The 112,075-nt window shown below is 65.6% G+C and carries 107 protein-coding genes, 11 tRNA genes and 1 other RNA gene (2 of these 119 only partly in view); 80 read left to right on the top strand and 39 right to left on the bottom strand.

The genetic code is table 11. The features are described 5' to 3' along the window. Both AC5P74_RS15625 and AC5P74_RS15630 read left to right on the top strand, forming a co-directional pair. Positions 1-1,027: the 3' portion of a transglutaminase TgpA family protein gene (locus AC5P74_RS15625; RefSeq protein ID WP_171957838.1), read on the top strand. The gene continues 923 nt to the left of window position 1, outside the view; 1,027 of the gene's 1,950 nt are visible here — the last part of the coding sequence; the start codon falls outside the window, past its left edge; it ends in the stop codon at positions 1,025-1,027. Next, positions 1,024-1,551, top strand: coding sequence for a Slp family lipoprotein (locus AC5P74_RS15630; RefSeq protein ID WP_005415498.1), 528 nt, complete (start codon positions 1,024-1,026; stop codon positions 1,549-1,551). Before AC5P74_RS15625 ends, AC5P74_RS15630 begins: the two co-directional genes overlap by 4 nt. 76 nt (positions 1,552-1,627) lie before the next feature. Here AC5P74_RS15630 and AC5P74_RS15635 read toward each other — a convergent pair whose 3' ends face one another. From AC5P74_RS15635 to dnaX, 4 genes are all read right to left on the bottom strand, one after another. After that, positions 1,628-1,987, bottom strand: coding sequence for a histidine triad nucleotide-binding protein (locus AC5P74_RS15635; RefSeq protein ID WP_005415497.1), 360 nt, complete (start codon positions 1,985-1,987; stop codon positions 1,628-1,630). Between the two features lie 67 nt (positions 1,988-2,054). Further along, positions 2,055-2,654, bottom strand: coding sequence for a recombination mediator RecR (recR, locus tag AC5P74_RS15640; RefSeq protein WP_005415496.1), 600 nt, complete (start codon positions 2,652-2,654; stop codon positions 2,055-2,057). 82 nt (positions 2,655-2,736) lie between these two features. Continuing rightward, positions 2,737-3,057: a YbaB/EbfC family nucleoid-associated protein gene (locus tag AC5P74_RS15645; RefSeq protein WP_010483846.1), complete on the bottom strand. Its 321-nt coding sequence runs from the start codon at positions 3,055-3,057 to the stop codon at positions 2,737-2,739. A 6-nt stretch (positions 3,058-3,063) separates the two neighbouring features. After that, positions 3,064-5,112: a DNA polymerase III subunit gamma/tau gene (gene dnaX, locus AC5P74_RS15650; protein WP_495204984.1), complete on the bottom strand. Its 2,049-nt coding sequence runs from the start codon at positions 5,110-5,112 to the stop codon at positions 3,064-3,066. A 144-nt stretch (positions 5,113-5,256) separates the two neighbouring features. Here dnaX and AC5P74_RS15655 point away from each other — a divergent pair. From AC5P74_RS15655 to AC5P74_RS15665, 3 genes are all read left to right on the top strand, one after another. Then, positions 5,257-5,349, top strand: a tRNA-Ser gene (locus tag AC5P74_RS15655). A 1,461-nt stretch (positions 5,350-6,810) separates the two neighbouring features. Beyond that, positions 6,811-7,119, top strand: a complete 309-nt coding sequence (locus AC5P74_RS15660) for a hypothetical protein (RefSeq protein WP_005415493.1) — start codon at positions 6,811-6,813, stop codon at positions 7,117-7,119. After that, complete coding sequence (locus AC5P74_RS15665; RefSeq protein ID WP_206620520.1) at positions 7,120-9,885, top strand: zeta toxin family protein; 2,766 nt, start codon at positions 7,120-7,122, stop codon at positions 9,883-9,885. A gap of 315 nt (positions 9,886-10,200) precedes the next feature. On the opposite strand, the gene AC5P74_RS15670 is transcribed toward AC5P74_RS15665, so the two are convergent. Continuing rightward, the gene (locus tag AC5P74_RS15670; protein ID WP_495204985.1) at positions 10,201-10,887 is read right to left on the bottom strand and encodes a hypothetical protein; all 687 of its coding nucleotides are present in this window, start codon (positions 10,885-10,887) and stop codon (positions 10,201-10,203) included. Continuing rightward, positions 10,884-11,294 (bottom strand): DUF3592 domain-containing protein, encoded by a 411-nt coding sequence (locus AC5P74_RS15675; RefSeq protein ID WP_305366805.1) that lies wholly within the window; start codon positions 11,292-11,294, stop codon positions 10,884-10,886. The genes AC5P74_RS15670 and AC5P74_RS15675 overlap by 4 nt, the downstream gene beginning before the upstream one ends. A gap of 312 nt (positions 11,295-11,606) precedes the next feature. Here AC5P74_RS15675 and AC5P74_RS15680 point away from each other — a divergent pair, with 312 nt between their 5' ends. After that, positions 11,607-12,050 carry a GNAT family N-acetyltransferase gene (locus AC5P74_RS15680; protein WP_495204986.1) on the top strand — a complete coding sequence of 148 codons (444 nt, stop codon included), beginning with the start codon at positions 11,607-11,609 and terminating at the stop codon, positions 12,048-12,050. A gap of 57 nt (positions 12,051-12,107) precedes the next feature. Here AC5P74_RS15680 and AC5P74_RS15685 read toward each other — a convergent pair whose 3' ends face one another. Further along, entirely contained in the window at positions 12,108-22,997 is a 10,890-nt protein-coding gene (locus tag AC5P74_RS15685) for an autotransporter-associated beta strand repeat-containing protein (protein ID WP_346607296.1), read from the bottom strand. A 358-nt stretch (positions 22,998-23,355) separates the two neighbouring features. Further along, on the bottom strand, positions 23,356-23,673 hold the full coding sequence (locus tag AC5P74_RS15690) for a DMT family transporter (RefSeq protein ID WP_005415486.1): 318 nt from the start codon (positions 23,671-23,673) through the stop codon (positions 23,356-23,358). Between the two features lie 300 nt (positions 23,674-23,973). Between AC5P74_RS15690 and ffs the strand changes: the two genes are divergently transcribed. Continuing rightward, positions 23,974-24,070: signal recognition particle sRNA small type (ffs, locus tag AC5P74_RS15695), an RNA gene on the top strand. Positions 24,071-24,218: 148 nt separating this feature from the next. On the opposite strand, the gene AC5P74_RS15700 is transcribed toward ffs, so the two are convergent. Beyond that, complete coding sequence (locus AC5P74_RS15700; protein ID WP_005415485.1) at positions 24,219-24,986, bottom strand: MBL fold metallo-hydrolase; 768 nt, start codon at positions 24,984-24,986, stop codon at positions 24,219-24,221. Continuing rightward, a complete protein-coding gene (locus AC5P74_RS15705; protein WP_053500321.1) occupies positions 24,986-25,735 on the bottom strand; it encodes a 3-deoxy-D-manno-octulosonic acid kinase in 750 nt (249 codons plus the stop codon). Before AC5P74_RS15705 ends, AC5P74_RS15700 begins: the two co-directional genes overlap by 1 nt. Before the next feature lie 20 nt (positions 25,736-25,755). Between AC5P74_RS15705 and AC5P74_RS15710 the strand changes: the two genes are divergently transcribed. After that, complete coding sequence (locus AC5P74_RS15710; protein WP_005415483.1) at positions 25,756-26,802, top strand: glycosyltransferase family 9 protein; 1,047 nt, start codon at positions 25,756-25,758, stop codon at positions 26,800-26,802. Positions 26,803-26,820: 18 nt separating this feature from the next. On the opposite strand, the gene AC5P74_RS15715 is transcribed toward AC5P74_RS15710, so the two are convergent. Together AC5P74_RS15715 and AC5P74_RS15720 are read right to left on the bottom strand one after the other, a co-directional pair. Then, on the bottom strand, positions 26,821-27,225 hold the full coding sequence (locus tag AC5P74_RS15715) for a DUF6165 family protein (protein WP_253136014.1): 405 nt from the start codon (positions 27,223-27,225) through the stop codon (positions 26,821-26,823). 517 nt (positions 27,226-27,742) lie between these two features. After that, positions 27,743-27,833, bottom strand: a tRNA-Ser gene (locus AC5P74_RS15720). A 165-nt stretch (positions 27,834-27,998) separates the two neighbouring features. Between AC5P74_RS15720 and AC5P74_RS15725 the strand changes: the two genes are divergently transcribed. Continuing rightward, positions 27,999-28,703 carry a PP2C family protein-serine/threonine phosphatase gene (locus tag AC5P74_RS15725; protein ID WP_005415481.1) on the top strand — a complete coding sequence of 235 codons (705 nt, stop codon included), beginning with the start codon at positions 27,999-28,001 and terminating at the stop codon, positions 28,701-28,703. 69 nt (positions 28,704-28,772) lie between these two features. Here the strand turns inward: AC5P74_RS15725 and dnaQ are convergent, their stop codons facing one another. From dnaQ to AC5P74_RS15740, 3 genes are read right to left on the bottom strand one after another with little or no spacing between them, the layout of a single operon-like run. Beyond that, the gene (gene dnaQ, locus AC5P74_RS15730) at positions 28,773-29,504 is read right to left on the bottom strand and encodes a DNA polymerase III subunit epsilon (protein ID WP_005415480.1); all 732 of its coding nucleotides are present in this window, start codon (positions 29,502-29,504) and stop codon (positions 28,773-28,775) included. 4 nt (positions 29,505-29,508) lie between these two features. After that, positions 29,509-29,961: a ribonuclease HI gene (rnhA, locus tag AC5P74_RS15735; protein ID WP_005408275.1), complete on the bottom strand. Its 453-nt coding sequence runs from the start codon at positions 29,959-29,961 to the stop codon at positions 29,509-29,511. A 12-nt stretch (positions 29,962-29,973) separates the two neighbouring features. Then, entirely contained in the window at positions 29,974-30,618 is a 645-nt protein-coding gene (locus tag AC5P74_RS15740; RefSeq protein WP_065185797.1) for a methyltransferase domain-containing protein, read from the bottom strand. 11 nt (positions 30,619-30,629) lie between these two features. Between AC5P74_RS15740 and gloB the strand changes: the two genes are divergently transcribed. Next, entirely contained in the window at positions 30,630-31,394 is a 765-nt protein-coding gene (gene gloB / locus AC5P74_RS15745) for a hydroxyacylglutathione hydrolase (RefSeq protein ID WP_346607565.1), read from the top strand. Then, positions 31,391-32,593, top strand: coding sequence for a lytic transglycosylase domain-containing protein (locus tag AC5P74_RS15750; protein ID WP_032953978.1), 1,203 nt, complete (start codon positions 31,391-31,393; stop codon positions 32,591-32,593). Before gloB ends, AC5P74_RS15750 begins: the two co-directional genes overlap by 4 nt. A gap of 181 nt (positions 32,594-32,774) precedes the next feature. On the opposite strand, the gene AC5P74_RS15755 is transcribed toward AC5P74_RS15750, so the two are convergent. Next, entirely contained in the window at positions 32,775-34,730 is a 1,956-nt protein-coding gene (locus AC5P74_RS15755; RefSeq protein WP_171957845.1) for a peptidyl-prolyl cis-trans isomerase, read from the bottom strand. 226 nt (positions 34,731-34,956) lie between these two features. Between AC5P74_RS15755 and AC5P74_RS15760 the strand changes: the two genes are divergently transcribed. The 4 genes from AC5P74_RS15760 to AC5P74_RS15775 are packed head-to-tail and all read left to right on the top strand — an operon-like array spanning position 34,957 to position 38,900. After that, positions 34,957-35,913 (top strand): NAD-dependent epimerase/dehydratase family protein, encoded by a 957-nt coding sequence (locus AC5P74_RS15760; protein ID WP_346607564.1) that lies wholly within the window; start codon positions 34,957-34,959, stop codon positions 35,911-35,913. Positions 35,914-35,924: 11 nt separating this feature from the next. Next, positions 35,925-37,085, top strand: coding sequence for a glycosyltransferase (locus tag AC5P74_RS15765; protein ID WP_428986916.1), 1,161 nt, complete (start codon positions 35,925-35,927; stop codon positions 37,083-37,085). Beyond that, positions 37,063-37,668, top strand: a complete 606-nt coding sequence (locus tag AC5P74_RS15770; protein ID WP_141750772.1) for a hypothetical protein — start codon at positions 37,063-37,065, stop codon at positions 37,666-37,668. Before AC5P74_RS15765 ends, AC5P74_RS15770 begins: the two co-directional genes overlap by 23 nt. Continuing rightward, positions 37,665-38,900, top strand: a complete 1,236-nt coding sequence (locus AC5P74_RS15775; protein WP_005415471.1) for a glycosyltransferase — start codon at positions 37,665-37,667, stop codon at positions 38,898-38,900. The genes AC5P74_RS15770 and AC5P74_RS15775 overlap by 4 nt, the downstream gene beginning before the upstream one ends. A 133-nt stretch (positions 38,901-39,033) precedes the next feature. Here the strand turns inward: AC5P74_RS15775 and AC5P74_RS15780 are convergent. From AC5P74_RS15780 to AC5P74_RS15835, 12 genes are all read right to left on the bottom strand, one after another. Beyond that, positions 39,034-39,110 (bottom strand) — tRNA-Asp (locus AC5P74_RS15780). Positions 39,111-39,139: 29 nt separating this feature from the next. Beyond that, positions 39,140-39,216, bottom strand: a tRNA-Asp gene (locus AC5P74_RS15785). A 26-nt stretch (positions 39,217-39,242) separates the two neighbouring features. Continuing rightward, positions 39,243-39,317, bottom strand: a tRNA-Val gene (locus AC5P74_RS15790). Positions 39,318-39,328: 11 nt separating this feature from the next. Further along, positions 39,329-39,601, bottom strand: a complete 273-nt coding sequence (locus tag AC5P74_RS15795; RefSeq protein ID WP_005408270.1) for an HU family DNA-binding protein — start codon at positions 39,599-39,601, stop codon at positions 39,329-39,331. A gap of 220 nt (positions 39,602-39,821) precedes the next feature. Then, positions 39,822-42,272 (bottom strand): endopeptidase La, encoded by a 2,451-nt coding sequence (gene lon / locus AC5P74_RS15800; RefSeq protein ID WP_005415470.1) that lies wholly within the window; start codon positions 42,270-42,272, stop codon positions 39,822-39,824. A gap of 143 nt (positions 42,273-42,415) precedes the next feature. Then, the gene (gene clpX / locus AC5P74_RS15805; RefSeq protein WP_053500971.1) at positions 42,416-43,705 is read right to left on the bottom strand and encodes an ATP-dependent Clp protease ATP-binding subunit ClpX; all 1,290 of its coding nucleotides are present in this window, start codon (positions 43,703-43,705) and stop codon (positions 42,416-42,418) included. A gap of 126 nt (positions 43,706-43,831) precedes the next feature. Continuing rightward, the gene (gene clpP, locus AC5P74_RS15810; protein ID WP_004146318.1) at positions 43,832-44,458 is read right to left on the bottom strand and encodes an ATP-dependent Clp endopeptidase proteolytic subunit ClpP; all 627 of its coding nucleotides are present in this window, start codon (positions 44,456-44,458) and stop codon (positions 43,832-43,834) included. A 76-nt stretch (positions 44,459-44,534) separates the two neighbouring features. Next, entirely contained in the window at positions 44,535-45,830 is a 1,296-nt protein-coding gene (gene tig, locus AC5P74_RS15815) for a trigger factor (protein ID WP_206620841.1), read from the bottom strand. Positions 45,831-46,019: 189 nt separating this feature from the next. Beyond that, a tRNA-Leu gene (locus AC5P74_RS15820) sits at positions 46,020-46,104 on the bottom strand. A gap of 136 nt (positions 46,105-46,240) precedes the next feature. Further along, complete coding sequence (locus AC5P74_RS15825; protein ID WP_346607562.1) at positions 46,241-46,609, bottom strand: hypothetical protein; 369 nt, start codon at positions 46,607-46,609, stop codon at positions 46,241-46,243. A 415-nt stretch (positions 46,610-47,024) separates the two neighbouring features. Beyond that, a tRNA-Lys gene (locus AC5P74_RS15830) sits at positions 47,025-47,100 on the bottom strand. Between the two features lie 198 nt (positions 47,101-47,298). Continuing rightward, positions 47,299-47,374 (bottom strand) — tRNA-Lys (locus AC5P74_RS15835). A 444-nt stretch (positions 47,375-47,818) separates the two neighbouring features. On the opposite strand from AC5P74_RS15835, the gene AC5P74_RS15840 reads away from it, so the two are divergent. The 21 genes from AC5P74_RS15840 to AC5P74_RS15940 all read left to right on the top strand — a co-directional run bounded on the left by AC5P74_RS15840 (position 47,819) and on the right by AC5P74_RS15940 (position 60,018). Continuing rightward, entirely contained in the window at positions 47,819-50,254 is a 2,436-nt protein-coding gene (locus AC5P74_RS15840; protein WP_005412423.1) for a DNA-directed RNA polymerase, read from the top strand. A gap of 44 nt (positions 50,255-50,298) precedes the next feature. Then, entirely contained in the window at positions 50,299-50,442 is a 144-nt protein-coding gene (locus AC5P74_RS15845) for a hypothetical protein (protein ID WP_005412422.1), read from the top strand. Continuing rightward, on the top strand, positions 50,435-50,719 hold the full coding sequence (locus tag AC5P74_RS15850) for a hypothetical protein (protein ID WP_049397849.1): 285 nt from the start codon (positions 50,435-50,437) through the stop codon (positions 50,717-50,719). Before AC5P74_RS15845 ends, AC5P74_RS15850 begins: the two co-directional genes overlap by 8 nt. Then, a complete protein-coding gene (locus AC5P74_RS15855) occupies positions 50,719-50,877 on the top strand; it encodes a hypothetical protein (RefSeq protein ID WP_154267700.1) in 159 nt (52 codons plus the stop codon). Before AC5P74_RS15850 ends, AC5P74_RS15855 begins: the two co-directional genes overlap by 1 nt. Next, on the top strand, positions 50,877-51,542 hold the full coding sequence (locus AC5P74_RS15860; RefSeq protein WP_004154595.1) for a hypothetical protein: 666 nt from the start codon (positions 50,877-50,879) through the stop codon (positions 51,540-51,542). Before AC5P74_RS15855 ends, AC5P74_RS15860 begins: the two co-directional genes overlap by 1 nt. Next, positions 51,526-51,963: a RusA family crossover junction endodeoxyribonuclease gene (locus tag AC5P74_RS15865; RefSeq protein ID WP_160314062.1), complete on the top strand. Its 438-nt coding sequence runs from the start codon at positions 51,526-51,528 to the stop codon at positions 51,961-51,963. Before AC5P74_RS15860 ends, AC5P74_RS15865 begins: the two co-directional genes overlap by 17 nt. After that, positions 51,964-52,326 (top strand): N-acetylmuramoyl-L-alanine amidase, encoded by a 363-nt coding sequence (locus AC5P74_RS15870; protein ID WP_004154593.1) that lies wholly within the window; start codon positions 51,964-51,966, stop codon positions 52,324-52,326. A gap of 11 nt (positions 52,327-52,337) precedes the next feature. Further along, on the top strand, positions 52,338-52,724 hold the full coding sequence (locus AC5P74_RS15875) for a helix-turn-helix domain-containing protein (RefSeq protein WP_004154592.1): 387 nt from the start codon (positions 52,338-52,340) through the stop codon (positions 52,722-52,724). Then, positions 52,721-52,900: a hypothetical protein gene (locus AC5P74_RS15880; protein WP_049434079.1), complete on the top strand. Its 180-nt coding sequence runs from the start codon at positions 52,721-52,723 to the stop codon at positions 52,898-52,900. Before AC5P74_RS15875 ends, AC5P74_RS15880 begins: the two co-directional genes overlap by 4 nt. Before the next feature lie 151 nt (positions 52,901-53,051). Then, positions 53,052-54,518, top strand: a complete 1,467-nt coding sequence (locus AC5P74_RS15885) for a toprim domain-containing protein (RefSeq protein ID WP_005412418.1) — start codon at positions 53,052-53,054, stop codon at positions 54,516-54,518. 165 nt (positions 54,519-54,683) lie between these two features. Then, a complete protein-coding gene (locus AC5P74_RS15890; RefSeq protein WP_005412417.1) occupies positions 54,684-54,932 on the top strand; it encodes a hypothetical protein in 249 nt (82 codons plus the stop codon). Positions 54,933-54,942: 10 nt separating this feature from the next. Continuing rightward, on the top strand, positions 54,943-55,593 hold the full coding sequence (locus AC5P74_RS15895; RefSeq protein WP_049434078.1) for a Gabija anti-defense Gad2 family protein: 651 nt from the start codon (positions 54,943-54,945) through the stop codon (positions 55,591-55,593). Positions 55,594-55,605: 12 nt separating this feature from the next. Further along, positions 55,606-57,480, top strand: a complete 1,875-nt coding sequence (locus tag AC5P74_RS15900; RefSeq protein ID WP_065428010.1) for a DNA polymerase — start codon at positions 55,606-55,608, stop codon at positions 57,478-57,480. After that, positions 57,462-57,800, top strand: coding sequence for a hypothetical protein (locus AC5P74_RS15905; RefSeq protein WP_050483582.1), 339 nt, complete (start codon positions 57,462-57,464; stop codon positions 57,798-57,800). Before AC5P74_RS15900 ends, AC5P74_RS15905 begins: the two co-directional genes overlap by 19 nt. Next, complete coding sequence (locus AC5P74_RS15910) at positions 57,797-58,162, top strand: hypothetical protein (RefSeq protein ID WP_005412414.1); 366 nt, start codon at positions 57,797-57,799, stop codon at positions 58,160-58,162. The genes AC5P74_RS15905 and AC5P74_RS15910 overlap by 4 nt, the downstream gene beginning before the upstream one ends. A gap of 28 nt (positions 58,163-58,190) precedes the next feature. Beyond that, positions 58,191-58,316, top strand: coding sequence for a hypothetical protein (locus AC5P74_RS15915; protein ID WP_258013034.1), 126 nt, complete (start codon positions 58,191-58,193; stop codon positions 58,314-58,316). Continuing rightward, positions 58,313-58,561, top strand: a complete 249-nt coding sequence (locus tag AC5P74_RS15920; RefSeq protein WP_004154585.1) for a hypothetical protein — start codon at positions 58,313-58,315, stop codon at positions 58,559-58,561. The genes AC5P74_RS15915 and AC5P74_RS15920 overlap by 4 nt, the downstream gene beginning before the upstream one ends. Then, positions 58,558-58,848 (top strand): hypothetical protein, encoded by a 291-nt coding sequence (locus AC5P74_RS15925; protein WP_049434075.1) that lies wholly within the window; start codon positions 58,558-58,560, stop codon positions 58,846-58,848. The genes AC5P74_RS15920 and AC5P74_RS15925 overlap by 4 nt, the downstream gene beginning before the upstream one ends. Then, the gene (locus AC5P74_RS15930; protein ID WP_160314061.1) at positions 58,845-58,994 is read left to right on the top strand and encodes a hypothetical protein; all 150 of its coding nucleotides are present in this window, start codon (positions 58,845-58,847) and stop codon (positions 58,992-58,994) included. Before AC5P74_RS15925 ends, AC5P74_RS15930 begins: the two co-directional genes overlap by 4 nt. Then, positions 58,991-59,824, top strand: coding sequence for a hypothetical protein (locus AC5P74_RS15935; RefSeq protein WP_004154583.1), 834 nt, complete (start codon positions 58,991-58,993; stop codon positions 59,822-59,824). Before AC5P74_RS15930 ends, AC5P74_RS15935 begins: the two co-directional genes overlap by 4 nt. Next, positions 59,812-60,018: a hypothetical protein gene (locus AC5P74_RS15940; protein WP_049397854.1), complete on the top strand. Its 207-nt coding sequence runs from the start codon at positions 59,812-59,814 to the stop codon at positions 60,016-60,018. The genes AC5P74_RS15935 and AC5P74_RS15940 overlap by 13 nt, the downstream gene beginning before the upstream one ends. A 3-nt stretch (positions 60,019-60,021) precedes the next feature. Here AC5P74_RS15940 and AC5P74_RS15945 read toward each other — a convergent pair whose 3' ends face one another. Continuing rightward, positions 60,022-60,339 (bottom strand): hypothetical protein, encoded by a 318-nt coding sequence (locus AC5P74_RS15945; RefSeq protein ID WP_150359514.1) that lies wholly within the window; start codon positions 60,337-60,339, stop codon positions 60,022-60,024. A gap of 95 nt (positions 60,340-60,434) precedes the next feature. On the opposite strand from AC5P74_RS15945, the gene AC5P74_RS15950 reads away from it, so the two are divergent. The 23 genes from AC5P74_RS15950 (at position 60,435) to AC5P74_RS16060 (ending at position 83,444) form a co-directional block, all read left to right on the top strand. Then, a complete protein-coding gene (locus AC5P74_RS15950) occupies positions 60,435-60,971 on the top strand; it encodes a deoxynucleotide monophosphate kinase family protein (RefSeq protein ID WP_049434072.1) in 537 nt (178 codons plus the stop codon). A 64-nt stretch (positions 60,972-61,035) separates the two neighbouring features. After that, positions 61,036-61,215: a hypothetical protein gene (locus tag AC5P74_RS15955; RefSeq protein ID WP_049434071.1), complete on the top strand. Its 180-nt coding sequence runs from the start codon at positions 61,036-61,038 to the stop codon at positions 61,213-61,215. 20 nt (positions 61,216-61,235) lie between these two features. Further along, complete coding sequence (locus AC5P74_RS15960) at positions 61,236-61,388, top strand: hypothetical protein (RefSeq protein WP_005412406.1); 153 nt, start codon at positions 61,236-61,238, stop codon at positions 61,386-61,388. After that, positions 61,381-62,937: a portal protein gene (locus AC5P74_RS15965; protein ID WP_005412405.1), complete on the top strand. Its 1,557-nt coding sequence runs from the start codon at positions 61,381-61,383 to the stop codon at positions 62,935-62,937. Before AC5P74_RS15960 ends, AC5P74_RS15965 begins: the two co-directional genes overlap by 8 nt. A 17-nt stretch (positions 62,938-62,954) precedes the next feature. Beyond that, on the top strand, positions 62,955-63,098 hold the full coding sequence (locus AC5P74_RS15970; protein WP_004154577.1) for a hypothetical protein: 144 nt from the start codon (positions 62,955-62,957) through the stop codon (positions 63,096-63,098). After that, positions 63,098-63,883 (top strand): capsid assembly protein, encoded by a 786-nt coding sequence (locus AC5P74_RS15975; RefSeq protein WP_049434070.1) that lies wholly within the window; start codon positions 63,098-63,100, stop codon positions 63,881-63,883. The genes AC5P74_RS15970 and AC5P74_RS15975 overlap by 1 nt, the downstream gene beginning before the upstream one ends. A gap of 26 nt (positions 63,884-63,909) precedes the next feature. Beyond that, complete coding sequence (locus AC5P74_RS15980; protein WP_049434069.1) at positions 63,910-64,863, top strand: major capsid protein; 954 nt, start codon at positions 63,910-63,912, stop codon at positions 64,861-64,863. 99 nt (positions 64,864-64,962) lie between these two features. After that, on the top strand, positions 64,963-65,553 hold the full coding sequence (locus AC5P74_RS15985) for a phage tail tubular protein A (protein ID WP_005412402.1): 591 nt from the start codon (positions 64,963-64,965) through the stop codon (positions 65,551-65,553). After that, positions 65,553-67,685 (top strand): phage nozzle protein, encoded by a 2,133-nt coding sequence (locus AC5P74_RS15990; RefSeq protein WP_171968787.1) that lies wholly within the window; start codon positions 65,553-65,555, stop codon positions 67,683-67,685. Before AC5P74_RS15985 ends, AC5P74_RS15990 begins: the two co-directional genes overlap by 1 nt. Further along, on the top strand, positions 67,682-68,155 hold the full coding sequence (locus tag AC5P74_RS15995; RefSeq protein WP_049434065.1) for a hypothetical protein: 474 nt from the start codon (positions 67,682-67,684) through the stop codon (positions 68,153-68,155). The genes AC5P74_RS15990 and AC5P74_RS15995 overlap by 4 nt, the downstream gene beginning before the upstream one ends. A gap of 32 nt (positions 68,156-68,187) precedes the next feature. Continuing rightward, entirely contained in the window at positions 68,188-68,586 is a 399-nt protein-coding gene (locus AC5P74_RS16000; RefSeq protein ID WP_049434063.1) for a virion core protein, T7 gp14 family, read from the top strand. Between the two features lie 3 nt (positions 68,587-68,589). Continuing rightward, complete coding sequence (locus AC5P74_RS16005; protein ID WP_171968788.1) at positions 68,590-70,764, top strand: hypothetical protein; 2,175 nt, start codon at positions 68,590-68,592, stop codon at positions 70,762-70,764. 78 nt (positions 70,765-70,842) lie between these two features. After that, positions 70,843-73,935, top strand: coding sequence for a hypothetical protein (locus AC5P74_RS16010; protein WP_340688878.1), 3,093 nt, complete (start codon positions 70,843-70,845; stop codon positions 73,933-73,935). Between the two features lie 39 nt (positions 73,936-73,974). Beyond that, a complete protein-coding gene (locus AC5P74_RS16015; RefSeq protein WP_053091846.1) occupies positions 73,975-76,512 on the top strand; it encodes a phage tail fiber domain-containing protein in 2,538 nt (845 codons plus the stop codon). Between the two features lie 25 nt (positions 76,513-76,537). After that, a complete protein-coding gene (locus tag AC5P74_RS16020) occupies positions 76,538-79,351 on the top strand; it encodes a tail fiber domain-containing protein (RefSeq protein WP_049434056.1) in 2,814 nt (937 codons plus the stop codon). Continuing rightward, complete coding sequence (locus AC5P74_RS16025; RefSeq protein ID WP_126411773.1) at positions 79,351-79,836, top strand: hypothetical protein; 486 nt, start codon at positions 79,351-79,353, stop codon at positions 79,834-79,836. The genes AC5P74_RS16020 and AC5P74_RS16025 overlap by 1 nt, the downstream gene beginning before the upstream one ends. 26 nt (positions 79,837-79,862) lie before the next feature. Continuing rightward, positions 79,863-80,132 (top strand): phage holin family protein, encoded by a 270-nt coding sequence (locus tag AC5P74_RS16030; protein ID WP_005412393.1) that lies wholly within the window; start codon positions 79,863-79,865, stop codon positions 80,130-80,132. Further along, the gene (locus tag AC5P74_RS16035; RefSeq protein WP_032961803.1) at positions 80,129-80,374 is read left to right on the top strand and encodes a DNA packaging protein; all 246 of its coding nucleotides are present in this window, start codon (positions 80,129-80,131) and stop codon (positions 80,372-80,374) included. Before AC5P74_RS16030 ends, AC5P74_RS16035 begins: the two co-directional genes overlap by 4 nt. A gap of 8 nt (positions 80,375-80,382) precedes the next feature. Further along, entirely contained in the window at positions 80,383-82,047 is a 1,665-nt protein-coding gene (terL, locus tag AC5P74_RS16040) for a phage terminase large subunit (protein ID WP_223846474.1), read from the top strand. Between the two features lie 8 nt (positions 82,048-82,055). Next, a complete protein-coding gene (locus AC5P74_RS16045; RefSeq protein ID WP_049434054.1) occupies positions 82,056-82,247 on the top strand; it encodes an LPXTG cell wall anchor domain-containing protein in 192 nt (63 codons plus the stop codon). Further along, positions 82,244-82,690 carry a lysozyme gene (locus tag AC5P74_RS16050; protein ID WP_049397868.1) on the top strand — a complete coding sequence of 149 codons (447 nt, stop codon included), beginning with the start codon at positions 82,244-82,246 and terminating at the stop codon, positions 82,688-82,690. Before AC5P74_RS16045 ends, AC5P74_RS16050 begins: the two co-directional genes overlap by 4 nt. Further along, complete coding sequence (locus AC5P74_RS16055; protein ID WP_049397869.1) at positions 82,687-82,995, top strand: hypothetical protein; 309 nt, start codon at positions 82,687-82,689, stop codon at positions 82,993-82,995. Before AC5P74_RS16050 ends, AC5P74_RS16055 begins: the two co-directional genes overlap by 4 nt. Next, positions 82,992-83,444 carry a hypothetical protein gene (locus AC5P74_RS16060; protein WP_004154560.1) on the top strand — a complete coding sequence of 151 codons (453 nt, stop codon included), beginning with the start codon at positions 82,992-82,994 and terminating at the stop codon, positions 83,442-83,444. The genes AC5P74_RS16055 and AC5P74_RS16060 overlap by 4 nt, the downstream gene beginning before the upstream one ends. Positions 83,445-83,465: 21 nt before the next feature. Here AC5P74_RS16060 and AC5P74_RS16065 read toward each other — a convergent pair whose 3' ends face one another. Then, on the bottom strand, positions 83,466-83,852 hold the full coding sequence (locus tag AC5P74_RS16065; protein WP_049397870.1) for a response regulator: 387 nt from the start codon (positions 83,850-83,852) through the stop codon (positions 83,466-83,468). 1,914 nt (positions 83,853-85,766) lie between these two features. On the opposite strand from AC5P74_RS16065, the gene AC5P74_RS16070 reads away from it, so the two are divergent. From AC5P74_RS16070 to AC5P74_RS16120, 11 genes are all read left to right on the top strand, one after another. Further along, positions 85,767-85,928, top strand: coding sequence for a hypothetical protein (locus AC5P74_RS16070; RefSeq protein ID WP_153643622.1), 162 nt, complete (start codon positions 85,767-85,769; stop codon positions 85,926-85,928). 68 nt (positions 85,929-85,996) lie between these two features. Further along, complete coding sequence (locus AC5P74_RS16075) at positions 85,997-86,167, top strand: hypothetical protein (RefSeq protein ID WP_004154558.1); 171 nt, start codon at positions 85,997-85,999, stop codon at positions 86,165-86,167. 64 nt (positions 86,168-86,231) lie between these two features. After that, positions 86,232-86,831 (top strand): DNA polymerase III subunit beta family protein, encoded by a 600-nt coding sequence (locus AC5P74_RS16080; RefSeq protein ID WP_049397873.1) that lies wholly within the window; start codon positions 86,232-86,234, stop codon positions 86,829-86,831. Positions 86,832-86,883: 52 nt separating this feature from the next. After that, a complete protein-coding gene (locus AC5P74_RS16085; RefSeq protein ID WP_049397874.1) occupies positions 86,884-87,207 on the top strand; it encodes a hypothetical protein in 324 nt (107 codons plus the stop codon). After that, complete coding sequence (locus AC5P74_RS16090) at positions 87,207-87,632, top strand: hypothetical protein (RefSeq protein ID WP_049397875.1); 426 nt, start codon at positions 87,207-87,209, stop codon at positions 87,630-87,632. Before AC5P74_RS16085 ends, AC5P74_RS16090 begins: the two co-directional genes overlap by 1 nt. A 20-nt stretch (positions 87,633-87,652) precedes the next feature. After that, entirely contained in the window at positions 87,653-87,811 is a 159-nt protein-coding gene (locus tag AC5P74_RS16095; RefSeq protein WP_153643621.1) for a hypothetical protein, read from the top strand. Next, the gene (locus AC5P74_RS16100) at positions 87,808-88,068 is read left to right on the top strand and encodes a hypothetical protein (RefSeq protein ID WP_032961791.1); all 261 of its coding nucleotides are present in this window, start codon (positions 87,808-87,810) and stop codon (positions 88,066-88,068) included. Before AC5P74_RS16095 ends, AC5P74_RS16100 begins: the two co-directional genes overlap by 4 nt. A 63-nt stretch (positions 88,069-88,131) precedes the next feature. After that, positions 88,132-88,752, top strand: coding sequence for an antirestriction protein ArdA (locus tag AC5P74_RS16105; protein ID WP_049397877.1), 621 nt, complete (start codon positions 88,132-88,134; stop codon positions 88,750-88,752). A gap of 241 nt (positions 88,753-88,993) precedes the next feature. Further along, positions 88,994-89,134 (top strand): hypothetical protein, encoded by a 141-nt coding sequence (locus tag AC5P74_RS16110; protein WP_005412379.1) that lies wholly within the window; start codon positions 88,994-88,996, stop codon positions 89,132-89,134. A 739-nt stretch (positions 89,135-89,873) separates the two neighbouring features. Then, the gene (locus AC5P74_RS16115) at positions 89,874-90,248 is read left to right on the top strand and encodes a winged helix DNA-binding protein (protein WP_005412378.1); all 375 of its coding nucleotides are present in this window, start codon (positions 89,874-89,876) and stop codon (positions 90,246-90,248) included. Between the two features lie 65 nt (positions 90,249-90,313). Beyond that, complete coding sequence (locus AC5P74_RS16120) at positions 90,314-91,552, top strand: tyrosine-type recombinase/integrase (RefSeq protein ID WP_049397878.1); 1,239 nt, start codon at positions 90,314-90,316, stop codon at positions 91,550-91,552. 62 nt (positions 91,553-91,614) lie between these two features. Here the strand turns inward: AC5P74_RS16120 and AC5P74_RS16125 are convergent. From AC5P74_RS16125 to AC5P74_RS16135, 3 genes are all read right to left on the bottom strand, one after another. After that, positions 91,615-91,691, bottom strand: a tRNA-His gene (locus tag AC5P74_RS16125). Between the two features lie 172 nt (positions 91,692-91,863). Beyond that, positions 91,864-91,940: transfer RNA gene (locus AC5P74_RS16130), tRNA-Arg, on the bottom strand. 39 nt (positions 91,941-91,979) lie between these two features. Further along, positions 91,980-92,056, bottom strand: a tRNA-Pro gene (locus AC5P74_RS16135). 180 nt (positions 92,057-92,236) lie between these two features. Between AC5P74_RS16135 and AC5P74_RS16140 the strand changes: the two genes are divergently transcribed. Then, positions 92,237-92,995: a Bax inhibitor-1/YccA family protein gene (locus tag AC5P74_RS16140; protein ID WP_206620839.1), complete on the top strand. Its 759-nt coding sequence runs from the start codon at positions 92,237-92,239 to the stop codon at positions 92,993-92,995. A gap of 78 nt (positions 92,996-93,073) precedes the next feature. Here AC5P74_RS16140 and AC5P74_RS16145 read toward each other — a convergent pair whose 3' ends face one another. From AC5P74_RS16145 to grxC, 5 genes are all read right to left on the bottom strand, one after another. Continuing rightward, positions 93,074-93,982: a LysR family transcriptional regulator gene (locus tag AC5P74_RS16145; RefSeq protein WP_005415465.1), complete on the bottom strand. Its 909-nt coding sequence runs from the start codon at positions 93,980-93,982 to the stop codon at positions 93,074-93,076. A gap of 53 nt (positions 93,983-94,035) precedes the next feature. Continuing rightward, entirely contained in the window at positions 94,036-94,779 is a 744-nt protein-coding gene (locus AC5P74_RS16150; protein WP_053500778.1) for a cysteine hydrolase family protein, read from the bottom strand. Positions 94,780-95,028: 249 nt separating this feature from the next. Further along, positions 95,029-96,033: an isocitrate dehydrogenase gene (locus AC5P74_RS16155; protein WP_033835461.1), complete on the bottom strand. Its 1,005-nt coding sequence runs from the start codon at positions 96,031-96,033 to the stop codon at positions 95,029-95,031. A 321-nt stretch (positions 96,034-96,354) separates the two neighbouring features. Then, positions 96,355-96,747 carry a carboxymuconolactone decarboxylase family protein gene (locus AC5P74_RS16160; RefSeq protein ID WP_004154542.1) on the bottom strand — a complete coding sequence of 131 codons (393 nt, stop codon included), beginning with the start codon at positions 96,745-96,747 and terminating at the stop codon, positions 96,355-96,357. Continuing rightward, complete coding sequence (gene grxC, locus AC5P74_RS16165) at positions 96,744-97,034, bottom strand: glutaredoxin 3 (RefSeq protein WP_004154541.1); 291 nt, start codon at positions 97,032-97,034, stop codon at positions 96,744-96,746. The genes AC5P74_RS16160 and grxC overlap by 4 nt, the downstream gene beginning before the upstream one ends. Positions 97,035-97,176: 142 nt before the next feature. On the opposite strand from grxC, the gene AC5P74_RS16170 reads away from it, so the two are divergent. The 9 genes from AC5P74_RS16170 (at position 97,177) to lpxH (ending at position 110,959) form a co-directional block, all read left to right on the top strand. Then, entirely contained in the window at positions 97,177-98,823 is a 1,647-nt protein-coding gene (locus tag AC5P74_RS16170) for a M48 family metalloprotease (RefSeq protein WP_447901568.1), read from the top strand. 116 nt (positions 98,824-98,939) lie between these two features. Next, the gene (gene phoB, locus AC5P74_RS16175; RefSeq protein ID WP_005408258.1) at positions 98,940-99,629 is read left to right on the top strand and encodes a phosphate regulon transcriptional regulator PhoB; all 690 of its coding nucleotides are present in this window, start codon (positions 98,940-98,942) and stop codon (positions 99,627-99,629) included. 106 nt (positions 99,630-99,735) lie between these two features. Continuing rightward, complete coding sequence (gene phoR, locus AC5P74_RS16180; protein ID WP_005415460.1) at positions 99,736-101,067, top strand: phosphate regulon sensor histidine kinase PhoR; 1,332 nt, start codon at positions 99,736-99,738, stop codon at positions 101,065-101,067. A gap of 4 nt (positions 101,068-101,071) precedes the next feature. Next, positions 101,072-103,159, top strand: coding sequence for a polyphosphate kinase 1 (gene ppk1 / locus AC5P74_RS16185; protein ID WP_329841360.1), 2,088 nt, complete (start codon positions 101,072-101,074; stop codon positions 103,157-103,159). A gap of 354 nt (positions 103,160-103,513) precedes the next feature. Beyond that, entirely contained in the window at positions 103,514-105,040 is a 1,527-nt protein-coding gene (gene ppx, locus AC5P74_RS16190) for an exopolyphosphatase (protein ID WP_005415458.1), read from the top strand. 318 nt (positions 105,041-105,358) lie between these two features. Further along, positions 105,359-108,283 (top strand): TonB-dependent receptor domain-containing protein, encoded by a 2,925-nt coding sequence (locus AC5P74_RS16195; RefSeq protein WP_329841358.1) that lies wholly within the window; start codon positions 105,359-105,361, stop codon positions 108,281-108,283. A gap of 170 nt (positions 108,284-108,453) precedes the next feature. Continuing rightward, positions 108,454-109,599 (top strand): glycosyltransferase family 4 protein, encoded by a 1,146-nt coding sequence (locus AC5P74_RS16200; protein ID WP_070489309.1) that lies wholly within the window; start codon positions 108,454-108,456, stop codon positions 109,597-109,599. Next, a complete protein-coding gene (locus tag AC5P74_RS16205; protein WP_065185789.1) occupies positions 109,580-110,119 on the top strand; it encodes a phosphatase PAP2 family protein in 540 nt (179 codons plus the stop codon). Before AC5P74_RS16200 ends, AC5P74_RS16205 begins: the two co-directional genes overlap by 20 nt. Positions 110,120-110,212: 93 nt before the next feature. Beyond that, the gene (gene lpxH / locus AC5P74_RS16210; protein WP_005415454.1) at positions 110,213-110,959 is read left to right on the top strand and encodes a UDP-2,3-diacylglucosamine diphosphatase; all 747 of its coding nucleotides are present in this window, start codon (positions 110,213-110,215) and stop codon (positions 110,957-110,959) included. An 87-nt stretch (positions 110,960-111,046) separates the two neighbouring features. Here the strand turns inward: lpxH and AC5P74_RS16215 are convergent, their stop codons facing one another. After that, positions 111,047-112,075, bottom strand: partial view of a M12 family metallo-peptidase gene (locus AC5P74_RS16215; RefSeq protein WP_053500129.1) — the 3' portion only. It continues 225 nt past the right edge of the window; 1,029 of the gene's 1,254 nt are visible here — the last part of the coding sequence; the start codon falls outside the window, past its right edge; the stop codon is at positions 111,047-111,049.

The raw sequence follows: 112,075 nt of genomic DNA on the forward strand, positions 1-112,075 counted from the left end.
CCTACGCAGCGACCGCACGCTGTCCGCGCTCAGCCGCTGGCGGTTGCATTCGGCGCCGCCGCAACGGTTCGACACCGATCTGTCGCCCTACCTGCGCCGCGCGGCGCTGCAGCTTCCGCCCGGCTTCAATCCGCGCACCGCCCAGCTCGCGCGGCAATGGCGGCAGGAGGCAGGCAGCGATGACGAGGCCATCGTCCGCCGTGCGCTGCAATGGATCACCCGCGACTTCTCCTACACGCTGGATACACCGGTGGCGGGGCGCGATCCGGTCGACGATTTCCTGTTCAACTACAAGGCCGGCTTCTGCCAGCACTTCAGCTCGGCCTTCGTAGTGCTGATGCGCAACGCCGGCATTCCGGCCCGGGTGGTGACCGGCTTCGCAGGCGGTACCCGCAACCGCATCGGGGACTACTGGGTGGTGCGTCGCATGGATGCCCACGCCTGGGCCGAAGTCTGGCTGCCGCAACGCGGCTGGGTGCGGGTCGACCCGACCGCGGCCGTGGCACCGGAACGCATCCTGGACACCCTGGACGACCGCCTGCAGGCCGGCACCGATACCCCGCTGCAACAGCGCTGGCTGCAGCTGGGGCAGATGGGTGACTGGCTGCGGCGCGGCTGGAACGACCTGGTGCTGTCCTTCGATGCACGCCGCCAGCAGCAACTGCTCAAGCCGTTCGGGCTGGATGACCTCGGGCCGGCGCAGCTGGTGACCGGCTTCGTGGTCGCCGCCCTGCTGGCACTGGCGTGGATGGCCTGGTTGCTGGCCCGCGGCGAGCGCGAGCGCGACCCGCTGCTGCGTGCCTGGCACCGGCTCGGGCGGCGTTATGCGCGCCTTGGCCTGGCCCGCGCCCCCCACGAAACCGCACGCGACTGGTCACGGCGGGTACATGCCCAGCGCCCCGATCCGGCCCTGCTCGCACTCAGCCAGCGTTTCGCCGACGCACGCTACGCTGGAACTTGCACCGACCTCGCTTCATTATTGCGGGACCTGCGCAGGCATCGCCCGACTTCCGGAGCCTCCCCATGAACACCAAGTTCCTCCTCACCGCTGTGGCCACGCTGGCCCTGTCGGCCTGCGCCACGGCCCCCAAGCCGCTGCAGGGACAGTTCAGCCTGGTTTCCCCGCGCGACTCGGTCGCCACCCAGCAGGTCGGCACGCCGGTCCGATGGGGCGGCCGCATCATCGAGACCAAGCCCGGCCAGGGCGAGACCTGCTTCCAGATGATCTCGCGCCCGCTCAACGCCAGTGGCCGCCCGAACACCACCTCGTCCGACGCCAGCGACGGCCGCTTCATTGCCTGCCGCGCCGGTTTCTACGACCCGGCCGTGTTTGAAGCCGGGCGTGACGTGACCTTCATCGGCAAGATCGACGGCTACCAGAACACCCGCATCGGGGACTACGACTACCGCCTGCCGAAGCTGTCGGCCGATGTGATCTACCTGTGGCCGGAACAGCGCCAGGTCGATGTGGTGCCCTACCCCTATGGCCCGTGGGGCCCGGGTCCGTGGGGCCCGTACTGGGGTGGCTACGGCCGTTGGGGCTGGTGGTGATCGCCACCCAGCCCGCATGATCGGAAAAGGCCGCCTTCGGGCGGCCTTTTTCATCCACGCATGCGTGGACAGGGCTTCAACGCCCCGGCGTACCGAAATGCCCCAGCGGCGCGCCGGCCAGCAGGTGCATGTGGATGTGGAACACGGTCTGCCCGGCGTGCTCGCGGCAGTTCATCACGATGCGGTAGCCGTCCTGCGCGAAACCCTCGCGGCGCGCGTATTCGGCAGCGGCCAGGGCCAGCTTGCCGACCAGGTGCGCCTGCGACGGCTGCAGGTCGTCCAGGGTCGGGATGATCTCGTTCTTCGGAATGAACAGTACGTGCACCGGCGCCTGCGGTGCGATGTCCTTGAAGCCCAGCACCTCGTCGTCCTCATAGACGATGGTGGCCGGGATCTCGCGACGGATGATCTTGCTGAAGAGGGTTTCGTTGCTCATGGTCGGCCTCGGCAGGAGTGTCTTCCGCATTGTAGGCCGGCCGCGCCGGGCGATGCCCGGGTGGTGCTCAATCACGGAATTCGCTGCGCGTCCCGAACGCGTGCGACAGCGTGCCGCGGTCAACGTATTCAAGCTCGCCGCCAAGCGGCAGGCCCTGTGCCAGCCGGCTGGGCTGCACCTTGCGCGCGCGCGCCAGCTGCGCAAGGTAATGCGCGGTGGCTTCGCCTTCGACGGTGGCACTGGTGGCGATGATCAGCTCCTGTACCTCACCTTCGGCCAGCCGCTGCTCCAGCTGCTCCAGGCCCAGCTCGCGCGGGCCGACGCCATCGAGCGGCGACAGCCGGCCCTGCAGCACGAAGTAGACACCGCGAAAACCCGTCGCGTTCTCGATCGCGAGACGATCGGCCGGCGATTCGACCACGCACAGCTGGCTGCGCTCGCGGCTGCTGTTGGCACAGGTCGGGCACAGCTCGGTTTCGCTGAAGTCGCGGCACTGCGCGCAGTGGCCGATACGCTCCACCGCCAAGGCCAGCGTTTCGGCCAGGCGCTGGCCGCCTTCGCGCTCGCGCTCGAGCAGGTGGTAGGCCATGCGCTGCGCCGTCTTCTGGCCTACGCCAGGCAGCACCCGCAGTGCGTCGATCAATTGTTCAAGCAGGGGTGCGGACACGGCGGCATGCTTTGATGGCGCCGAGCGAGCTCGACGGCTACAGATTCTGTGGCACCCGCTTGCACGGATGCCACGCTGGCAATCAGAACGGCAGCTTCATGCCCGGCGGCAGCTGCATGCCGGCGGTGGCCGAACCCATCTTCGACTTCGACTCGGCATCGATCTTGTTCGAGGCATCGTTGAAGGCGGCGGCGATCAGGTCTTCCAGCATCTCCGGGTCGCTGGCCAGCGACGGGTCGATGCGCACCTTGCGGCATTCCTTGGCGCCGGTCAGGGTCACGCTGACCATGCCGCCGCCGGCACTGCCGGTCACTTCGATCCTGGCGATTTCTTCCTGGGCCTTCTGCAGGTTTTCCTGCATCTTCTGGGCCTGCTGCATCAGTTGGGCGATATTGCCGCGCATAGTGTCTTACTCGTCAAAAGAACGGATGGAATCGGAAACAACCCGGGCACCGTGCTGTTGGATCAGCACCTGCACTTCCGGGTCGTCCATGAAAACGGCCTCTGCCACCTGCTGCCGCTCGCCACGCTGGCGGTCGGCACGCTGATGCAGGGTCTCGGCCGGAACGTGTTCGGTTTCCACGGTCTCGACCACGATCTTCGGCGCCTGGCCCAGGGCCTTTTCCAGCATCTCGCCCAGGGCGGCCAGCGCGCGCTCCGAGCGCAGGTATTCAAATCCGGGCGAAAGGCCCAGTTTCAAGGTCCCGTGCTGGCAGCTGATGAAGGCGGCATTGGCGGCCAGCTGGCGCGACGGGCCGCTGAGGCCGCTGTTGGCGACCAGATCCAGCCAGTCGTCGGCAGTGGCCAGCTCGCTGACACCTTCCTGCGGCGTGGCGGCATGCGCCGGGGCCGGTTCGGCCGGCGCAATGGCAATACCTTCGGCGCGGAACGAACGCTCCGGCGGCGCAGGCTCGACTGGATCCGCGGCGGGAGCCGGCGGTTCATGCCAGGGCGCGACCATGGCGGCATCCGGGCCGGCCATCTCGGCCGCCAGGGCCCCATCCCGCGCCTCGGCTTCGTCGGTGGCCCACGGCGGCAGCTCATCGCTTGCCTCTGCTGCGATGGCAAACGCCGGTGCCTCGGCCTTCACCGGCGGCGGTGACACGGGCTCTTCCACCGGAACCGGCTCGGGTTCAGGCGTCGGATCCGGCTCCGGTTGCGGTGCCGGCTCAGGTTCGGGTTCAGGTTCGCGCGGTGCAGCCGCCGGAGCGGCCACCTGCGCCGCCACGGCCGGGCTGGCCGAAGCGACGGCAGCAGCCGGCGTCGCTTCATGGTTTCCGGCATGGGCGCCACCACCGGCAGCGTTGCCACCCGGCGTGCCACCCACCGCACCGTCGACGGCCTTCGGCACCGGCGGTACCGCTGCGGCCGGGCGGAACGCCAGCATGCGCAGCACGGCCATTTCAAAGCCGGCGCGCGGGCTCGGCGCCAACGGCAGGTCGCGTCGGCCATTCAGGGCCATCTGGTACCAGAGCTGCACCACTTCCGGGCGCAGGCGCTCGGCGAATGATGCGACATCCAGGCCTTCCGCCACGGCGGCACCCGGCACCAGCTGCTGCACCTGGATGCGGTGCAGGCCTTCGGCGAGCGCTTCCAGCACGCCACTCCAGTCCGGCGAGAATTCGGCCAGCGCGGCCACCACCTGCAGCAGGCGCGGGCCATCACCCTCGGCCAGCGCATCCAGCATCGCTGCCACCTGGGTGCGGTCCACGGTACCCAGCATGGTGCGCACCACGTCTTCGCGCAGCGCGCCGCCGGCATAGGCGATCGCCTGGTCCAGCAGTGACAGGCCGTCACGCAGGCTGCCATCGGCGGCCTTGGCCAGCTGCACGATGGCGCTGCCGTCGGCCTCGATCTCTTCCGCCGCCAGGATGCGGGTCATCTGGCCCTGGATCTGGTCTTCGTCCAGGCGCTTGAGATTGAACTGCAGGCAGCGGCTGAGCACGGTGACCGGCAGCTTCTGCGGGTCGGTGGTGGCCAGCAGGAACTTCACGTGCTCCGGCGGCTCTTCCAGCGTCTTCAGCAGTGCGTTGAACGCCGCCTTGGACAGCATGTGCACTTCGTCGATCAGGTAGACCTTGTACTTGCCGCGCGAGGGCATGTACTGCGCGTTCTCGATCACCTCGCGCACGTCGTCCACGCCGGTGTTGGACGCGGCGTCGATTTCCAGCAGGTCGATGTAGCGACCGGCGTCGATGTCCAGGCAGGCGGCACACTGGCCGCACGGGTCGGCGCTGGTGCCCTGCTCGCAGTTCAGCGACTTGGCGAAGATGCGCGCGATGGTGGTCTTGCCCACGCCACGGGTACCGGTGAACAGGAACGCGTGGTGGACCCGGCCGCTGTCCAGCGCATTGCTGAGCGCACGGACCACATGCTCCTGGCCCACCAGCTCGGCAAAACGCTTCGGACGCCACTTGCGGGCAAGGACGAGATAGGACATCAGGCCACCGTTTTCCATCGGATGTTCCATTGTGCCATGCCTGTCCAGCCCCCTCGCCAACAATGCCCCTGGATGCGCCTCTGATCAGAGGTGCTTGTGTCCGGCCGCGCCGCCCGCTAGAATCTGCGCCCCTGCTGAGGCGTTTGCCGATGGCAGGGATCCGGAGAGGTGTCCGAGTGGTTGAAGGAGCACGCCTGGAAAGTGTGTAAGCGTCTAAACCGCGCTTCGGGGGTTCGAATCCCCCTCTCTCCGCCAAGTTGCGAACTAAGCCCCTGATTTCAGGGGCTTTTTTCTTGGGTTCGTATGTGACCCCATACCCCGACCCATACTTCGTCAATCCGTTGATTCCTGGCCTATCAGCAGCGCGCCCTGCGCGTTGGGACGGCAATCCAGATAGTCAGCAAGAGCGCTGCACTTGGAGAAGCGAGAGTGCACGCAAGCAGTTTCAGATGACCGACCTGCGTGCATCGCGAAGCACGCCGCTCCCTCGCCACCGCCTCTGACAGCCGTAACGAAATGAGGTGCCGCATGCGCAAGGTCCTGAGCGCGCGTAGCAGCATGAGCGCCCAGGCAAGCGACCAACACCAAGAGCTGCTGCGCGCTGCGCGTCAGCGGCCCGTAGAAGCGGTTGAGAGGCAGTTGAGCAGATGGGAGGGCGCAGGCGGTCAAGCGCGGTGCGTACGTGCGCACTCGTCTCCCCGCCACGCCTGCACACTTCATAGGGTGCCTTTCCTGCACCACCTGCACAAAGGCCAGGAGTAGGCCCAGCAAGGCTATGGATGACATTGAGGGGGCATCCAACTACCTGCGAAACCCCGCACCAAAGGGGTATCTGGCAGGGGCATCAGCCACCGAGTGGGAGCCAAATTCGCAGAACCAGGAAGAAGCGAAAACAAGGCGTCCAACAGTGTCCAAGAAGAAAACTTCTACTACTGACAGTGTTTCAGGAAGGCTATGAATTGAGGGTCTGAAACAGAAAACGTGTGGCGAGCATCGCACTGCCAGATTTGCCAACAGCTTCCTTGAAATGCCTTGTGCCACAGTGCCTTCCAGCCATCTCTGTCGTCAGACTGACACCCGCATTCCAGTAACAGTTTCCGACATTGATGTTTTTCGGTGTTACAAGTGTGGCCGGTGTTACACCAGTCTAATATACAATTTAAATCAAACAGTTACGCCACCCTCGCCGATCCCGACCACGGTGTAACACAGGTGTTATCGGTGTTACAGCAAGCTCAAAGCCCCTCCCCATGGCGGCGGCGCAATGCCCCCGACCGAGCACCCGGTGCCGCGAGCCCCGCAACCGCAGTTGGCCGGCATTCTGACCAAATAGTGGTGGGCACTGATCTTTCGCTAGCCTGTTCGCCTGCCCACCTTCCTGCCAGCAGCGGGTGCTGACCACGCCTCGCGCAACCGCTGCTCATGCCGGACCACCCACGGCTTGGCGCTGACACAGCCCAGCTCGTCGCTGCCGCAGTGGCGATATGCTCCAGCGACCATCTCCACACGTAGGAACGACGCCGAATCAGCGGTACGGCACGACCGGATCGAGCCCGGTCAACCTACGTGACCCGCTTCACGGCAGCAGTTGATCACTGTTGCCTATACTCGGCCCTCAATCGAGTAGTCTCTTGCACTGAACGGAAGCCCCCTCCCCACGAAGGACCTGCCATGCGACACGCTTCTCCGCCTCCCGTACCGCAAAAACTTCGGGACATGCTCAAAGACTATCCGGAGCATATCGAGACGCTGCAAGCTGACTTGAATCGCGTCGTCCAAAATCCGTTCAAGGGCACGCCCATGTCTGAACAGGCTATTTGGGCATTAGAGGCTGCGCTCGATGCGTTCATCGACGAAGCCCGTAAAGAACTGCAGGCGGCCGAAGCCAGTGGCGATCCGGCGGCAATTGAACAGGCGAAGGCAAAAGAACTTCTTATGTTCCGAGCCCGCTCTGGCAATGGAGGAATGCGGCTCGGATTGATGAATGATCTTTGGGGCTACTTCGAATCGAACAAGGGCGTTTAAATGAACGCGCCAACTGGTAGTCTTGACGCAGCAACACATTCCCATGTGTTCGAAGAGAAAGTCGTTCCTGGCAGCGGATTCGCTCAAGCTTCTTCACAATCCAAGCCCAAGGCAATCATCCTCGCGGGACAACCCGGAGCAGGTAAAGGTAGTTTGGCGGGAAGGGCCGAGACTGAGCTTCAGTACGATGTCATCAAGATCGACCCTGATGAACTGCGCGGATACCATCCCGATATTGAGAAATTCCGGGAAAACCATCCCTACACGTGGTCCTCGTACACCCACTCTGATGCCAGCGCATGGGCTGACAAGCTGTTGGATGCCACCGTTGCGGGCAAGAAGAACCTGATCTTCGACACCACGTTGAGCAACGGCGAGTGGTCGTCTGAACTGATCAAGGACCTGCAATCGAAGGGCTACGCGGTGGAGGTGCGCGCCGTTGCTTCTGCGAAGCTTGAGAGCGAGCTCGGGGTTGAGCAGCGCTTTGCAGGCGGTCTAGACGGCAATGGCTACGGCCGCTACGTTCCCGTCGGTGCTCGCGATGCGATCTACGAGAAGTTGCCCAATAGCCTGGACCTGGTGCACGAACGCACCGATGTGCAAATTCGCATCTTCAATCGTGAAGGCAAGGAGTTCTACGACAGCCACACCAGCCCGAAGTTGCCTGGGGCTGCGTTGCAAGAGGCGCGCGAAGCCCGACTGAAAGATCCCGCCCTGACGCGCCAGCTGCGCGATGGCTGGCAGGAGCAACAGGCCTGGCACCGTGATTTGCCACAGACACTGCCCCACAACGACAAAGTTTCTCCTCCCACACGAGAGAACCTGCTAACAGAGCGAAGCGAAGCCCAAGTGGTCGAGGGGCTTGACCGGCAGGCGCGGGAAATGGTCGATATCGATCACACGGTTCGCGTTCGCCCCACCCGTATACGCGCAGGCAGCGCGCTGGGCATCGCAGCTCTAGCATTGGATGCCTATGACGCCGGTGAGGCTTTGCGCAACAGTAGCCGTCTGCGCGGTGAAGGCAATGACACTGCCGCAGAATCCGGGCTCATCCACTTCGGTGCACGTAGCGTTGGTGGCTTTGCCGGTGCTGGCCTGGGCATGACGGTCGGAGCGGTCGCTGGCGTCGAGTCAGGCCCGGGTTTGCTGGTCACAGGGGCCGTCGGTGGCATAGCGGGCGCGTTCGCGGGCGACAAGATCGCCGAGTGGACGGACAACCGCCGAATCTACAACCAGGCCGACAGCCTGGGGAACACTTGGACCTACAATCCTGACCATCCCGATCAGGGCTGGCAGCGATCCGCGCCTGTGGATAGCACCAACGACGGCGTAAACAACCCAGCCAGTGGCGTGCTGCGCGCGCCACCGGCCCTTGCCAACCAGCTGAACTACCAGGCAACCAGCGAGTCAGTGAAATTGGTATTGGGCAGCCCGCCCAGTCAGCGCGACCCGTTCACACAGCCCGCCAATATCAGTGACCCACAAAGCTGGTATCCGGCACAGTGGACACGGACAGCCGATGGTCTGCAGTGGCAGCGCGAGGTGACCACTGCCGTGTATGAACTTGGCCAGCGTGAGACCCGAATTGACGTGGCCAGTCCAGAACGAGCGGCCGAGCTCGATCAGGCCGCCGCCCAGGTCGTGCTGCACAATGCTGCCAACAGCCGACCGGCAATTGCGGCGCGCTACGAAGCAGCGTATGCCCAGAATGGCTGGGCATCCTATGGCTCGATACCCGAAGCTGTGCAGCAGGCGCGCACCGATCTGGATGCGGTGACCGCCTCCGACGATAACCGCTATCAGCGTCAGGCGGACGGCCGTTGGGTCAGCGAAGGAGTGATCTACGATTCCACTGCCACCGGCAATCTGCGCGCCGAATTGGATGCCACCCGCGACGTAGTGGCCGCCACGCTACCTCCACCTCAAGCGACACAGAGCCCGTCGCCGATGACGGCCGATGAGCGCATGCGCGACACGCTGCAGGGCGCCTACGCTAACGCCGGGGTTGCCCTGGGTTCAGAACAACTGGCAGCGAGCGCGGCAGCAGTCCAGGCCACACAGGCCGCTCAAGGTCTGGACCCCGACACCACTGCCCTGCAGGTGCAGCGAAACGCCGATGGCGGTTACAACATGGCCAGCCCTATTGCCAATCTGCGTCTGGCGTCCGATGGCAAGACCTACACCATTGCGGCCGTGACCACGACTGAGGACATCCGCCGAGCCCAGGAACGGGACTCTCCTATCAGCAACGATAGCCCGCAACAGACCGTGCGGTCCTCGCTCGACCAACCAGTAGGCCCGCCCGATGCAGAGAGTGCGACGCCTTCCCTACAGTCGGCAATGCCATCAACTGCAATGGCTGCAATGCAGGCCGACCCACTGTATCGGCAGATCCGCGACGGCGTTGCAGAGTTGGACACACAGCATGGACGTGAATTCGATGCGACCAGCGAGCGCATGACGGCAAGCCTGCTCGTATTGGCAAAGAACAGTGGACTGACACGAGTGGATCATGTGGTGTTGAGCAATGCCACCTCAGTACATCCGGCCGCGCACAACGTGTTCGTGGTCCAGGGAAAGCTGGACGATCCTGCCCATCTGCGTGCGGTCATGCCCACCGAGCAGGCAGTGAAAGCCCCGATTGAGGAATCGATGCAGAAATACGAAGTGGCTAGCCGCCAGGTGGAACAGCAATCGCAGGTCACTCAACTGCAGGAACAGCATCAGCAGGATACTCAGGCCAGAGCCGCCAGCATGGGGCGATAGTCGTGGCTGATTGGCATCGAGGAATATGAGGGGGCAGTGCATTGTTCCAAACTGCATCCTGTATAGCCCGCAGGCATTTCCCCATATAACATCCTCGCCGGAATGGACACCGCCGCCAATCAATCACGTCAGCGGCGGTTGGCCATCCCTCTTTCAATGCCAAGGGGGTTCGTTATGCCCCTGTCGCCCCGTCAACTGTATCGCTTGCAGAAGGTTGCGGCCCCCACTGCCACCTTTGAGCGATTTGCAGTGCATGCAAACGAGAGAGCATGTCAGCGAAGAATACGCTCAGGCTGATTGAAGCGTAGGGATCCATTACGCCGTGTGCTCTGCATTGAGCGCTACCCGCCGCCTGATACGTGCGGCAACACTGCCCGCCAGCTGCATATCTACCTCACTCATATCCATCGGCGGCAATGCCAAGCGCTCCGCAACCTGCTCGGTCACTGTGGCATCGTCCATGCGCGAGCGCACCGCATTGCCGAGGCGGACAAAGAACCGGCTGGCCAATTCTTCGGCACTCGCCGACTGCCGATTGTCCACGCCCGCATTCTCCGCCAGAGAGAACAAGGCAAAGGCTACTGCCAGGCTATCAACCACTTGCTCCAGCAACTGCCCATAGGCCTGGCTGGCAGCTTCACTTGCAATGGCGTTCTTCGCACTCAGGCAGTCTTTCGCAACCTCGGCCAGTTCCAGCTCCAGGCGAGGCAGTTCAGCCGCAATCTCACCCTCCATTGCCTCATATTCCTCAGCCAGCGAGAGCGCCGACCGCTCGTTGGCGCGCAGCTTCTGAATGTCGCGGGTCAGCGTGCCATCGCTATCTTGATTGGATCGAAAAATTGGCCCCTCTCTCCGCCAGATAAATGAAGAAGCCGCCCAGTGGGCGGCTTTTTTGTTTGGCTGGCGGGAATCGTCGCAGGTACTACCGGACTGAACAGGGCCTGCCGTCGTGGCCGGTCCAACGGCCCGCCCGCCGACGGCGCGCGATCCGCCGCAGGTCATCTGCGCCGGAGCAGTCCCCGCACGCAGGCGCCGACGAACGCCAGCCCCAGCAGCACCCACACGACCGTCATTCCCCACAGCGCACCGAACGTGTCCAGGACCGGATCCAGCCGCGGTTGCGCCGGGTCGTACAGCACGCGTACCGGCTGCCCAGGCTCATAGCCGAAGATCATGCCGCCCTGCGGATACGAGACGCGTTGGCCGGTCGCGGTGGTGAACGCGACCTGCGGATGCGATCCGCCGGCGTTCAGGCGCTCGACCTGGCCATCAACGGCCTGCGCGACCTCCAGGAACTCAAGACGATGTGTCACCTCGAAGGTGGCCACAGCAAGGATCAACAGACCCACCACGCCAAACAGCAGACCGCGCATGAGCTGGGCAGTCCGGAAAAAAGAAGGGTCGGGCATCGCTGGGCAGCTCCGTTGCAGGCGGGAAGACGAATGGGGCCGGCGGATCCTGCCGCGCGGTCAGTCCCACGTGTGGAAAGCATAGCCCAGAAGCCACTGCGCCCCACTGCACGCCATCGCCACCGGATGCGCCTCGCCATTGCCCGCCACCGACGCACCCGCCTGGTTCAGGCGCCTGCATTCCGCACGATCATTCGAGTGGGGACACGTTACCTGTAAAGGGATTGGCATCGCTCCATGTACCCTTGAACTTTCGCCCCCTCCCAACGTCTGGACGGTTGAAATGCAGCCGGGCAACTCCACGCATTTCCCATGAATCTCCGCCTCTACCGCCCCGCCGATGCCAGCGCCTGCCTGTCGATTTTCGACAGCAACGTACCCACCTACTTCGCGCCCGAAGAGCGCAGCGACTTTGAATGCTTCCTGCGCGAACAGCCCACGGACTGTGCATTCCAGGTGATCGAGCGCGATGGAAACGTCGTCGCCTGTGGTGGCCTCTCGCGCCGTAGCGACGGCAGCGCCGGCTTCTGCTGGGGCATGGTGCAGCGCGCGCTGCACCGCCAGGGACTGGGCCGCGAACTGGCACTCGCGCGCCTGCACCAGGCTGAAAGCGATCCGTCGATCGACCGCATCGCGCTCAGCACCAGCCAGCACACCCAGGGCTTCTATGCCGGCCTGGGTTTCCAGGTGACGCGCATCGTGCCCGATGGGCATGGCGCCGGGATCGACGCCGTTGAAATGGAGCGGGAGCTCTAGCGCTCCCGCCCCGGTGCCATCCACGAAGGGCGTGGATCTACCGCAGGCATCCCCTGCTCAGAACCCGACGCGCAGGTTGATCTGCCCACCCACATCGCGGCGGCCATCGCCATGCTGGCCCTGTACGAACATCGACAGCTGGCTGTTGCGGCCGAGGCCGACCGCCACGCCCACCTGGCTGACCAGGGCATTGCGTGCCATCACCGCGCTGTAGACATCGAAGGCATCGCCACCGACCGCAAAGCGGTTGCGGCTGGCCACATCGGTATCCCCCGACGCATGCTGCCAACCCAGGCCGACCGTCAGCTGCGCCGGGAAGCGCTCGCCGCTGCCCACGTCCCAGCGCCCACGCACGCCCACGGTGCTGACATTGAGCGTGTCCTTGCCGCCTTCCAGCACCAGTGCCGCGCTGCCGCCCTGCTCCACCGCACGATCGCTGTCGACCCAGTGCTTGGTGAACTGCACATAGGGCTGCAGCTGGGTCCTGCCGTGGGTCCATGTCCAGCTGCCTTCCACCTGGGCGATGGTCACATCGGAATCCTGGCGGCTGTACAGGGTCTGGCCCAACAACGGCACTTCACGCGTGGCGCGCGTGCGGTAGTCACCGCGCGACACGCTGCCACCCACCGCAAAGCCGTTGTTCCACTGCCCCTGTGCATACAGGCCGAACGTGTTGCCACGCAGGCGGGCACGCGAGCTGCGATCATACAGCCGCGTATCCAGCCGTTCGTTGCCGGCCGCTGCACCCAGCACCACATGTTCGCCCAGCTGCCAGTCGACACCGGCCATCAGCGCATTGCGATTGGCGCGGATCTCATCGCCATTACCGTCGCCATCCTGCCTGAACACCTTGCCACTGCCGGCCAGCCAGGCCGAAGCGCGCTCGCCACGCACGGTCGGCAACTCGCTGCCGAGTCGCTGGCGGATGCCTTCTTCCAGGTAGTTGTCGTACAGCAGCACCGCGCGGCTGGCCGCGTGCACTTCACCGGAGAGCTGTTCAAATGCGCTGCGCGCAGTGCCGGCGTCATACATCAGCACCGTGTTGTACAGGCCCAGGGCCGCGCCACTCTGCGGCAGGCTGTCCAGCGCCGCGGCGGTGTTGTACTGGTTGCGCGTGTTGGCCACGGTGGTGAACGCTGCGGTCTGTGCCACGTCGATCTGCAGGTTGGCCGTGTTGGCGGTGTAGACCGGGGTGATGGTCAGGAAGGCCGACGGCGAGGTTGCCGAGGCGAACTGCCCACTCACGCCACCGCCCGCATTGACCACCGTGTACTGCTGGCCCTGCTGGTAGCTGGTGCTCGGCGAAATGGTATTCACCCGCACGGTGCTGCCGCCCACATTCGCGCTGCCGCCCACCTGCACCGTGTCGCTGCCGGTGGCGCCCAGGTCGATGCCCAGCGTGCTGCCCGGTGACAGGTTCAGATTGCCGCCCACCGTGATCGTGCCGGTGCCATTGCCTGCACCACTGCCATTGCCCGCGCCATTGCCCGGCGACAGCACGCCGCCGCTGGACACCGTCACGCCACCGCCGGTACCCCCGATGGTGCCGGTGCCGGACAGCGTCGTACCACTGCCGATGGTCCACTGGCCGCCGATCGTGCCGGTGACATTCAAACCGCCGCCGGTGACCTGGCCGGTGCCGCTGAAGCCACCACTGTTGCCGCCCAGATTCAGCGTGCCCGGGCCGGCCTGCACGATGCTGCCGCCGCCGGTGATGCTGCCGCCAAGCGTGGTGGTGCCACCGGTGTTGATGACCAGGCCGCCGTTGTTGGTGATGTTGCCGGTGATCGAGCCACTGGCCCCACCGTTGCCGACCTGCACGGTGCCGCCGGCATTGATGGTGGTGCCGCCGGTATAGGTGTTGTTGCCGGTCAGGGTCACGGTGCCGGTACCGGCCTGGGTCAGGCCGCCACTGCCGCTGATGGTACCGCCCACCGTGGTGTTGCCGCCGACGTTGAACACCAGGCTGCCGTTGTTGCTGACATTACCGGTGATCGCACCGCTGGCGCCGCCATTGCCGACCTGCAGTGTGCCGCCGGTGTTGATGGTGGTGCCGCCGGTATAGGTGTTGTTGCCGGCAAGGATCACGGTACCGGTGCCCGCCTGGGTCAGACCACCGCTACCACTGATGGCACCGCCGACGGTGGTGGTGCCGCCTACGTTGAACACCAGGCTGCCGTTGTTGGTGACGCTGCCGCCGATGGCACCGGTCGCACCGCCATTGCCTACCTGCAGCGTGCCACCCGCGTTGATCGTGGTCGGGCCGGTATAGGTGTTGTTGCCGGTCAAGGTCAGCGTACCGCTGCCGGCCTGGGTGAGGCCGCCACTGCCGCTGATGGTGCCGCCCAGCGTGGTATTGCCCGCCACGCTGGACACCAGCGTGCCGTTGTTGGTGACATCACCGACGATTGAGCCCGTTGCCCCGCCATTGCCCAGCTGCAGCGTACTGCCGGCGTTGATGGTCGTGCCGCCGGTATAGGTGTTGGTCCCGGTCAGCAGCAGCGTACCGCTGCCGGCCTGGATCAGGCCGCCGCTGCCACTGAGGGTGCCGCCCAGCGCGGTGTTGCCGGCCACGTTGGAAATCAACGCGCCATTGTTGGTGATGTCGCCGGCGATGGCGCCGGTCGCGCCGCCGTTGCCCACCTGCAGCGTGCCGCCGGTATTGATGGTGGTCCCGCCGGTGTAGGTGTTGTTGCCCACCAGGGTCAGCACACCACTGCCCGCCTGGGTCAGGCCACCACTGCCGCTGATCGCACCGCCGACCGTGGTGTTGCCCGCAACGTCGAACACCAGGCTGCCGTTGTTGGCAACGTTGCCGGTGATCGCGCCGGTCGCACCGCCATTGCCCACCTGCAGCGTGCCACCGGCATTGATGGTGGTGCCGCCGGTATAGGTGTTGTTGCCGGTCAGGGTCAGCGTGCCGCTGCCGGCCTGGGTCAGGCCGCCACTGCCGCTGATGGTGCCACCGAGCGTGGTGTTGCCGGCCACGTTGGATACCAGCGCACCGTTGTTGGTGATGTCGCCGACGATCGCGCCGGTCGCACCGCCGTTGCCGATCTGCAATGTGCCACCGGCATTGATCGTGGTTCCACCGGTGTAGCTGTTGTTGCCGGTCAGCACCAGCGTGCCACTGCCGGCCTGGGTCAAGCCGCCGCTGCCGCTGACCACCGCGCCGACGGTGGCCATCGTACCCAGGTTGTAGACCAGGCTGCCGTTGTTGGTGATGTCGCCCAGCACCGAACCGGTGCTGCCGCCGCTGCCGATCTGCAGCGTACTGCCACCGTTGATGGTGGTGCCTCCGGTATAGGTGTTGTCGCCACTCAGGGTCAGCGTGCCGGTACCGCTCTGCACCAGGCCGCCGGTACCACTGAGCACGCCGGCGAAGGTCGTGCTGCCGTTGTTGCCGCCGGTGGTCAGGGTTGCACCGCCCAGCACCACGCTGGAACCGGTCACGCCAGCGAGGCCTCCGATGCTCTGGCTGCCACCGGCGCTGATATCCAGCGTACCGGCACCGGCCAGGTTGACCGTGCTGGCACCGGACAGGCTGCCACCGGCCGCCACCGCCAGCGTGCCACTGTTGATGGTGGTGGCACCGGTATAGGTACTCGCACCGCCGAGGGTGACCGTCGCCGCGCCATCCTTCAGCAGGCCGCCAGCGCCGCTGATCGGGCCGTTCAAGGTCAGTGCGTTGCTGCCGCCCAGAGTCAGCGTGCCGCTGGCCAGCTGCACGGTGTTGGCCAGCGTCAGCACGCTGGTGCCATCCAGGCTGGCGTTGCCGCCTACGGTCAGCGCACCGGTTCCCAGCGAACCGTCGTTGCCCAGTAGCAGGCCACCGGCATTGAGGGTCACACCGCCCGTGAAGACGTTGACGCCAGTCAAGCCCTGGATGCCTGCGCCGTTCTTTACCAGCCCCCCCGCCCCTCCGATGGTGCCGGCGAACGTGGTGTTGCCCACGCCATTGAGGGTCAGCGTGCTGCCACCCAACGCCACTGAAGAGCCTGCCACGCCTGCCAGCGAACCGATCGCCTGCGCGCCCCCCGCACTGATGTCGAAGGTGGTACCGGCGTTGGCCAGGTTCACCGCACCCGTCGCAGCGAGGCTGCCACCGGCGCCGATCGCCAGCGTGCCGGCATTGATGGTGGTGCCACCGGTGAAGGTGTTGGTGCCGGTCAACGTCTGGGTACCGGAGCCTTCCTTGATCAGCCCACCGGAGCCGGCCACCGAGCCACTGAACGTGCCATTGGTGGCGTCTCCGATCGTCAGCGTGTTGGCGCCCAGATTCACCGTGCCGTTGCCGATCAGGGTACCGAACTGCTGCGTGCCGCTTCCTGCCGACAGATCGAAGGTCGCCCCCGAGGCCAGGTTGACGATGCCACTGGCGTGCAGGCTCGCGCCCGCACCCAGTGCCAGCGTACCAGCGTTGATGTTGGTGCCGCCGGTGTAGGTGTTGGTGCCGTTCAAGGTCAGCGTCGCGGCACCCTCCTTGGTCAGGCTGCCGGTACCACTCAGGTTGCCGTTGAGGGTGAGGTTGTTGCTGCCCAGGACGGTCAACGCGTTGTTGAGGATGAAGTTGTTGCCGAGGATGACCGCAGTGTTCGAATCGAGCGTAGCAGCGCCTCCGACCGTCACCGTACCGGTGCCCAGCGCAGCATTGTTGCCGACCACCAGGCCACCGGCGTTGAGCGCCACGCCACCGCTGAAGGTGTTGGCGCCATTGAGCGTCTGCACGCCCCCACCGTTCTTGATCAGGCCGCCACTGCCGCCGATCACACCGCTGAAGGTGCTGTCCGCGGTGCCGCCCAGAGTCAGCGTGCTGCCACCCAGCGCCACCGTGCTGCCCGCCACGCCGGCCAGCGAACCGATGGCCTGGTTACCCGCGGAGATGTCGAGCGTGCCCGCACCGGCCAGGTTCACCGCGCCGGTTGCGGCGAGGCTGCCACCGGCACCGATTGCCAGTGTGCCGCTGTTGATGGTGGTCCCCCCGGTGTAGGTGTTGGCACCGCTCAGGGTTACGGTGGCCGCACCGTCCTTGATCAGCCCGCCCGTGCCGGAAATCACGCCCCCCAGTGTCAGCGCCTGGCTGCCGAGCAGATCGAGGCTGGCACCCGCTGCCAGCCCGATGTTGTTGGCAAGGCTGACGCCGGTCGTTGCATCCAGCGTCGCGTTGCTTCCGACCGTCAACGCACCGCTGCCGAGCGCAGCGTTGTTGCCGACCACCAGGCCACCGCCGTTCAGTGCAACGCCACCACTGAACAGGTTGGCGCCACCCAGCGTGAGGATGCCGGCGCCATTCTTGACCAGGCCACCGGTGCCGGAAATCGCGCCATCGAAGAGGCTGTTGCCGACACCACCAAGTGTCAGCGTCTGTGCGCCCAGGCTCACCGTCGAGCCGGCCACGCCGTTCAACGATCCGATGGTCTGGTTGGCCCCTGCGGTGGAGATGTCAAAGCCGGTGCCCGCAGCGCTCAGCGTCACCGCGCCGGTCGCGGCCAGGCTGCCGCCCGGACCAATCGCCAGCGTGCCAGCGTTGATGAAGGTGCCGCCGGTGTAGGTATTGGCACCGGTCAGCGTTTCGATGCCCGCGCCCACCTTGGTCAGGCCACCGGTGCCTGCGATCGAGCCACTGAAGGTGCCATCGGTGGCGCCGCCCACTTCGATCGAGTTGGCGCCGAGGTTCACCGTACCATTGCCGACCAGGGTGCCGAACTGCTGCGTGCCGCTGCCGGCAGACAGGTCCAGCGTGGCACCGGTGGCGAGGTTCACGGTACCGCTCGCCGCCAGGCTGGCACCGGCGCCCAGCGCCAGCGTGCCGGCGTTGATGTTGGTGCCACCGGTATAGGTGTTGGCGCCGTTCAAGGTCAGCGTCGCGCTGCCATTCTTGGTGAGGCTGCCGGCCCCGGACAGGACGCCGTTGAGCGTCAGTGCATTGGTCCCGAGCACGGTCAGCCCGGCGTTGAGCGCGATGTTGTTGACCAACGTTGCCAGGCCGGTGGTATCCAGCGTGGCGGCACCACCTACAGTCAATGCGCCGGTGCCCAACGCCGCATCATTGCCAAGCACCAGTCCGCCCGCGTTGAGCGTTACGCCGCCGCCAAACGTGTTGGCTCCGGACAGCATCTGTACGCCCGCGCCTGCCTTGATCAGACCGCCGCCGCCACTGATCACGCCATCGAACGCGGCGTTGCCGGCCGTACCGAAGGTGAGCGAATTGCCGCCCAGCGCCAAGGTGCTGCCACCCGCACCGTTGAGCGCGCCGATGGTCTGGCTGCTGCCGGCGCCGGAAATATCAAAGCCAGCGCCTGCACCCAACGTGACATCACCGGCTGCAGCAAGGCTGCCGCCCGTGCCCAGCGCCAGCGTGCCGGCATTGATGGTGGTACCGCCGGTGTAGGTGTTGGCACCGGACAGCGTCAGCGTGGTGGCACCATTCTTGACCAGGCTGCCATTGCCGCCGACCACGCCCGACAGCGTCAGCGCATTGCTGCCCGGCAACGTCAGTACGACGCCCGAGCCCAGCGTGACCGCATTGCCGAGTGTCACTGCCGCGCCCGCGTCCAGCGTGGTACTGGCATTCACCGCCAGCGCGCCGGTACCGAGCGCACCATTCGCACCGACCACCAGGCCACCGCCGTTCAAGGTCAGGCCGCCACCGAAGGTATTGGTGTTGTTGAGGGTCAGCAGGCCCGCACCGTTCTTGATCAGGCTGCCATTGCCGGCCACCACGCCACCGAGGGTGAGATCGTTGCTGCCACCCAGGGTCAGCTGCGTACCGGCACCGAAGTTCACTGCGTTGGCCAGGTTCAGCGCCACGGTGCTGTCCAGCGTGGTCGTGCCACCAATGCCCAGTGCACCGGTACCGAGTGCGCTGGCGTTGCCGAGAACCAGGCCACCGTCGTTGAGTGCAAGGCCACCACTGAAAGTATTGGCACCGGACAGCGTCTGCACGCCGGCACCGGTCTTGATCAGGCCGCCGGCACCATCGATCACGCCGGCAAAGCTGCCATTGCTGGCGCCGCCAAAGGTCAGCGACTGCGCGCCCAGCACCATATGGCTGCCTGCCACGCCATTCAGCGCGCCGATGGTCTGCGCCGCACCGGCTGCGGAGATGTCCAGCGTTGCACCGGCACCGGCAAGATCCACCGCTCCGGCCGCGGCAAGACTGCCGCCCGCCCCCAGCGCCAGCGTGCCGGCATTGATGGTGGTGCCACCGGTATAGACGTTGGCGCCGGACAGGGTGAGGCGGGCCGTGCCGTCCTTGATCAGCCCACCGGCCCCGAATACCGGACCGGAGAGCGTCAGGTCATTGCCGCCCAGCACGGAGAGATTCGCACCGGCGGCCAGGCCGATGAGGTTGCCTACGGTGAGTGCAGACGTTGCATCCAGCGAAGCGTTGCCGCCCACGTCCAGCTGGCCGGTACCCAGTGCCTGCGCATTGCCCAGCTGCAGCAGGCCCGCGTTGAGGCCGACACCCCCGCTGAAGGTGTTGGGTCCATTCAACGCCAGCGTGGCCGTACCATTCTTGACCAGACTGCCAGTGCCACTGATGAGACCGCCCAGTGACACGTCCTGGCTGCCCAGCAGATCCAGCGCCGCGCCTGCCCCGAGGTTGACGTTGTTGGCGAGGTTCAGCGCTACTGAACTGTCCAGCGTGGCAGTGGCGCCCACCGACAGTGCACCGGTGCCCAGTGCGCCGGCGTTCCCCAGGAACACGCCGCCGCCGTTGACGGTGAGCCCACCACCGAAGCTGTTGGCGCCGTTGAGGGTCAACGTGCTGGCACCGTTCTTCACCAGCCTGCCGGTACCGGACACCACGCCACCCAGCGTGATCGCCTGCGAGCCCGGCAACGACAGCGCCGCACCCGCGCCCAGGTCAACATTGTTGGTCAGGCTCAACGGGGCGCTGCCATCGAGCGTGACGTTGCCGCCGATGCCCAGTACTCCGGTACCGAGCGCGCCGCTGTTGCCCAGCAGCAGGCTGCCGGCGTTTGCGTTCAGTCCACCGCTGAAGGTGTTGGTGCCGTTCAAGGTCAGTGTCGACGCGCCATTCTTGACCAGGCTGCCGGTGCCAGTGATGTTGCCGCCCAGAGTCAGGTTCTGGCTGCCCGGCAGGGTCAGGGCCGCGCCGAGGTTGATCGCATTGCCCAAGGTGAGCGCTGCAGTGGTGTCCAGCGAACCGTTGCCACTGACGGTCAGCGCACCGCTTCCCAGCGCACCGGCATTGCCCAGCACCAGGCCACCGGCCGCAAGATTCACCCCACCGCTGAAGGTATTGGCGCCGGTCAGCGTCTGCACGCCACTGCCCTGCTTGACCAGGCCACCGGTGCCGCCGATCACGCCAGCGAAGGTCTGGTTGGTGGCATCACCGAAGGTGAGCGTACTGCTGCCCAGTGCCAGGGTGCTGCCCGCCACACCGGACAATGCACCGATGGTCTGGTTGCCACCCAGCGCGATATCCAGTGCGCTGCCAGCGCCGGCCAGGCTGACCGCGCCGGTCGCCGCCAGGCGCCCACCACTGCCCAATGCCACCGTTCCGGCATTCACCGCCAGCCCACCGGTGAACGTGTTCGCGCCGCCCAACGTCAGCGTGGCAGCGCCGTTCTTGACCAGGCTGCCGCTGCCGCCAATGACACCCCCCAGCGTCAACGCGTTCGAGCCCAGCACATTGAGCGAACCACCGGCGCCCAGTGTGATGCCATTGCCCACGGTGAGCCCGGTGCTGGCGTCGAGCGATACCGCGCCGCCGACGTTCAGTGCGCCGGTTCCCAGTGCACCGCCGTTGCCCAGCACCAGGCTGCCGGCGTTGAGCGCCAGACCGCCGCCGAATGTATTGGCGCCGTTGAGGGTCAGTGACGATGCACCATCCTTGATCAGGCCACCCGCGCCGCTGATCACCCCGTTGAACGTCAGCGCCTGCCCGCCAAGCAGATTCAGGCTGGCACCCGATGCGAGGCTGACAGCATTGGTCAGCGCCAGCGCCGTGGTGCCGTCGAAGGTGGTGTTGCCGCCGACAGAGAGTGTACCGCTGCCCAGCGCGGCGGCATTGCCCAGCAACAAGCCACCGGCGTTGAGCGCAACACCGCCCGTGAGGCTGTTGACGCCCGACAGGGTCTGCACACCGGTGCCGACCTTGATCAGGCCGCCGGTGCCTGCGGCGAACGCGCCGCTGTAGCTGGTATTGCCCAGCCCGCCCAGGGTCAGGGTGTGGCTGCCGAGGTTGACCGAACCGCCGAGGCCGGCCAGCGAGCCGATGGTCTGGTTGGCCGCCGCCGAAAGATCCAGGCTGGTGCCAATGTCCAGCGAGATCGCACCGGTGGGCGACAGGCTGCCGCCCGCGCCCAGCGCCAACGCGCCCCCGGCCAGGTTGAAGCTGCCGCTCAGCGAATTGGCACCGTTCAAGGTCAGCGTGCCGGCACCGTTCTTGGTCACGTTGCCGGCACCGGATATCGAGCCACTCAATGTCAGCGCATTGCTGCCCAGCAGGTTCAGCGAGCCCCCGCCATTGATCACCAGGTTGTTGCCCAGGTTGAAGCCCGCCGTCGTATCCAGCGAGGCGCTGCCACCGACGGTCAGGTTGCCGCTGCCGAGTGCACCGGCATTGCCCAGCAGCAGGCCGCCGGCATCGAGGTTGACGCCACCGGAGAACAGGTTTGCGCCGCCGAGAGTAACAATGCCGGTGTTGTTGACCGTCAGCCCACCAGCGCCAGAAAGCACGCCATTCAAGCCGAACGCATTGGTCCCGGCCAGGGATAGATTGCCGCCGAGGCTGAACGCATTGGCCAGGTTCAGACCGGCCGTGGAGGATGCGATGGCACCGCCGTTGACCGTGAACTGCCCTGTGCCGAATGAACCGGCATTGTTGAAATTGACCAGGCCATCATTGAGCGTCGTCAGGCCGGATCCGCCCCATGCGCCCTGCAGGTTCCAGGTACCGCTGTTGACGGTGAGCTTCTGGAAGTTGAGGTACTGGTTCCAGCCCAGTGTGGTCACCGCTCCGCCGGTGCCGGACCCCGGACCGCTGACGACGTTCTGCAACACCAGCGTGTTGTTGGCCGCACCACTGCCGGTACCGGCGTCGACCGATCCCGCAGCCGCAACCCTCACCCCGGTAACACCGGTAATCACGCCGGCAACAGCGCTGCCGCCACCGGTCACAACGCTGGAACCCGACACTGCGGTGAAGGTATTGCCGCCGGTCGAATCACCCAGGTGAACGCTGCCACTGACCGCCCCCGCATTGAGGAACGTATTACCGCCAGAAGCGCCCAGGCCGACACGCCCTTCGATGGTGCCGGTGTTGGTCACATTGGCTGCCGCACCACCGTAGGCCACCACCGTGGTCGCGTCGGAAACGCTGCCTGTGCCGATCAACGACGTGCTGATCAGGCCGGCGTTGTTGATGGTGGTGGTGCCGTTGACATTCTGCGCCACCAGCGCCTGCCCACCGAAGCCCAGCAGCGTTGCGATGTTGACGACACCCTTGATCTGTCCGCTGGCGTTGTTGTTGACGACGATCGCGCTGTTGTTGGCAGAACCATTGCCGATGACCAGGCCGGGCGAGGCAAGGACGATCGAGCTCGGATCGATCGTGCCATCGTTGTTGACCGTCACGTTGTCGCCGGTCAGCGTTGCTGCGTTGCCTCCACCTACGAACGGCGGCGTACGCAGCAACGCACCTGCGGCAATGTTCAGCGTGAGGCCGCTGGTCGCGTTGGAGTAGTTGTTGATGTTGGTGGTGCTGTCGCAGTTTACGGTCGTGGTGCCCGTACACGCCGCGAGTGCCGATCCGCTGGCCAGTGTGGCGGCCAGTGCCGCCGCCAGCTGGTGCGCCCGCAATCGCGGCACCCGCCCTGCGCCGACCGCGCTTCCGCCGGGATTCCGGGTGACCTCCGAAGCAACCTGCATTACCCCAAGGGCGCGATTGAAAACCAGACGGTAAATGCGGTTCATCGGCAAATCTCCATGAAAAGACCGGATGGCACAGCTGGCAGGTTTTTCGAGACAATGCGGTCCACCCCTGCTCCCGATACGGGAACAAGGCCTGAAGGCATTAACTCCTGAAAATCTTCACATCTTCACGTGATCGCACCCCGGGACAGGTACGTCAGCGTGTCCACCAGGACGAAAACTCCCCGATTTCGCCCGACGAATGGCGGCACTGTGCGACCGGCCGTGCCAGCGGCATGTGAATCGCGCGCGTTATTTTCATGACGCACGTCAAATAAAATAGGCAGACAGAATGGTTTTGCCGAAAATGCATATCGCTGCATGTGGCGGAGAATCCATTCCCCGCCATGAGTAAATAAATTCAGCTGCTGGAGAGTTTCATCAGCACCAGGCCGGAAACAATCAGCACCGCTGCACCGATCCGCATCGGGCTGACCTGCTCCCCCAGGAACACGATGCCGACCACGAACGCGCCGACCGCGCCGATGCCGGTCCAGATCGTATAGGCGGTGCCCAGCGGCAGGCTGCGCATGGCCACCGCCAACAGCCAGAAGCTGGCGATCATGCCGATGATGGTGACCACGGTGGGGGTGAGACGGGTGAAGCCTTCGGACTGCTTCATGGACACGGCCCAGACGATTTCCAGCAGGCCGGCAAACAATAGATAGATCCAGGCCATGACGGCCCTCCTCTTGGTAGGGCCAGGCCGTCCTGGTCTTTGATTCCCGATATGGGGGAGGTCGTTCCTCCTGGCCGGCATTCTAGCAACGGGAGCCACGCCCGGCCGCCGTGGCCGGGAACGGGTTACAGCCGATTCAGTGCGTGAAGCTGGCATCGACGCACCCGCCTGCGCTAGAATGAGCGCCTGCCATCGGCTAGCCGATGTGCAGTCCGGCTGTGGTCTCCGGCGCATCGCGCGCTGCTTCCCCTGATCCGTGAACTGGCCGCCCTCGGGGCGGCCAACGTCTCTATGGTGGCCCCGTCGGCCCCTCGCGACGCTAGGTCGAAAACCCCGCCAGGGCCGGAAGGCAGCAACGGTATCGATCGACGCGGGCGCCGAGGTCAGCCGGCGGGGCCATCGCCTTTTCTGGCGACACCCGGCCCTGGCAGCTGCCAACCCTGGTTGGCGCCCCTCGCCGGGCATGGCCCAGCGCTACTGCAGCGCTCGCTCCAGCGCCTCCAGTTCGGCAGCCCGCGCCGTAACAGCGGGCTGGCCGGTCCTGCTCACGGCGGATCCTGCACCAGTACGTGCGGCGCGGTCGGGTCGGCCAGCGGCACGCACTGCCCCGGCTGCGCCACGCGGTGCCCGCGCACGGCCAGCGCTTGGCCATCGGCCACGCTGGCGTAGTGGTAGAGCATCATCCGCGCCTGCAGTTCGATGCTGTACTCACGCTCCAGGTCGTCCACGCCCGTGTGTGACGGGTTGCCATGCAGGCCGCAGTCGTGGGCGATCAGTTCGTTGTCGTTGGCGTAGCGCGCCAGCATCTCCGGAATCGGCCGGGTATCGCCGCTCCAGGTCAGCGCGCCCTGCAGGCGCAGGCCATAGGCCGTCTCCGGCCAGTGATGGCGCACCGGAAACACCTCCAGGCGCATCCCCTCATGCCAGAACGCCTCGCCCACCACGATCAGGTGGAAGGCATCCCAGAAGTTCGCACCGCCCTCGGCCAGCACGTTCGGATAGTCAGCAATGCGCTTGTGCAGCAGCGGCACCACCGTGGCAGGCACGTACAGGCGCACCTTGCCGCGCCGGTGCGCATTGAAGAAAGTGTCCACGAACAGGCGCTCGAAGCCGGCCACATGGTCCAGGTGCACATGGGTGACGAACAGCGCCTGCGGCATGTGCCCGTAGTGCGCCTTGAACGCGGTGAGGCCTTCACCGCCGCAATCGATGGTCAGCCACGGGCGACCACCGCGCTCGATCACCGACATCGGCGATCCCAGCTCGACCGCCGACGCATTGCCGACGCCGAGGAAACGCAACGACCAGTCCATCAGGTGCCCCGGTTCCACGCCATGTCATAGGCACGGCGCAGCCGTGCGTAGTCCTTCTGCACATCTTCCACGCTGCGCTCGCCACGCAGCTTGACCAGCGAGCGCAGCAACCGCTTGAGGTTGCGTTCGCGCCAGCCGGTGGCCGGGATGCGGATCACCCCACGGTCGAAATCGATCAGCCAGCCATGGCCACTGCCATCGAACAGGATGTTGTGCGCGTTGAGGTCGGCATGGTCCAGGCCGGCACGGTGGAAACGGGCGATCAGCCGCCCGGTCTCTTCCCAGGGCGCGCCCCGGCCCGCAACCAGTGCGCGGTCGGCCAGCGAGCGCACGCCCTCGATCCGTTCCATCAGGATCGCCGCCCGGTAGCGCAGGCCCTCACGCATGTAGAACGCGGCGATCGGCCGTGGCACCGGCAGCTTCTTCTCGCGCAGCGCGCGCATCAGGCGGAATTCGGCGAAGCTGCGGGTCCGGTCCGAGCCGCGCCAGAGGTACTGGTCGTGGCTGATCCGGGCCGCCATGCCGCCGCGCAGGTAGTGGCGCAGCACGCTGGCACCGAACGGCGCATCGACGAACCAGGCGCTGCCGCGGCCGCCCTCGCCCACCGGGCGGGCCTTGCTGCCCCAGTGCTGGGGCGAGAACAGGCCAATATCGGCTTGCCGCAGCCGCTCGCGGTCGAACAGAATGGCCCCGATGCCGCGACCCTCGCGGCATGGCGTCAGCGCTTCATTGGCGTCGAATGCGACCATTTCATTGAGTCTAACAACACATGGCATCAGCGTCCTCCTCCTTGTGCCTCCTGCGCTTGTCCGCACTTGGCGATGTCACCCACGTGGTGCCCCTGGTGCGCACCCTGCAGGCCGCACGCCCGGACACGCCGATCCACTGGATCATCGACAAAGCCGGCCACAAGCTGCTCGACGGGCTGCCCGGCGTCACCTTCCATGCCTACGACAAGAAGAGCGGCATGGCCGGGGTCAAGGAACTGCGCAGGCACCTGCCACCGGGGCGCTTTGAAGCGTTGTTGCAGATGCAGGTCGCGTTCCGCGCCAACCTGCTGTCGGCCTTCATTCCGGCCGAGCGCCGCATCGGATACGACCGCAGCCGCTCCAAGGACCTGCACGGGCTCTTCATCAACGAGCGTATTCCCGATCGCCCCGGCATCCACGTGCTGGATGCCATCGGCAGCTTCTGCGAGCCGCTGGGCCTGCGCCAGACCGAAGTCAGCTGGGATCTGGCCGTGCCGCCGTCCGCCTTCGAGTGGGCCGCCGCGCAGTGGCAGGACGATGGCCGCCCGGTGCTGATGATCTCGCCCTGTTCCAGCCACGTGCGCCGCAACTGGTACGCCGACCGCTACGCCGCGGTGGCCAACCATGCCGTCCAGCGCGGCTGGCGGGTGGTGCTGTGCGGTGGCCGCAGCGAACTGGAGCGCCACATGGCCGATGCGATCCAGGCGCAGCTGCAGACGCCTGCATTGGACCTGGTCGGCAAGGACACGTTGAAGCAGCTGCCTGCCCTGCTGGCCCGCGCCAATCTGGTGATGACCCCGGACTCGGGCCCGATGCACATCGCCAACGCAATGGGCACCAAAGTACTGGGGCTGCATGCGGCCAGCAATCCGGACCGCAGCGGCCCGTACTCGGACCGCCGCTATTGCGTGGACCGCTACGACGACGCAGCGCGCAAGTACCTGGCCAAGCAGGCCACCGATCTGAAGTGGGGCACCAAGATCGAGTTCGACGATGTAATGGAACTGATTACCGTCGAAGACGGTATCGCCGCCTTCGAACGCTACGTCGCCGACCACCTGGGGTGAGCGGCGGACTGCCCGGGATCACGTGCGCTGCGCGTAATCCTGATAGGACTTCTCTTCCACGTACGCCGAACCCAGCGCCAGGTTGATCGCCTTCTTGATGCGCGCGCGCTCGTCGTTGCGCAGGTAGACACTGCGCGCCAGGTCGATGAAGGCCTGGTCGAACGCCTGCGCCTTCTCCTTCAGGCGGATGTCGTCCTCGATGTCCCACAGCTGCTCGTTGACCGCCTTCAGCTCGGCACGCAGCTTGGCGATGTCCTTCACCGCAGCCGGGTGTGCCATCCAGGTCTGCTCCAGCGCCGACAGCTCCCTGCGCACATTGGCCAGCTTGCCCTCGTCGCTGATGCGCTCGGACTTGATCTGCAGGATCGAGATCTTGTCCAGCAGCTCGCCGAAGGACACGGGGACGAGGATTTCAGCGGTCATGGGGAAAAGCTCCAGCAGGTGATGCGTACATGTTAACCCGCAGCGTCCGCACGGATATCCCGGGTAGATCCACGCCATGCGTGGATGAGCCTGCCAGCAGGAACAGCATCCACGCACCGCGCGGATCTCCCGTGATCCATCTGGAGGACCAAGCCCCTCTGTTGAGTGGCTGCCCCGACAGGGGCGGGGAGAGGCCGGCAAAGGGAGGGGCCCACGCGTTGCGCAGCAACGTGTGGGGCGACGCGCGCAAAGCGCGTCGTGTCCCGCGCCAGATCAGGACATGGTCACTACGCCGCAAATCCCGATGTGCATCCACGGATGGCGTGGATTCACGGAGGCAATTTGGTGGAACAAGCCCCTCTATTGAGGGGCTGCCCCGACAGGGGCGGGGAGAGGCCGGCGAAGGGAGGGGCCCACGCGTTGCACAGCAACGTGTGGGGCGACGCGCGCAAAGCGCGTCGTGTCCCGCGCCAGATAAAGAAAAAGGGCTGCCGTTCGGCAGCCCTTTTTCTTTATCTGGCGGAGAGGGGGGGATTCGAACCCCCGAGGCGCTATAAACGCCTGCCTGATTTCGAGTCAGGTACATTCAACCACTCTGCCACCTCTCCGGGTGGTCCCCGGCGGACCGGGGACGCGCATCATACGAGGAAGTGAGGCCGGCGACAAGTCATTCCGGTCAACGAAGTGAAAATTTCCTGAGTGCATGCCTTGCCGGATGCCTGCAGCCCCCCGATGATGCCTGTCTCCCCAGCAATACCCCGCACCCGCACCCCATGATCGAATTCGGACACCTCACTCACCCCGGCCTGCGCCGCGAGCTCAACGAAGACACCTACTACGGTGACAGCGAGCTGGCCCTGTGGCTGGTGGCCGATGGCATGGGTGGTCACGCCTGCGGCGAGGTGGCCAGCGCGCTGGCGCGCGAAACCATCGTGCGCGAGATCCGCCGTGGCGCGCCGCTGGCCCAGGCCATCCGCACCGCTGACGAAGAGATCATCCGCGCCTCGCGCCGGCGCAACGACACCCTGCCGATGGGCACCACCGTGGTCGCCGCACGCGTGCAGGGCAATCGCTATGAAGTGGCATGGGTCGGTGACAGCCGCGCCTATCTGTGGCGTGACGGCCAGCTGGCCCAGCTCAGCCAGGACCACAGCGTGGTGCAGGAACTGGTCGCGCAGGGCAACCTGACGGCCGAACAGGCGCGTGCGCATCCACATCGCAACGTGGTCACCCAGGCGCTGGGCGTGACCGACCCGGCGCATCTGAACGTGGCCACCACCAGCGGTGAGCTGCGCCCGGGCATGCAGCTGCTGCTGTGCAGTGACGGCCTGACCGAGGAAGTGGACGACCGAAGCATCGCCCGCACCCTCGCCTTCGACGATGCCAGCGCGCAGGAATGCGTGGACACGCTGGTCGCGGCCGCGCTCGACGGCGGTGGCCGCGACAACATCAGCGTGATCCTGGTGCGCTGCCATTAAGCGGCAGATCCACGCCATGCGTGGATACGGCACTGCCGGCCAGCGTCCGGCAGTACCCCATGCCAGGCATTACGCGCTGGCGGGCTCTTCCACCTTCGGGCCATCCCACAAGGCGTAGCCGGCCTTCTTGCGCAGTCGTTCCAGACGCGCGCTGTGCGCTTCCAGTTCAGACGGGGTGGCCACCACGCGTGGGCGCGGCAGCAGTTTGCTGGTATCGAAGGCCTGCAGCGCGGCACCGGCGCCACCACCGTCATCGTCGCCCATGCCGAAGCCGATCTCTTCCTGGCCCGAGGTCAGCGCGATATAGACGTCGCCCAGGATCTGCGCGTCGAGCAGGCCGCCATGCAGCGCACGGTGCGAATTGTCCACGCCCAGGCGCTTGCACAGCGCATCCAGCGAATTACGCTGGCCCGGGAAGCGCTCGCGCGCCATCACCAGGGTATCGATCACCGTGCAGCGATCGGTGATCTTTCCATACTGCGGGCCCAGCAACGACAGCTCGTTGTCGAGGAAGCCCAGGTCGAACGCCGCGTTGTGGATGATCAGCTCGGCGCCATCGATGAAAGCCAGGAACTCATCGGCGATCTGCGCGAAGTCCGGCTTGTCAGCCAGGAACTCCAGGGTCAGGCCGGTGACTTCCTGCGCGCCCTGTTCGAATTCGCAGTCCGGCTTGATGTACTGGTGGTAGTTGTTGCCGGTCGGGCGGCGCTTGAACAGCTCCACGCAGCCGATTTCAACGATGCGGTTGCCCTTCTTCCATTCCAGGCCGGTGGTTTCGGTATCGAGGATGATCTGGCGCATGGACTCAGTTTACCGGGCTGGCGTCACGGATCTGGATGGCCGCGTTGCGCGCCAGGGTATCCACCCGCTCGTTGTCCGGGTCACCGGAGTGGCCCTTCACCCAGCGCCAATCGATCTGGTGCCGCAGCGTCGCCGCATGCAGGCGCTCCCACAGCTCGCGGTTCTTCACCGGGTCGCCGCCGGCGGTCTTCCAGTTCTTGCGGATCCAGCCGGGCATCCATTGGGTCAGGCCCTGCCGCACGTACTGCGAATCGGTATAGAGCACGATGTTGCACGGCTCGGTCAGCGTTTCCAGGCCGGAAATGGCCGCCATCAGCTCCATCCGGTTGTTGGTGGTGTGCGCTTCGCCGCCGCTCAGTTCACGCTCGTGGCCCTTGTAGCGCAGCAGTGCAGCCCAGCCGCCGGGGCCAGGATTGCCAAGGCAGGAGCCGTCGGTGTGGATTTCAATGGTTTTCAATACAACTCCAGATCAGGTAGCAACGGTGCCGTGCCAACGCACCGGCAACGGTTTCGGCCCGGGCAGGGCCAGCGTTCGCTTTTCAGCATGGAACAGGCAGGCCGCGCGCAGTGGCGACCAACCGCCCGGGCGACGGCTGCCGGCGCCGCGCCAGAGCGGGCCGAGGAAACGCATATCGTCGCACTCCAGCCCGTGGCGGCCGAGCAGCAGGCGGATCCGCTGCGGCGTGCGCACCACCAGCCCGTGCTGGCGCCAGTGCGTGCGGTAAGGGCTGAACGGGTTGAGGCTGCTCAGCCACAGATGGCCGCCCGGCATCAGCACGCGCTCGCACTCATCGAGCAACCGATCAGCATCAGCTGCGGTGACATGCTGCAACACGACCGCATTGACGCTTTCATTGGCCAGCGGCAGCGGCAACGCACAGCGGGTGTCGCCTGCATAGCCGTGCCCCTGTCGGTACAGGCGCAGGCCGCGCCCGCCAAGCTGCGCATCGTCCAGCCATGCGGCACTCGGCGCGATCCACAGCCAGGGCTGCACCGGCAGCAACGACAGCTGCGGCAGCAGCAGTTGCCGCTCCAGAACGCGCAGGGCTTCCGCCGGTTCGCTGTCGAACCACGGGGTCTGGCTCGCTTGACGGGTGCTCTGCAGCGCGGGCATGGTCCAATTCTATGCGACTGACTGCCCTGCCCGCATTTGCGGACAACTACATCTGGACCTTGATCGACGACGACGGTAACGCCGTGGTCGTCGATCCCGGCGATGCCGCGCCGGTGCTTGCGCTCGCCGATCAGGGCCTGCGCGTGGACACGATCCTGCTCACCCATCATCACGATGACCACATCGGTGGCGTGCCGGTGCTGCAGGCACGTTTTCCTGGAGTCCGGGTGATCGCACCCGTCGAGGAGCGCATCCCCACGGCAACCGAACGGGTCGGCGAAAGTGAACGCGTTCAGGCACTGGGCCAGGCGTTCCACGTACTATCCGTGCCCGGGCATACCCGCAGCCACATCGCGTTTCACACTGCTGAACATCTTTTCAGCGGAGATTCGTTGTTCAGCCTGGGCTGTGGACGCCTGTTCGAAGGTACGCCGTCCCAGCTGCTGGCATCGATGCGCAAGCTGGGGGCCTTGCCCGCGCAACTGCTGCTTTGTTGCGCCCATGAGTACACCGTGTCAAATGCCGTCTTCGCGCGGCATGTCGACCCCGCCAACGCTGCCTTGCGGCAGCGCCAAGAGGAGGCTTTGGCCATGCGCCGCGATGACCGTTCCACCCTGCCGGTAACCCTGGCCAGCGAATTCGACTGCAATCCGTTCCTGCGTGTGCACACTGCGCCGATCCGCGCGTCGGTGTCGGCACACCTGGGCCGTGACGTCGTTGACGACGTCGACGTGATGGCCGGTCTCCGGCACTGGAAAGACGGCTTCCGCGCATGATGCGCCGAAGTCTGCCTCTGGCCCTGGGCCTGGTCCTGGGGCTGGCCGGAACCGCCGGCGCCCAGTCGCTGGGCGCTGGCATCGGCCAGAACCTGACCGCCGCCGCGGCCCTGCCGCTGGATCCGGCCGCGTTGCCGGCCGCGTCGGTCCGCAACGGCCAGGAGATCTTCTCCAGCTTCCGCGACGGCCTGGCCGAGCCCACCTGCAATGCCGAGGCCACCAGCCCGCGCTGGCAGAAGCAGTTCGCCCACGCCCCGTCGCGCCTGGCCAACCAGGATGACGATGCACTGGTGCTGTTCGGCTATGTGGTCGAAGAGCTGCGCAAGGCCAACCTGCCTACCGAGTTCGCGCTGATTCCGTTCGTGGAAAGCGGTTACCGGCCCAATGCACGCAATGGCAGCGGCCCGACCGGCCTGTGGCAGTTCATCGCCACCACTGCGCGCAATCACCGCGTGCCCATGGCCAACGGCTACGACGGGCGCCTGTCGGCGGTCGATTCCACCCAGGCCGCAGTGCGCTACCTGAAGACCCTGCACGGCATGTTCGGCGGCGACTGGCGCCTGGCCACCATGGCCTACAACGCCGGCGAGTACCGCGTGCTGCAATCGATGCGCAAGGCCGGCATGAACGCGCAGAACGCCAAGCCCTCGGCGCTGCCCGGCCTGTCGCCGGTCACCCATGCCTACGTCGAGAAGCTGCATGCCCTGGCCTGCGTGCTGGAAGATGTGGAAGACCAGCCAGGTGTCATGGCCTCGCTGGACCGCACCGTGCCCGTACTGAAGGACCACACCCTGCCCGCCGGCACCAGCGTCCAGCAGTGGGCCGCACAGCGCGCCCTGGACCCGGCCAGGATCGTCCGCCTCAACCCCGCCCTGGCCGGCGGTGGGCGCGTCTCGTCCGGCACCACCCGCGTGCTGGCGCCGGTCTCGGCCGCCAGCGCGACCGTGGCGGACACCGCCACCGCACTGGTGGCCAGTAGCGTACCTGTTGCCGCCGCCTCGCCAACGCCGCAGGTCGCCAAGACCGTGGCCGCGATCGCCGATCGTCCGCGCAGCCGCCGCCACACCGTGCGTGATGGCGAGTCGGCCTGGACCATCGCCCGCCGCTACGGCATGCCGGTCAAGGCGCTACTGTCGCTGAACGGCCTGAGCGGCAGCAGCGTGCTGAAGCCGGGCGCCGTGCTGCGCGTGGAGGACTGAGTCCGGCGCGGCACCGCCGCGCCCTGCCCGCCCCTTTTTTCTGGAGAGCCGAGCCCACGCTCGGCTTTTTTCATGCCTGCGCCCAGCAGGCGCAGTCGAGCATGGCTCGACGCTACGCATCGGCAGGCACAAAAAAAGGCCCGGCATTGCCGGGCCTCTCTCATGGGTGCCGCCGCGAGGCTTACAGGTTCGCTTCGGTGGTCTGGATCATGAACTTCTTGCGCATCGCTTCGATGTAGGCCTTGGCTGCGGCCATGCCGTCGATCTGGCTCAGCTGTTCCTTCAGCTGCTTCTGCTGCTCTGCAGTCACTTCCTTGATGTCGCCCGGATTGACCTTGTTCACCGCGAACAGCAGCGCGTGGCCATTGACGTCGACCTTGCCATAGCTCGGCTTGCCTTCAGCCGGCACCGGCGCACTGAAGATCGCGCGGTTGATTTCCGGGGTCGGCACCGGCTGGCTGCGCGGCAGGCCCGGCATCGGGCTCAGCTGCAGCTTCTCGCTGGCGGCCAGCGACTGCAGGGTGGCGCCCGCCTTCAGCTTGGCCAGGATGGCATCGGCCGCCTTGTCGCTGGCCTGGCGCTGGCGATCAGCACGGATCGCAGCGATCACCTGGTCACGGGCCTTGTCCAGCGGCAGGGCCTGTTCCGGGGTGTGTGCAGCCACACGGATGACCACGCTGTGGTTGGTCGCGCCGCCCACGGCGATCGGGTCACTGGCGGTACCGTCCTGCACCAGCACGTCGGAGAAGGCGGCACGCAGCACGGCCGGGTCAGCGGCGATGCCGCTGGCGGTCGCGCGGGTGATCGGGCCCAGGGTCTGCAGCGGCAGGTTCACTTCCTTGGCGGCGGCCGCCAGGTCGCTCGGGCTCTTGTTGATGGCATCGACCAGGCGGCCGGCCAGTTCGTTGAAGCCGCGCTCGCCGTCGGCCTTCAGCTGCTCGGCAGCCAGGGTGTCACGCACTTCCTCGAACGACTTGCCCTGGCCACCGCGCACAGCGGCCACCTTGATGATGTGGTAACCGAACTCGGTCTTGACCGGGCCGATCACGTCACCGGCCTTGGCCGCAAACAGCGCGTCCTCGAACGGCTTGACCATCGCACCGCGCTCGACCCAGCCCAGGTCACCGCCCTGGTCCTTGGAGCCCGGATCTTCCGAATTGGCCTTGGCAAGCGCAGCGAAGTCGGCACCGGCCGTCTTGGCTTCGGCAGCGATCCTGTTCGCCTTGGCTTCGGCGCCGTCACCGGTGATCAGGATGTGCGAGGCCTGGCGCTGCTCCGGCGAGGTGAACTTTGCCTTTTCCTCTTCATAGCGCTTGCGCAGGGTCGCTTCATCGGCCGGGACCGGTGCCGGCAGATTCGCACCGTTGATCTCGACGTACTCCAGCGACACGCTCTCGGCCTGGCGGAAATCCTTGCCGTGGCTGTCGTACCACTGCTTGATCTGATCATCGGTGACCGGCGCGGTATCGGCCGGTACGGGCGGCAACGCGGCCAGCTCGACGTCGCGGGTTTCGCCCAGCAGCTTCAACAGGCGCTCGGTCTCGGCCTGGGTGACGAAGCCGGAGCTCTGCAGGCCCGATGGGATCACCGACTGCTGCAGGCTCTCGCGCACCAGTTCCTGGAACTGGGTCGGGGTACGCGGCGGATTGCCACCGGCCAATGCCAGCCGGTAGTTGTTCTCGTTGAACTTGCCGTTCGAATCGAGGAACGCCGGCATGGTCGCGATGTATTCGCGCACAGCGCCGTCGCCGATCACCACGCCCGCCTGTTCACCGACCAGGCGCACGACCTGTTCGTCGATCAGCTGATCGAGCACGGCCATCTTGTTCTCGGTGCTCTCGAACGCGCGCGGGTCGAAGTTGTCGCCCTGCTGCTGGCGCTCACGCATGCGCTCCTGCTCGAAACGCGTGCGGAAATCCTGCGAGCTGATCTCATGGTGCTGCCACAGCATGCGCACCGGCCACCACGACGGCGCCGAACGCCACCAGGTGGGCGGCGCGGAAACCTTGGCCACGTTCTGTGCGCCAACGCCACCGAGGTAGCTGTTGTCGATCACGAACAGGAACGGAATCATCAGCAGCCCCAGGATCACGGTGACGATCCAGCCTGAGGTCTTGTCGCGGAGTTTCTGCAGCATGGTGAGGAATCACAAGGCCTGATTGGCGAGCCCGGCAGTGTAACCCGCTTCGCGGCCCGCACCAAAAACGGCCCGGAGGCAGGCAGGACAAGGATCTGCGCCGCATGCGCGGCATCCAGGCCGTGCCCGCGCTGGGCGCAGATGCGGCAGCCGGCGCATACTGGCCGGTCAGACGGGCGGCATGCCCTGGCTGCGGCGCGTCACAGGCACAAGGAGGACCCCGTCCATGCGCATCCTGGTTACCGGCGCCTCCGGCTTCGTGGGGGGCGCCCTGCTGCGCCGCCTTGCCGAGGTGCCCGGCGTGCAGGCCTTCGGTGTCGCCCGCCGCCCGCTGCCCCTGCCCAACTACGCCGCGCGCGACCTGTCGCAGCCGTTCGAGCTGCCGTTCCGGCCCAACGTGGTGGTGCATGCCGCCGCCCGCGTTGCCCCGTGGGGCAGCCCGGCGCAGTTCCGCCAGCAGAACGTGGACACCACCGCCCAGGTGATCGAGTTCTGCCGACGCAATGGCCATCCGCGCCTGCTGCTGGTCTCCAGCACCGCCGTCTTCTACCGCGAGGCACACCAGCATGATCTTGACGAGGACAGCCCGATCGGCCCGGTCTTCCTGAATGAATATGCGCGCAGCAAGGCCGAGGCGGAGCGCCTGCTGGCCTGCTACGGCGGCCCGTCCTCCATCCTGCGCCCGCGCGCGGTGTTCGGCCCCGGTGACACCGTGCTGCTGCCGCGCCTGCTGGCGACCGCGCGCCGCGGCGGCGTGCCGCTGCTGGTCAGTCCCGGTGGCCCGCCACGGATCGACCTGATCCACATCGACACGCTGGTGGAGTACCTGCTGCGCGCCGCCCAGGCGCCGCAGCTGGGCCCGGCCTACAACCTGACCAATGCCGCCCCGGTGGACCTGCACGCGCTGCTGCAGCGTTTGCTGGCCGCCCTGCAGCTGCCAGCCCCACGCCGCCGCGTGCCGACCGCGCTGGCCCTGCGCACGGCCAGCGTGATCGAAGCCGCTTGGCGCGCCCTGCGCCTGCGCAGCGAACCACCAATCACCCGCTTCGGCGTTGCCGCCTTCGCCTATTCAAAAACCTTCAATCCGCAGCGCATGCTGGCCGACCTGGGGCGACCACGGGTGTCGCTCGAGGACGGTATCGAACGCTTCATCACCGAGCAGCGTGCGCAATGGGCAGCCTGAGCGTGAACGGGATTGCCCTGGCCAGCCTGCTGCTGGCGGCCCTGTACCTGCTGCTGATGGGCCTCAAGGCCGCCGGCGCCCTGCGCATCCTCGGCCAGCGTCCGCCCCGACCGCAGGCGCCCGCCGGCCATGACGGCCGCGGCGTGGCCGTCCTGCAGCCCATCCTCGGCGGCGACCCGCTGCTGGCGCAGGTGCTTCGGCACAACCTGCAGGCGCTGCCCGGCGCGCATTTCCACTGGCTGCTGGATGAGGCCGACGCCATCGGACGCGCCACTGCGGACGCGCTGTACGCGGCACACCCCGGCCACCAGATCACCTGCCTGGTTTATCCGGCTGCACCGGAAGGGTCCAACCCGAAGACTTTCAAGCTGGACGCGGTGCTGCCCCAGGTGCGCGAGCCGGTGCTGCTGGTGCTGGACGACGATGCGCGCCTGTCGGCGGCGGCGCTGGCGCAGCTGGTCGATGAACTGGGCGTGGCCGGCGTCGACCTGGTCACCGCCCTGCCCTGCTACCGCGATGACGCCGCGCACGGCGCACGACTGATGGCGCAGTTCGTCAACAACAATGCGGTGCTGACCTACCTCGGCCTGCTGCCGTGGCTGCCGCCGCTGTCGATCAACGGCATGTGCTACGCGCTTCGCAGCGAACGCCTGCGTGACCTGGGCGGGTTCAGCCCGCTGCTGCGGATGCTGGCCGACGACTTGGCCCTGGCCCGCGCGCTGCGCCGGCAGGGGGCGCGCCTGTTCCAGTCCACCGCGCCCGTGGAAGTGCAGACCCATGTCCCGACGCTGCAGCGCTACCGCCAGCAGATGCACCGCTGGATGTTGTTTGCGGTGCTGCTGCTGCGCGATGAATCGCCGCGCCTGCGCCTGTTGATCGGCGTGCTGCATGGACTGCCACCGATGCTGCTGTGGGCGTTGCTGGTGCTGGCCGTACTACCGCCCATCGGGCTGCCAACATTCGTTGCCGCACTGGTGCTGATGCTGCGTGCAGGCCTGCTGATGCACCTGCAGCGCCGCGCCGGCGGCCGCGCCCGACATCGTCCGCTGGCCTCGCTGCTGGCCGAACTGCTGCAGCCCCTGCATCTGCTGCATGCGGCCTGCGTACGGCGCATCCGCTGGCGCACCCGGCTTTACCTGGTGCGGGCCAATGATGATTTCCAGGGTGGCTGAGCCGATGCCCACGCCCGCACCGCAACTGCAACTGGCCTTCCTCACCGGCCAGAGCGATCCGGCGCGCTGTGCGCTGAGCCCGCTGCAACGCGCATTCGGCGATGCCCTGCTGGCACCGGGCCGGGTGCTGCATCCCTGCAATTTCCCTTACGACGCCGCTACGCCCGAACACCGGCCCGCCGCATTGCTGGCAGCCAGCTGGCACAACAGCCGCCATTACCTGCGCTCGCGCCGGCCCGGTTTCGCCGCAGCGCACGCACCGGCACTGGTCCAGCTGCTGCACGCCGCACCGCACACCCTGCTACTGGTTGGCAGCTGCGGGCTGGAGCTGCTGGCCAACCTCACCCTGCCTGCCGCCCTGGCGCAGCGCTGCAGCGTGCTGGCCTACGGGCCGGTCGCACGCCGCGCACCTGCGGTCGCCCACCTGCAGATCCTGGTGGGCCGCCAGGACTGGATCTCGCGCCTGGGCTGGCGGGGTGCACGGCAGTGGGTCGACAGCGGCCACATGGACTATCTGCAGCAGCCGGACGTGCTGGCCATCGCCCGCGACCTGGCCGCGCGCCTGCAGCAGGAACACGCATGAAGATCGAACTGCTCGCCCCGCCGTACAGCGGCCATCTGCACCCGGTCCTCGCCATCGCCCGCCAACTGCAACAGCAGCATGAGGTGACCGTGCTGAGCACGCCCGGCGTACAGGCGGCGATCTCGGCCAGCGGACTCAACGGTGGCGTGCTGCTGTCGGCGGACCAGGAAGCAGCGCTGTGGCAGATCGCCAACCCGCCCAAGCCGGTCAAGGCCAACCCGCTGCGACTGCACGCGCAATTGACCCAGGCCCTGCGGCTGATGGAGCAGATGCGGCAGGCGCTGCAGCAGCGCTGGCAACACGCGCGCCCGGATCTGGCCATCGTCGATTTCACCCTGCCGCCGGCGGGCCTGCTGGCGGCCGAGCTCGGCATCCGCTGGTGGACCAGCCTGCCTTCGCCCTGCGTGCTGGACTGCGTAGACGGCCCGCCGCCCTATCTGGGCGGCCAGGGCCCGGCGCGCACGGGCTGGCAGGCGCTGCAGCATGCCGGCGGTCGGCAGCTGACCCGGCTGTTCAAGCGCGGGGTGCACGCCTGGCAGCGCTCGGCGATGCAGCGGCTGGGCGTGCCATCGATCTATCGCGCCGATGGCAGCGAACGCGTGTATTCCGATGAGTGCATCCTCGCCCTGGGCGTACCGGAGCTGGAATTCCCGCGCACCTGGCCACGCGCGCTGCAGTTCATCGGGCCGATGCTGCACACCCCGCACAGCGTGCATGCGGCGCCGCCGTTCGTGGATGGTGCGCAACACCTGCTGGTCACCGCCGGCACCCACCAGGACTGGATCAAGCCGCGCCTGGCCGAGGCGGCGGCGGCGCTGGCGGTGATGCACCCACAGTGGGAGATCCACGTCAGCGACGGCCACCAGCATGAAACAAGCGATGCATTGCAGCCGCTGCCGAACCTGCACCGGCTGCCGTTCGTCGACTACGCGCGGCACCTGCACCGCTATGACCGAGTGCTGCACCACGGTGGCGCTGGCGTGATGTACCACGCACTGCGCGCCGGCGTGCCATCGCTGGTCCATCCGCTGGATTACGACCAATTCGACCACGCCGCACGATTGCAGGAAGCAGGCGCAGGGCTGTGGCTGCGCGATCTGGATCAGCTGCCGGCGCTGTTCGCGCGTGCGCTGCAGTCCGATGCGTTCCCGGGGCTGGCCGCGCTGCAGGCGTCGGTGCAGCGGCATCTGGCGGTGGAAGCGGTGCTCGACCGCGTCGCGTCGCTGCGGTAGCGCCGGGCCAAGCCCGGCGCAGCTCGCTTGAACGGTAGCCCCGGGCCATGCCCGGCGTAGATCGACCCCGAGAAAGCAAAATGCCCGCAGGTCCAGGACCGACGGGCATCTTCGTTGACACTTCAAACTCTGCTGGCGGAGCGGACGGGACTCGAACCCGCGACCTCCGGCGTGACAGGCCAGCATTCTAACCAGCTGAACTACCGCTCCACATGGGCAGAACTTGTTGGGATCCGGGATGGCGGAGCGGACGGGACTCGAACCCGCGACCTCCGGCGTGACAGGCCAGCATTCTAACCAGCTGAACTACCGCTCCACACTCAAACTTTTACCGCGGTGCTGTGGTGGGTGCTGAGGGTTTCGAACCCCCGACCCTCTCCGTGTAAAGGAGACGCTCTACCGCTGAGCTAAGCACCCCAGCGAGCCGCTTAGTTTACAGCATCCTTCAGGGCCTTGCCAGCCTTGAACGACGGATTCTTCGAAGCAGCGATCTTGATGGTGTCGCCGGTCTTCGGGTTGCGGCCGGTGCGGGCAGCACGGTCGCGGACCTGGAAGGTACCGAAGCCAACCAGGGTGACCGCATCGCCGTCCTTCAGCGCCTTGGTGATGGCAGCAACGACGGCATCGACAGCGCGGCTGGACTCTGCCTTGGTCAGGTCGGCAGCTTCAGCAACGGCATCGATCAATTCGGTCTTGTTCATTCTCTACAACTCCTTTGGCGGTGGGTTCCGCTTATTCGACAGGGAAGCAACCGCACGCCATCTGCATGCGGCCGCCATGTGGAAACGGTTCGCCGAATTCCAGCGATCACCAGACTGCGACCACTCATTCGCGAGTGCTGCTTTTATACCAGTGGCCCTACCCCCACGCAAGCTGGAAAGCCAGCAACGACGCGGGTTTCGGGCCATTGGACAGCGCGTGTCAATGCTTGACGCGCGCGTTTCCACTCGGTTTGGCCTTGCTGCGCACCGTGACACGCTGCGCACTCTTGCGCGCCTTCTTCGGTGCCAACGGACGCTCCAGCGCCAGGTCCAGGACTTCTTCGATGTACTTCACCGGCACGATCTTCAGATCGCGGGTGACGTTGGCCGGGATGTCGGCCAGGTCCTTGCGGTTCTCTTCCGGGATGATGACCGTGCGGATGCCGCCACGCAGTGCGGCCAGCAGCTTCTCCTTCAGGCCACCGATGGCAGTGACGCGACCACGCAGGGTGATCTCGCCGGTCATCGCCACGTCGGCGCGCACCGGCACCCTGGTCAGCATCGACACCAGCGAGGTGACCATCGCCGCGCCGGCACTCGGGCCATCCTTCGGCGTGGCGCCATCGGGCACGTGCAGGTGTACGTCGTGCTTCTGCAGGAAGTCGCTGTCGATGCCAAAGCCCACGGCGCGCGAACGCACCACCGACAGTGCCGCCGAAGCCGACTCCTTCATCACGTTGCCGAGCTGGCCGGTCAGGATCAGCTGGCCCTTGCCCGGCACCAGGGTCGATTCGATCTGCAGCAGGTCGCCACCGACTTCGGTCCAGGCCAGGCCGGTGACCAGGCCGATTTCATTCTCTTCCTCGGCACGGCCGAAGTCGAAGCGACGCACGCCCAGGTACTTGTCCAGGTTCTTGCTGGACACGCTCACCAGCGCCTTCTTCTTCGCGCCCTTCTTCGCCTTCGCTGCCGGCTGCGGGCCAGCCAGCGCGATCTCCTTCACCACCTTGCGGCAGATCTTGGCGATCTCGCGTTCCAGGTTGCGCACGCCCGATTCACGCGTGTAGTAGCGCACGATGTCCTGGATGGCATCACTGCCGATCTCCAGCTCTTCCGGCTGCAGGCCGTTGGCCTTGACCTGCTTCGGCACCAGGTAGCGGGTCGCGATGTTGAGCTTCTCGTCCTCGGTGTAGCCGGGGATGCGGATCACTTCCATGCGGTCCAGCAGCGGGCCGGGAATGTTGAGCGAGTTCGAGGTCGCCACGAACATCACTTCGGACAGGTCCAGGTCCACTTCCAGGTAGTGGTCGTTGAACGCGTTGTTCTGCTCCGGATCGAGCACTTCCAGCAGCGCCGAAGACGGATCGCCACGGAAGTCCATCGACATCTTGTCGATCTCGTCGAGCACGAACAGCGGGTTCTTGCTGCCGACCTTGTTGAGGTTCTGCACGATGCGGCCCGGCATGGAACCGACGTAGGTACGGCGGTGGCCACGGATTTCGGCCTCGTCGCGCACGCCGCCCAGCGACATGCGCACGAACTTGCGGTTGGTGGCCTTGGCAATCGACTGGCCCAGCGAGGTCTTGCCCACGCCCGGCGGCCCGACCAGGCACAGGATCGGGCCCTTCATCTGCTTCACGCGCGACTGCACCGCCAGGTATTCAAGGATGCGCTCCTTGACCTTCTCCAGGCCGTAGTGGTCGGCATCGAGCGTATCCTGCGCGACCTTCAGGTCCTTGCGCACCTTGCTGCGCTTCTTCCACGGCACGCCCAGCAGCCACTCCAGGTAGTTGCGCACGACGGCGGCTTCGGCCGACATCGGCGACATCTGCTTGAGCTTGTTCAGTTCGTTGCGCGCCTTGGCTTCAACCGCCTTCGGCATGCCGGCCTCGGCAATCTTGCGGGCCAGTTCTTCCAGCTCGCCCGGCGCGTCGTCCAGGTCACCCAGTTCCTTCTGGATGGCCTTCATCTGTTCGTTGAGGTAGTACTCGCGCTGGCTCTTCTCCATCTGCGATTTCACGCGGCCGCGGATGCGCTTCTCCATCTGCTGCACGTCGATCTCGCCGTCGACCAGGCCGACCAGCATCTCCAGGCGGTCACCGACGGCCAGCGTTTCCAGCAGGCGCTGCTTGTCGGCCAGGCGCACGCTGATGTGCGCAGCGATGGTGTCGGCCAGGCGCGCCGGCTCATCGATGCCCGACAGCGTCTGCAGCAGCTCCGGCGGCAGCTTGCGGTTGGTCTTCACGTACTGCTCGAACAGCGACATCAGCGAGCGGGCAATCGCCTCGACCTCGCGCGCCTCGCGCTCGTCGGTGGCGTCGATCTCCACGGCCTGGCCATGCAGCGAGCCGTCGCGCTCGTCGACGTGGGTGACCTGCACGCGCGACAGGCCTTCAACCAGCACCTTGATGGTGCCGTCGGGCAGCTTCAGCAGCTGCAGCACCTGCGCCAGCGTGCCGACCTGGTAGAGGTCGGCCGCATGCGGGTCGTCGGTCTCGGCCGACTTCTGCGCCAGCAGCAGGATGCGCTTGTCCGCCTCCATTGCCTGTTCGAGCGCGTGCATGGACTTGTCACGGCCGACGAACAGCGGGATGACCATGTGCGGGAACACCACTACGTCGCGCAGCGGCAGGACCGGCAGGTCGAGGGTTTCACTTGGGGAACGGGCCATGGGGGCTCCAGGGAAGGGGGAAAACCGCCTCCGGGAGGGCATCTTCCGGAGACAAAAAAAGCCGATGGCCCCGTTATGGGGCCATCGGCTTTCAGATGCAAGGCATTCCTTTAAAATCCTTTCCAATCAACAACCTGGAAGGATCACTCGGCGCCTGCGGCCTTCTGTTCAGGGGCCGCCGGGGTCTGGTAGATCAGGTACGGCTCGGACTTGTGCTCGATCACCGATTCGTCCACGACCACCTTGCTGACGTTCTCCTGCGACGGCAGGTCATACATGGTGTCCAGCAGGACCGATTCGACGATGGTGCGCAGGCCACGGGCGCCGGTCTTGCGCTTGAGCGCCTTCCTGGCGATGGCCGACAAAGCGTCCGGACGGAACTCCAGCTCGACGTTCTCCATCTCGAACAGCTTCTTGAACTGCTTGGTGATGGCGTTCTTCGGCTCGGTCAGGATCTTGATCAGGGCCGGCTCGTCCAGCTCCTCCAGGGTCGCGACCACCGGCAGGCGGCCGACGAACTCGGGAATCAGGCCGAACTTGATCAGGTCTTCCGGCTCGACGTCCGCCAGCACCTTGCCCACTTCCTGCTTGCGCTCGCTGCTCTTCACCTTGGCGCCGAAGCCGATGCTGCCGACGTCGGTGGAACGTGCCTGGATCACCTTGTCCAGCCCAGCGAACGCGCCGCCGCAGATGAACAGGATGTTCTTGGTGTCCACCTGCAGGAATTCCTGCTGCGGGTGCTTGCGGCCGCCCTGCGGCGGAACGCTGGCCACGGTGCCTTCGATCAGCTTCAGCAGGGCCTGCTGCACGCCTTCGCCGGACACGTCGCGGGTGATCGACGGGTTCTCGCTCTTGCGCGAGATCTTGTCGATTTCATCGATGTAGACGATGCCCTGCTGCGCCTTCTCGACGTCGTAGTCGCACTTCTGCAGCAGCTTCTGGATGATGTTCTCCACGTCCTCGCCCACGTAACCGGCTTCGGTCAGCGTGGTGGCGTCGGCCATGGTGAACGGCACGTTGAGCAGGCGGGCCAGGGTCTCGGCCAGCAGCGTCTTGCCCGAACCGGTCGGGCCAACCAGCAGGATGTTCGACTTCGCCAGTTCGACGTCGTCGTTCTTCTGCCGGCTCTCGATGCGCTTGTAGTGGTTGTACACGGCCACGGCCAGCGTGCGCTTGGCACGGTTCTGGCCGATCACGTACTGGTCGAGGACCTCGAGGATCTCGCGCGGCTTGGGCAGCGAACTGCGCGCCGACTGCGCCTTTTCCTCAAGTTCCTCACGAATGATGTCGTTGCACAGCTCCACGCACTCATCGCAGATGAACACGCTCGGACCCGCAATCAGCTTGCGCACTTCATGCTGGCTCTTGCCGCAGAAAGAGCAGTAGAGGATCTTGCCGGTGTCCGTGGAACGACCTTGGCGGTCTTCGCTCATGCTTCGCTTACCCAGTTACCCCACCCGCTGAACGGGGGTTCGATTCGAGAATAGCACAGGGCCGAGGGGACACCAGTCCCACCCGACCCTGCAGGAACGAGGCCTCCCTGGCCCCGTGAAGGCCGGTCAGCCGGCCTGGATCGACTCATCCGGACGACGCTCCAGGACCTGATCGACCAGACCGTAGGCCTGCGCCTCGAAGGCGCTCTTGAAGTTGTCGCGCTCGGTATCACGGGCGATCGTCTCCAGCGACTGGCCGGTGTGCTTGGCCAGCACCTCGTTCAGGCGCGAACGCAGGGTCAGGATCTCGCGCGCGTGGATGTCGATGTCGGTGGCCTGGCCCTGGTAGCCACCCAGCGGCTGATGGATCATCACGCGCGAGTTCGGCAGCGCATAGCGCTTGCCGGCTTCGCCCGCGGCCAGCAGCAGGGCGCCCATCGAGGCGGCCTGGCCGATGCAGGTGGTGCTCACATTCGGCTTGATGTACTGCATGGTGTCGTAGATCGCCATGCCGGCGGTGACCACGCCACCCGGCGAGTTGATGTAGATGTTGATGTCCTTTTCCGGGTTTTCCGATTCCAGGAACAGCAACTGCGCCACCACCACGTTGGCCATGTGATCGTCGATCGGGCCCACGAGGAAGATCAGGCGCTCCTTCAACAGGCGCGAATAGATGTCGTAGGCACGCTCGCCGCGGCTGGTCTGCTCGACCACCATCGGAACCAGGTTCAGGGCTTTGGTTCGGTTGTCCATTACGTGAGGTACCTATCTTGGGGGGCAACAACCCCGCGCCGGCAAAGGCGCGGGGCATCCGGTGATCCGCCCGGGCTTACTGGCGGATCGCGTCCTGGAACGACAGCTTCTCTTCGGTGTGCTGGGCACGCTCGGCGATCCAGTCGATCACCTGCTCTTCCATCACACGGTTCTGCAGGCCAGACATCAACTGGGGGTCGTTGCGGTACATCTCAATGACCTGCTCCGGCTCTTCGTAGGTCGAAGCGATCAGACGCATCGTTTCATTCAGGCGCTTGGCTTCCAGACGCAGGTCGTTGATGCGGGCCACTTCACCGACCAGCAGGCCGACCAGCACGCGCTTGGCGGCAGCGTCCTTGAAGCCCTCGTGGGCATCGGCCGGGATCTCGCCGACGTTCTGGCCGTTACGGCGCAGCTGCTCGACCTGCTGGGCCAGCATGGCGCGGGCTTCGTTTTCGACCAGGCGCGGCGGCATTTCGACCGAGGAGTAGGCCGCGATCAGCTGCTCGCCCACTTCGCGGCGCAGGCGGTTCATCAACGCACCCTTCAGCTCGCGCTCCAGGTTGGCGCGGATGTCGCTGCGGAACTGCTCCACATCGCCGCCCTTCACGCCGAAGCTCTTGATGAAGGCTTCGTCGACCGCCGGCACGATCGGCTCGGAGACCTCGGTGACCTTGACGGTGACCTGCACGGTCTTGCCGGCCAGCACCGGCACGCGCCAGTCAGCCGGGAACTCGACGTCCAGGGTCTTCTCTTCGCCCTTGGCCAGGCCGACCAGGCCCTTCTCGATGGTGTCGAACATCATGCCCTGGCCGAGCACGATCGAACCCTTCTCGGTGCCCTCGGCCGGCAGGCGCTCTTCGCCGGCCTGCGACCAGGTTTCCACCGCGACCAGGTCACCGTCCTGCGCGCCACGGCTGACCGGGGCCCAGGTACGACGCTGGTTCTGCAGGTTCTCGATCATCTGGTCGATGTCGGCGTCGGTGATCTCGGCGGTGTGGCGCACGACGGTCAGCTTGCTGACGTCGATGTCGCCGAAGTCCGGCACCACTTCCACGGTGGCGACGAAGGAGAACTCACCCTCGTCGCCCTTGTCGATGCGCGGGCTGCCGACGATGCGCAGGTCGTGCTCGCGCACGGCCGCATCGAAGGTTTCGCGCAGCAGGCCGTCCAGCGCCTCGCCACGGACCTGCGCGCCGAAGCGCTGCTCGATCACCTTGGCCGGCACCTTGCCCGGGCGGAAACCCTTGATGCGGGTGGTACGGGCGATTTCGCCGAGGCGGCCGACGATGTGGCTCTGCAGACGCTCTTCCGGCAGCGAGAAGCTCAGGCGGCGTTCCAGGTTGCCGGTGGATTCGATCGAAGCTTGCATGTTGACTCCTGCCACCGGTGGCCCAGGCCCCCGGCTCGATGATTGGGATGAAACGGTTGTAAGGACGCGACGTCTGGGACGCGCCTGCTTGCCGCAGCCCTTTAGTTTCGCCCAATTCGGCTTGCACTGCCAGCGCGTGCCGGTCAAGGGGGCGCAGATGGCCCGATCAGGGCGGGGACAGGCCGGCACTGGTGCGAAAGGGGGGACTCGAACCCCCACGCCTTGCGGCACTGGAACCTAAATCCAGGGCGTCTACCAATTCCGCCACTTTCGCGTGGCCGGCGCAGGTGTTCATTGTCGCAGGCGATGACGGGAAGCGGAAGGCCTGCACAAAACTGAACATGGCAATTGTGCGCAGCCCGCGCGTTGAACCACCCCGGCGAGCGCAAGCTCATCCGGGGTGGCGGGGGTCACTGCTGCGGCCTGGCCTTGGCCGACGCCGTATCGGCACCCTGCCCGGCTGCAGGATCCACCTCGCGAATCTCCGCGCCCCCGTCGCCGGTGCGCCGCAGGGCCGCCGACTCCGGTGTGGCCTTGCGCACATCCACCGAACCATCCGCATTGCGCTGCACGTCCACCGCATCGGGCAGGGCCTCCCGCTCTGCCGGCTGAGCCAGCTGCATCTGCATGGCCTCACCGACCGGGCGTGCAGGAGCGCTCTCCGTGCCAGCATCGCGTTCGACGGTCTGCGCGGGATCGTCGGCGGGCGCGCAGGCCGCCAGTGCCAGCAACGCGAAGGAAACCCACAGCGTGCGGTGCAATCGATTGATATGAGCCATCAACATCGTCCTTCGTGCATGCGCCGTCGGCGCGGAAGATCCATTGGGTGCGATGCAGGACACGATGCGGTGAGATGCAGCGCACAGCATTGAAAACACTGATGACGTGTATGCCGCTGATTTCAGCATTGCTTCAGTCGATCCACGCCAGGCGTGGATGAAATCCCCCAGCGAACAGGCAAGAAAAAAGCCACTTGGCGAACCAAGTGGGAAGCTGCCGCGCATTCGCGCCGCAGCCCCACGCTTTGCGCGGCAAAGCGCGGGCCCCACTTCATCAGCCGCCACTTCCCCGCGGCTTCGCCGCGCCCCCTTGACTCAAGGGGGCTCCACTCCAGCCAGCACCGCTGGCATCTGCAGATGCCCCCCAGCGAACAGGCAAGAAAAAAGCCACTTGGCGAACCAAGTGGCTTTCGTCTGGTGGGCTGTCAAGGATTCGAACCTTGGACCTATTGATTAAGAGTCAACTGCTCTACCAACTGAGCTAACAGCCCGAAATCGGGGCGCGAATTATGACCCGATCCGCTCGGTGGGTGCAAGCACTTTTTTCAACGTGGTTGAAACCAGCACTGCGGGGCCCGCTCCTGCTGCAGATCCACGCCAAACGGGTTCTGCAACGCGTGATCCATCGGAACGATGGGAGTCACACCTATAAGAAAAAAGCCACCTGGCGTACCAGGTGGCTTCTGTCTTGGTGGGCCGTCAAGGATTCGAACCTTGGACCTATTGATTAAGAGTCAACTGCTCTACCAACTGAGCTAACGGCCCGTGAAACTCAGACGCACATTGTAGCGTGCTTTCTGTTTATTGCAATACCGTTTCGGCTGCGCCGATGCGGTTGAATCAGTGGGGTGGCTGAGGGGATTCGAACCCCCGACCACCGGAATCACAATCTGATTCCGCTGATCTTGAACCCCAGCAAGTGCAAGCACTTACGAGACGCACAGCGTAACAGGTGACATCACGGGTGACAACTAGGTGACGCCTAGTGCCGTCACAGGTGACGCGAGGTGACGCCGAATAAAGTGGTCATCTTCGGCGGACCTCTCCTAGGACAACCATTCAGAACTACTCATTGCTGTTCACCACCGAGGACTACTACAGTTCCACATAGGTCCACCCAGGACCAACAACCGAACCACTCAGGACCGTACCGGGCAGCCCCCGGTGCGGTCCTCCCGTTTTGACTTTTGCATCCCCCGAGGGCAAACGATGACGACTTGGCAAGAGAACGACCTGCACGCCGCCCAGCTCGAACTGGAGAAGGAAAGCACCAGCCTGGGCATTGCCCGCTACGAGAAGATCAGGGAGCAGCGCCAGGAGGCCGAGACCGGCCCCGGCCGCAAGCTGGTCATGGAGAGCATCGACGCCACCGCCGCCGCGATCATGGCGTTCGTGGCCGAAGCCGACACCGGCAAGCCGGGCAAGCGCCACGCCGCCCTCAAGTTCATCCGCCACCTGAACCCCCACGCCCTCGCCTATCTGACCAGCTTCACCTGCGTCAACGCGCTGGTCGCCGATCACCGCAAGGCGGTGTCCGTGGCGATCACCCTGGGCCACGAGGTAGCCAACGAGATCAACTTCTCCCTGCTCCGCGAGAAGCACCCCGGCCTGTACCGGGTGGTCCAGGAGCAGCTCAAGAAGTCCACCTCGGCCCGGCACTCCACCGCCGTCATGCGGCACGTCATCGCCGACGCCGAGTTCGCCCCCGAGGACGACAAGCGCCTCTACCTGTCCGACAAGGACGCGCTGCTGGTGGGCATGAAGCTCATCGAGCTGTTCGTCGAGGCGACCGGGCTGGTCGAGCTGGTCACCGTGGCCGAGCGTGGCAAGCGCCACCTGCTCATCGCCGGGAATCAGAAGGTGCTCGACTGGCTGACCAAGGCCCACGACAGCGCCGCCCTGTACCAGCCGGTGCTGATGCCGATGGTCGTCCCGCCCCGTCCGTGGACCACGCCCCGCGACGGCGGCTACCTGACCGACATCGGCGGCCGGGCTGACCTCGTGCGTACCCGCAACCGCGCCTACAAGCGCGAGCTGGCGCTGGTCGATATGCCCAACGTCTACCAGGCCCTCAACGCCATCCAGGCAACCGCCTGGAAGGTGAACGTGCCCGTCCTGGAGGTCATGCGCGAGCTGTGGAACGCAGGCGGCGGTGTCGCCGGGCTGCCGGAGCGCGAGCTGATGGACCTGCCGAGCCGCCCTGCCCTGCTGGAGACCGACCCGGACTACTTCAAGGAGCACCACGCCGACGAGTTCAAGGAATGGAAGCGCGACCGCGCCAAGGTCTACGAGGCCAACGCGCGCAGCGTGTCCACCCGCCTCGCCGCCGCGCAGAAGATCGCCCTTGCGGAGAAGTTCGCCGAGTACCCCGCGATCTACTTCCCGCACAACCTCGACTTCCGCGGCCGGTGCTACCCCCTGCCCCCGACGCTGACCCCGCAGGGTGATGATGCGGCCAAGGGCCTGCTGACGTTCGCCCAAGGCGTGCCGCTCGGCGAGGACGGTGCCTACTGGCTCGCCATCCACGTCGCCAACTGCTTCGGCGTGGACAAGGTGTCGTTCGAGGAGCGCGTGGCCTGGGTGCGCGAGCACGAGGAGCAGATTCTCGACAGCGCCCTCGATCCGCTGGACGGCCAACGCTTCTGGATGGACGCCGACAGCCCGTTCTGCGCGCTGGCCGCGTGCTTCGAGTGGCTCGGCTACAGCCTCAACGGCCGCGATCACGTCTCCCATCTGCCCATCGCGCTCGACGGCTCCTGCAACGGCCTCCAGAACTTCTCGGCCATGCTCCGCGACTCCGTGGGCGGCGCAGCCACCAACCTGATCCCGCAGCCGAAGCCCGCCGACATCTATTCGCGCGTGAAGGACGTGGCCCAGGAGAAGCTGCGCGCCCGTGCCGAGAGCGGCGACCCGCTGGCGATCAAGCTGGACGGCCAGCTCACCCGTGACATCGTGAAGCAGCCGGTGATGACGCTGCCCTACGGCGTCACGAAGTCGGGCATGCGCGCCCAGGTGCTCTCCAAGTTCAAGAAGCTGGGCATGGAGGACGATTGGGAGACCGCCGAGTACCTGGCGACCCTGCTGTGGGAGTGCATTGGCGAGGTGGTGATCGCAGCCCGCGCGGCGATGGACTGGCTGCGTGACGCCTCCAAGGTCGCCTCGTCGGCCGACCTGCCGGTGAGCTGGACGACCCCTGCCGGCTTCCCGGTCCTCCAGGAGTACCGCGAGGAGGAAGGCGTCCGCATCCGGCCGCACGTCGGAGGCCGCGAGGTGAATTTAGTGGTCAACATCGGCGGTACTAAGCTCGACCGTCGCAGGCAGACCCTCGGGATCAGCCCGAACTTCGTCCACTCCTGCGACGCCAGCCACATGATGCTGACCACCTGCCTCGCGGCAGAGAACGGCATCGAGTCGTTCGCAATGATCCACGACTCCTACGGTACGCACGCAGGCCAGGCAGCAATCCTCGCCGCCGCACTCCGACAGGCGTTCGTCGATCAGTACAGCGGCGACGTACTGGCCGACTTCCGACAGCAACTCGTCGAGCAGCTCCCGCCAGAAGCGGCAGAGAAACTCCCACCCCTCCCGCCGCATGGCGACCTGGACCTCAGCCTGGTGCTGGAGTCGCGCTATTTCTTTGCCTAGTCCACCCCCCTTTGGCAATTGATACCCCAAACGAGAACATCCACATGAGCATCAACTACCAGCACGCACTGAACACCTACGTTGCTCAGGACCACTTCGGTGTGGTCCTCGGCATCTACAACCCGGCCGAACACGGCACGGTCGAGGAGTTCAAGCACCGCATGACGGAGCTGCACGCAGGTGCGTGATCGCGTCATCGACGGACTGCACTCACGTTCTGCCGAGAGCGCCGCACGCGGCGCTTTCGTCGTGATCGACAGCGTGCAGTCCCTCGGCCACCCGGCCGATCAGGTGATCGGCTTGGCGTGTGCCTTCAAGAACTTCTGCGAAGTGCTCAGCCTCGATCCGATGGAAGTGCTGCGGGTCGTCTCGCGCATGGAGCAGGACTGCCGCTACCGGCAGGTCAACACCCTCAACGCCGTGCGCCGCTACGCGGAGCGCGAGCTGAAACCGCACTACCCGTGATGCGTGACCCGATCACCGACGCCTTCATCGACGAGGCGCTCATCGGCTTCGACATCGACGAAGCCTTCGGCATTTCCGCCGACACCCCGCTGACCGCCGCCGCTGACCTGTGGCGCGCGGGCATCTATCTCCCGACCAACTACGAGACCGACAACTGATGGCAACCAAGAAGCGCGAACGATTCGTCTCCCCCAAGGGCACCGCAGTGTGGCCGCGCCTGAACGAACCGGACACCAAGTTCAAGCCGGAAGGCGAATACACCGTGAGCCTGGCGTTCGACCCGAACGACAAGGACTTCAAGGCGCTGGCGAAGAAGCTGGAAACCCGGCGCGACGAGCTGTTCCAGGAGTTCCTGAGCGAGAACCCGAAGAAGAAGAAGGGTGCCGAAGTGGCCCCGGTGTTCACCGAAGAAACCGACGAGAACGGCGATGACACCGGCCGCGTGCTGGTGAAGTTCAAGATGAAGGCCAGCGGCGTCAGCAAGCGCACCGGCAAGAAGTTCACCATGCGCCCGGACATCTTCGACGCCCGCGGCAAGAAGATCGACAACCCGCCGCAGATCGGCGGCGGCAGCGAACTCAAGGTCTCCTACGAGATCGGCGGCTCGTTCGTCGAATCGGCCAAGAAGTTCTACCTGACCTGCTACATGGTCGCCGTCCAGGTGATCGAGCTGGTCGAGTTCGGCCAGCGCAACGCCAAGGACTACGGCTTCGGCGAGGAGGACGGCTACGAGGCCGCCGACAGCGCGCCGTTCAGCGACAGCGATGACGACTCGGACGACGACAGCGACTCCGACGACGAGGGCGATGACGGCGACTACTGATCCGCTGTCGGTCATCGTGGACACCGCGAGGGGGGCCGAGCATTTGGCCTCCCTCACGTTCCCGTTTGACCCGGTGCCCGCCTCGCGCCCGAAGGTTTCGCGCTGGGGCGTCTACTACGGCAAGACCTACAAGACCTGGAAGGAAGCCGCAGAGAAGCATCTGCCAGCCGGTGACCTGGACCTGTCGCCGACCGATCCGGTTTTAGTGGTCATCATCGCGGTATGCAAACGCGCCAAGACCTCGAAGGCCGCGTTTCCCAAGGGCGACGTGGACAACCTCGCCAAGGGGCCGATGGACGTTGTGACCAAAGCCACCGGCTATTGGGCCGACGACAAGCAAGTCATGTGGCTGCTCTCCGGTAAGCGCTGGGCGCAGCCGGACGAAGAACCACGCACCGAAGTCCACCTCTACAAACTCTAAGTGCGCCTCAAACCTCTGGAATCGGTAGAGGCGCTGTTCGTCCTCGCCAGCATGACCCGCCCCGAGCAGGTCACGACCGGCGAAGAACTCGCACGCCTGCACCGCTCGCAGGGCTACTCGAAGATCGCCGTCCACTTCGTCATCGAACGTGACGGCTCGATCTACGACGGTCGCCCGCTGAATCAGCCCGGCGCTCTCGCCGGTAAGCACAACCAATCCGCATACCAAGTCTGCCTCCTGGGCGGCGTCAACGACGCCATGCAGCCCGAGGACAACTTCACCGAAGCCCAACACGCCGCGCTGCGACGCCTGCTCGCCGCCTACGGCAAGCCCGTCGTGTGGGCACCTGACTTCCCTCGATAGGAGAACCCAACGTGAAACCGCTGCCCCCGCAAACCCAGGTCGTCCTGGATCACCTGCGTCGCCACTCGCACCTGACCTCGTGGCAGGCCGAAGGCGTCTACCGCATCCGCCGCCTTGCCTCGCGCGTCGATGAGCTGCGCGCTGCTGGCTTCGAGATCGAAACGCAGACCTGCGAGGACGCCTCGGGGCAGCGGTACACGCGCTATCGCCTGTCGCGCCGTCAGCGCCGCAGCAAGGCTCCGCTCCTGGAAGCGCGCCGCGCTCCGAAGCAGTACCGCGTCGATGCGCTGCTCCAGCTGTATCGCAACTACTGCACCGACGAGCTGGGCCTCGACGCCAACGATGCGACCGAAGAAGTCGCCGCATTCACCAAGTTCCTGCTGGAGAAGAACGCATGACCAACACTGCCACCACCGTCATTCCGTCCGCGATGCGCCTGGCTTTCGAGCGCGCATGGGCGAGCGCCGACAAGCCCTTCCGCGGCCTGGGCCGCACCGTCAAGGGTGCGCTGAATCGTCGCCTCGGCATTTCCTACCGCAAGCGCATGTGGTCCGTGGAGCGTGCAAAGCGCTGACTCCGAATACCTCCACAAAGAGCCGTGCCCGAACTGCGGCAGCAAGGACAACCTTGCGCGCTACAGCGACGGGCACGGCTACTGCTTCGGCTGCGGTCACTACGAGCCAGCCGAAGGCGAGGAGGTCTCTCAACCCACCAGCAGGAAAACCATGAGCGACTTTGCGAAGGGTGAACCGCAAGCCCTGGCGAAGCGCGGTATCACTGAGGAAGCATGCCGTAAGTACGGCTACTGGATCGGCAAGGACAAGCACGGCAAGACCGTGCAGATCGCCAACTACAAGCGCGATGGCGGCATCGTCGCGCAGAAGCTCCGCTACCCCGACAAGAAGTTCTCGTTCATCGGCGACTCGAAGGCGTGCGGGCTGTTCGGCCAGCACCTCTACGAACCGGGGCGACGCCTCGTCATCACCGAAGGCGAGATCGACGCGCTCTCCGTGGCGCAGGCACTCGGCCTCCGCTGGCCGGTGGTGTCCGTCCCGAACGGGGCGCAAGGCGCAGCCAAGTCCATCAAGCGCGAGCTGGAGTGGGTCAACGGCTTCGACGAGGTTGTGCTCATGTTCGATATGGACGAACCGGGCCAGGCCGCCGCGCAGGAAGTGGCGCTGCTGCTGACTCCCGGCAAGGCCAAGATCGCACAGCTCCCAGCGAAAGACCCGAACGAGCTGCTCCAGCGTGGCGACGCCGAGGCGATCACTCGCGCCATCTACGAAGCGCAGACCAAGCGCCCCGATGGCGTGGTGACGTTCGGCTCCCTCAAGGAGAAGGCACTCAAGCCGGTCTCGATGGGCATGCCCTGGCACGACCCGCGCCTCACCGCGCTGACCTACGGCAAGCGGTACGGCGAGGTCTACACCTTCGGCGCAGGCACCGGCATCGGCAAGACCGACTGGCTGATGGAGGAAGCAGCCTTCATCGCGCAGGAAACCGGCGACCGTGTTGGCCTGTTCTTCCTAGAGCAGCAGCCGGTCGAGACGGCGAAGCGCATGGCAGGCAAGGTTGCAGGCCGCCGCTTCCACGTTCCCGATGGGAGCTGGACGCAGGAGGAACTGGAAGCCGCGTTCGAGATTCTCGACAAGGGCCAGGTGTTCATCTACGACCACTTCGGCTCGTCCGAGTGGGACGTGATCGAAGCCAAGATGGCCCACATGGTCGTCGCCGAGGGCGTCAAGCACATCGTCCTCGACAACCTCACGTCGTTCGCGGCCGGTGCCGAGGACGAGCGGAAGATGCTGGAGGACACGATGGCGAAGATCGCGCAGTTCGCGCAGCGCCACCTCATCTGCATCTACCTGGTCTCGCACCTCGCCACGCCGGAAGGCAAGCCCCACGAGGAAGGCGGGCGCGTGATGCTCCGTCACTTCAAGGGCAGCCGCGCCATCGGCTTCTGGACGCACTTCGCCTTCGGCCTGGAGCGCAACACGCAGGCCGAGAACGAGGCCGAGCGCAACTGCACGACCTTCCGCGTCCTCAAGGATCGCTTCACCGGCCAGTCGAACGGCCAGGTTCTCTACTACAGCTACGACCACGCATCCGGCCGTCTGCTCAATGCAGATGCTCCGGGCGAATACGGCGACTTCGCCGACGAGTCATCCGATGTATCCACCTCCGACTACTGACGGCCGCTCGGTCGTCGGCTTCATCCCAGCTGATGCTCCGCTCTCCTTCGCTGAGAGCCTCGTTCTCCCCTACCAACTCCCGCGCTCCGACCAAGCCTGCCGTGTCATGTACGGCAAGCCAGGGCGGCGCGTGGTCATCCACATCAAAGCCGAGGAACTACCCCAATGAAAGAGATCGTCGCCATCGCAATCGACCTGCTGACCGCCCCGTTCCGCAAGGACACCGTGACCGACGTGGTGAAGGTGCTGGAGGGCCAGGTGGACAAGCTGTTCAAGATCAGCGCCGACCGCATCGCCACCGCCTCGACGCTGCGCGACAAGGCCGATGTCCTGCACTCGCAGGCCGACGAGCACGAGGAAGAAGCCGAGCGCGCACTGCGCGTCGCCGAGCGCTTCACCAACCTGATCCGCTAAGGGACCAACCATGACTGCCGAGCAACACGCTCGGTCCCTGTTCGACGTGTTGCCGGCCGAAGTCCGCCACCTGGTCATCCTGGGTGGCGGAAGCCTGCGCGCGTTCTACGACGGGACCGAAATCAAGGACATCGACTGCTTCTTCGTGTCACTTGCGAGCTACACCTACGTGGCCGCGTACCTGAGCGGCCGTAGCGACTGGACCAGCGAAGCCGCTCCGAACGGTATCCGCAACTTCCGCTCGCCCGAGGGTCACCTCGTGAGCCTGATCGGCTTCGAGTTCGGCACGCCGCACGAGCACTGCGCCCGCTTCGATCTGCGGTGCTGCGCCCATGTCGCCATCTACGAACCCAGCACCGACGAGGTGGTGGTCGTATCCCTCGAAGGCGCGGTTGCCGACGCATCGGAGAAGCTGCTGTTCGTGCTGAACAACAACGGCACCGAGCGCACCATCCGCCGCATCACGCACTACGTCGAGGACTACGGCTACACGCTGCATCCCGACCAGCCCGAGCAGGACGAACTGTTCGAGGACGACGACTTCTCCGGCCACGCGCCGCAGGGCGTCCACACGCCGCCGAAGGCCCCCGAGCCGGAGTACATCCTCCGCGCCCGCCGCCGCGTCCGCGCAATCCCCGTAACCAACCACGGCTACCCGTAAGGAGGACCGCCGTTGATCCTCGTATTCGACTGCGAGACCAATGGCCTCCTCGACGAACTTGACACGATCCACTGCATTTCCCTCCAAGAGGTAGATGAGACCGGCGCACCGCGCGGTCCCATCCTGTCCGCCAACGATCACGGCACGGGCGAAATGACAGTCCGTCAGGCCGTCGAGAGGCTCAAGAAGGCCAAGCGCGTTGTCGGCCACAACATCGCCGGATTCGACATTCCGGCTATCGCCAAGGTGTTCCCGGACTTCAAGGTCCAGGCGTACTTCGACACGCTGCTGATGTCCACGCTGGTCTACCCGGACCTCAAGGACCGCGACTTCAAGGCCCGCAAGAAGCAGGGAGCGAACCCGGTGTTGCCGGGCAAGCTGATCGGCCGTCACTCCCTCGAAGCGTGGGGCTACCGCCTCGGCCGCTGGAAAGGCGACTACGCGGCGCAGATGGCCGCACGCGGCCTCGACCCCTGGGCACAGTGGTCTCAGGAAATGGACGACTACTGCGACCAGGACGTTGCGGTCACGCAAGCGCTGTTCGCGTTGTTGATGAGCAAGGGCCTCCCCACCGAGGCCATCGAGCTGGAGCAGGCCGTCGCGCCGATCCTCTCGCGTCAGCAGCGCTACGGCTACCTGTTCGATCAGGAGAAGGCGCGTGAGCTGGAGTGCATCCTCGTGTCCCGGCGCACTGCGCTGGAGGCCGAGCTGCGCAAGGTCATTCCGCCGTGGAAGGTGGTGAAGCGCAAGTTCGTACCGAAGCGCGACGACAAGCGCCGCGGTTACGTCAAGGGCGTGGAGGTCACGACCTACAAGGACGTGGTGTTCAACCCGGCAAGCCGCCAGCACATCGCTGACCGCTTGACTGCAATGTACGGCTGGCAGCCCCAGGAGTTCACCGAGAAGGGCCAGCCGAAGATCGACGAAGAAGTCCTGGGCGCGCTCAAGTTCCCGATCATCCCGCTCCTGCTGGAGCACTTCATCGTCAACAAGCGCCTCGGCCAGCTCGCCGAAGGCGACGAGGCGTGGCTCAAGGCCATCAAGAAGGACGGCCGCATCCACGGCAGCGTGAATCAGAACGCAGCGGTGACCGGCCGCATGACGCACTCGAAGCCGAACATCGCTCAGGTGCCGAAGGTCCAGCACTCGAAGGAGAAGGGAATCCTCAAGGGCCAGGAAGGCGGCTACGGATTCGAGTGCCGCTCGTTGTTCTGCGTCCCAACAGGGAAGCTCCAGGTCGGCGCGGACGCCTCGGGATTGGAGCTGCGCTGCCTGGCGCACTTCATGGCAAAGCACGACGGCGGCGAGTACGCCAAGGTCATCCTCGAAGGCGACATCCACTCCGTCAACCAATCGGCGGCAGGACTGCCCACCCGCGACAACGCCAAGACCTTCATCTACGCCTTCCTCTACGGGGCAGGCGACGCGAAGCTCGGCTCCATCGTGGGTAAGGGTCGCCAGGCCGGGGCGAAGCTCCGCTCGAAGTTCCTGGCCGGGCTGCCTGCGCTGGAGAAGCTGGTACGCGGGGTCAAGAAGCGCGCGGCCGAGAAGGGATACCTGATCGGTCTCGATGGCCGGAAGCTGCACATCCGCAGCGACCACGCCGCGCTCAACACCCTGCTCCAGTCGGCCGGTGCGCTGGTGATGAAGAAAGCCCTGGTGATCCTCGACGCCGACCTGCAAGCCGCAAGGTTGGTGCCGGGCGTCCACTACGAGTTCCTCGCCAACGTCCATGACGAGTGGCAGATCGAAGTGGACGAGGACAAGGCCGAGTTCGTGGGCAAGACCGCACAGGCTGCCATCCGCAAGGCTGGCGAATACTTCGGCTTCCGCTGTCCGCTCGATGGCGAGTTCAAGATCGGAAGGAATTGGGCCGAGACGCACTGACCCGCGGCAAGCGGGACATTGCACTCGCCCTGGTGCGCCAAGCGAAACGCCGGGCAGCAAGGAAGGGACTGCCGTTCGACCTCACGTCGGACGACATCGTGGTCCCCGACTTCTGCCCGGCGCTGGGCATCCCGCTGTACCGCGCTGTCGGGCGCAAGGCCCAAGGCCCCAACTCACCCACGCTCGACCGCATCGAACCTGACCTCGGCTACGTCCGGGGCAACGTGCGCGTGATCTCCGCACGCGCGAATCAGATCAAGTCCGACGCGACTCCCTCGGAGCTTCTGCGAGTCGCCTGTTACGTCCAAGAGAACCGATGAACCCAACCAACATCCTGCGCGCCCTCGCGGCGCTGCTGGTCGTTGCCGCGCTCGCGGCTGGCGGCTTCGCAGCCTGGAAGTACACCGCAATGGCCCAGCGCGTGACGGAGCTGGAGGAGTCGGCAAAGGAACTGGCCGACCTCAAGCAGACCGTCGAGACCCTCAACCGCGAAGCCGTGCGCCGCTCTGCCTTCGATGCAGCGCTGCGGAACGCCCGCGCCACCACCAACCGCTCTGTGGAGATTGCAGCAAATGCTGACCCGGAAACTGGCGATTACCTGTCTCGCCGCATTCCTGACGAGCTGCGCCGCGCACACCTCGAAAGTCGTGCCGGAGCAGTTCCTCCAGCCGACCGTCATTGAGGGCACGCACTCCTCACTCGACGCCGTGATGGCTGACCCGACCACCACCACCTACGACCTCTACCGCTTCGGCGGCAACGCCGAGGACGGCCTCCTGCGCTGCAACGCCGACAAGGCGAGCGCCCTGGAAGTCCTCAAGGAATCGAACCGATGAACGAGAATCAGCTTCGCGTGCATTTCATTGGCGGCCCCGCTGACGGCGATGTCCGCTTGATCGCTCCGTGTACTACCTACCGCGTGGCTGTGCTCGAACACCAGCCCGAGGTTCACGCCTACAACGCCAAGTGCCCGTGCTGCACGGAGCGCATGCTGCGCCCCGTGGAGTGGAACACCGCGATCTACTTCATCCGCCGCGTTGGCGAGAAGTGCTGGGTCGCCGTACACGAGAGCATGGCATGAAGCGCGCACTTCTGATCCTGGCGCTGTGCGCTGGCCTCGCTGCGTGCGACATGAAGCCTTGGCCGCCACGCGCCGATTACGGCTCGTGCCTGAAAGGACACACCGAGAGTGGCCTGATGCTGATCCCAAACAGCAATGGCGGATTCTCGTACATCCCCACCAGCGATTACGTCTGCGACGAGTACGAGTACCCGCTCGGCGACGGCCCGGAGTACCAGGCCGGAATGAAGCGCTACGCCGCCGAGCTACAGGCGTGGTATGAGCGTCACCCGGAGAAGCGGCCATGACTTCCTACGTGACCTATCGGCCACCGCATGCGGCCGGTTCCTGGGTCATCGGCGGCAACTTCTTCGTGCAGGTCAAGGAGCGTCCGAACTGGCTGCACCGCTGGTTCGCGCTGGCGTTCCTGGGATGGCAGTGGGTGGACGCATGAACAAGCGCGGCCCCCTGCTGCTGATCGACGCCGACGTGCTGCGCTACCAGCTCGCGTTCTCGAACACCGCGAACATCGACTGGAACGGCGACGGCAACAAGGTCGAAGCGATCCAGCCCGAGCGCGCGAAGGCGAAGCTGGAGGACTACATCGACGAGATCGTCGAGAAGTTCGGCGCGCGTGATTACCTGCTGGCCCTGTCCTGCAAGAAGCACAACTTCCGCAAGGACATCGACCCGACCTACAAGCTCAACCGCGCCAGCAAGGACAAGCCTGCCCTGTGGTACGTGCTCGACGAGTTCGTATACGACGAGTTCGGCGACAAGATCGTGGAGATCGAGAACCTGGAAGGTGACGACGTGCTGGGCCTGCTGGCCTCGCACCCGAATCCGAAGCGCGCGCCAGGTAGCCGCATCGTCGTGTCCATCGACAAGGACATGCAGACGATCCCCGGCATCCGTCTCTACAACCCCAACCGTCCCGACGTGGGCGTCCGGCCGATCTCGGCTCACGACGCTGACCTGTTCTGGATGAAGCAGGTGCTCACGGGCGACCAGGTGGACAACTACCCCGGCTTCCCCGGCATCGGCCACAAGGGCGCGGACGAGCTGCTCATGCCAATCCACGAGGCGTACCGCGATGCGTCCGTCGAGGAGCACCTCGGCGCGCTGTGGAACACCGTCGTCACCACCTACACCACCCGCATCCCCCGCGGCGGCACCGAGCCGCTGTCGAAGCACGATGCGATCCGCCAAGCACGCCTCGCGCGAATCCTGCGCTACGGCGACTACAACCCCAAGACCAAGGAAGTGAAGCTGTGGAAACCCTGATCCTGTTCATCACCATCGTCGCCGTGCTGGCCGTGCTGTTCGCCTTCGTCGCCTACGGCGCTGCCTGGCTGTGGTGGCGCAGCCTCAACACCCTCGAACGTGCCATGTACCGCGACGCCGCCAGTATCAAGCTGTGGCCCGCTGCTGTCGGCGCTGTCGGCGTTGCTTGGCTGGTCGCACGCTCGCTCGCGTGACGATTAGCCCCGCTTGGCCCTAGCGTTCTCCCAATCAGCAATTAATTCGTCCCGGACGTGATCCGCTGCAACCGGACGCACAACCTTGTCATGCAAAAACACTGTGACTGTCGGTTTGCCGTCAGCGGTCTCGCCGCCGACCACCTTGAGATTTACCAGCGACTGCACCCTATTGACGAGATTGTCGTGGTCTTGCTGAGCCTTAGCGGGAGGGGAATGCTCGTAACTCGCCTCAGCGGCTACGAAGCCGTAAATCCTGTCTGCGTAGTTCTGTTGCGTGTGCGTTACTTGTTCGTATTCGGCGTACTCGATCCCGTCCATAAGCGGCTCCTTTTCTGACCGCTGAGTATGCGGCATTAACATCCCTGTTGGTAACTGGCCCGCTTCGTGCGGGCCTTTCCTTTTCTGGAGTCCCCATGAAGATCATCGGAATTACCGGCCGCGCCCGTAGCGGCAAAGACACCCTGGCCGAGTTCCTGGTCAGCGACCACGGCTTCGTGAAGCTGTCCTTCGCGGCCCCGATCCGCGCCTTCGTGGCGGACATCACCGGCCTGCCGGTGTCCGCGATGGAGGACGGCCCGCTCAAGGAGGAGCCGCTCGACTGGCTCAACGGGCAGACCCCGCGCCGCCTGATGCAGACCGTGGGCACCGAGTGGGGCCGCGAAATGATCGACCGCGACCTGTGGGTCAAGGTGGTCGCGCAGAAGATCCGTCAGGCCCGCCGCGACGGCGCTGCTGGCGTCGTGGTGTCGGACGTTCGCTTCGACAACGAAGCGCAGTTCATCCGTGAGTGGGGCGGCCAGGTGGTCCAGGTGCTCCGCGACAGCGCGGCCCCGGTCTCGGCGCATGCCTCCGAGGCAGGCGTCCACGGCGACCTGATCGACACCGTGCTCGACAACAACGGCCCGATCCACCGCCTGCGGATGGTCGCGGAATCGCTGGCCCGACTCTAAGGGTTTAGTGGTCATCATCGGGGGAAACGACAGTTTCCCCACCTATTCATAACCCAGGAGTTCTATGCAAATCCCTCTGCACTCCTACGACCTGATCGACCTCCTGGACGAACTGCACCCCGAAGTGATCTACGACCCCGCCCAGCCGAAGGAGGAGTTCCTGCTCCGGCAGGGCGAGCGTCGCCTGATCCTGCGGCTCAAGGCGCTGCGGAAGGTCGAGCAGATGGATCACCGCGCCCGCTAACCATGTGCAGCAAGCCCAACATGCCGGACCAGCAGGAGAAAGACCCGATCCTGCTGACCCGCCAGGACACCCAGCCGACCGGCCACGCGGCCGATCAGCGGCGTAAGTCCAAGGTCCGCCTGGACCTGAACAACGCAACGCAGTACCAAGGACTGACCATCCCGAATGGCTGACGCCAAGCAGACCTCGGCCGAGAAGCAGACGGCCGCGAAGCGCTACGGCGATCTCAAGTCCAACCGCAAAGAAGCCGAGACGCGCGCCAAGCGCTGCGCCAAGGTCACCCTGCCCCGCCTGTGGGTGGACGAGGGCGCGAAATCGCGCACCCCCGGTTCCGCCTACATCGACACCGGCCCGAAGTGCGTCAACGCCCTGGCCTCGAAGATCGTGCTGGCCTGGCTCCCGCCGAACGCCTCGGTATTCAAGCTCGCGCCTGACCAGGCCGTCGCCGAGAACATCGCCGAGCAGGCTGGCGTGGAGACCTCCGAACTGGAGGCCGCGCTGGTGGACGTGGAGCGGGTCATCGTCAACGACCTGGAGACCAGCGGCGTTCGCCCGGTCCTCAGCGAGGCGGCCAAGCACGCCATCGTCCTCGGCAACTTCCTGCTCTACGACCCCGACGAGGGCAAGCCCAAGCTGTACCCGCTGACCTCCTACGTGACCGACCGCGATGGCCTGGGCAACGTGCTGGAGATCATCACGCTCGACAAGATCGCCCCGGCCATGCTGCCGGACTCGATCCGCGCGGCGGTGATGCAGAAGCTCGCCCAGGAACGCGACGAAAAGACCAAGAACGACGACGTGAACCTCTACACCTGGGTGCGTCGCTCGGAAGATGGCAAGGAGTGGGAAGTGGTCCAGGAGGTCGAGGGCGTCGAAGTCCCCGAGACCGTGGGCACCTACCCCATCGACGCCTGCCCGTGGATTCCCCTGTGCGCCCCGCCGTCCCTCGTGGACGACTACGGCGAGGGCTTGGTCTACGACTACGTGGGCGCGTTCGAGTCGCTGGAGGCGCTGCGCAAGGCGATCCGTAAGGGTGCCGCCGCCCTGGCGAAGATCATCATGTTCCTCAAGCCGACCTCGACGATCCGCGAGCGCCAGCTCACCGAGGCCGAGTCCGGCGCGGTGCTGCGTGGCGAGGCCAGCGACGTGACCACGCTCCAGCTCCAGAAAGCCTACGACCTGAACTTCGTGCGTCAGGAGGCCGAAGGGCTGGCGAACTCGCTGGAGCTGATCTTTGGCGTGAAGTCCGCCGTGCAGCGCCCCGGCGAGCGTGTGACCGCCTACGAAATCCGGGTGCTCACCCAGGAACTCGACGACGCCCTCAGCGGCTTCATGGCGATGTCGGGCGAGCAGCTCTTGCTGCCGCTGATCCGCCGCCGCCTGCACAAGCTCCAGAAGCAGGGTCGCCTGCCCGAGCTGCCGCAGGAACTCATCAAGCCGCGCATCACCGTAGGCATCGCCGCCCTCGGCCGCGGCCACGACCTGAACAAGCTGATCGAGTTCGGTCAGGCAGTGGATGCGCTTGTCGGCGCAGAGGAGAAGGCACGCCGCCTCAACAGTGGCGAGGCGATCTCCCGACTGGCCGCCGCTTCCGACATTTCCACCAAGGGCCTGATCCGCTCCGACGACGAGCTTGCTGCCGAGCAGCAGGACGCCTCGGCGCAGGAGGCGATGGTCCGTGCCGCTCCGAATATCGCCTCAGCGATGACCCAAACCCCGTAACCCCCGAGAAGGACGCAATGTCGAACGAAACCACCGAGAAGCCCGCCAAGCCGACCAAGGAAGCCCCGAAGGCTCCGAGCGTCGAGCGTAAGGGCAAGGCCGAGATCACCCGCAAGACGAACGGCCTGGTCATCGTCAACTACAAGCCCGAGGACAAGTAATGTCGCAGCCGGGCAAGTCCGAAGTGACCGTCAGCCTTGACGGCATCAACGGCCAGCCGACCCCAGGTCAGCAGCCGCCGCAGAACTCCCAGGACACCCAGCAGCCCGCACCGGGCGCGCAGGGTGGCACCGATGGCGAGCGCCTGTTCGGCGGCAAGTACAAGACCGTGGAGGAGCTGGAAGCCGCCTACGCAGAACTGAGCACGCCAGCCGACGACAAGGGTGGCAAGGGCGGCCCCGCGACCATCGACGACGCCACCGCGGATGACGCGCGTGACGCCCTGGCGCGGGCTGGCCTGAACCTGGACGACTTCGCCACCGAGTTCAACTCGAACGGCTCGCTGTCCGAGGAGAGCTACAAGAAGCTCCAGGACGCGGGCTATCCGAAGGAGCTGGTGGACGTGTACGTCGATGGCCTGCGCGCTCGCGTGCAGACCTACGAGAACGCCGTCTACTCGCCTGCAGGCGGCAAGGCCGGTTACGACGGCCTGGTCCAGTGGGCCAAGACCAACCTGAGCGCCGAGCAGAAGCGGGCGTTCAACGAAGCGGTGCAGTCCGGCGACGCCGGACGCGCAGCGCTGGCAGTCCAGGGCCTCGTCGCCCTCCGTGGCGGCAACGGCCGCCTTCTGAACGGCAAGACCGCGGCGAACGCCGATGCCGGTCCCAAGCCGTTCCAGTCGCAGGCGCAGGTCGTCGAAGCGATGCGCGATGTGCGCTACCACCGTGATCCGGCTTACCGCGCGGAAGTCTCCGCCCGCCTGGCCGTGTCGCCGCTGTTCAAGTAATCCACTCAACCTCAAGCAAGGACTAAATGTCGGACGCAATCCCCTCCCGCCTGGGTCAAGCCCAGGCCAACGGCGACGCCTGGGCGCTGTTCAAGCAGAACTACACTGCTGAAACCATCACCAGCTTCGTCGAGAACTACAAGCTGGACGGCCGCGTGTCGGTGCGCAACATCGAGAGCGGCAAGTCCGCCTCGTTCCCGAACGTCGGCACCATCGGCTCCGAGTACCATGTGCCCGGCACCGAGATCAAGGGCATGGTGGTCGAGCACAACGAGACCATCATCACCCTCGATCCGATGCTGATCTCGCACGCCTTCATCGCCAACATCGACGAGGCGATGAACCACTACGACGTGCGTTCCGAGTACACCCGTCAGCAGGGTGCGGAGCTGGCGCTCAAGCGTATGCAGAACGAGCTGCGCTGCGCGATCCTGGCCGCTCGCACCACCGAAGGCAAGGTCGAAGGCCAGCCGGGTGGTGCCATCATCAAGGCCGCCACGATGGCCTCCGATCCGACCGTGCTGGCCGATGCGTTCCGCAACGCCCGCATGCTGTTCGACGAGAAGCTGCTGCCGGACAACCCGCAGGAGTTCACTGGCGCACTGGCCCCGGCTCAGTGGTATCTGCTGACCGAGAACAAGGACTTGATCGACCGCGACATCAACGCGGAATCGAACGGCTCCTACGGCCAGGCGATCATTTCCTCGGTCGCTCGCATCCCGCTGGTGAAGATCAACGCGATGCCGCGTGTCGATGAGTCGGCCCTGGCCTCGATCCCTGCCAAGTACCGCGGCAACTTTGCGGACACCGTGGGCGTGATCTTCCACCGCTCGGCGGTCGGCACCCTCAAGCTGCTGGACCTGTCCCTGGAGGACGTGTACCAGGGCGAGAAGCAGGGCACCCTGATGCTGGCGAAGTACGCGCTGGGTCACGGCATCCTGGCTCCGCGCGGTGCCATCGAGCTGTCGAAGGCTCCGTAAGCAATACAGCGCCGTTGGGCAAATCCCGCGGCGCTTCAATCTCTCTCCATCTACGGGGGACATCCACATGGGTGTCCCCCGTTTTTTTGCCCCGAATCCATGAACCTCGAACTCACTCCGACCACGGAACTCGAAGCCGTCAATGTGCTGCTCGGTGCTATCGGCGAAGCGCCGATCAGCGACCTCGAAGCGCTCGGCAACCTGTACGCCTCGCAGGCGCGCGACACCCTCCGCGCGGTGAGCCGCGAGGTCCAAACCGCTGGCTGGTGGTTCAACACCAGCGAGTCGTTCACCTTCACGCTCAACGCGGAAGGCAAGGTGCTGCCGCCGCAGTCGATCCTCAAGCTCGTCCCCGCACGCGGAAGCGAGCCGCTGGTGATCCGAGGCACGCGCCTCATCAACCCGCTCACCCTCGCCGACACGTTCTCGTCGGCACCCACCGCCGACTTCGTGACCTGGTTCCTCGCCTACGAGGAGCTGCCCGAGTCGGCCCGCCGCTACATCGCCGTGCGCGCTGCGCGTTTGTTCCAGACGAGCGTGCTGGGTAGCGACCAGCTCTACGTGTTCACCGAGAAGCACGAGGAGGAGGCATACCTCATCTTCGCGCAGGAGCACGCTGACTTCACCTACGCCCGCGGCCACAACTTCCTCAGTGGCTCGACGGACGTGTCTGATATTTGGGACCGCTGATGCCGCTAATCACGGGGGACTATCCCTCGTTCCTGGGAGGCGAGTCGCAGCAGGACGATACCGTCCGCTCGCCGAACCAGCTCACCAAGGCGATCAACGCCTGGCTGCATGCCGCAATGGGCGCGGGCAAGCGCCCGCCCGCCGAGTTCGTTGCTGGACTTGGCGTCACCCTCGATCACGACTGTGCCTTCCACTCCATCGTCCGCGATGAGAACGAGTGCTACATCGTCGCCGTGGGTCACCGCAGCATCCGCGTGTTCGACCACGAGACCGGCAAGGAATACACCGTCAATGCCACGGGCGACGCGCTCAACTACTTGGACACCCAGGGACAGCGTGCGTGGTCGTGCTTCGCGCTGGCGACGTTCTCCGACACCACCTTCATCGTCAACCGGCTGGTAGACGTGAAGCAGAGCGACGAGCTGTCGCCCGGTTCGCTGTACGGATCGGCGCAAACGATGTCCGACCTGCCGAAGCCCGGTGACAAAGGCTCGGCCGTTGTGCCGACCGGCGCGATCTACAACATCATCGGCTCGTCCGAGTCGCAGTTCGACGACTACTACGTCCAGAAGCAGTCCTCCTCGGTCTACCTGGAGGTCGCCCGGCCGGGCATCAAGCACCGCTTCGATGCCAAGACGATGCCGCACATCCTCAAGCGCATCCCCGATCCGGTGCATGCGGACGGCTTTTGGTTCTCCTTCGGTGGACCGGAGTGGACCGCTCGCCTCGCGGGTGACGAGCAAAGCAACCCGTTCCCGTCCATCGACGGCCAGCGCATCCGCGAGGTGTTCAAGCACCGGGACCGCCTGGGCTTACTGGCCGGGGAGAACGTGCTGATGTCCGAGGTCTCCGACCCGTTCAACCTCTGGCGCACTTCGGTGACCCAGGTGCTCGACGCCGACCCCATCGACGTAAGCGTCAGCGGGTCGAACGGCGTCACCACGCTCTACCACGCAGTTCCGTTCCAGTCGGCCCTGTTCCTTGCCGCTGCGGGCGGCCAGTTCCTCCTGACCGCCGAGCCGTACCTGGCCGCCAAGAACGTCAAGAGCGATCCGGTCAACAGCTACAGCAGCTCGCCGTACATCCGGCCGAAGCTGATGGGCGAGTCGCTGTACTTCACCGAGGACAGCGGCGCATACGCAAGCGTGCGCGAATACTTCATCGACGACCTGTCGGTGACCGGCGACGCCGCCGACGTGACCGCGCATGTGCCCAAGCTGATGCCGGGCCGCATGCGAGCGATGGCGAGCGCAAGTGGTGCCGACTGCGTGTTCTTCGCTCCTGACGAGCCGACCGACGCGCAGCTCTACGTCTACTTCGTCCGCTGGATCGGTGACGAGAAGCAGCAGTCCGCATGGACGCGCTGGTCAATCTCCGGCGTCGGCCGCATCGTCCACATGCACGCCATCAACGACGTGCTGTACGCCGTCGCGGAAGCGCCGGGAGGCGGCTGCGAGCTGCTCAAGTTCCGCATGGTGCTCAACCAGCACGACGCGGACGCCACGGGCGACTACAACTTCCTGCTCGACCGCATGCTGGTGGTGCAGCCCACCTATCAGCAGTTCGGCAACGAGACCTGGATCGACCTACCCTACATCGTGCCCGATGGCATGACGGTCACCGTCCTCAAGACGGACGACTGGCAAGACCCCGGCGCGTACCTCGACATCACCAAGGCGCGCTGGGACAACGCCCGCACCCGCCTCGCGCTCCCCGGTAACCACACCGAGGGCCGCGTGGTCGTCGGCATGGACTACGAGCACCGCCTCACGCTGACCAAGCCCATCGTTCGCGGCGGGCAGAACCAGGCCGTGCTGGTGGGCCGCACGCAGGTGCGTGACATCGAGGTCGCCTACAAGGACGGCGCGTACTTCGAGCTGGAGGTCGAGCAACACGGCAACGGCCGAGTCGAGACCTACGTGGCGTCGCACTCCGGTGCGTACACCGCGCGCGTCCTCAACGACTCGGTGTTCCGCACCAGCGCCCCGACGTTCCACTCCGGCTCTCGCCGGTTCCCCGTGCTGGGTGACGCCAACAGCGTCCGCATGCACCTCGTCAACCGCCTGCCGTTCCAGTGCTGGTTCCAGTCAGCACAGTGGCGCGGCATGTTCGTCTCCCGCAGCCGAGTATGACCCTGACCTATCGAAGCCCCACCGCCAGCGACATCCTCCACGTCGCCGAGAACATGCGGCAGGAGGACATCCTGGAGGTGGCGGCTTCGCATGGTCACACCCCGCTCCAGGCGCTCGCATACGCAGTGACCGCGAGCGACCGCAGTTTCGCCGCGATGCACGACGGTTCTCCCGTGTGCATCTTCGGCTTCACCCAGCACGCCGAGGGTATCGCCTCGGTTTGGCTGCTGGGCACCGACGCCCTGGTGGCTCCCTCGTTCCGCCGCACGTTCCTCCGAGAAGCTCGGCGGATCAGCGACGAGTGGGCGGCCACCTTCGGCACCATCTTCAACTTCGTCGATGTCCACGCCGTCACCACGCGGCGATGGCTCGGCTGGCTTGGCTTCCGCGAGAGCGGCGTCGAGTCCGCCTACGGCTTCGCCAAGACACCCTTCGTCCGAGTAACCAAGACCCCATGTGCAACCCCGTAGCAGTCCAGGTCGGTATCGCCGCAGTCAGCGCGATGGCGACCATGTACGGCCAGAATCAGAACAACAAGGCCATCGAGGAAGCCGCGGAGCGTCAGCAGGAGCAGATCAACGACCAGGCCGCCGAGCGCACCCAACAGCGCATGGAGGAGGCCCGCGCACTGCGATCCGCGATGCGCGCCTCCGCAGCAGAAGCGGCAGTGTCCGGCAACTCGGTCGAGCTGCTGGCGAACGACATCATGGCCCAGGCTGGCCGTGACGTGGCCCTCATCGAGAAGAACCGCAGGAACGGAGTCGTCGAAAGCGGCTCCGAAGCACGCGCTCGTATCCGCACCGGCAATGCCGAGGCGATGGGCGGCGTGATGCAGTCAGGCGCGAACGCCTACAGCAACATCCAAACCTACAAGCGCTATTCCATCCCCGGAGACGAGTAACCCGTGGCTCGCACGAAACCCCAAGAGATCATCCGCCGCGCGCAGGTGCCGCAGCGTCTCGCCGAGCGCCCCGTTCTGGCGGTGCAGGCTGACCAGGCGTCCTCCGCTGGTGCCGGTGCCCTCTCTCGCACCGCCGCTGCGGTGCTGACGCGCGTCTCGGATTCCGTCAACTCGCAGATGATCTCCAACAGCCGCGAGCAGTACACCGCCGCGGCGACCCAACGTATGCAGGAGGACGCCGAGGGTACGCCCCGGCAGGCCGAGGACTTCGTTGCCCAGCAGTCGGAGTCATGGCGTCGCGGCTACCTCAAGGCTGACGGCATCATCCGCGTCCGCGACTGGCAGATCGAAGCGGCCAAGGAGATCGCCAAGGCCGAACCCGGCACCGACATCGAGCCGCTCATCAAGGAGCGGATGGCGGCGCTGACGCAGAACCCCGAGTTCCAAGACCCGCAGGTCCGCAAGGCCCTGATGCCGGTCGCCATGCGCGCCGCGCAGCAGGTCCGCCAGCAGTGGCAGGCCGACTCGATGCGGGAAATGCTGGTGCGGCAGAAGGAGTCGCTGACCGCGATCATCCGCGACGGCATCAAGGGCGGCACGTTCCTCACCTCCGAGGGCATGAACGGCCTGTACGCGATGCTGGATCAGGAGGAGTACGCCTACCTCAACAAGCGCGACGTGGACGAACTCTACGTCGAGGCCGCCAAGGAGGAGCTGGCTGCGGGCAACCGCGATCCTCAGTCGATCCTGGCGTTCCTGGAGAAGGACCGCGGCGACGGCCAGCCAGGCTTGATGAACACCGAGCACGGCGACGAGCTGCGCGCGGCGGCTGCCGCTGGTGCCCGCGTAATCGCACACCGCGAGGACGAGGCACGCAAGCAGGCGATGGCCGAGGCGGAGTGGACGCTCCAGGGCCTCGCGGATCGCGGCCAGCTCACCCACAAGACCATCGACACCTGGGCCAGCAAGTTCGGCCTGAGCGGCGGCGACCTCCAGTCCTTCAAGCGCTACTGGAACAACCAGCAGGAGCAGACTCTCCGCCGCTGGGAGCAGGAAGCGAAGGAGCGCGCCCGAGAGGAGCGCATCCGCAAGCTGGTCGCCGGGGGCAACCCCTACGAGATCAGCGACGCCGACCTCAAGAAGCAGGCCGGTAAGGAGTGGGAGGAAACCCCGCAGGCCACACGCGGCCAGGTGCTCCAGAAGTGGGCACGGCAGGGCATCGTCATCCCTCAGCTCGAACGCATCCTCAAGCGCGCCGACCCGGCGTTCCAGGAGAACTTCCAGAACGCCGCGACGCTGTACGAACAGCTCCGCAAGGTCTCGCCCAAGTACGCCGATACGGTCGCTGGCGGCGAGGCTGCCGCGATGCTGGACCAGTACCTCTACGACACCCGGCGCAGCGGTCAGTCGCACCAGGAGGCCGCTCGCGTCCTGACGCAACCGAAGCGCGAAGTCGAGGAGGCCCGCTCGGTCATCAACGACACCTGGAAGTCCGGCATCAAGGACTACCTGGAGATCGACGGCAAGCCGCGCGACCCGCGTGAGCTGTACCGCATCCGCCAGGAAGCCGAGCGCATCGCCTCTCGTGGCGGCGTGTCCGGCGAAGCCGCCATCCGTGCAGCGGTCGGTCAGATCGACGCCCAGCGCACGACCGTCAACGGCCGCCGCGTGCCGAACATCGGCATGCCGCAGGGTGCCGAGCCAGCGGTAGACGAGCTGATCCAGACGGTCGCGCGCAAGCTCGGCCGCGACCCGGATGAGCTGTCGGCCCTGCCCAATCCCCGCAATCCTGGGCAGTGGCAGATCGTCGGCCCCGACAACTGGCTGATCCCTGACCCTGACACCGGCCGCGCCATCGGTTTCGACCCGCGTGCCATCGCGGCACAGCACCAGCGCTGGAAGGGAGACCTTGCGGAATCCCAGGCGCGTCGTCGGGTCGAGCAGCGCACCACCTGGGCGGATCAGTCCCGGAACATCCGCGACCTGCGCTCGCAGTCGGCGACAACGGAAGTCCCCGCGACCATCGCCAAGCGCGACGCCAGCGCCGCCGAGGCCGCCGCTTTCGAGCTGCCCAAGTTCGACCTCACCAAGCCGCTGGTCCCCAACGCGGGCACCAAGCAAACCACCACCACCCCGGCAGTCCCCGAGGACTTCCTGGAGTACCTGACGAGGAAGTAAGACCGCATGTTTGAATCCCTACCCGGCGCAGACGAGAACATCGTCAAGCCGGCAACCCAGCAGCCCATCGTGCAAGCCGTGCGCGAGCGCAAGGAGCAGCGAGAGGCCGCGCAGCGCCGGAAGGATCAGACGACCGTATGGGACGGATGGGGCGCTGCCCAGGCAAAGGGCGGCATCGGCTTCATCGACCGCTTCATCACCGAGCTGGGCTACGAGCCGCAGCAGGGCTATCGCATTCCCGCAGACGCGCGCAAGCGTTGGGAGTCGATGGGCCTGCGCCCGGAGCAGTGGGAGCTGTTCGGCCGGGCCACGTCCGACGAGCACCTCTCCTATCTGGAATCCGTGGCCTTCATGAATCAGATGGCGGACGACGACCTGGCGCAGTTTGGCCTGGGCGGACAGATCGCCCTCGGCTTCACCGACCCGGTGGCAACCGGCCTCGATCTCGCCACGGGCGGCCTGGGGTACGCAGCCAAGGCCGGACGCCTCGCCAACGCGGTGCGTTCCGGTCTACAGGCTGCGGGCACCTCCGCGCTGATGTCGGCCGCAACCTCCACCTACGACCCCGAGCAGACGCTCGCGGATGGCGTGCAGAGCGCCGCCCTGTCGTTCGCGTTCGGTGGTGCCCTCGGCGCTCGCCGGGGTGCCCTGTTCGATGGCGAGGTCAAGCCTGACGTGGTGAAGCGGCTGGCTGGTGACGACTCGCTGTCGGCCGCCCGCGTTGCTGGCACCGCCACCACCGACCCGACGCCCGGCGTCCTCCCGCTGCGCAATGAGACCGCATTCGAGCAGGAGTTCACCGACAAGGCGCTGGTCAACGCGCACATCACGCCCCACTTCGCCACCGTCCGCCGCGATCTTGCTGCCCGCATGGGTAGCGCCAAGTCGCCGCTGGTGCGCGAGGCGGGCCGCCTGCTGTTCCGCGATGGCGTCGGCTACACCGATCGCTCCGTCGCGGTCCAGGAGTCCACCAGCGAGTTCGCCAAGCGCCACCTGGCCGTCATGGAGACGGAATGGCGGAGCGGAGTGAACGCCGCGTGGGACGCCTACAAGCAACGGACGGGCACGCATTGGTGGAACTTCTCCGAGCGCGCCAAGTTCAACGAGGAGGTCGGCCGTGCCGTGCGCGGTGCGCCGGACGTGTCACCGGAAGCCGCCAAGGCTGCCGGAAGCGTCGCCAAGGCGATGCGGGATGCGCTCAAGCTGGCGCAGGACAGCAACCTCGACGGCTTCGCCAACGTGGCGCAGAACGGCAACTACCTGCCGCGCTATTGGAGCGGCAAGGGCTTCAAGCGCCTGTTCGGCGAAATGCAGCTCCACCAGGACGACGTGATCGACCAGCTCATCAAGCCCGCCATGCGTCGCGCATGGGAGGCCGCCGCCGACGAAGGCGACGAGATCGACGACGAGCTGCTCGGGGCGGTTGCACGCTCCTACCTCAAGCGCGCTCAGGCGAACTTCGAGGGCGACGGGATGGACCTGCTGGTCCGCCCGCTGGACAACGATTCGGTCGAGGAGATCGGCAACATGCTGACCGAGGCGGGCGTCTCGCCCGTGCGGTCGCAAGAGCTGCTGTCCAAGCTGGAGCGCAAGACCTACGAGTCGGGCAAGCTCGACCGCGCGAAGAAGCGCATCGACCTCGACGAGACCTACTCCACCACCATCCGCAACGAGGCTGGCGAGGACGTGCAGGTCTCGATGGCCGACCTGTTCGACAACGACGTGGACTCGGTGATGACCCGCTACATGCGCGAGATCACCGGCTGGTCGGCGCTATCGTCGAAGGCTGGCATCAAGAACCGCGCACAGCTCGACCGCTTCGTGTCGAAGCTCAAGAGCGACGCCCGCAAGTCCGGCGACGACGTGAAGGACATCGAGCGCCTGATCGACATCGGCCTCAAGTCCACCTTCGGTCGCAGCACCGAACTCGATCCCGCCAGCCGTGGCGCACGCTACGCGCGGTTCCTGCGCAACTGGAACTTCGCCCGCGTGATGAACCAGGTAGGCTTCTCGCTGTTCGCCGAGCTTGGCCCGACCATCGCGCATGCTGGTCTCCGCAACTTCTGGAACTCCGTGGGTGCCGCCCGCGACTTCCTGGTGCGCGGTGCTGACGGCAAGCTGTCCTCGCAGGAGGCGCGCGTGATGGAGCGACTGTTCGCACCCGGCACCGACTGGCTGCGCAACCCGCCGTTCCTGCGCCTGGACGAGGACGCGCTCGTGCCGCAGACGTTCAATGTCAAGCACGGCGAGAAGATCGACAACGCGATGAACATGGCGACGCACGTCACCTCGGTCGCATCCGGCATGGCCCCGATCAACACGATGCTCCAACGCATCGCCGGTCGCGCCACGCTGCTGCGGCTGCTGGACATGGCGAACGCCAAGAAGCTGTCGGACGCCGAAGTGGCCCGCCTGCGCACCTGGGGCCTCGACGAGAAGGCCCAGGCCGACGTGTTCGGCTACCTGAAAGGCAAGCGACAGATCGAGCAGATCGACCCGGACAAGCTGCCGTTCCAGACGCGCGAGCGCATGGCGGCATTCCTGTTCCGCGTGACGCGACACCAGGTTCTCGAAGGTGATGCCTCGGACAGCATCGAGCTGATGCACTCCACCACCGGCCGCATCGTCACGCAGTTCCGCAGCTTCATGATCAACAGCTTCACCCGCCACTTCCTGAACTCGGTCCACCACTACGACGACTGGCGCACCTACGCGATGGTCGTGCTGTCCACCTCGGCAGCAGGGATGGGCTGGGCGGCTCGCACGTACATCAACACCGCTGGCAACCCCGAGCAGCGGAAGAAGCAGCTCACGCAGGCTAACTTCTACAAGAACGCTGTCGCGCAATCGAGCTGGTCGAACGTCATCCCCGCAGTCACCGACGCAGTGTGGGCTGACGCCTTGGGCAACGACCCGGTATTCGCCAACAACCGCTCGACCGGCCTGGAGAACGGCGTGATGGGCATCCCGTCCATCGACCTGTTCAACAAGGTCTACGGCAGCACGCGGATGATCGGCTCGGCCATCCGCGACGACGAGGAGATCACCGAGAAGCAGATGCGCGACTTCTGGAAGATTTGGTGGTTCAACAACATGACGGGCGTCCGCAACATCGCGGATCAAGCCCTACAGCAGTTCCCCGACCGCAAGGACGGGACTGATCGACCGTAACCAGGAGGCCCTTCGGGGCCTCCACCTTTTTGAGGACGCATGATCGAACTATCGCGCGGCCTTTCCTTCGTGCTCTACACCTACGAGGGAGGCCCTACGCGGTTCACCGTGCCGTTCCTGTACATCGCCCGCGAACACATCCGGGCGTTCGTCGGTGAACCGGACGCGGCCCGCGCTGTCTCCGTGTCGTGGGTGGACGCCAGCACCATCGAGATTCCGTCGCAGGATGGCGTGCTCGACGCACCCTACACTGTGACCATCCGGCGATTCACGCCGATTGACGCCCTCCTGGTCAACTACAAGGAAGGCGCAAACCTCCCGGCGCGCGACTTGTCCAAGTCGTTCCGCCAACTACTGTACGCACACCAGGAACTCGCCGAGTTCGGTAGCGGCAGCGGCCTCCCCGGTGGCGGCCCCGGTAACCCCGGTGGCAACCCGGACCTCAATGCAATCATCGAGCAGCTCCTCCGCTCGCCAGCACTGCAAGACCTGCTGACCCGCATCGACCTCATCGACGTGAACGCCGAGGCGATCCTGGAGGAGATCATGCGCTCGCACGAGTTCTTCGACGTGCAGCGCGACTACGGCGACAAGATCAGCACGGCCACCCATGAGATCGGGCTGCTGACCGAAGGCAACAAGGTCATCGCGCAGCAGATCATCGACCTGTTCGCGCGGGTGGACTACGGCGAGCAGAGTAACCAAGCACGGTTCCTGGAGGTCAATCGCGCCATCGCCGACGAGCACTCTGCGCGCGTCGAGGCGATCACCGAGCTGCAAGGCCAGGTGGTCGAGAACGGCAAGACAATCTCCGCAGCGCTCAACCAGCGCATCGACGAGGTGGAGAGCACCACCGAAGCGGCGCGCGCGGCCACCGAGCAACGCCTCGGCGCAGAGATCGAGGACAGCGCGGCGCAGGTCCGCACCGCAGTCATGGCCGAGGTTGACGCGACCAAGGCCCGCGTGTCCGACGTTGAGACGGCAGTGGTTCGCCACGGCGAGAACATCGCTGGCCTGGCCGAGACCACGGAAGCCCTGACGGATGCCGAGGGTGCCAACACGGCATTCCGGCAGCAGATGGCGGCGAGCTACGGCGCGAACGTGCCGCAGGGGATCGCCAACGAGATCGACGGCCAGGTGTCGGCTGTTTCGGCTGCCTTCGAGCAGCGCATCGACACCGAAGCGTCCGCACGCGAAGCCCTGGCGTCCCAGGTGTCCACGCTTGAGACCAGCACCGCGCCGACGATCTTCTCGGACGCACAGCCCTCCCCGCCCGCTGGCGGCTTCAAGGTTCCGACCTTTTGGGTCAAGACCGGGCAGACCGGCGCGTACCTGACGCAGATTTGGGATGGCACCGGCTGGCGCAAGGCCGACCTGGATGTCACCTCTCCGACCGGCGCGCTGGTGCAGCAGCTCAACACCACCAAGATCACCGCCGAGCAGGCACAGGCCATCGCGGCCACGCAGGTCCAGGCGTTCAAGGACGGCGACTTCGCCACCATCCGGCAGGAGTTCAATGTGGTCGCCGGGCAGCACTCCGGCATGTACGGTCAGTGGCAGGCCAACTACTCGGTCAAGATCAACGCGGGCACCATCAACGGCGTCCCCGTGGTCGCCGGTATCGCCCTCTCCGCCAACCCGCAGACCGGCAGCGACTTCATCGTCACCGCGGATCGCTTCGCCTTCGTCCACCCGCAGTACACCTCGGGCGGCACCCTGGCGAGCATCAAGTATCCGTTCGTGATCGGTACAGTCGGCGGCCAGTCCACCGTGGGTATCCAAGGTGCGCTGGTGGTGGACGGGACGATCACTGCGGACAAGATCAGGGTGAACTCCCTAGCCGCACTCACGGCGAACGCGGGCACGATCAACGGCGGCACGTTCAAGACCCACACTCTCGACGGCAACGGCAACATCGTCAACGCTGCCGAGTTCCGCGTGGAAATCTCCAACCTCGGCGACTGGCCCCTGTGGGTCGGCTCCGGCGCGAAGAACGCCAACAACGCGGTGTTCTACGTGGACCGCAACGGCGGCGCGTTCTTCCGAGGCCGCGTCAATGCCCCCAACATCGTGGGGCAGTTCCAGTCGGCGACCGGCGTGTGGTGGACCGGGGCAACGAGCCTCTGCTACCAGGCGGGCAACAACTTCATCCCGCTCGGCGATTGGGTGGCGATCCACGAGTTCTGGCTCGGCGCTCCGGTGCTGGCTGGCGAGGGTCATACGCCTTCCGTGTCGGTGACCGTGACCGCGAACACGCGCGTCTACGGGCTGCACGTCATCTTGGAGGAGCTGCGCGACTCCGTATGGGTCGTCATCGCCTCACACGAACCGCCGATGTACCGCGCGTTGATTCAGCAGATGGGCGGCGACGGCAACACCTTCACCGCGTCCAATTTCTACACCTACGAGCAGTCGGTGACGCTCTCGGCGTCCGGGGCATGGACAGGCGGTGCCCGCGCGTTCCGCGTGCGTTGCCGCGCATCCAGTCCGCCTCCGCAGGTCCACGGCTACGACGCCCCGGCCTACCCGAACTACCTCATCACGTCGATTGGCGGCTTCGCCTTCGGCATCCGATAACCCTCAGAGAGAATCCAAGCACCGCATGAGCACTACCCCCGGCTACGTCTCCAACGCCGAGCTGGCCTCGCGCCTCTCGACGCTGGTAGACCGCTGGAACCGGCGCGAGAATCAGATGATCGCGCTGCTGACTCAGGAGGAAGGCACCGTCGTCGTGACGGACGGCCTGGGCAACAACCACACCCTCCCCTCGTTCCCGCAGCTCCAGAAGGACGTGGCCGGGCTGACCGACGAGCTGACCGGCTCGGTCGTGCAGGTGCGCGACCTGGTGTCCGTGGCAACCGGCATGGCGAACGCCGCACAGGCGTCCGCAGATGACGCCTCCGGCTTCGCCGACGCTGCCGAAGCATCCGCCGTGCGCGCTGCGGAATCCGCTGCGAGCATCGACGACGACGTGCAGGCCACCGCCGACGCGGCGACCTTCGCTGCTGCCAAGGCGGCCGAGGCTGCCGACAGCGCCACCGAGGCGGCAAGCTCCGCAGTGGACGCCGCCGCTTCGGCGACGGCCTCGGCCACCTCGGCGCTGGCTTCGGCTGGCTCTGCAAGCCAGGCGGGCACGTCGGCCACCGCAGCGGGTCAGGCGCGTTCGGACGCGCAGGCAGCGGCGACTGCTGCCGCCACGTCACGGGATCAGGCGCAGACTATCCTGGGCTATGCGACCGACGCGGCCGACCGCGCGGAAGCTGACGCCACCGCTGCCGCCGCATCGGCTGCCGCAGCCGCCGACAGCGCGACCGCCGCAGCGACCTCGGTCACCCAGGCAACCACCCAGGCCAACCGGGCGGAAGCCCAGGCGTCCGCTGCGTCGACCAAGGCTGGCGAGGCTGCTGGCTTGGCGACCACCGCGGCCGGTCATGCCTCCGCTGCGTCCGGCTCGGCGTCGGCTGCCTCGACCTCGGCGCAGACCGCATCGTCGGCCAAGACCGCTGCCGAGGCTGCCCGCGACAAGGCGAACCTGTACGCGAACGCCCCGCAGGGCACCGAGGTGTCGCCGGGCGAGTTCTCGGCGAAGCATTGGGCCGCCCAGGCGCAGGCTGCCGTCACCGGCTCGCTGGTCTACATGGGATCGTGGGATGCCAGCACGGGTGCGTTCCCGACCAACCCGGTGAAGGGGCATTTCTACAAGGTGATCGGCGAAGGCACTGTCGGTGACATCCACTGGCGAGTCGGCGACCAGGCGCTCTACGGCGCTACCTGGGAGAAGATCGACAACACCGATCAGGTAACCAGCGTCGCCGGAAAGCAGGGCGACGTGTCGCTCGTTGCTGGTGACATCGGCGGCCTGGGCGCGCTGGCAACCCGCAGCGACGTGGACTTCAACACCCAAGTCACCGGCAAGCCGACGACCTATCCGCCCAGCACGCACTCGCACACGAAGGCTCAGGTGGGTCTGGACAAGGTGGACAACACCGCCGATCTGGACAAGCCGGTAAGCACTGCGGTGCAGGCTGCGCTCGACGGCAAGGCTGCGGCGTCGCATACGCACACCATCGCCAACGTGACCGGTCTCCAGACCGCGCTCGACGGCAAGGCAGCGTCCTCGCACACGCACACCATCGCCAACGTCACGGGGCTACAATCGGCCCTGGATGGCAAGTCCGCTGTCGGCCACACGCACAACTCCACCGACATCGCCAACGTCGTCAACGTCACCGACGATCAGAGCATCGGCGGCATCAAGACGTTCGCGGCCGGTCAGATTCGTGCGCAGGGCTTCGGCGGCAATGCGGCGGCTGGTGTGGTCTATCTCGGCTCGCTGGATCGCTACGTCTACGTCCCCCCGACAGCCAACTCGATTGAGTTCCGGTTTGCGGACGGTACGGGTGGCGTCGCGTCCCTCAACGCTGGCGGCACCGTCTGGACCTCGGCGAACTTCAACCCGGCAGGGAAGGCCGACGCGGGCCACACGCACACCATCGCCAACGTCAGCGGCCTCCAAGGCGCACTGGACGCCAAGGCGAACTCGACGAGCGCTCAGTTCACCAACCTCATCAACATTGGCGGGGCGAGTGACCTGTCGGTGCAGCTCAACCCGACTGGCGGGCGGTCCATCCGCTTCGCTGCGACGGCTACGCCGAACACCGGCATTTGGGACGCGACGAACAACGTGTGGCTGTTCCGTATCAACGGGGATAACAGTGCGAACTTCGCCAGTCATGTGAGCGCACAGAACATCACCGCTGTCGGTGAGGTCTACTGCAACAACTGGATGCGCTCGAACACGTCCGGTACGGGCTGGTATCACCAGGTCCACGGTGGCGGCTGGTACATGGCCGATAACACCTGGATTCGCAACTACAACGGCAAGGGTCTGTGCCTTTCGGGGCCGGGCGGAAGCGGCGGCGATCTCCGACTGGAGAGCTACTCGCCGACCATCGCCTGCTACGACACGGACGCCGGCACGACGCACTGGATACACTGTAACGACAACCAGCACGGCTTCCTCGCCAACAATGCCTTCGCGTGGTGCGCCTACCGCGACGCAAGCAACAATTGGATCGCCACGGGCAACATCGTCGCCTATGCGTCCGATGCGCGTCTCAAGAAGAACATCGTGGACGCCTCGGCCTCCAAGGTGGGCGACTTCTTCGACCGATTCCGTGTGCGCGAGTTCGATTGGGACGCCGAAGCTATCGCCGAGTTGAATCCCACGTTCCACCCGAGTGCGGAGCATGAGGTCGGCGGCATCGCGCAGGAGGCCGAGGAGGTCTACTCGTTGATGGTCGCCACGCACGCAAACGGCATCAAGACGATCCAGTGGGAGAAGGCTGTTCCCTTCCTGATCGCTGAGGTGCAGGCGCTGCGTAAGCGCGTCGCGGACCTTGGGGGAGGTGCCTGATGGCCCTCCCCGGCTCCGGCCCTATCTCCTGGGAAATGATCCGCGCCGAGTTTGGCGGCGGCTACCCGATCTACGCGGACCAGTATTACCGAGGACGTGGATTGGTGCCCGACGTTCCGGCCAACTACGGCGTCCCCACGAGCGGCCCGATCTACGCCTCGCAGTTCTACAACGCGGTCAAGGCGACGCCGTTCCAAGCATCGCTGTCGCCGAGCTACCTGATGGGTAACTGGCCTCAGTCCACCAACGGCACGGTCAGCGAGTCGTTCAGCGTTTATTGCTCGGGCGGCACCGGCAACTACTCCGTGGTCTCCCGCTCCGTCACAGGCGGCGCGTCGATCTCCGGCAGCGGCCTCGGCGGCACTGTGACCGCCTCGGGGCGGAACACCTCCCGCATGGGGCAGTTCACTGTCGTCGTCACCGATGGCGTCACGCAGATCACCCTGACCGGCAACTACGAGTACAGCTTCGGTCGTCCGCTCTAACGCATCCACCACCTACAAGAGACCTAATGCACGATGAAGTGAAGCTGGTCGGCGCTCTCGCGGGCGTCGGCCTCATCGTGGGCATCGCAAAGATGCTCACGTCGAACGATCCGATCACCTGGAAGCAGGCGCTCGGCCGCGCAATCCTCTCTGGCGCTACCGGCCTTGCCGCTGGTGCCATCGTCATTTTCATCCCCGGCGTCTCCTTCGTCGCCCAGGTCGCGCTCGCGTGCATCCTGGCGTCGCTCGGCACGTCCGCGCTGGAGACCGTACTGAACCGCGTCGTCAACAAGTGACCGCCCCCAAGGATGCCTTGGAGCGACTGCACGCCGCAGTCGCGGACAAGCTCGCCGACACCATCGACTCGATGGAGTCGGACGCGAAGGGCCTGGCCTCGATCCTCAACGTGGCCCGGCAGTTTCTCAAGGACAACGGCATCGACGTTGCGGCCACGCCGCCCGGCTCACCGCTGGGCAAGCTGGCCGACAAGGTGTCCGAGTTCCCGTTCGATCCCGCTGAGGATGGGCGGCTGAACTGATGGAGGGCATGACGAGCCTCCACGTTCGTCACCCTTTCGAGGACTTCCGCAACTTCGCCTGGTACGTCTGGAAGGAGCTGGGGCTACCAAGCCCCACTCCGATCCAGTACGACATCTGCGAGTTCCTGAAAACCGGCCCGCGCCGTCGCGTCATCATGGCGTACCGCGGCGTCGGCAAGTCCTGGGTGACGGCCGCCTACGTCTGCTGGCTCCTCTGGAAAGACCCCCAGCACAAGATCATGGTGGTATCGGCATCGAAGGAACGCGCCGATGCGTTCTCGGTGTTCGTCAAGCGCCTGATCGAAACCCTGCCTGAGCTGCAACACCTGCGCCCGCGTCCCGACCAGCGCAACTCGAACCTGGCGTTCGATGTCGGCCCCGCGCAGCCCGATCAGTCGCCCTCGGTGAAGTCGGTCGGTATCAACGGCCAGCTCACCGGCTCCCGCGCCGACACCATCATCGCGGACGACATCGAAGTCCCGAAGAACTCCATGACCGTCGTGCAGCGCGAGAAGCTCGCCGAGCTGGTCAAGGAGTTCGATGCGGTGCTCAAGCCGGGCGGCGAGATCATCTACCTCGGCACTCCGCAGACCGAGGAGTCGCTCTACAACAAGCTGCCCGAGCGCGGCTACGTCATCCGCATCTGGCCTGCGCGCTACCCGAAGGACACCAAGCACCGCCAGGTGTACGGCGACCGCCTCGCGCCGATGATCGCCGATGCGTTCGACGCGAACCCCAAGCTCGCCTGGAAGAACTGCGAGAGCGTCCGCTTCTCCGATGAGGACTTGATGGAGCGCGAGGCGTCCTACGGACGCTCCGGCTTCATGCTCCAGTTCATGCTCGATGCGTCGCTGTCCGACGCCGAGAAGTACCCGCTCAAGCTGTCCGACCTGATCGTGATGGACGTGGACCGCGAGGTCGCTCCGATCCGCGTGGTCTACAGCAGCGGCCCGGAGTACATCGTCAGCGACATCCCGTCCGTGGGCTTCACCGGCGACCGCCTGTACCGGCCCATGTACCTCGCCTCGGAAATGGAGGAGTTCACCGGCAAGGTGCTCGCCATCGACCCCTCGGGCCGAGGCGGCGACGAAACCGGCTACGCGGTCGTCGGCATGCTTCGCGGCATGCTCTACGCGCGCCGTGCTGGTGCGACCAAGGGCGGCTACGACGACGACACGCTGGAGACCCTGGCGCACATCGCGCGCGCCGAGAAGGTCTCCGCAGTCCTCATTGAGGCCAACTTCGGCGACGGCATGTTCGCCAAGATGCTCTCCGGCGTCCTGGCGCGCGTGTACCCGTGCTCCATCGAGGAGGTGAAGCACTATGGCACCTCGAAGGAGAACCGAATCATCGACGTGCTGGAGCCGGTACTGAACCAGCATCGCCTGGTGGTCGATGCCTCGATCATCCGCGCCGATCAGAAGTCCGAGCAGAAGTACCAGCTGTTCTACCAGCTGACGCGCATCACGCGCGACCGCGGCGCACTGCGCCACGACGACCGCCTCGAAGCGCTGGCGATGGCCGTGAAGTATTGGGCCGACCAGCTCTCCCGAGACGTGTCCAAGGAGGAGCAGCGCTACCTGGAGGAGCTGCTCGACCGCGAGTACGCCTCCTTCATCCAGTCCGTGACCGGCCGCGTGCCGTCACCCGACAACTACCTCGACATCCTGTAGGAGACCCAATGTCCAACACGCTCGCTGCGTGGCTGATGGCGCTCGCCGCCGCTGCCCTGCTGTACCTGTTCCTGCGCCGCAAGAACGACGACGACAACGACGGCCCGAGCGCACCCGCGCCGGTAACGCCGTGCGACTGCAACCACGCTCCCTGCTGCCACACCCAGGGCGGCCAGTCGAACCCTTACGCCCCGGTGTGAGCCAGGCTGTCCAGCTCGCGCGCCCTCTGACGATGAAGTCGGAGGGTCTGCGCCTGGTGGCCTACCTGTGCCCCGCAGACAAGTGGACCATCGGCTACGGCCACACCGGCAGTGACGTGAAGCCCGGCCTCCGCATCACCGAGGAACGCGCTGTGGAGCTGCTGGAGGCTGACCTCTCCAAGGCCGCTACGGTCGTCCGTCGATACGTGCGCGTGCCCCTCAGCGCGCCGCAGGAAGCCGCTCTGATCGACTTCGTGTTCAACCTCGGCGAGGGCAACTTCGCCAGCTCCACCCTGCTCCGCGTGCTCAACGCGGGCGACTACGCGGCGGTGCCCGCACAGCTCCGCCGATGGACCAAGGGTCGCGTCAAGGGCGTGCTGACGGACCTGCCCGGCCTCATCGACCGCCGCGAGGCGGAAGTCAAACTCTGGAACTCCAAGTGACCATCAAGACCATCTACAACCGCGCCAGCGAGCGCCTGGTGCGCGCCTACGAGCGCGCCAAGGGGTACGTAGCGCTGCGCATTGCCCTCGCCTCGCAGTGGCTCCCGGAGCGCCTGCGCGAGACCTCCCGTCGCACCTACACCGGCTGGCTGTTCGTCGCCGTGTTCCTGGCGCTGCCCTACGTCGTCCTCGGCGGCCTGTGGGAGCACTTGCGGAATGCCGCGGAGCGCCTGTGGGATGACGTGAGCGACATCGAGTGGGCTGCGTTCACCCCGAGCTACTGGCGGGAGCACATCAAGCAGTGACCACGCTGGCCTTTGACGGCCGGCTCGTTGCTATCGACTCGCAGGTCACCGCTGGTGATCTGCGGTACGAGGAGGAGAAGTTCTACCGCACCACCGACACCACCGGGCGCGACCTGGTGGTGTTCGGCGCGGGCACCACTTCCCACATCCAGCGAGCCGTGCGCGAGCTGTCGGAGGGATTCGACGAACTGACCAAGGGCGAGTACACGATCCTCGTGGTCGGCCTGCGGGACAACCCGGTGGCCTTCTACCACGACGGTCTCCCTCTCGACCTCCGGCGCGACTTCCTCGTCGCCGGTAGTGGTGGTGCGATTGCCCTGGCCGCCATGAAGGCAGGCCACAACGCGACCGAAGCAGTCCTCATGGCCTGCTCGACGGACCTCTACAGCGGTCCACCGGTGCAGACCTACGACACTTTCAACAAGCGCTTCCTTAGAAAACGGACATGACTTAACGGCGCAAGGATGCGCCTAAACTGGAATCCCCATCTGACGCGTCCGTTCCAAGGCCCCCATGAGATCGTTTATGCGATACGGCTTTTGAAGAAAGGTAGCCCATTGGTGAATGGTGGGCAGTTGAGGATTGGGAAGCCCCGTGGCAAACATGTAGGGTATTCGATTCGACAAGAGACAGTCAGCGACCGACATGGAGCCACCATCCTCGATATGAATATCTAAGATTGCCGCGTGGAACACTTTTGCCGCCAGTTGGTCTAAAGCTTGCGCGGAGGAAGCAACAACCTCGACCTCATAGCCGAAATTCACCAGGATTTCCTGCAACATCTCTGACAGGTCGGGGTCATCTTCTAAGACCAGTAGCGACCCCAAGCAACCCTTACCGTTTACCCGCGAAGCCATCTGACACCTCCCATGCGTAGCGGCCCGTACCCTATAACTATTGAAGGGGAATATCGCGCTGATGATTTGCAGCGTCCTGAACTGTTCAGCTAGAGAGTCAAGTCGTCTTCCTTGAACCACCACATTACAGCCAAGGCGACGAACCATACGATCAAGGGTATTCCGACAAGGAACTGGAGTAACAGGTCTCTCATGTACTCGCATCCCGCCGACTCAGTAAGCGCGGAATCAAGGATACGCACCTGCTGCTCCACAACGCTTGGGGCGGTGTTATCGTCGTTAATAAGTCCGCGGCTTCTTTCCGCCACGGCGTCCGCATCTCGCATCTTTACATGTTGATACAGAGCCGGTACTCCCACAAGGATTACACAAGCCAGCGTGATCGAAGCCGCGAACCGGGTGAGGATGCTATTGAGCGATGCCATGTGGTCTTGATGAGCTGTCTAGGGCAAACGCCAAGTCTACCGGACCACACAGACCGTCATCTCCTAGGGGGCTTGACAGAGCTGTTATCATTAGATAGACCTAAGTATTACTATAGTGGGACTGTAGAGTTCTATTCATTGGTATTCACCACCAAGTAGAACTACAGTCCTCCTATGCACTCTTGGGGTGTTCCTCTGTCCTCCTTGGGTGCCACTGCGGCGGAACTCCCATGCACCGACTTCTCCTGATCCTGCTCATCGCGGGCGTCACGCCCATCAACCCGCTCCTGGCGATCCTCGCGTACAACCGAGGGATGACCTGGGCTGTGCCTGTGTGCGTCCTATGGGGACTTGGGTCGCTCGCCTGGTTCGCTGTCGTGGCAACGCGGAAGCGCTCCGGTGTGACTGAGGCTCCCTCCTCGCGCGACTGAGGGGGTCGAAACGTTTGCGGCAAATTTCCGAAGGGGTATCCAACTACTTGGAACCGCGCGATCACCCCCCGTAGGGGGTCGCCCCCTGTAGCGCAAAGGCACGATGCGCCCCCCCTTCGCGTCACCTGCGGCGTCACCACCTCGGCTAACCTGCTGATTCCAAAGGTGAACCACCGGATTAGGTATCCAGTGCCTAGGCAATCCCATGCGATACCTGGGCAACCTGCGGACATCCGCGCTCAAATGTTCGCGCCTCTGTCTGTCCCTATCTGTCTTTTTGCCCTGACCGCCACGCGTCCACCTCGGCACCACCTCGGCACACCTGCCTACCACCTCGGCGCACCCTGCCCCAGCCTATGCCCACCTGCCGCCCACCACGGCCAGCCAATGCGCCGCCACGGCCCACGCAAGGCCCGCCACGGGCATCCCTACCGCCCCGCCTATAGAAGCTCCCCACGCGCGCGCTAGGCGCTCCCTGCGACCATCCAAACATCGTTGCCATCGGGGTATTGACAGCCATGCGGGGATTGATCTAATCTATACCCGTCGCCAGCAGCACGGCGGCAGCGGAAAAGGCGGCGACAGACGTGCGACCGATGGATCGACAGCACCTAGAGCTTATCCCGCCAGCACTGAGGACTAGCCCCAAAGGCCCCTGAGCGCACCGCAGGTAACGTCCGGCTCAATCCTCCCACTACCGGGAGTGATTGACAAACCGGGAACAAACGGGCATAATGCCCACCATCGAACAACGGTCGCAGGGTGCGGTCGGGACAGTAGGAAAGGGGCAGGCAGGAGCGCCGCCCACGGCAGAACGCGGGGAGCTGGGAACACTAGCCGCGCCGGGAAGTGTAAGGGCCGATGAAGGCCGCCACGGATACCGGGTCACCGCCAGAAAGAGCGGGGCCATCTGTACGGGATTCCTAGGCGAGCTGGAGGCGCTCCCGGAAGCTGGCGACGGTCAGATTCCATGCCTTACAAGCATGAGTCTGACCGCCAAAGCGTCCCTACCGTTGTGATGGGGCGTTTTGGTGGTCCGATTCACTGGAGAGCAACCCATGACGATGATCCCGTTTGATATGACCGCCCGCGACTACTACGTGGCCGGTTGCATCCGCCGCGGCATCCGCGAGCACCGCGCCCGACTCAACGAGCGGGAGCGCCAGGCGAACAGGAACCGCACCCAAGTTGCGCCTTGTCCCTCCCCCGTTGTCATCTGATCCCCTTTCGTCAACCCGGTTTTCCACACCCCGCCGACGTGTGACGGCGGGTCTTTTTTGGAGCTACCATGAGCACCAATGGACCACTGGAGGACTTGCAAGTGCGCAAGCTCACCGCTGAGATTCGCAAGATCAACCGCGAGAGCGACAAGCTGATGATGGAGACCCGGTGGTATCCGTTGGTGGTCGCCACGGCCTTTGTGGCTGGCATCGTCACGCTGACCAAGCTGTTCCTCTAACAGCGCCCTATCCCAATCCACCGAAGCCGCCGCAAGGCGGCTTTTTTGTTGCCCGGAGAAAGCTATGAACAAAATTCCTTCCGCCCTGATCGCCGCCGCTCTGCATGTGGCACCCAAGAATGACGTTCGCTTCTACTTGAATGGCGTGCTGATTGAGTCGCACGCCGATGGTGCGATCATCGTTGCTACAGACGGCCACCGCATGCTTGTGGTGCGTACCAGCCTGCCGTGGGACATTGGCAAGATCATCGTGCCGCGCAATGCGTGCGAGCTGGTCGCCAAGATGAAGGGCGATGTCTATTTCAGCGCCGTGGGCGATGCCAGCCGGTTCAAGGCGGAGCGCGGAGGCCAGGCCATTGAGTTTGCTGCCGTTGATGGAACCTACCCGGACTGGCGTGCTGCGGTGTCCAAGCCGAACGAACTCAAGCTGTCCGGATTCGCGCCTGCCGTCCTCGAAGGCGTAGTGAAGGCGGCCGGTGTAATTCGCAAGGCATTCGGCGGCAAGGCCACTTCACTGATTCCGGTGACTGGCGGCGACGTGGCGGCCATGTTCGGTATTGGCGGCATCACCGATCCGAGCATCAGGTGCGCGTCTTTGATCGTCATGCCAATGCGCGACTCGTCATACCCGGAAGCCCTGTGCAGCGACGCGCTCCGCGCTTAACCCGAACCCATTAGCCGCCGCTAGGCGGCTTTTTTGTTGCCCGGAGAAAGCCATGAACCTCGACAAGTACGCCCCTGAGAGCGCGAAGCGCATAGCCGTGGCGCTGGTGGATGCCGCCCTCGCCGCTGGTTACTCGCTCGGCGTCTACGACGGCGAAGAAACCACGGTGCGGCACAGCCGCGACCGGCAAGAAGTGTTGGAGGCCCTCGCCTCTACCGACCACGATCACCTGCGGTTCTACCGCCCGGACGCAACAAAGGCGGGGTTTGTGCTCCTGATTTGGGAGAACGGGAACGACGCCGCGAGCGACTGGAGCGACAACGACGAGACCAACGCGCTGGTGATGCCGGTGCTGCGCGGGCTGGGAGTGCTGTGATGGAACTGCGCACCTACGGAACCCGCAACGTGTTCCTGGCACAGCCGGGGCGCTATCACGAACAACTGGCGGCGACCGCGATGACGCCGCAGCAAGCCGAGGAGTTCGCCACCGTGGTCAACCGGGCAATCAGGGATACCGACTTCGACCCCATCGACCTTGCGTTGCTTGCGGCAGGGTGGCAGTTGGCTGACGTGCCTGTGACCATCGAAGTGGGCGAGTTCCTGACCAATGTGGCCCGGATGCTTCACAAGCTGTTCGAGGAGCTTTGCACCCCTGACGGCTATCCCGGCGTCTTTGGCTACGAGATCGCGGAACCGTTGGGTGCGTGGCTTGCCGAACGCCCCAAGAATCGCTGCGAACTCGCCGATGCTGAGCGGCAGGCACGCGAAATGATCCAAGCCGAGATGGGCCGCTTCGCATGAGCTACCGCGAGGAGGACATCATGTTCGAGACCGAAAAAGCGTGGGTGCTGCGCAAGGGGCCGAACCATTTTGAGGTCTACAAAATCGGCCTCACGCACTCGACACGCCACGGCATTTTTCACAACATCCCCGGCGCGCTGGATCGCGCCATTGAGCACGCAAAGGGCCTGTCGCAATGAGCAACGACAACGAGCTGGCTGTACCTGCCGGTGACAAGCTGGTCACCCTGGGCGACCGATCGGTCTCCTACGGTCCCCGCCAAGAGTTCGATGGAAGCGTCGAGCCTTGCGCACCGATGGCCGCGCAGTTTTGGGGCGTCTACCGCTGGGCTGGTAAGGACCGCTGGTGGTGGATTGCCGACGTGGCCGACGAAGACACCGCCCGCGCAGTGGCCGCCGCCTACCTGCTGAACGTCAAGCCCGATTGGGCGCACTGACCGACAACCACCGCTGATCCCGAGGCCCGCCTAGTGCGGGCCTTCGCATTTCTGGAGCACACCATGCAAATATACGTTGCCTGCCTTGCCTCATATAACGCTGGCGTCCTGCACGGCGAGTGGATCAACTTGGAGGGACGCGACGCCGACGACGTGCGCGATGAGATTGCCCGCATCCTGCGCGAGTCGCCGCACCCGAACGTGACCGTTGATTGCCCGGATTGCGGCGGTACTGGAACCACATACGTCCCCCGAGTATTCGGCGGGGCGGAATGCACGGCGTGTGGCGGAAGCGGCAAGGTCGCCAGCGCCGAGGAGTGGGCCGTCCACGACTACGACGACGTGTTCGGGGATACCTGGGGCGAGCACCCCGACCTGGACAAGCTGTGCGCATTGCAAGAGCGGCTGGACGAGTTGCACAACGACACCGAACGCGCCGCCTACACGGCCTTCTGCGACCACGAGGGCCTCGACGATGTGACCGTGGAGCAGTTCCACGAAGCCTACGCGGGCCAGTTCGATAGCTGGGCCGACTTTGCCGAGAACTATGTGGACGAATCGAGGCTTCTTCACGACGTGCCCGACGCCCTCTCCCGCTACTTCGACTACGAGAGCTATGGCCGCGACATTCGGCTCAACGGTGACGCGTTTGAGGTGAGCGGCTTCTACTTCTGGAGCCGCTAACGCCGCTTCCGCAAGACCCTGCGCCAATACAGGTATGTGCGATGCGCCGGCACCGAGCTAGTCCACACCCATACGACTAGGTGAAGGGCCGTAATGGCGACTTCTACGCGGGGGTCAATCATCGAATGGTCCTTGGGGTCGGGAGTGGCGATCACGCCCTTCAGCCCTAATCATAAGGCCAATCTCGATATTTGGCACTCATTGTTCCATTTGTAGCACTTGCATAACAGGAGACTTACATATGCGTAACGCAGATTTCACCGCAAACTCGACCCTGGTGATCGTCAACGTGGCCCTCCGCGTCCACCAGTTCGGCCCGTTCTTGGTATTCGAGCGGGAGGTTTTGGTCCTGCATGAACGGACCTACGAGGTGCCCGAATGATTCGGACCATCAATTTCGACCATAACGAGAAGCGCGGCGCTCTCCGCGCGATGCTCGGCCTACTCAACGAGCGCGTCCAGTTCTCGGTCGTCCCCGAGGACTGTGGCTGGCGGGTGTCGTATCCGGTCCCACCCGCGGCCCCAACGGAGACCCCGCGGCCATGACTTCACTGCACCAGTCGGGATCAATCTCTCCCGTGGTACTTGATTCCTACGGACGCGCCATCATTGTGGCCTGTAGTCTGCCCGACGGCAGCGTCATGCTGTCGGGCTGCGCATCCGCAGACGACCAGGGGGGCGTTCTCAGTCTATGAGTGCGGTGAGACGGACAATAGCCAGCGCGGTAGTCCGCGTAGGGCAAGGACTGTTTTTTGCATCCGTGGTCGGGGCCATTGTGACCCTGGCGGCGATGCTGGCACTACCGTTCTTAAAACACTGAAACGTAAGACCTTTTTGTGGAGCGCAGCCGGGGGTGGCGGCGCATTACAACGCCGTGAGCAGGGGACAGGACGGCCCCTTCGCAGGGCAGAAGTACCTGGACCTGTTCGTGAAAGCCTTTGGATATGAGATCGGAATCGACCCCTCCCCCACGCCCTGGCAGCGTGGTTTCTGGATGGACAAAATTGGCAAGAATGCCATCAACATTGGCTTGGGCCTTGTAATCCTTACATTGCGGCTCCAAGATAGACCCTGATGGTTTCCCAAGGGGGAACCATCCCCTTACGGAAAATGAGCGCACCATGAATCTCTCGCAGAAAGAACTGACGGCCATTCTCACAACCGCACTGTCAGCCTTCCGGGAAGAGATCGACGAGGACATCACCGCCACCCGCATCCTCACCCTACTCGCCGTTGTGGACGAGCCGGGCATTCAGCAGGTGGACCTTGAGCGCGTCCTCGGCGGACTCTCTCCCTCCGCAGTGAGCCGCAATGTGCTCGACCTGTCGTCTATCAAGCGTAACCGCGAGCCGGGGCCTGACTTCCTGGAGCAGCGCCCTGATCCCGCCTACCGCAAGCGCAACCTGATCTTCCCGACGACCAAGGCGCTGCACTGGCTGGCTTCGCTCGCAGAACGTGTCAACCGCAAGGTGACGGCGCGCGTCGCAGCCGCCTAACCCCCAACACCCCGTTGTGCCCCGAGGCCCGCCTAGTGCGGGCCTTTTCATTTTTGGAGATACACATGGCCCTTCGCCTCAAAGGGACCGCGCCCAAGCCGGGTGCGCCCGATAAGCGCTACTACATGCTCGACGTGCAGGAGGGATACCGGCGCGTGCGCTTGTCCACCGGCACCCGCGACCGCGTGGCAGCCGAGCGCAAGGAGCAGGCGGTCCTCGACGCCCTGCGCGACGACCCCGACGTTTCCGAGGACGTGCTGCGCGAACTCATCCGGGGCAAGTCCCGGTCGGCGCAGATGGCCGTGGCGAAAGCCAAGGCCCGGCAGCGCACCCTCAAGGACGCGATGGATGACGCCCTGGACGACCGCAACTTTTGGGGCAAGCTCAAGTCCATCGAGACCGTCCGCACCAACTGCAAGATCGTCCAGGGCTTCCTGGGCGAGGACACGCCCATCAACGACATCACCCAGGCCGCAGTGGACGCGATGGTGACCAAGATGGAGGCCGAGGGAGCTGCTCCGGCGACCATCAACCGCAAGATGCACGCCCTGATGGCCGTCCTGCGCCGCGAGGCGAAGGCCGGGCGCATGCTGGCCGCCATCCCGGAGTACCGGCCGAGCGACGAGCGCGACAACGCGCGCCAGTTCACCCTGACCATTGAGGACGAGGAGCTGATCCTCTCCCGCGTGCTCGCGTGGGACATCCTGCCCGACCCCGAGTACGGCGGTCGGCCGCGGACGCGCGACGGTAAGGACTACCACGACCTGTTCGTGTTCCTGGCCGACGTGGGCTGCCGCCTGAGCCAGGCATTCAACCTGCGCTGGAGCGACCTGGTGGGAACCCCGCCGACCGCCGTTCGCTTCTGGCGTCACGGGGAACTGAAAGGCGGCCGGCAGCGCACCATCCCGTTGACCTCCCGCGCCTCGGAAGTGGTCCAGCGGCGGCGCAGGGCGGCAGGCAAGGAGCAGACCGGCCCCTTCTCCACGCTCAACAAGACCCGCGCCAACAAGCTCTGGAATCGTGCGCGAAAGGGGACGCATCTCGCCAAGGAGAAGGAGTGCGTGATCCACTCGCTGCGGCACACCTGCGCCACCCGGCTGCTGCTGGCGACCGGCAACATCAAGCTCGTGCAGGAGTGGCTGGGGCATCGGGACATCCGCACCACGTCGGAGACCTACGCGAAGGTGCTGGCCGAACAGGCGCTCATCGGCAAGTCTGCGCTGGAGCAATTGCGGGCTGCGCCGCAGGTGACGCCCACAGGTGACGTTCCGAGACAGGGATTGATTGCCAACGAGGGATTGTAGTACCAAAACTGACCGTCGCCAGCTTACTTTTCAGTAACTTAGCGACGGTAGTAAGAAAACAGTGGGGTGGCTGAGGGGATTCGAACCCCCGACCACCGGAATCACAATCCGGTACTCTAACCAACTGAGCTACAGCCACCACTGAAACTTTCGCTCCATCGCCGATACCACTGACGCCGGAACCTTGAACATTGCCTGGGGACTGTCACCGAAGTTGCGGTCCGCCGAAGCGAGTCCGATATTCTGGTGGAGTCCTTGCGCTTTTGCAAGCACTTCTTCACATCCGTCGATGCGATCCCGGTGCTCGCCAATGGCGCGCCCGACAGGAATCGAACCTGTAACCGCCGGCTTAGAAGGCCGGTGCTCTATCCAGTTGAGCTACGGGCGCCCGAACCGGAACGGTGTCCAATCCGACGTGGCGTGGGATTGGTCGGGGTAGAGGGATTCGAACCCCCGACATCCTGCTCCCAAAGCAGGCGCGCTACCAGACTGCGCTATACCCCGGTCTTGCAATCCCCTCGGGTTGGGCCCGGGGAGCTGGTCATTGTCGCCAAGCGCGTTGGGAACTGTCAACGAAGGATGCACAGATCCCCGGCCTGCCACAACGCCGAAAGCAGTCATCGGCTATGCTGACGCCCATCGGCCGGATGGCCGTCCCGACCTTCATTCGCACGGAGAACACGCATGCGCAGCGGCAACCCGGCTCTTTCCGAGTCGACCTTCCTCGACCTCGCCAGTGGCTCGGTAGTGACCAGCCCCGACCAGGCCATGACCCTCAACGGCACCGCCAACAAGACCGGCATCCTGCTGCTGTTGACCGTTCTGACCGCGGCGTTCGCCTGGAGCCAGGCGGTCGACGAGTACGGCCAGATTTCCGGCAGCGCGAGCCTGTACGCCATCGGTGGCGCGATCGGCGGCCTGGTGCTGGCACTGATCACCATCTTCAAGAAGGAATGGTCGCCGGTCACCGCGCCGATGTACGCACTGGTCGAAGGCCTGTTCCTGGGCGCCGTGTCGGCCCTGTTCAACATGAAGTACCCGGGCATTGTGTTCCAGGCGGTGCTGCTGACCTTCGGCACCCTGGCCGCCCTGCTGTTCGCATACCGCAGCGGCCTGATCAAGGCCACCGAGAACTTCAAGATGGGCGTGGTGGCCGCCACCGGCGGCATCGCCCTGCTCTACCTGGCCTCGTTCGTGCTGGGCTTCTTCAACATCAACGTGCCGGTGATCCACGACTCCAGCTGGCTGGGCATTGCCTTCAGCCTCTTCGTGGTGGTCGTGGCCGCGCTGAACCTGGTGCTGGACTTCGATTTCATCGAGACCGGCGTGGCCCAGAGCGCGCCGAAGTATATGGAGTGGTATGGCGCATTCGGCCTGATGGTGACCCTGGTCTGGCTGTATGTGGAGTTCCTGCGCCTGCTGTCGAAGATCCAGCAGCGCTGAACCAGGCAGAGCCATGAACGACAAAGGGCGCCTTCGGGGCGCCCTTTTCTCTTTGTAACGCGTGGCTGCATTTCCCGGCTAGCCAGCCACGCCAGCCTGTGCAGCGTAGTGCGCCGCAAGGTGTTCGACCAGCGCTCGCACCTTGGGCGCGAGCGCACGTGCATGCGGGTACAACGCGAAGTAGCGCCGCTGGCCGGCATGCCAGGCCGGCAGCACGCGGATCAGACGACCGGCGCGCAGATCCTCCTGCACGGTCAGCGCGGTGAACAGGCTGATGCCCATTCCGGCCAGCGCGGCGGCGTACAGCGCGGGCGTGGCATCCACGCGCAGGCGCTGCCCGGCTTCAACGCTCACGCTGGCGCCGCGCGGTCCCTGCAACCGCCAGGGCGGCATTGACGGCGTGGGACTGAAACCCAGCAGCGTGTGCTGCTCCAGATCCACGGCGTGCCGTGGCAGGCCATGGCGCGCCAGGTAGACCGGTGCGGCGACCAGGATGCGCGGGCAGCTGGCCAGCTCGCGCGCAACCAGCTGGCTGTCCGGCAATGAAGCTGCAATGCGCAGCGCCAGGTCGAAACCACCACCGACCACATCCACCACCTGATCATCCGCCGACAGGTCCAGCGTGACCTGCGGGTAACGCTGCAGGAACGAGGGCAGCCAGTGGGGCAGCTCCTGGCTGGCCACCACCTGCGGCACGCTGATCCGCACGCTGCCGCTGGGCTGCGCCTGCCCGGCGCGAGCACGATCATCCGCCTCCTGCAGGCGGTCCAGCAGCGTTGCCGCCTCGCGGTAGTAATCGCGCCCGGCCTCGGTCAATGACAGCCGACGGCTGTTGCGATCGAGCAGGCGTACCTGCAGGTGCTCTTCCAGCTGCCGCAGTTGCCGCGACATCGCCGAGTGGGTGGTCCCCAGGCGCTCGGCGGCCGCAGTGAAACTGCCCGCGTCAACGATGGCGCGCAGCGCACGCAGGGCGGCGAAGTGATCCATCGGCGGGCAGCTCCACGTGGCGGGGCCCACGGCATGCGGGCCCCGCCAGCTTATCAAGCGCCGTCACCGGCCTTGCGTACCGGCAGCGCGAGGATCGCGTCGGTGCTCATGACATCGCCGAAGGCGTCTTCGATCTGCGCCAGCGAGGCCTCATGCAGCGCGCGATGGCCGATGCGACGGCCGCCGGCCAGATCCAGATCGCGGCTGGCGCTGGCATCGGACGAGACGATCACCCGGTAGCCGCGCGGAGCCGCTGCCGCGTCGCGCGCAGCACCGGCCACGCAGGCGTGGGTCTGCAGGCCGGTGACGATCAGGGTGTCGATGCCGGCGTTCTTCAGCATCGGGTCGAGCACCGCGGCGGACGCGCCGGCGAATACGCTGACATTGTCCTTCTGCACCACGGTCTCGCCCTGGCGCGGCTGCAGGTCGCGATGGAAGGCGGCATTGACGCTGCCCTGCGCGAACAAGGGTGCGCCGGCCGGCAGCACGTGCTGGACATGGATCACGCGGATGCCGTGGGCATCGGCGAATTCGACTACCCGCCTGGCCTGGCGCAGTGCGGCCTCGCCATCGGGAATGACCATGCGGCCACCCGCAAAGCCTGGTACGGCCTTGGCATCGAAGTACTCGTTCTGGAAGTCGATCACCAGCACGGCAGTCTTCGCCGCATCCAGCGAGGTCGGGACCGGCGCACCCGCCATATGGCGGATGGTGGGATGGGCTGGCTCGGCAGCAGCAAGCGGGACGGTTGCGGTCATGCCGATCAGGCTGGCCAGGCCGAAGGCGGTGAGGTTCATGTTCAAGCTCCGGTGCATTGGGAAGTGGGCACAGGATGCCGATCACATTACGCACGAACCAGCCGCCCAGCGGCACATGATCTGTGCGATATACGCACAGAAAATTCCCTGTAGAGCCACCCCATGGGTGGCTGCGGACCGTAGGGGCCCCGTCATCCACGCATGGCGTGGATCTACCGAGCCAGCCCACAACGCAACGGGGCGCCCGAAGGCGCCCCGCTGTAGATCCAACCGAGGTCGGCCGGCCGCTTACAGGCGGCTGGCGATGGCCTGGGCAAAGCTCATGGTGGTACCGGTGCCACCCAGGTCGCCGGTCAGCGAGTCCTTGGCTTCCATGGTCGCCACGATGGCCTTGCGCAGGCGCTCGGCATTCTCCGGCTGGCCGATGTGGTCCAGCATCTGCGCGGCCGCCAGCAGCAGCGCACACGGATTGGCCTTGCCCTGGCCGGCGATGTCCGGCGCGGTGCCGTGCACGGCTTCGAAGATCGCCGCGTCCTTGCCGATGTTGGCACCCGGAGCCAGGCCCAGGCCGCCGACCAGGCCGGCGCACAGGTCGGAGATGATGTCGCCGAACAGGTTGGTGGTGACGATCACATCGAACTGTTCCGGACGCATCACCAGCTGCATGCAGCAGTTGTCGACGATCATTTCCTGGAACTCGATGTCCGGGTACTGCGCGGCGACTTCACGGGCGACATTCAGGAACAGGCCCGAGGTCGACTTGATGATGTTGGCCTTGTGCACGGCGGTGACCTTCTTGCGGCCGGTGCTCTTGGCCAGCTCGAAGGCGTAGCGCACGATGCGCTCGGAGCCCTTGCGGGTGATGCGGGTGCCGGAGAAGGCGGTCTCGCCATCGGCCGACACTTCCTGGCCTTCGGCCAGGTAGGCACCTTCGGTGTTCTCACGGACGGTGATCAGGTCGACGTTGTCGAAACGCGACTTGGTGTTCGGGAAGGTGTGGGCCGGACGCACGTTGGCGTACAGGTCGAAGTGACGGCGCAGGCTGACGTTGATCGAGGTGAAGCCACCGCCGACCGGGGTGGTAAGCGGGCTCTTCAGCGCGACCTTGTTGCGCGCGATCGATTCCAGGGTCACCGCCGGCATCAGGTCGCCGTGCTTTTCCAGGGCCACCAGGCCGGCGTCGGCGTCTTCGTACTCCAGGCCAGTCTTGAGCTGGTCGAGCACGAACAGGGTGGCGTCCATGATTTCCGGGCCAATGCCGTCGCCGCGGATGACCGTAATTTTCTGCGTCATTGATCGATGTTCCGAACAGGGGGAAAAACGCCGTCCGGACGTGCCCGGAAACGCCGGCGCAAAGGAAGTTTCACCGGCAATTATGCCTGAGCCGGGGCCGAGGTCCCAAATAGACCATGGTCCCAGTCCCCGGCTCAGGCAGAATTGCCCGCGCATCCCTCCTCTACCCCCGCCTGTCGGCGCGCCCCTTCAACAAGAAGGGGCTCCTGGGCTGTTGGATCGCGGGACAGGCCCCCTCGCGGGCCCGGTAGTGCCGGCCGCTGGCCGGCAACCCCGGCCATGTCGGGTTCAGGGGATGCCGGCCGCTGGCCGGCACGACCCTCAGTGCTCGTGCGCGGCTGGCGCGGCGGCGCCGCCTTCCAGCTGGTCGAGGAAGTCGACCGCTCGGCGCAGGTGCGGGATCACGATGGAGCCGCCCACCACCAGGCCGACCGAGAAGGTCTCGAAGAACTCCTCGCGGGTCACCCCGGCGTCCTTGCACTGGGCCACGTGGTAGCTGATGCAGTCGTCGCAGCGCAGCACCATCGAGGCCACCAGGCCCAGCAGCTCCTTGGTCTTCACGTCCAGCGCGCCGGCCTGGTAGGTCTGCGTATCCAGCGCGAAGAAGCGGCGCACCACCTGGTTCGGTTCGCCCAGGATGCGCTCGTTCATGCGCTTGCGGAACTCGGTGAACTCGGCGATGCGGTCCTTGCTGCCGTCGTCGGCCGCGCTCATGCCTGGCCCTGCCCGGCCAGCAGCGGCTCGAGCTTGCCTTCACGGTGCAGGGCCATCATGTCGTCGTAGCCGCCGACATGGACGTCGCCGACGAAGATCTGCGGCACGCTGGTGCGGCGGGTCAGCGCCATCATCTTCTCGCGCTCGGCCGGGTCCAGGTCAATGCGGACCTCGGTCCACTGCTGGCCCTTGCTCTTCAGGAAGTTCTTGGCGGCCACGCAATACGGGCAGACGGCAGTGGAATAGATGGTGATGGCGGGGGCACCGCCGGCGGTCTGGGCTGTCACGGGAAACTCCACGATGGATCGACGGTCTACATATGGTACCGGTGCGCTGGAATTTCCACGCCACGGCCGCAACACTGTGGATTAACGAATGGTTGCCCCCCGCCCTGCCACGCTTGGCGCGCCCCGCCCGAGGACCTTCTGCTTGCGAGCCCTGCTGCTGACTACCGCCGTCACCCTGGCCCTGGCCATGCCGCTGGCCCAGGCCCAGGAGAAGCTGCCCGACATCGGCTCTTCGGCCGGCGAGCTGCTGACCCCGGCCCGCCAGGCCGAGTACGGCGCGATGATGCTGCGCGAGCTACGCAACTACGGCTACCTGCTGGAAGATCCGCTGGTCAACGACTGGCTGCAGACCATGGGTACCCGGCTCGGCTCCAACAGTGACCAGCCGCGGCAGCCGTACACCTTCTTCGTGATGAACGACCGCCAGATCAACGCGTTCGCCACGCTGGGCGGCTACATCGGGGTCAATGCCGGACTGGTGCTGACCGCCGAGCGCGAGGACGAGGTCGCTGCGGTGCTGTCCCACGAAATCGCCCACGTTACCCAGCAGCACGTGCTGCGCGGTGTCGAGCGCGCCCAGCGCGACCAGATCCCGATCCTGCTGGGCATGCTGGCGGCGGTAGTGGCCGCCCAGGCCAGCAACAGCACGTCGTCCGGCAACGCGACGATGGCCGCGATCAGCTCGGGCATGGGCCTGATGCAGCAGCGGCAGATCAACTACACCCGCTCCAACGAGTCCGAGGCCGACCGTCTGGGCATCCGCACCCTGTCGCGCAGCGGCTACGACGTGGATGCCATGGCCGGCTTTTTCGAGCGGATGTCGGCAGCCATGCGCGGCAACGAAGGCGGCTACAGCGTGCCCGAGTTCCTGCGCACCCACCCGGTCAACATCACCCGCATCAGCGAGGCCAAGTCCCGCGCCCAGCAGATGAAGAAGGATACGGTGCTGCTCACCACCAGCACCCCCACCGGCGAGCGCAAGGAGCGGGTGGACCCGGCAGATCCCAGCCTGGGCGAGCCGCTGTTGCGCGGCAACAACCCGCTGCTGCCCGGCAGTGTGCTGCGCCTGCCGATCGGCCAGCTCAACCGTGGCGCCAGCGGTGACTTCGAGTGGGCGCGTGAGCGCCTGCGCGTGCTCAGCGCGGACTCCCCCCCCGAGCTGGAGCGCGAGTACGCCGACCTGGCCAAGCGGCAGAAGGACGGCCTCAACGATGCGCAGCGCTACGGCCAGGCGCTGGCGGTGATGCGCGGTGGCCGTGCCGGTGCCGGCCAGGCCCGGCAGACCCTGGCCGGCCTGCTGCAGAGCCACCCCGGCAACCTGTGGCTGGCGCTGGGGCTGGGCGAGGCGGAGTCGCGCGCAGGCCAGGCGGCCCAGGCCAACAGCCGCTTCGAGCAGCTGCTGCGCGAACACCCCAACAGCCGCCCGGTGGCACTGACCTATGCCGAGATCCTGAACGAACAAGGCAGCCGCGAAGCCGGCCAGCGTGCGCAGGCGATGCTGCGCCCCCTGCTGTCGCAAAGCGGTAACGATCCGGTCTTCCAGCAGCGTTTCGCCCGCGCCAGCGAGTTGGCTGGCGACAGCGTGCGCGCCAGCGAGGCCTATGCCGAGGCCGCCTTCCTCAGCGGGCGGCCAGAACAGGCGCTGATGCAGCTGCAGGCGCTCAAGCGCAACCCGGCGCTGGATTACATCGGCCGCGCGCGGGTTGACGCCCGCATCGAATCGATCACCCCGACAGTGCTGGAGCTGCGCCGGCAGGGCGTGCAGGACCCGGACCTGGACCGCCGCTGAGCACCGCATGACCGGCCGATGGCAATCCAGGCCGGTTCCGGCCGGGTAGTCACAAACATGTCATCAAACCGTAGTCTACTGGCACCACTCCAGTAACCGAGCCCTACGGTGTCCTCGTGCAGAAACGCATCCTGATCGTCGATGACGAGCCCGCGATCCGTGAAATGGTCGCCTTCGCCCTTCGCAAGGGCGATTACGAACCGGTCCACGCCGGCGATGCCCGGGAGGCCCAGACCGCGATCGCCGATCGCGTTCCCGACCTGATCCTGCTGGACTGGATGCTGCCCGGCACCAGCGGCCTGGACCTGGCCCGCCGCTGGCGCAAGGAAACGCTGACCCGCGAAGTACCGATCATCATGCTGACCGCCCGCGGCGAAGAGAATGATCGCGTCGGTGGCCTCGAGGCCGGTGTCGATGACTATGTGGTCAAGCCGTTCTCGGCACGCGAACTGCTGGCCCGCATCCGAGCGGTCATGCGCCGCGCCCGCGAAGATGACGAGGACGGCAGCGTAGCCGTCGGCCCGATCCGTATCGACGGCGCCGCCCATCGCGTGTTCGCCAACGACCAGCCGGTGCCGATCGGCCCGACCGAATACCGTCTGCTGCATTTCTTCATGACCCATCCCGAGCGCGTCTACACCCGCGCGCAGCTGCTGGACCATGTATGGGGCGGCAGCGTGTACGTGGAGGAGCGCACCATCGACGTGCATATCCGCCGCCTGCGCAAGACGCTGGAGCCGTTCAACGCCGAGAACATGGTGCAGACCGTGCGCGGCGCCGGCTACCGCTTCTCCACTGCTACCTGAGTCTCGTCGTGCCGGCACCGCGCACCTGCGGGTGCCGGTGCCGGCAACTCTGCTATAACCCTCGGTTCACCCCAGTGAACCGCCGCACCTCAACGACGAGATCGCAATGCCCCGCCACATCCGCTCTGCCTGGTTGAAGACCCTGGCCACCGTTGCCGCGGTGCTGCTGTTCGCCGGACTGGTGGGGTGGTTCACGGGCCATCTGTGGTTGTGCATCGCACTGGGCGCGCTGGCGACCCTGGCCTGGCATTACTGGCGCCTGCGCAGCGTTCTGCGCCGGCTGACCGCTCGCCAGCGCTGGGACACCGCCGAAGAAGGCACCGGCGTCTGGAACGAACTGGACCGCCTGCTGTACCGCAACCAGGTGGAAATGCGCGTGCGCAAGCGCCGCCTGCTGGACATGCTGCGCAGCTACCGCGCTGCTGCCGCCGCGCTGCCTGATGCCGTCGTCGTGCTGGATCGCAACAGCCAGCGCGTGCAGTGGTTCAACGAAGCGGCTACCGCTCTGCTCGGCCTGCACCATCCCGGCGACCTTGGCGAGGCCCTGGTCGAGCGCCTGCAGCCAATGCCGCTGGCGCACTGGCTGGCTGGTGGCCGCAATGCCGAGCCCATCCTGGACGTACCCTCGCCGGTCGATCCGGCGATCCGCCTGAACCTGCGCCTGATTCCCTATTCGTCGGACTACTGGCTGCTGATCGCGCGTGACGTCAGCAAGCTGCTGCGCCTGGAGCAGGTGCGGCGGGATTTCGTCGCCAACGTTTCACACGAACTGCGCACGCCGCTCACCGTGGTCCACGGCTACCTGGACATGATGGATCCGGAGGATTTCCCGGGAACCGGACCGATGCTGGAAGAAATGCGCAAGCAGAGCCAGCGCATGGCCCAGCTGGTGGAAGACCTGCTGACCCTGTCGCGCCTCGAATCGCAGGAACACAGCGAGGAAGAGACCGTGGCCATGCAGCCGATGCTGGCCACCCTGCGCCGCGAAGCCGAAGCGCACAGCCAGGGCCGCCACCAGATCAGCATCGACGACCTCGCCGGCGTTGACCTTCAGGGCTCGACCAAGGAACTGCACAGCGCATTCTCCAACCTGGTCACCAATGCGGTGCGCTATACGCCGGCCGGTGGCCGCATCGCGGTGGAGTTCCGCCGCGAGGGCGACGGGGCGGTGCTGGCGGTGCGCGATTCCGGCTACGGCATCCCGGCCACCCACCTGCCGCGCCTGACCGAACGCTTCTACCGTGTCTCCAGCAGCCGCTCGCGCGAAAGCGGTGGTACCGGCCTGGGCCTGTCCATCGTCAAGCACATCCTCGGCCTGCACCACGCGCGGCTGGAGATTGAAAGCGAAGTCGGCAAGGGCTCGGTGTTCTCCTGCCATTTCGATGCCGACCACGTGCGCCCGCGCGAGTCCGCCCCCCTGACCTCCATCGAAGAATGACGCCATGAGCAGCCTCGGATCCCTCCCTCTCCCAGTGAGCCCGGACAACGATCCGTTGCGTGACCCGGCGCTGTACATCAACCGCGAGCTGTCGCAGCTGGATTTCAACTTCCGCGTGCTGGCCCAGGCGATGGACCCGCAGGTACCGCTGCTGGAACGCCTGCGCTTCATGTGCATTTCCTGCACCAACCTCGACGAGTTCTTCGAGATCCGCGCCGCCGCCGTGCGCCACGCGCAGGAGTACGGCCTGCCACCCGCACCGGACGGGATGAGCCCGCAGGCCATCCTGAGCGCCATCCATGACCGCGCCGCCGAACTGGTGGACCAGCAGTACCGCTGCTGGAACGAGACGCTGCGGCCGGCGCTGATGGAGGCCGGCATCGGCGTGCTCGGCCGCCACTCCTGGACCGACCGCCAGAAGCGCTGGCTGCGCGCCTACTTCCGCAACGAGATCATGCCGGTGCTGTCGCCGCTGGGCCTTGACCCGGTGCACCCGTTCCCGAAGATCCTCAACAAGTCGCTGAACATCGTGGTGGTGCTCAAGGGCACCGATGCGTTCGGCCGCGCCGGCCACCTGGCCATCGTGCGCGCGCCGCGCTCGCTGCCGCGCATCATCCAGCTGCCGGAAAAGCTCGGCGGGCCCCAGAACTTCGTGTTCCTCTCGTCGGTGCTGTCGACCTTCGTCGATGAGCTGTTCCCGGGCATGGAAGTCCAGGGCGCCTACCAGTTCCGCGTCACCCGCAATTCCGAGCTGGTGGTGGACGAGGAGGAAGTGGAAAACCTGGCGCTGGCGCTGCGTGACGAGCTGGTCGACCGCGGCTACCGGCCAGCGGTGCGGCTGGAGATCGCGCACGACATGCCGCGCGAGATCGTGCGGACCCTGCTGCAGAATTTCGGCCTGACCGAGAACGCGGTGTACCGCATCGATGGCCCGGTCAACCTCAACCGCATCATCCAGCTGTACGATCTGATCGCGCAACCGGACCTGAAATACCCGCCGATGACCCCGCGCACGCTGCGCGACAGTGACGGCATCTTCGAGACGGTGGCGCGCCAGGACCTGCTGCTGCACCATCCGTTCGACGCCTTCACCGCAGTGCTGGACCTGATCCGGCAGGCGGCAATCGATCCGAACGTGCTGGCGATCAAGCAGACCCTGTACCGCACCGGCAAGGACTCACTGATCGTCGATGCGCTGATCCAGGCCGCGCGCAACGGCAAGGACGTGACCGTGGTGGTCGAACTGCGCGCCCGCTTCGACGAAGAAGCCAACCTCGGCCTGGCCGATCGCCTGCAGGAAGCCGGCGTGCAGGTGGTGTACGGCGTGGTCGGCTACAAGACCCACGCCAAGATGCTGCTGATCGTGCGCCGCGAGGGCCGCAAGCTGCGCCGCTACGTGCACCTGGGTACCGGCAACTACCACAGCGGCACCGCCCGCGCGTATACCGACATCAGCCTGATCACCGCCGATGCGGACATCGGCAATGACGTGCACCTGCTGTTCCAGCAGCTGTCCGGGCTGGCGTCGAAGATGAAGCTCAAGCGCCTGCTGCAGTCGCCCTTCACCCTGCACACCGGCATCCTCGGCCGCATCGAGCGCGAGACGCGCATCGCCGCCGCTGGCCGCCCGGCGCGGATCATCGCCAAGATGAACGCACTGAACGAACCGCAGGTGGTGCGCGCGCTGTACGCCGCGTCGCAGGCCGGCGTGCAGATCGACCTGATCATCCGCGGCGCCTGCACGCTGCGACCGGGCGTACCGGGCATCTCGGACAACATCCGCGTGCGCTCGATCGTCGGCCGCTTCCTGGAACACAGCCGCGTCTACTGGTTCGGCAACGACGGCGCACCGGAAATGTACTGCGCCAGCGCCGACTGGCTGGAACGCAACCTGCTGCGCCGGGTCGAGACCTGCTTCCCGATCCTCGATCCGGAACTGGCCAAGCGGGTCTACCGCGAAGTCCTGCAGAACTACCTTGACGACAACCTCAACGCCTGGGAACTGGACGCGGACGGCGTCTACCACAAGCGTGCCCCAGCCCACGACGAAGCCCCGCATTCGGCGCAGATGGCGTTGATGCAGGGGCTGTGATCCGGTAGGTGCCGACCGTTGGTCGGCACGCATCGCCCATGCAGAACCAAGGGGTCAGAGCCCGTTGCGCAGCAACGGGATCCGACCCCGTGCCGTACCGACAGACCGCGGGAAACTGTCGAAGGCGGGGTGGGTCCGGTTGCGGGGGCGTGAGCGCCATGGATGGCGCGACCGAGCTTACATGGACGTACTTGCAGCGTCCCCCGCAGCCGGGCCCACCCCGCCATCCCACGGATACCTCGCTTTTGACGTTGCCTCTGCAGATGCAGGGCGCAGCCCTGCCGCACTCCCCTCTTCCAAAATGTGAAGGCCGCGCGGTGACGAGCACACCGCCCCTTCGGCTAACATTCGTCCATGCCGCATACCACCACGACTCCGCCCGCATTGCAGGATGGCGACCTGCTGGCCGCCATCGACCTTGGCTCCAACAGTTTCCACATGGTCATCGCGCGCTATACGCTCGGCCAGCTGCGGGTGATCGACCGCCTGCGCGAGACGGTGCGCATGGCCGATGGCCTGGATGGCAAGGGTGGTCTCTCTTCCGCTGCACGCCAACGTGCACTGGAATGCCTGGCCCGCTTCGGCCAGCGCATCCGCAATGTGCCGCCGCACCGGGTGCGCGCGCTGGCCACCAACACCGTGCGCCAGCTGCGCTCGCCGCAGTCGTTCCTGGTACCGGCCGAGACCGCACTGGGGCATGCCATCGAAGTGGTCAGCGGGCGCGAAGAAGCGCGCCTGATCTACCTGGGCGTGGCCCACGCGCAACCGCCCAAGCCCGGGCAGCGCCGGCTGGTGATCGACATCGGCGGTGGCTCCACCGAGTTCATCATCGGCATGGGCATGCAGACCCTGGAGCGCGAAAGCCTGCAGGCCGGCTGCATCGCCAGCACCCGGCGCTTTTTCCCTGGCGGCAAGCTGAGCAAGAAGCGCTGGAAGGACGCGCTGGCCGAGATTGGCCGCGAGTTCCAGCCTTTCGCCAGCAAGTACCGCGCGCTGGGCTGGCAGGAAGCGTTGGGCTCTTCCGGCACGCACAAGGCGATCAGCGAGATCTGCGCGACGATGAAGCTGAGCAAGGGCGCCATCACCGCCGAGGCCCTGCCGCAGCTGCGCGATGAACTGCTGAAGGCCAAGAAGATCGACGACATCCAGCTGCCGGGGCTGTCCAGCGACCGCCGCCCGATCATCGCCGGCGGCATCCTGGTGCTGGAAGCGGCCTTCCAGGCGCTGGGCCTGCAGAAGCTGCTGGTCAGCAAGGCGGCGATGCGCGAAGGCATCCTGTATGACATCGTCGGCCGCGCCGGCGAGAACGACCTGCGTGACGAATCGGTGGCTGCTCTCAGCCAGCGCTACGGTATCGATACCGTCCAGGCCGAGCGCGTGCAGGACACCGCGCTGTCCCTGCTGGAACAGGTGCAGGAGCGCTGGAGGCTCGATGCCGACGATGCGCGCATGCTCGGCTGGGCCGCGCGCCTGCACGAGCTGGGCCTGATGATCGCGCACAGCGGCTACCACGTGCATGGCAGCTATGTGCTGGAACACTCGGATATCGCCGGCTTCTCGCGCCAGGAGCAGCAGATGCTGGCGGCCCTGGTGCGCAGCCACCGCCGCAGCGTGACCAAGACCGCCTTCGACGCCCTGCCCGAGCGACTGCTGCTGACCGCACGCCGGCTGGCGGCCCTGCTGCGGCTGGCGGTGCTGCTCAATCGCGCCCACGAAGACGATCCGCTGCCGGCACTGGAACTGACCGCCGACGACAACCGGCTGTCGCTGATCGTGCCGCAGGCCTTCATCGATGCCCGCCCGCTGCTGCGCGCGGACCTGATCGGCGAGACCGATGGCATCGCCGGGCTGGGCATCCAGTTCCGTCCGTTCGTGGCCTGAATACGCTGTCCGCTGTTGTCCACAGGACAACCGGGGTGACGCATTTCCCACTCCCACTTTGCGCAGTCTGGCGGTTTTTTGTGCTGCTCCGCACCACAAACGGCCCGCTGTGGGCAATCGCTGCCATCACGTAAGCGCCTGCTTTTGTTCACGTTTTGTGAAGAATGGCGCCGCCGCGTGACATAAATGGATACGAACCCTTTACAGAGCATTAACTAACGAGACTACTATCGGGTCACCGGCTCGGTCATCGACCCTGCTGGCTCCTTCGACGCCCACTTTGGCGTCCTGTGCACGACCTGAGAGAGAGAGCTCGCCATGACTTCACGCACCACCGCACTGGGGCAGGCCATCCGCTACGCCCTGGCTACCACTGCAGCGCTGGCAGCGCTGCCCGCGTTTGCCCAGGAAGGCAGCAACGCCAACCCGACCAACCTCGACCGCATCGAGATCACCGGCTCGCGCATCCGCCAGGTGGACGTGGAGACCGCCCAGCCGGTGTTCGCGATCAGCCGCAACGACATCGAAAAGCAGGGGTTCAGCTCAGTTGCCGACATTCTGCAGAACGTCACCGCCATGGGCAGCCCGACCATCAGCCGCGCCAATGCGCTGACCGCAGGCGAAAACGCGGGCGGCACCTACATCGACATGCGCAACCTGGGCACCCAGCGCACCCTGGTGCTGGTCAACGGCAAGCGCCTGGGCATCAGCACGTCCGGCTACCAGGACATCTCCACGCTGCCGGTGTCCGCCGTGGAACGCATCGAGGTGCTGAAGGACGGCGCCTCTGCGATCTATGGCTCCGACGCCATGGCCGGTGTGGTGAACATCATCACCCGTTCCAATGTCACCGGTGTGACTGCCAACGTCTACCACGGCCAGTACAGCCAGGGCGACGGTGCACGCGACCGCTTCGACGTTGTCGCCGGCTGGAGCAATGAGCGCGTGTCGTTGACCCTCTCGGCCGAGCATGCCGAAGAGAAGGGCGTGTGGGCGCGCGATCGCGGCTTCAGCAAGTACGGCATGACCGATCGCCATCCGTACGACAGCAGCAATTGGACCACCATCAGCCAGTACGGCCAGTTCACGGGTCTGCGCGGCCCGGGCTGTACCGCCACTGCGGGTTGCGGCTATTCCCTCAACCGCGGCGCGGATCCCACCAACCCGGCCAATTACCACCTCACCGATACCACGCCTTTCACCGGTGACGTGAGCAACGCCAACGACCAGATGCATGTGATGTATCCGGTCAAGCGCGACTCGGTCTATTTCGACGGCCGCTTCAAGATCACCGACAACGTCAACTTCCGCACCGAGCTGGGCTACAACAAGCGTGAGTCCACCCGCCAGATCGCGGGCTATCCGCTGCAGTCGAGCACCGCCGGTGTCGGCTCGATGTCGATCAACAGCTACTTCAACCCGTTCGGCCGCCAGCACGGTTACGCCAACCCGACCGCCGTGGCCTGGAACCGCCGCACCTGGGAAGTGCCGCGCGTGACCACCAGCGAGCTGAAGACCTACCGCGCGGTGGCGTCGTTCGACGGTTCGTTCGAGATCGGCAGCCGCTACTTCGACTGGGAAGTGGGTTACCAGTACAACCGCAATGAGCTGGAATCGGTGGCCACCGGCAACCTGCACAAGGGTCGCGTCGCCGGCGGCGTCGGCCCGTCGTTCTACAACGCCGCCACCGGCAAGGTGCAGTGCGGTACCGCAGCTGCACCGATCTCCTATGACGTGTGCAAGCCGTGGAACCCGTTGGTTCCGTACGGCACGACGGCTGCCGATGGCCTGTACGGCAACGAAGAACTGCAGGCGTGGCTGTTCCCGGAAGAGATCACCAAGGGCCGCACCACCTCCAAGAACTTCTTTGCCAACATCGCTGGCAGCATCGTGACCCTGCCGGCTGGCGATCTCGGCTTCGCCTTCGGCGTGGAAAGCCGCAAGGAAGAAGGCAAGTACACCCCGGATGCCCTGGCCCAGACCGGCGCTACCACCAACCTGGCCGCAGGCCCGACCGGCGGTGACTACACCGTCAACGAGGCCTACCTGGAAGTGAACGTTCCGGTGCTGGCCGACCTGCCGGGCGCGAAGGAACTGACCTTCAATGGCGCAACCCGCTTCTCGGACTACAACACCTTCGGCAACACGCTCAACAGCAAGTTCGGCTTCAAGTGGAAGCCGATCGACTCGCTGATGGTGCGTGGCACCTGGGCCGAGGGCTTCCGTGCACCGACCATCAGCGACCTGTTCGGTGGTGGTTCGGAGACCTTCGCGCAGTTCAGCGATCCGTGCGACACCCGTTTCGGTTCCTCGGCCTCCAGCGCCGAAGTCCGTGCACGTTGCGCACGCGACATCGCCAATGCGAATACCTTCCGCCAGCTGCGCCAGGGCGGCACCCCGGTGAACACGTCGACGGACGCGACGCCGGTGCCGTTCACCTCCGGGTCCAACCCGCTGCTGACGCCGGAAACCTCGACCAGCAAGACCCTGGGCCTGGTCTGGAGCCCGAGCTTCATCCAGGGCTTCAACGCCTCGCTGGACTGGTGGAAGATCCGCATCGACAACACGATCATCGCCGACACGCCGACCCAGATCCTGCAGGACTGCTATGAGTCGGGCATCGACGCGCGCTGCTCGCGCTTCCAGCGTGACCCGGTGACCGGCATCGTGACCAACCTGAAGTTCGGCAACCGCAACGCGGGCTTCATGGAAACCGAAGGCTACGACCTGGATGTGAGCTACCGTCTGGACACCCGGTTCGGCAAGTTCAACGTGAACTCGGCCACCACCTACGTATCCAGTGCAACCTACCGCACCTCCAACGACAACTCGATCGTCCCGATCGTCACCAACGGCATCGGCAGCGCCTTCCGCGTCCGTTCCAACCTGGTGCTGGGCTACGAGCGGGGCAACTTCGGCGCGAGCTGGACCGCGCGTTACTACTCGGGCGTGAAGGAAACCTGCTCGAACATCGCGCTGTACCCGGACGAATGCTCGGATCCGGGTGTGTATGCACCGTGGTACAAGGGCGCCCGCAACTACAACGAGCGTGGTGCTGTCACCTTCCACGACGTGCAGGTGCGCTACTCGCTGCCGTGGGATGCCACCGTGTCGGTCGGTGCCAACAACGTGTTCGAAAAGACCGGCCCGATCATGTACAGCAAGCCGAACTCGGCCTTCTCGTACTACGGCGGCTACGACATCGGCCGCTTCGTCTACATGAAGTACCAGCAGCGCTTCTGATCCATCGCGCTGTGACATGAAGCACCAGGACCACGGCCCTTCGGGGCCGTGGTTTTTTGTTGGCCGCAGCGCCCCTGCGGTGGCCGGCGCCCCCGTCATCTGACGGTCGCAAAGTGGTCATGTCGGCTACATCGCCAGGGCCGAGCATGCCGGAAACCGGGAGGCCCGCCATGCGCTATGCCATCGTCACCGAGACCTATCCGCCGGAAGTCAACGGCGTCGCCCTCACCGTACAGGGCCTGGAGCAGGGTCTGCGTGCAGCCGGACACGAGATCGACCTCGTCCGCCCCCGCCAGTCCACCGAAGCGCTGGATTCGGCACCCGGCACCTTGCTGGTTCCCGGCGCTGCCCTGCCCCGCTACCCCGGCCTGCGCTTCGGCCTGCCAGCCCCGATCCGGCTGGGCCGCCATTGGCAGAATCAGCGTCCGGATGCGGTCTACATCGCCACAGAAGGTCCACTCGGCTGGTCGGCACTGCGTACCGCACGTCGCCTCGGCATTCCGGTCGCCAGCGGCTTCCACACCCGCTTCGACGAGTACCTGCCCGACTATGGCGTGGCATGGCTGCAGGCCGCGGCCATGCGCTGGATGCGCCGCTTCCACAACCAGGCGGACGCTACCCTGGTGCCGACCCGCGAACTGCAGCAGTTCCTCGGCGAACAGGGCTTCGAACGCGTGCGCCTGCTGGCCCGCGCGGTGGACAGCCAGCAGTTCGATCCAGGCCGGCGCGACCCTGCACTGCGCGAGGAATGGGGCGTGGATGGCAACGGCCTGGTGGCGATCTATGTCGGCCGCATTGCTGCCGAGAAGAACCTCGGCCTGGCGGTGAAGGCATTCCGCCGCCTGCAGCAGATCCGGCCCAAGGCACGCTTTGTATGGGTGGGTGACGGCCCGGCCCGCGAGAAGCTGGCACATGAAAATCCCGATTTCATCTTCTGTGGCATCCAGCGCGGCGATGCGCTGGCCCGCCACTTCGCCAGCGGCGATCTGTTCCTGTTCCCCAGCCGCAGCGAGACATTCGGTAACGTGACTCTGGAAAGCATGGCCAGCGGTGTGGCCACCGTGGCCTTCGACTACGGCGCCGCGCGTGAGTACCTGCGCAACGGCGAGAACGGCGCAGCGGTGGACAGCGACGAGCAGTTCATCGAGGCCGCCGTGCAACTGGCCGCCGATGACGCGCAACGCCACGAACTGGGCGGCAATGCCGCACGCGCGATGAAGCGATTGCATCCACAGCAGGTGGTGGCCGAGTTCGATGCGTTGCTGGCCGAGCTTGCGCAGTCGCGGAGGAGCGGCCATGCGCACCACGCCGCTTGAACTGCTGGCAGGGCGCGAGGCACGCTTGTGCCGGCGGGCGAACCACTACTGCCGGCGCCGCCGCGTGCGCCGCCTGTTTTCGGCCATCAGCCGTCTCGGCGATGGCGTGTTCTGGTATGTGCTGATGGCTGCGCTGGTGGTGCTGGATGGCTTCGATGGCCTGCGCGCCTCGGTGCACATGGCCGCCACCGGCCTGGCCGCATTGCTGCTGTACAAGGGCCTCAAGCGCTGGACGCGGCGCCCGCGGCCTTACGCGGCCGATCTTCGCATCCGCGCCTGGGTGGCACCGCTGGACGAATTCAGCTTCCCCTCCGGGCACACCCTGCACGCAGTGTCGTTCACCATCGTCGCACTGGCCTACTACCCCTGGCTGGCACCCTTGCTGGTGCCGTTCACCCTCGGCGTCGCACTGTCGCGGGTGGTGCTGGGCCTGCACTATCCTTCCGACGTGCTCGCCGCCACGGGCATCGCCGTCCTGCTGGCTTCGGCCAGCCTGACCTGGCTGCCGCTGCCGGTGTAGCCCCGGGGTCAGATCCTTTTCCTTCGGAAAAGAGATCTGACCCCCACAATACCGGCGGCGCTACCATCATCATTGATGGCCTAGAATGCAGGCATGACCACGTTGTTCATATCCGACCTGCACCTGGACCCCAGCCGTCCGGAGATCACCGACCTGTTCCTGCGCTTCCTGCGCGAGCAGGCGCCCGGCGCCGATGCGCTGTACATCCTCGGCGACCTGTTCGAGGCCTGGATCGGCGACGACACGCCCTCCCCGGCTGCCGATGCGGTGGCCGATGCGTTGAAGGTGCTGTCCGACAGCGGCGTGCCCGTGTACTTCATCCGCGGCAACCGCGATTTCCTGCTTGGCGAGGACTATGCGCGCCGTGCCGGCCTGCGCATCCTGCCCGACCCGTGCGTGATCGAGCTGTACGGCCGCCCGGTGCTGCTGCAGCATGGTGACCTGCTGTGCACCGATGACATCCCCTACCAGCAGTTCCGTGCGCAGACCCGCGACCCGGTGTTCCAGGCGCAGTTCCTGTCGCAGCCGCTGGCCGCACGCATCGCCTTCGCGCAGAAGGCGCGCGAGGCGAGCCAGGCCCGCCAGTCGGAAATGAAGCAGGGCGATCGCGCGCAGTTCGAGACCGTCACCGACGTGGCCCCGTCCGAAGTCGATGCTACCTTCGTACGCCACGGCGTGGACACCATGATCCACGGTCACACGCACCGTCCGGCCATCCACGCACTGCAGGCCGGTGGACGCGATTGCATCCGTATCGTGCTGGGTGACTGGTACGAACAGGGCTCGGTGCTGCGCGTGGATGCCAGCGGCTGGTCGCTGGATACGCTCGCCCGCGATTGATGGATTGCAGGATGCCAACCAGGGTTGGCATCTACCCGAGCCGGTGAACGCGCCCGGGTAGACGCCGACCCTGGCCGGCGCCTGGCCTCAGCGGAATGCCGCGATGGTGGCCTTGGTGTTGACCAGCACGCGCTGGTTGTCTGCGGTGCTGGCATTGCCCATCGGGATGCCGTTGTAGCTGATGTTCGGGTTGGACCAGTAGTTCAGGCGCGGGCAACTGCGGGTGCAGTTGTAGGCCATGATCGTGCGCCAGCCGGTGCCGCTGGACGGCTCATAGCGGTAGCCGTGGCCATAGGCGTAGGGCGATGTGCTCGGGTCGGTGGCGATGTCATGCCGCGCGCTCTGCAGGTGGCCGATCTCATGCGCGAACGAGTAGTAGCCGGTCGCGCAATCCCAGTACACCGCCGCGAACGCCGTAGACGCGGTCGAGCCGATGCCCGAGGCCAGGCCACAGTAGGCGGTGTTGTTGATCAGCAGCACGCCGACGTCGGCCGCCGTGTTGTTGCGGCTGGTGTGGATGCTGTCCATGTAGCCATCACTGGTGCCACGGAAGCGTGCCAGGTCGGTGTCGAAGCTGCCCGACTCGGTGTAGCTGGTGGTCTCGTAACCGGCCAGCTGCATGGTGATGCCGACGTTGCTGTTGACGTAGCCCTGGTTGGATTCGGCCACCGCCAGCTGCACCAGCGACTGCATGTTGCCGCCATAGGCGGCGACGGCGGCATTGGTCGCTACCACCAGCACACGGATGGTCGCCGGCGTACCGGACGATGCCTGCGCGATGCCGATGCGATCGTTGTTGCCCATCGGGATCTTCGGCAGCTGGTTGTAGTCGGCCGGATGGTCGGCCGGCATCCGCGATTCATCCACTTCCACCAGCACGTGGCGGTTGCCCAACGGGCGCAGGCGATACAGCTTTCCATCCTTGCGGATCGAGCCGGTGACGGTGTCGCCCGAGCGCACCAGGATCAGCGAATTGCCGGGGTCGTCCTGGCCGTTGGAGGTGGCCGCGGTCAGTTTGTCCGAGGGCGAACGGAACTGGCCGTACCAGATGCTGCCGCCATCGGGCAGTGCTTCGACCTTGCTGCGCACCGCCTGCACCCGCCGGCCGAGCAGTTC

Source organism: Stenotrophomonas sp. YJH_SMC_94-11 (genome assembly GCF_059370435.1).

What these genes read in the sequence shown, in the direction of transcription:
- AC5P74_RS16145 (WP_005415465.1), bottom strand. Translation starts at nt 93,982, where the DNA reads ATGGATCACTTCGCCGCCCTGCGTGCGCTGCGCGCCATCGTTGACGCG.
- AC5P74_RS15660 (WP_005415493.1), top strand. Translation starts at nt 6,811, where the DNA reads ATGCTCAAAGACTATCCGGAGCATATCGAGACGCTGCAAGCTGACTTG.
- AC5P74_RS16155 (WP_033835461.1), bottom strand. Translation starts at nt 96,033, where the DNA reads ATGACGCAGAAAATTACGGTCATCCGCGGCGACGGCATTGGCCCGGAA.
- AC5P74_RS15955 (WP_049434071.1), top strand. Translation starts at nt 61,036, where the DNA reads ATGCAAATCCCTCTGCACTCCTACGACCTGATCGACCTCCTGGACGAA.
- AC5P74_RS15690 (WP_005415486.1), bottom strand. Translation starts at nt 23,673, where the DNA reads ATGGCCTGGATCTATCTATTGTTTGCCGGCCTGCTGGAAATCGTCTGG.
- AC5P74_RS15910 (WP_005412414.1), top strand. Translation starts at nt 57,797, where the DNA reads ATGAACCCAACCAACATCCTGCGCGCCCTCGCGGCGCTGCTGGTCGTT.
- AC5P74_RS16195 (WP_329841358.1), top strand. Translation starts at nt 105,359, where the DNA reads ATGACTTCACGCACCACCGCACTGGGGCAGGCCATCCGCTACGCCCTG.
- dnaX (WP_495204984.1), bottom strand. Translation starts at nt 5,112, where the DNA reads ATGGAAAACGGTGGCCTGATGTCCTATCTCGTCCTTGCCCGCAAGTGG.
- AC5P74_RS16110 (WP_005412379.1), top strand. Translation starts at nt 88,994, where the DNA reads ATGCGTAACGCAGATTTCACCGCAAACTCGACCCTGGTGATCGTCAAC.
- AC5P74_RS16025 (WP_126411773.1), top strand. Translation starts at nt 79,351, where the DNA reads ATGGCCCTCCCCGGCTCCGGCCCTATCTCCTGGGAAATGATCCGCGCC.
- AC5P74_RS15925 (WP_049434075.1), top strand. Translation starts at nt 58,558, where the DNA reads ATGAAGCGCGCACTTCTGATCCTGGCGCTGTGCGCTGGCCTCGCTGCG.
- AC5P74_RS15665 (WP_206620520.1), top strand. Translation starts at nt 7,120, where the DNA reads ATGAACGCGCCAACTGGTAGTCTTGACGCAGCAACACATTCCCATGTG.
- AC5P74_RS16120 (WP_049397878.1), top strand. Translation starts at nt 90,314, where the DNA reads ATGGCCCTTCGCCTCAAAGGGACCGCGCCCAAGCCGGGTGCGCCCGAT.
- AC5P74_RS15920 (WP_004154585.1), top strand. Translation starts at nt 58,313, where the DNA reads ATGAACGAGAATCAGCTTCGCGTGCATTTCATTGGCGGCCCCGCTGAC.
- AC5P74_RS15865 (WP_160314062.1), top strand. Translation starts at nt 51,526, where the DNA reads ATGACGGCGACTACTGATCCGCTGTCGGTCATCGTGGACACCGCGAGG.
- AC5P74_RS15855 (WP_154267700.1), top strand. Translation starts at nt 50,719, where the DNA reads ATGCGTGACCCGATCACCGACGCCTTCATCGACGAGGCGCTCATCGGC.
- AC5P74_RS15970 (WP_004154577.1), top strand. Translation starts at nt 62,955, where the DNA reads ATGTCGAACGAAACCACCGAGAAGCCCGCCAAGCCGACCAAGGAAGCC.
- AC5P74_RS15995 (WP_049434065.1), top strand. Translation starts at nt 67,682, where the DNA reads ATGACCCTGACCTATCGAAGCCCCACCGCCAGCGACATCCTCCACGTC.
- ppx (WP_005415458.1), top strand. Translation starts at nt 103,514, where the DNA reads ATGCCGCATACCACCACGACTCCGCCCGCATTGCAGGATGGCGACCTG.
- AC5P74_RS16015 (WP_053091846.1), top strand. Translation starts at nt 73,975, where the DNA reads ATGATCGAACTATCGCGCGGCCTTTCCTTCGTGCTCTACACCTACGAG.
- dnaQ (WP_005415480.1), bottom strand. Translation starts at nt 29,504, where the DNA reads ATGCGCCAGATCATCCTCGATACCGAAACCACCGGCCTGGAATGGAAG.
- AC5P74_RS15885 (WP_005412418.1), top strand. Translation starts at nt 53,052, where the DNA reads ATGAGCGACTTTGCGAAGGGTGAACCGCAAGCCCTGGCGAAGCGCGGT.
- AC5P74_RS16075 (WP_004154558.1), top strand. Translation starts at nt 85,997, where the DNA reads ATGAGCACCAATGGACCACTGGAGGACTTGCAAGTGCGCAAGCTCACC.
- AC5P74_RS15675 (WP_305366805.1), bottom strand. Translation starts at nt 11,294, where the DNA reads ATGCCCGACCCTTCTTTTTTCCGGACTGCCCAGCTCATGCGCGGTCTG.
- AC5P74_RS15630 (WP_005415498.1), top strand. Translation starts at nt 1,024, where the DNA reads ATGAACACCAAGTTCCTCCTCACCGCTGTGGCCACGCTGGCCCTGTCG.
- gloB (WP_346607565.1), top strand. Translation starts at nt 30,630, where the DNA reads ATGCGACTGACTGCCCTGCCCGCATTTGCGGACAACTACATCTGGACC.
- AC5P74_RS16030 (WP_005412393.1), top strand. Translation starts at nt 79,863, where the DNA reads ATGCACGATGAAGTGAAGCTGGTCGGCGCTCTCGCGGGCGTCGGCCTC.
- phoR (WP_005415460.1), top strand. Translation starts at nt 99,736, where the DNA reads ATGCCCCGCCACATCCGCTCTGCCTGGTTGAAGACCCTGGCCACCGTT.
- tig (WP_206620841.1), bottom strand. Translation starts at nt 45,830, where the DNA reads ATGCAAGCTTCGATCGAATCCACCGGCAACCTGGAACGCCGCCTGAGC.
- AC5P74_RS15930 (WP_160314061.1), top strand. Translation starts at nt 58,845, where the DNA reads ATGACTTCCTACGTGACCTATCGGCCACCGCATGCGGCCGGTTCCTGG.
- AC5P74_RS15860 (WP_004154595.1), top strand. Translation starts at nt 50,877, where the DNA reads ATGGCAACCAAGAAGCGCGAACGATTCGTCTCCCCCAAGGGCACCGCA.
- AC5P74_RS16115 (WP_005412378.1), top strand. Translation starts at nt 89,874, where the DNA reads ATGAATCTCTCGCAGAAAGAACTGACGGCCATTCTCACAACCGCACTG.
- AC5P74_RS15755 (WP_171957845.1), bottom strand. Translation starts at nt 34,730, where the DNA reads ATGCTGCAGAAACTCCGCGACAAGACCTCAGGCTGGATCGTCACCGTG.
- AC5P74_RS16065 (WP_049397870.1), bottom strand. Translation starts at nt 83,852, where the DNA reads ATGGCTTCGCGGGTAAACGGTAAGGGTTGCTTGGGGTCGCTACTGGTC.
- AC5P74_RS16090 (WP_049397875.1), top strand. Translation starts at nt 87,207, where the DNA reads ATGGAACTGCGCACCTACGGAACCCGCAACGTGTTCCTGGCACAGCCG.
- AC5P74_RS15685 (WP_346607296.1), bottom strand. Translation starts at nt 22,997, where the DNA reads ATGAACCGCATTTACCGTCTGGTTTTCAATCGCGCCCTTGGGGTAATG.
- AC5P74_RS16205 (WP_065185789.1), top strand. Translation starts at nt 109,580, where the DNA reads ATGCGCACCACGCCGCTTGAACTGCTGGCAGGGCGCGAGGCACGCTTG.
- AC5P74_RS15840 (WP_005412423.1), top strand. Translation starts at nt 47,819, where the DNA reads ATGACGACTTGGCAAGAGAACGACCTGCACGCCGCCCAGCTCGAACTG.
- AC5P74_RS15775 (WP_005415471.1), top strand. Translation starts at nt 37,665, where the DNA reads ATGAAGATCGAACTGCTCGCCCCGCCGTACAGCGGCCATCTGCACCCG.
- AC5P74_RS15960 (WP_005412406.1), top strand. Translation starts at nt 61,236, where the DNA reads ATGCCGGACCAGCAGGAGAAAGACCCGATCCTGCTGACCCGCCAGGAC.
- AC5P74_RS16200 (WP_070489309.1), top strand. Translation starts at nt 108,454, where the DNA reads ATGCGCTATGCCATCGTCACCGAGACCTATCCGCCGGAAGTCAACGGC.
- ppk1 (WP_329841360.1), top strand. Translation starts at nt 101,072, where the DNA reads ATGAGCAGCCTCGGATCCCTCCCTCTCCCAGTGAGCCCGGACAACGAT.
- AC5P74_RS16100 (WP_032961791.1), top strand. Translation starts at nt 87,808, where the DNA reads ATGAGCAACGACAACGAGCTGGCTGTACCTGCCGGTGACAAGCTGGTC.
- clpP (WP_004146318.1), bottom strand. Translation starts at nt 44,458, where the DNA reads ATGGACAACCGAACCAAAGCCCTGAACCTGGTTCCGATGGTGGTCGAG.
- AC5P74_RS15985 (WP_005412402.1), top strand. Translation starts at nt 64,963, where the DNA reads ATGAACCTCGAACTCACTCCGACCACGGAACTCGAAGCCGTCAATGTG.
- AC5P74_RS15725 (WP_005415481.1), top strand. Translation starts at nt 27,999, where the DNA reads ATGATCGAATTCGGACACCTCACTCACCCCGGCCTGCGCCGCGAGCTC.
- AC5P74_RS15915 (WP_258013034.1), top strand. Translation starts at nt 58,191, where the DNA reads ATGGCTGACCCGACCACCACCACCTACGACCTCTACCGCTTCGGCGGC.
- AC5P74_RS15670 (WP_495204985.1), bottom strand. Translation starts at nt 10,887, where the DNA reads ATGACCTGCGGCGGATCGCGCGCCGTCGGCGGGCGGGCCGTTGGACCG.
- AC5P74_RS15975 (WP_049434070.1), top strand. Translation starts at nt 63,098, where the DNA reads ATGTCGCAGCCGGGCAAGTCCGAAGTGACCGTCAGCCTTGACGGCATC.
- AC5P74_RS16070 (WP_153643622.1), top strand. Translation starts at nt 85,767, where the DNA reads ATGACGATGATCCCGTTTGATATGACCGCCCGCGACTACTACGTGGCC.
- AC5P74_RS16150 (WP_053500778.1), bottom strand. Translation starts at nt 94,779, where the DNA reads ATGAACCTCACCGCCTTCGGCCTGGCCAGCCTGATCGGCATGACCGCA.
- AC5P74_RS15890 (WP_005412417.1), top strand. Translation starts at nt 54,684, where the DNA reads ATGAAAGAGATCGTCGCCATCGCAATCGACCTGCTGACCGCCCCGTTC.
- AC5P74_RS15895 (WP_049434078.1), top strand. Translation starts at nt 54,943, where the DNA reads ATGACTGCCGAGCAACACGCTCGGTCCCTGTTCGACGTGTTGCCGGCC.
- AC5P74_RS15845 (WP_005412422.1), top strand. Translation starts at nt 50,299, where the DNA reads ATGAGCATCAACTACCAGCACGCACTGAACACCTACGTTGCTCAGGAC.
- AC5P74_RS15760 (WP_346607564.1), top strand. Translation starts at nt 34,957, where the DNA reads ATGCGCATCCTGGTTACCGGCGCCTCCGGCTTCGTGGGGGGCGCCCTG.
- AC5P74_RS16160 (WP_004154542.1), bottom strand. Translation starts at nt 96,747, where the DNA reads ATGAGCGCGGCCGACGACGGCAGCAAGGACCGCATCGCCGAGTTCACC.
- AC5P74_RS15680 (WP_495204986.1), top strand. Translation starts at nt 11,607, where the DNA reads ATGAATCTCCGCCTCTACCGCCCCGCCGATGCCAGCGCCTGCCTGTCG.
- lon (WP_005415470.1), bottom strand. Translation starts at nt 42,272, where the DNA reads ATGGCCCGTTCCCCAAGTGAAACCCTCGACCTGCCGGTCCTGCCGCTG.
- AC5P74_RS15980 (WP_049434069.1), top strand. Translation starts at nt 63,910, where the DNA reads ATGTCGGACGCAATCCCCTCCCGCCTGGGTCAAGCCCAGGCCAACGGC.
- AC5P74_RS15880 (WP_049434079.1), top strand. Translation starts at nt 52,721, where the DNA reads ATGACCAACACTGCCACCACCGTCATTCCGTCCGCGATGCGCCTGGCT.
- AC5P74_RS16095 (WP_153643621.1), top strand. Translation starts at nt 87,653, where the DNA reads ATGTTCGAGACCGAAAAAGCGTGGGTGCTGCGCAAGGGGCCGAACCAT.
- AC5P74_RS15935 (WP_004154583.1), top strand. Translation starts at nt 58,991, where the DNA reads ATGAACAAGCGCGGCCCCCTGCTGCTGATCGACGCCGACGTGCTGCGC.
- AC5P74_RS16045 (WP_049434054.1), top strand. Translation starts at nt 82,056, where the DNA reads ATGTCCAACACGCTCGCTGCGTGGCTGATGGCGCTCGCCGCCGCTGCC.
- AC5P74_RS15710 (WP_005415483.1), top strand. Translation starts at nt 25,756, where the DNA reads ATGGCATCAGCGTCCTCCTCCTTGTGCCTCCTGCGCTTGTCCGCACTT.
- AC5P74_RS16140 (WP_206620839.1), top strand. Translation starts at nt 92,237, where the DNA reads ATGCGCAGCGGCAACCCGGCTCTTTCCGAGTCGACCTTCCTCGACCTC.
- AC5P74_RS15740 (WP_065185797.1), bottom strand. Translation starts at nt 30,618, where the DNA reads ATGCCCGCGCTGCAGAGCACCCGTCAAGCGAGCCAGACCCCGTGGTTC.
- AC5P74_RS15635 (WP_005415497.1), bottom strand. Translation starts at nt 1,987, where the DNA reads ATGAGCAACGAAACCCTCTTCAGCAAGATCATCCGTCGCGAGATCCCG.
- terL (WP_223846474.1), top strand. Translation starts at nt 80,383, where the DNA reads ATGACGAGCCTCCACGTTCGTCACCCTTTCGAGGACTTCCGCAACTTC.
- clpX (WP_053500971.1), bottom strand. Translation starts at nt 43,705, where the DNA reads ATGAGCGAAGACCGCCAAGGTCGTTCCACGGACACCGGCAAGATCCTC.
- AC5P74_RS15700 (WP_005415485.1), bottom strand. Translation starts at nt 24,986, where the DNA reads ATGGACTGGTCGTTGCGTTTCCTCGGCGTCGGCAATGCGTCGGCGGTC.
- AC5P74_RS15750 (WP_032953978.1), top strand. Translation starts at nt 31,391, where the DNA reads ATGATGCGCCGAAGTCTGCCTCTGGCCCTGGGCCTGGTCCTGGGGCTG.
- AC5P74_RS15715 (WP_253136014.1), bottom strand. Translation starts at nt 27,225, where the DNA reads ATGACCGCTGAAATCCTCGTCCCCGTGTCCTTCGGCGAGCTGCTGGAC.
- AC5P74_RS15770 (WP_141750772.1), top strand. Translation starts at nt 37,063, where the DNA reads ATGATGATTTCCAGGGTGGCTGAGCCGATGCCCACGCCCGCACCGCAA.
- AC5P74_RS16085 (WP_049397874.1), top strand. Translation starts at nt 86,884, where the DNA reads ATGAACCTCGACAAGTACGCCCCTGAGAGCGCGAAGCGCATAGCCGTG.
- AC5P74_RS15645 (WP_010483846.1), bottom strand. Translation starts at nt 3,057, where the DNA reads ATGCGCGGCAATATCGCCCAACTGATGCAGCAGGCCCAGAAGATGCAG.
- AC5P74_RS15950 (WP_049434072.1), top strand. Translation starts at nt 60,435, where the DNA reads ATGAAGATCATCGGAATTACCGGCCGCGCCCGTAGCGGCAAAGACACC.
- AC5P74_RS15705 (WP_053500321.1), bottom strand. Translation starts at nt 25,735, where the DNA reads ATGGTCGCATTCGACGCCAATGAAGCGCTGACGCCATGCCGCGAGGGT.
- AC5P74_RS15965 (WP_005412405.1), top strand. Translation starts at nt 61,381, where the DNA reads ATGGCTGACGCCAAGCAGACCTCGGCCGAGAAGCAGACGGCCGCGAAG.
- lpxH (WP_005415454.1), top strand. Translation starts at nt 110,213, where the DNA reads ATGACCACGTTGTTCATATCCGACCTGCACCTGGACCCCAGCCGTCCG.
- AC5P74_RS16020 (WP_049434056.1), top strand. Translation starts at nt 76,538, where the DNA reads ATGAGCACTACCCCCGGCTACGTCTCCAACGCCGAGCTGGCCTCGCGC.
- AC5P74_RS16000 (WP_049434063.1), top strand. Translation starts at nt 68,188, where the DNA reads ATGGCGACCATGTACGGCCAGAATCAGAACAACAAGGCCATCGAGGAA.
- AC5P74_RS15990 (WP_171968787.1), top strand. Translation starts at nt 65,553, where the DNA reads ATGCCGCTAATCACGGGGGACTATCCCTCGTTCCTGGGAGGCGAGTCG.
- AC5P74_RS16080 (WP_049397873.1), top strand. Translation starts at nt 86,232, where the DNA reads ATGAACAAAATTCCTTCCGCCCTGATCGCCGCCGCTCTGCATGTGGCA.
- AC5P74_RS15945 (WP_150359514.1), bottom strand. Translation starts at nt 60,339, where the DNA reads ATGGACGGGATCGAGTACGCCGAATACGAACAAGTAACGCACACGCAA.
- AC5P74_RS15795 (WP_005408270.1), bottom strand. Translation starts at nt 39,601, where the DNA reads ATGAACAAGACCGAATTGATCGATGCCGTTGCTGAAGCTGCCGACCTG.
- AC5P74_RS15825 (WP_346607562.1), bottom strand. Translation starts at nt 46,609, where the DNA reads ATGGCTCATATCAATCGATTGCACCGCACGCTGTGGGTTTCCTTCGCG.
- AC5P74_RS16105 (WP_049397877.1), top strand. Translation starts at nt 88,132, where the DNA reads ATGCAAATATACGTTGCCTGCCTTGCCTCATATAACGCTGGCGTCCTG.